115 protein-coding genes, 1 tRNA gene and 5 pseudogenes (2 of these 121 only partly in view) are annotated in these 110776 nt (G+C 69.6%); 49 read left to right on the top strand and 72 right to left on the bottom strand.

The genetic code is table 11. The annotated features are described in order from the left end of the window. Both ISU10_RS00310 and ISU10_RS00315 read right to left on the bottom strand, forming a co-directional pair. Nucleotides 1-66, bottom strand: partial view of a sugar ABC transporter ATP-binding protein gene (locus ISU10_RS00310; RefSeq protein ID WP_194694365.1) — the 5' end (the start) only. It extends 1443 nt beyond the left edge of the window; 66 of the gene's 1509 nt are visible here — the first part of the coding sequence; it begins with the start codon at nt 64-66; its stop codon lies off the left edge, out of view. Beyond that, entirely contained in the window at nt 63-1196 is a 1134-nt protein-coding gene (locus tag ISU10_RS00315; RefSeq protein ID WP_194694366.1) for a sugar ABC transporter substrate-binding protein, read from the bottom strand. The genes ISU10_RS00310 and ISU10_RS00315 overlap by 4 nt, the downstream gene beginning before the upstream one ends. A gap of 363 nt (nt 1197-1559) precedes the next feature. On the opposite strand from ISU10_RS00315, the gene ISU10_RS00320 reads away from it, so the two are divergent. Genes ISU10_RS00320 through ISU10_RS00335 form a run of 4 tightly spaced genes read left to right on the top strand, consistent with a single transcriptional unit; the run spans nt 1560 to nt 5757 of the window. Further along, entirely contained in the window at nt 1560-2396 is an 837-nt protein-coding gene (locus ISU10_RS00320) for a mycofactocin-coupled SDR family oxidoreductase (RefSeq protein WP_194694367.1), read from the top strand. Next, nucleotides 2393-3163, top strand: a complete 771-nt coding sequence (locus ISU10_RS00325) for a FadR/GntR family transcriptional regulator (RefSeq protein ID WP_194694368.1) — start codon at nt 2393-2395, stop codon at nt 3161-3163. The genes ISU10_RS00320 and ISU10_RS00325 overlap by 4 nt, the downstream gene beginning before the upstream one ends. Further along, nucleotides 3160-4542, top strand: coding sequence for a CaiB/BaiF CoA transferase family protein (locus ISU10_RS00330; RefSeq protein ID WP_194694369.1), 1383 nt, complete (start codon nt 3160-3162; stop codon nt 4540-4542). Before ISU10_RS00325 ends, ISU10_RS00330 begins: the two co-directional genes overlap by 4 nt. A gap of 54 nt (nt 4543-4596) precedes the next feature. After that, nucleotides 4597-5757 carry an acyl-CoA dehydrogenase family protein gene (locus ISU10_RS00335; protein ID WP_194694370.1) on the top strand — a complete coding sequence of 387 codons (1161 nt, stop codon included), beginning with the start codon at nt 4597-4599 and terminating at the stop codon, nt 5755-5757. Nucleotides 5758-5794: 37 nt separating this feature from the next. Here the strand turns inward: ISU10_RS00335 and ISU10_RS00340 are convergent, their stop codons facing one another. The 4 genes from ISU10_RS00340 to ISU10_RS00355 are packed head-to-tail and all read right to left on the bottom strand — an operon-like array spanning nt 5795 to nt 10476. Further along, nucleotides 5795-6805, bottom strand: coding sequence for an NAD(P)-dependent oxidoreductase (locus tag ISU10_RS00340; RefSeq protein ID WP_194694371.1), 1011 nt, complete (start codon nt 6803-6805; stop codon nt 5795-5797). A gap of 1 nt (nt 6806) precedes the next feature. Then, entirely contained in the window at nt 6807-8753 is a 1947-nt protein-coding gene (locus ISU10_RS23945; protein ID WP_194694372.1) for an oxidoreductase, read from the bottom strand. Then, entirely contained in the window at nt 8750-9580 is an 831-nt protein-coding gene (locus ISU10_RS00350; RefSeq protein WP_194694373.1) for a mycofactocin-coupled SDR family oxidoreductase, read from the bottom strand. Before ISU10_RS00350 ends, ISU10_RS23945 begins: the two co-directional genes overlap by 4 nt. 38 nt (nt 9581-9618) lie before the next feature. Then, nucleotides 9619-10476 carry a polysaccharide deacetylase family protein gene (locus ISU10_RS00355; protein ID WP_194694374.1) on the bottom strand — a complete coding sequence of 286 codons (858 nt, stop codon included), beginning with the start codon at nt 10474-10476 and terminating at the stop codon, nt 9619-9621. 443 nt (nt 10477-10919) lie between these two features. Here ISU10_RS00355 and ISU10_RS00360 point away from each other — a divergent pair, with 443 nt between their 5' ends. After that, nucleotides 10920-11738, top strand: coding sequence for a FadR/GntR family transcriptional regulator (locus ISU10_RS00360; protein WP_194694375.1), 819 nt, complete (start codon nt 10920-10922; stop codon nt 11736-11738). Here the strand turns inward: ISU10_RS00360 and ISU10_RS00365 are convergent. Together ISU10_RS00365 and ISU10_RS00370 are read right to left on the bottom strand one after the other, a co-directional pair. After that, nucleotides 11727-12572, bottom strand: a complete 846-nt coding sequence (locus tag ISU10_RS00365) for an HpcH/HpaI aldolase/citrate lyase family protein (protein WP_194694376.1) — start codon at nt 12570-12572, stop codon at nt 11727-11729. The genes ISU10_RS00360 and ISU10_RS00365 overlap by 12 nt on opposite strands. An 11-nt stretch (nt 12573-12583) precedes the next feature. After that, complete coding sequence (locus ISU10_RS00370) at nt 12584-13120, bottom strand: MaoC family dehydratase (protein ID WP_370864454.1); 537 nt, start codon at nt 13118-13120, stop codon at nt 12584-12586. A gap of 73 nt (nt 13121-13193) precedes the next feature. Here ISU10_RS00370 and ISU10_RS00375 point away from each other — a divergent pair, with 73 nt between their 5' ends. Together ISU10_RS00375 and ISU10_RS00380 are read left to right on the top strand one after the other, a co-directional pair. Beyond that, nucleotides 13194-14099: an AAA family ATPase gene (locus tag ISU10_RS00375; RefSeq protein WP_194694378.1), complete on the top strand. Its 906-nt coding sequence runs from the start codon at nt 13194-13196 to the stop codon at nt 14097-14099. Between the two features lie 84 nt (nt 14100-14183). Then, nucleotides 14184-15038 carry a vWA domain-containing protein gene (locus tag ISU10_RS00380; protein ID WP_370864457.1) on the top strand — a complete coding sequence of 285 codons (855 nt, stop codon included), beginning with the start codon at nt 14184-14186 and terminating at the stop codon, nt 15036-15038. A gap of 20 nt (nt 15039-15058) precedes the next feature. Here ISU10_RS00380 and mftF read toward each other — a convergent pair whose 3' ends face one another. Genes mftF through mftA form a run of 6 tightly spaced genes read right to left on the bottom strand, consistent with a single transcriptional unit; the run spans nt 15059 to nt 20031 of the window. Further along, a complete protein-coding gene (mftF, locus tag ISU10_RS00385) occupies nt 15059-16486 on the bottom strand; it encodes a mycofactocin biosynthesis glycosyltransferase MftF (RefSeq protein ID WP_370864458.1) in 1428 nt (475 codons plus the stop codon). Next, on the bottom strand, nt 16483-17172 hold the full coding sequence (gene mftE, locus ISU10_RS00390; protein ID WP_370864460.1) for a mycofactocin biosynthesis peptidyl-dipeptidase MftE: 690 nt from the start codon (nt 17170-17172) through the stop codon (nt 16483-16485). The genes mftF and mftE overlap by 4 nt, the downstream gene beginning before the upstream one ends. Further along, complete coding sequence (gene mftD / locus ISU10_RS00395; protein ID WP_370864462.1) at nt 17169-18389, bottom strand: pre-mycofactocin synthase MftD; 1221 nt, start codon at nt 18387-18389, stop codon at nt 17169-17171. Before mftD ends, mftE begins: the two co-directional genes overlap by 4 nt. Then, nucleotides 18382-19605, bottom strand: a complete 1224-nt coding sequence (mftC, locus tag ISU10_RS00400) for a mycofactocin radical SAM maturase (protein ID WP_194694379.1) — start codon at nt 19603-19605, stop codon at nt 18382-18384. Before mftC ends, mftD begins: the two co-directional genes overlap by 8 nt. Next, nucleotides 19602-19883 carry a mycofactocin biosynthesis chaperone MftB gene (gene mftB, locus ISU10_RS00405; RefSeq protein ID WP_370864465.1) on the bottom strand — a complete coding sequence of 94 codons (282 nt, stop codon included), beginning with the start codon at nt 19881-19883 and terminating at the stop codon, nt 19602-19604. Before mftB ends, mftC begins: the two co-directional genes overlap by 4 nt. Nucleotide 19884: 1 nt before the next feature. After that, a complete protein-coding gene (gene mftA / locus ISU10_RS00410) occupies nt 19885-20031 on the bottom strand; it encodes a mycofactocin precursor MftA (RefSeq protein WP_194694381.1) in 147 nt (48 codons plus the stop codon). A 93-nt stretch (nt 20032-20124) separates the two neighbouring features. On the opposite strand from mftA, the gene mftR reads away from it, so the two are divergent. Together mftR and ISU10_RS23950 are read left to right on the top strand one after the other, a co-directional pair. Beyond that, nucleotides 20125-20754, top strand: coding sequence for a mycofactocin system transcriptional regulator MftR (mftR, locus tag ISU10_RS00415; RefSeq protein ID WP_194694382.1), 630 nt, complete (start codon nt 20125-20127; stop codon nt 20752-20754). Nucleotides 20755-21015: 261 nt separating this feature from the next. Then, nucleotides 21016-21195 (top strand): annotated as a pseudogene (locus tag ISU10_RS23950) (hypothetical protein); the annotation flags it as partial. Between the two features lie 70 nt (nt 21196-21265). Here the strand turns inward: ISU10_RS23950 and ISU10_RS00420 are convergent. Both ISU10_RS00420 and ISU10_RS00425 read right to left on the bottom strand, forming a co-directional pair. Further along, entirely contained in the window at nt 21266-21973 is a 708-nt protein-coding gene (locus tag ISU10_RS00420; protein ID WP_194694383.1) for a TetR/AcrR family transcriptional regulator, read from the bottom strand. Nucleotides 21974-22076: 103 nt separating this feature from the next. After that, a complete protein-coding gene (locus ISU10_RS00425; RefSeq protein WP_194694384.1) occupies nt 22077-22523 on the bottom strand; it encodes a DUF6326 family protein in 447 nt (148 codons plus the stop codon). A 163-nt stretch (nt 22524-22686) separates the two neighbouring features. Here ISU10_RS00425 and ISU10_RS00430 point away from each other — a divergent pair, with 163 nt between their 5' ends. Both ISU10_RS00430 and ISU10_RS00435 read left to right on the top strand, forming a co-directional pair. After that, nucleotides 22687-23826, top strand: a complete 1140-nt coding sequence (locus ISU10_RS00430; protein WP_194694385.1) for a sensor histidine kinase — start codon at nt 22687-22689, stop codon at nt 23824-23826. After that, complete coding sequence (locus tag ISU10_RS00435) at nt 23823-24479, top strand: response regulator (protein WP_194694386.1); 657 nt, start codon at nt 23823-23825, stop codon at nt 24477-24479. The genes ISU10_RS00430 and ISU10_RS00435 overlap by 4 nt, the downstream gene beginning before the upstream one ends. A gap of 73 nt (nt 24480-24552) precedes the next feature. Here the strand turns inward: ISU10_RS00435 and ISU10_RS00440 are convergent, their stop codons facing one another. The 3 genes from ISU10_RS00440 to ISU10_RS00450 are packed head-to-tail and all read right to left on the bottom strand — an operon-like array spanning nt 24553 to nt 26409. After that, nucleotides 24553-25020 (bottom strand): arsenate-mycothiol transferase ArsC, encoded by a 468-nt coding sequence (locus tag ISU10_RS00440; RefSeq protein WP_194694387.1) that lies wholly within the window; start codon nt 25018-25020, stop codon nt 24553-24555. A 2-nt stretch (nt 25021-25022) separates the two neighbouring features. Next, nucleotides 25023-26135: an ACR3 family arsenite efflux transporter gene (arsB, locus tag ISU10_RS00445; RefSeq protein ID WP_194694388.1), complete on the bottom strand. Its 1113-nt coding sequence runs from the start codon at nt 26133-26135 to the stop codon at nt 25023-25025. A 13-nt stretch (nt 26136-26148) separates the two neighbouring features. Then, entirely contained in the window at nt 26149-26409 is a 261-nt protein-coding gene (locus ISU10_RS00450; protein WP_370864469.1) for an ArsR/SmtB family transcription factor, read from the bottom strand. Nucleotides 26410-26631: 222 nt separating this feature from the next. On the opposite strand from ISU10_RS00450, the gene ISU10_RS00455 reads away from it, so the two are divergent. Next, nucleotides 26632-27720 (top strand): ArsO family NAD(P)H-dependent flavin-containing monooxygenase, encoded by a 1089-nt coding sequence (locus tag ISU10_RS00455; protein ID WP_370864471.1) that lies wholly within the window; start codon nt 26632-26634, stop codon nt 27718-27720. Here ISU10_RS00455 and ISU10_RS00460 read toward each other — a convergent pair. Together ISU10_RS00460 and ISU10_RS00465 are read right to left on the bottom strand one after the other, a co-directional pair. Further along, nucleotides 27711-28955 carry an MFS transporter gene (locus ISU10_RS00460; RefSeq protein ID WP_370864473.1) on the bottom strand — a complete coding sequence of 415 codons (1245 nt, stop codon included), beginning with the start codon at nt 28953-28955 and terminating at the stop codon, nt 27711-27713. The genes ISU10_RS00455 and ISU10_RS00460 overlap by 10 nt on opposite strands. Nucleotides 28956-28986: 31 nt before the next feature. Beyond that, the gene (locus tag ISU10_RS00465; RefSeq protein WP_194694391.1) at nt 28987-30303 is read right to left on the bottom strand and encodes an NAD(P)-binding domain-containing protein; all 1317 of its coding nucleotides are present in this window, start codon (nt 30301-30303) and stop codon (nt 28987-28989) included. Between the two features lie 86 nt (nt 30304-30389). Between ISU10_RS00465 and ISU10_RS00470 the strand changes: the two genes are divergently transcribed. Continuing rightward, a complete protein-coding gene (locus ISU10_RS00470; RefSeq protein WP_194694392.1) occupies nt 30390-30749 on the top strand; it encodes an ArsR/SmtB family transcription factor in 360 nt (119 codons plus the stop codon). A 131-nt stretch (nt 30750-30880) separates the two neighbouring features. On the opposite strand, the gene ISU10_RS00475 is transcribed toward ISU10_RS00470, so the two are convergent. From ISU10_RS00475 to ISU10_RS00530, 12 genes are all read right to left on the bottom strand, one after another. Further along, complete coding sequence (locus ISU10_RS00475; protein ID WP_194694393.1) at nt 30881-31585, bottom strand: GPR1/FUN34/YaaH family transporter; 705 nt, start codon at nt 31583-31585, stop codon at nt 30881-30883. Between the two features lie 84 nt (nt 31586-31669). After that, on the bottom strand, nt 31670-32293 hold the full coding sequence (locus tag ISU10_RS00480) for a TetR/AcrR family transcriptional regulator (RefSeq protein WP_194694394.1): 624 nt from the start codon (nt 32291-32293) through the stop codon (nt 31670-31672). After that, nucleotides 32290-33720 carry a class I adenylate-forming enzyme family protein gene (locus ISU10_RS00485; protein WP_194694395.1) on the bottom strand — a complete coding sequence of 477 codons (1431 nt, stop codon included), beginning with the start codon at nt 33718-33720 and terminating at the stop codon, nt 32290-32292. Before ISU10_RS00485 ends, ISU10_RS00480 begins: the two co-directional genes overlap by 4 nt. Next, a complete protein-coding gene (locus tag ISU10_RS00490) occupies nt 33708-35282 on the bottom strand; it encodes a class I adenylate-forming enzyme family protein (protein ID WP_194694396.1) in 1575 nt (524 codons plus the stop codon). Before ISU10_RS00490 ends, ISU10_RS00485 begins: the two co-directional genes overlap by 13 nt. A gap of 416 nt (nt 35283-35698) precedes the next feature. Further along, nucleotides 35699-37171: a hydrogenase large subunit gene (locus tag ISU10_RS00495; protein WP_194694397.1), complete on the bottom strand. Its 1473-nt coding sequence runs from the start codon at nt 37169-37171 to the stop codon at nt 35699-35701. Then, complete coding sequence (locus ISU10_RS00500; protein ID WP_194694398.1) at nt 37168-38565, bottom strand: proton-conducting transporter transmembrane domain-containing protein; 1398 nt, start codon at nt 38563-38565, stop codon at nt 37168-37170. Before ISU10_RS00500 ends, ISU10_RS00495 begins: the two co-directional genes overlap by 4 nt. Next, nucleotides 38565-39227, bottom strand: a complete 663-nt coding sequence (locus ISU10_RS00505) for a hypothetical protein (protein ID WP_194694399.1) — start codon at nt 39225-39227, stop codon at nt 38565-38567. The genes ISU10_RS00500 and ISU10_RS00505 overlap by 1 nt, the downstream gene beginning before the upstream one ends. Nucleotides 39228-39230: 3 nt before the next feature. Further along, complete coding sequence (locus tag ISU10_RS00510; protein ID WP_370864477.1) at nt 39231-40202, bottom strand: respiratory chain complex I subunit 1 family protein; 972 nt, start codon at nt 40200-40202, stop codon at nt 39231-39233. Further along, nucleotides 40199-42190: a proton-conducting transporter transmembrane domain-containing protein gene (locus tag ISU10_RS00515; protein ID WP_194694400.1), complete on the bottom strand. Its 1992-nt coding sequence runs from the start codon at nt 42188-42190 to the stop codon at nt 40199-40201. The genes ISU10_RS00510 and ISU10_RS00515 overlap by 4 nt, the downstream gene beginning before the upstream one ends. Continuing rightward, on the bottom strand, nt 42187-42675 hold the full coding sequence (locus tag ISU10_RS00520; protein WP_194694401.1) for an NADH-quinone oxidoreductase subunit B family protein: 489 nt from the start codon (nt 42673-42675) through the stop codon (nt 42187-42189). Before ISU10_RS00520 ends, ISU10_RS00515 begins: the two co-directional genes overlap by 4 nt. Next, entirely contained in the window at nt 42672-43244 is a 573-nt protein-coding gene (locus ISU10_RS00525; RefSeq protein ID WP_194694402.1) for an adenylate kinase, read from the bottom strand. Before ISU10_RS00525 ends, ISU10_RS00520 begins: the two co-directional genes overlap by 4 nt. 35 nt (nt 43245-43279) lie before the next feature. After that, entirely contained in the window at nt 43280-43624 is a 345-nt protein-coding gene (locus ISU10_RS00530) for an ArsR/SmtB family transcription factor (protein WP_194694403.1), read from the bottom strand. 92 nt (nt 43625-43716) lie between these two features. Between ISU10_RS00530 and ISU10_RS22735 the strand changes: the two are divergent. Continuing rightward, nucleotides 43717-43911 (top strand): annotated as a pseudogene (locus ISU10_RS22735) (IS3-like element IS987 family transposase); the annotation flags it as partial. 50 nt (nt 43912-43961) lie between these two features. Here the strand turns inward: ISU10_RS22735 and ISU10_RS00540 are convergent. Beyond that, complete coding sequence (locus ISU10_RS00540; protein WP_194694404.1) at nt 43962-44714, bottom strand: ZIP family metal transporter; 753 nt, start codon at nt 44712-44714, stop codon at nt 43962-43964. A 33-nt stretch (nt 44715-44747) separates the two neighbouring features. After that, entirely contained in the window at nt 44748-45257 is a 510-nt protein-coding gene (locus ISU10_RS00545) for a MarR family winged helix-turn-helix transcriptional regulator (RefSeq protein ID WP_194694405.1), read from the bottom strand. Nucleotides 45258-45345: 88 nt separating this feature from the next. Between ISU10_RS00545 and ISU10_RS00550 the strand changes: the two genes are divergently transcribed. From ISU10_RS00550 to ISU10_RS00575, 6 genes are read left to right on the top strand one after another with little or no spacing between them, the layout of a single operon-like run. After that, the gene (locus ISU10_RS00550) at nt 45346-47880 is read left to right on the top strand and encodes a molybdopterin oxidoreductase family protein (RefSeq protein WP_194694406.1); all 2535 of its coding nucleotides are present in this window, start codon (nt 45346-45348) and stop codon (nt 47878-47880) included. Then, nucleotides 47880-48344, top strand: coding sequence for a hypothetical protein (locus ISU10_RS00555; protein WP_194694407.1), 465 nt, complete (start codon nt 47880-47882; stop codon nt 48342-48344). Before ISU10_RS00550 ends, ISU10_RS00555 begins: the two co-directional genes overlap by 1 nt. Then, nucleotides 48341-50143, top strand: coding sequence for a glycoside hydrolase family 15 protein (locus tag ISU10_RS00560; protein ID WP_194694408.1), 1803 nt, complete (start codon nt 48341-48343; stop codon nt 50141-50143). The genes ISU10_RS00555 and ISU10_RS00560 overlap by 4 nt, the downstream gene beginning before the upstream one ends. A 52-nt stretch (nt 50144-50195) precedes the next feature. Next, a complete protein-coding gene (locus tag ISU10_RS00565; RefSeq protein ID WP_194694409.1) occupies nt 50196-51206 on the top strand; it encodes an SDR family oxidoreductase in 1011 nt (336 codons plus the stop codon). Further along, complete coding sequence (locus tag ISU10_RS00570) at nt 51206-51652, top strand: hypothetical protein (protein ID WP_194694410.1); 447 nt, start codon at nt 51206-51208, stop codon at nt 51650-51652. Before ISU10_RS00565 ends, ISU10_RS00570 begins: the two co-directional genes overlap by 1 nt. A 9-nt stretch (nt 51653-51661) precedes the next feature. Further along, nucleotides 51662-51892 (top strand): hypothetical protein, encoded by a 231-nt coding sequence (locus ISU10_RS00575; protein ID WP_194694411.1) that lies wholly within the window; start codon nt 51662-51664, stop codon nt 51890-51892. Between the two features lie 13 nt (nt 51893-51905). On the opposite strand, the gene ISU10_RS23955 is transcribed toward ISU10_RS00575, so the two are convergent. After that, nucleotides 51906-52334 (bottom strand): universal stress protein, encoded by a 429-nt coding sequence (locus tag ISU10_RS23955; RefSeq protein ID WP_370864563.1) that lies wholly within the window; start codon nt 52332-52334, stop codon nt 51906-51908. 90 nt (nt 52335-52424) lie between these two features. Continuing rightward, a pseudogene (locus tag ISU10_RS23960) lies at nt 52425-52814 on the bottom strand (universal stress protein); the annotation flags it as partial. A gap of 163 nt (nt 52815-52977) precedes the next feature. On the opposite strand from ISU10_RS23960, the gene ISU10_RS00585 reads away from it, so the two are divergent. Then, nucleotides 52978-55755 (top strand): cation-translocating P-type ATPase, encoded by a 2778-nt coding sequence (locus ISU10_RS00585; protein WP_194694413.1) that lies wholly within the window; start codon nt 52978-52980, stop codon nt 55753-55755. A 242-nt stretch (nt 55756-55997) separates the two neighbouring features. After that, a complete protein-coding gene (locus tag ISU10_RS23725; protein WP_306442062.1) occupies nt 55998-56186 on the top strand; it encodes a DUF6767 domain-containing protein in 189 nt (62 codons plus the stop codon). 135 nt (nt 56187-56321) lie between these two features. On the opposite strand, the gene ISU10_RS23965 is transcribed toward ISU10_RS23725, so the two are convergent. Both ISU10_RS23965 and ISU10_RS00595 read right to left on the bottom strand, forming a co-directional pair. Continuing rightward, entirely contained in the window at nt 56322-56618 is a 297-nt protein-coding gene (locus ISU10_RS23965; RefSeq protein WP_194694414.1) for a GNAT family N-acetyltransferase, read from the bottom strand. Further along, nucleotides 56615-56803, bottom strand: coding sequence for a hypothetical protein (locus ISU10_RS00595; RefSeq protein ID WP_194694415.1), 189 nt, complete (start codon nt 56801-56803; stop codon nt 56615-56617). The genes ISU10_RS23965 and ISU10_RS00595 overlap by 4 nt, the downstream gene beginning before the upstream one ends. A gap of 318 nt (nt 56804-57121) precedes the next feature. Here ISU10_RS00595 and ISU10_RS23970 point away from each other — a divergent pair. Together ISU10_RS23970 and ISU10_RS00600 are read left to right on the top strand one after the other, a co-directional pair. Beyond that, nucleotides 57122-57220: pseudogene (locus tag ISU10_RS23970) on the top strand (SDR family NAD(P)-dependent oxidoreductase); the annotation flags it as partial. A gap of 7 nt (nt 57221-57227) precedes the next feature. After that, nucleotides 57228-57875, top strand: a complete 648-nt coding sequence (locus ISU10_RS00600) for an SDR family NAD(P)-dependent oxidoreductase (RefSeq protein ID WP_267239093.1) — start codon at nt 57228-57230, stop codon at nt 57873-57875. Between the two features lie 115 nt (nt 57876-57990). Here the strand turns inward: ISU10_RS00600 and ISU10_RS00605 are convergent, their stop codons facing one another. Then, entirely contained in the window at nt 57991-58524 is a 534-nt protein-coding gene (locus ISU10_RS00605; protein ID WP_194694416.1) for a MarR family winged helix-turn-helix transcriptional regulator, read from the bottom strand. A gap of 93 nt (nt 58525-58617) precedes the next feature. Here ISU10_RS00605 and ISU10_RS00610 point away from each other — a divergent pair, with 93 nt between their 5' ends. The 3 genes from ISU10_RS00610 to ISU10_RS00620 are packed head-to-tail and all read left to right on the top strand — an operon-like array spanning nt 58618 to nt 60415. Beyond that, a complete protein-coding gene (locus ISU10_RS00610) occupies nt 58618-59193 on the top strand; it encodes an NADPH-dependent F420 reductase (protein ID WP_194694417.1) in 576 nt (191 codons plus the stop codon). Nucleotides 59194-59231: 38 nt separating this feature from the next. Further along, a complete protein-coding gene (locus ISU10_RS00615) occupies nt 59232-59741 on the top strand; it encodes a VOC family protein (protein WP_194694418.1) in 510 nt (169 codons plus the stop codon). Then, on the top strand, nt 59738-60415 hold the full coding sequence (locus tag ISU10_RS00620) for an alpha/beta hydrolase (protein ID WP_194694419.1): 678 nt from the start codon (nt 59738-59740) through the stop codon (nt 60413-60415). The genes ISU10_RS00615 and ISU10_RS00620 overlap by 4 nt, the downstream gene beginning before the upstream one ends. Nucleotides 60416-60469: 54 nt before the next feature. Here ISU10_RS00620 and ISU10_RS00625 read toward each other — a convergent pair whose 3' ends face one another. The 7 genes and pseudogenes from ISU10_RS00625 to ISU10_RS00655 all read right to left on the bottom strand — a co-directional run bounded on the left by ISU10_RS00625 (nt 60470) and on the right by ISU10_RS00655 (nt 69893). Then, on the bottom strand, nt 60470-60883 hold the full coding sequence (locus ISU10_RS00625; RefSeq protein WP_228499005.1) for a hypothetical protein: 414 nt from the start codon (nt 60881-60883) through the stop codon (nt 60470-60472). 27 nt (nt 60884-60910) lie between these two features. Beyond that, nucleotides 60911-63600, bottom strand: a pseudogene (aceE, locus tag ISU10_RS00630) (pyruvate dehydrogenase (acetyl-transferring), homodimeric type). A gap of 872 nt (nt 63601-64472) precedes the next feature. Continuing rightward, complete coding sequence (locus tag ISU10_RS00635) at nt 64473-64904, bottom strand: VOC family protein (protein WP_194694421.1); 432 nt, start codon at nt 64902-64904, stop codon at nt 64473-64475. Further along, nucleotides 64894-66585 (bottom strand): aa3-type cytochrome oxidase subunit I, encoded by a 1692-nt coding sequence (gene ctaD, locus ISU10_RS00640; protein WP_194694422.1) that lies wholly within the window; start codon nt 66583-66585, stop codon nt 64894-64896. Before ctaD ends, ISU10_RS00635 begins: the two co-directional genes overlap by 11 nt. A gap of 677 nt (nt 66586-67262) precedes the next feature. Beyond that, the gene (locus ISU10_RS00645; protein WP_228499007.1) at nt 67263-68465 is read right to left on the bottom strand and encodes a PucR family transcriptional regulator; all 1203 of its coding nucleotides are present in this window, start codon (nt 68463-68465) and stop codon (nt 67263-67265) included. Between the two features lie 188 nt (nt 68466-68653). Next, nucleotides 68654-69481 carry a slipin family protein gene (locus ISU10_RS00650; protein WP_370864481.1) on the bottom strand — a complete coding sequence of 276 codons (828 nt, stop codon included), beginning with the start codon at nt 69479-69481 and terminating at the stop codon, nt 68654-68656. A 40-nt stretch (nt 69482-69521) separates the two neighbouring features. Beyond that, nucleotides 69522-69893 carry a DUF488 domain-containing protein gene (locus ISU10_RS00655; RefSeq protein ID WP_194694425.1) on the bottom strand — a complete coding sequence of 124 codons (372 nt, stop codon included), beginning with the start codon at nt 69891-69893 and terminating at the stop codon, nt 69522-69524. A gap of 415 nt (nt 69894-70308) precedes the next feature. On the opposite strand from ISU10_RS00655, the gene ISU10_RS00660 reads away from it, so the two are divergent. The 7 genes from ISU10_RS00660 (at nt 70309) to ISU10_RS00690 (ending at nt 76959) form a co-directional block, all read left to right on the top strand. Beyond that, the gene (locus ISU10_RS00660) at nt 70309-71007 is read left to right on the top strand and encodes a hypothetical protein (RefSeq protein WP_194694426.1); all 699 of its coding nucleotides are present in this window, start codon (nt 70309-70311) and stop codon (nt 71005-71007) included. Nucleotides 71008-71109: 102 nt separating this feature from the next. Continuing rightward, nucleotides 71110-71583, top strand: coding sequence for a hypothetical protein (locus ISU10_RS00665; protein ID WP_194694427.1), 474 nt, complete (start codon nt 71110-71112; stop codon nt 71581-71583). Then, nucleotides 71580-72239 (top strand): GTP cyclohydrolase I FolE, encoded by a 660-nt coding sequence (gene folE, locus ISU10_RS00670; RefSeq protein ID WP_442417783.1) that lies wholly within the window; start codon nt 71580-71582, stop codon nt 72237-72239. Before ISU10_RS00665 ends, folE begins: the two co-directional genes overlap by 4 nt. Next, complete coding sequence (locus ISU10_RS00675; protein WP_194694428.1) at nt 72236-73465, top strand: NAD(P)/FAD-dependent oxidoreductase; 1230 nt, start codon at nt 72236-72238, stop codon at nt 73463-73465. Before folE ends, ISU10_RS00675 begins: the two co-directional genes overlap by 4 nt. 32 nt (nt 73466-73497) lie before the next feature. Beyond that, the gene (tal, locus tag ISU10_RS00680; RefSeq protein WP_194694429.1) at nt 73498-74625 is read left to right on the top strand and encodes a transaldolase; all 1128 of its coding nucleotides are present in this window, start codon (nt 73498-73500) and stop codon (nt 74623-74625) included. Between the two features lie 11 nt (nt 74626-74636). Next, nucleotides 74637-75113, top strand: a complete 477-nt coding sequence (locus tag ISU10_RS00685) for a hypothetical protein (RefSeq protein ID WP_194694430.1) — start codon at nt 74637-74639, stop codon at nt 75111-75113. A 13-nt stretch (nt 75114-75126) separates the two neighbouring features. Beyond that, entirely contained in the window at nt 75127-76959 is a 1833-nt protein-coding gene (locus ISU10_RS00690; protein ID WP_194694431.1) for a glycoside hydrolase family 15 protein, read from the top strand. Nucleotides 76960-76961: 2 nt separating this feature from the next. Here the strand turns inward: ISU10_RS00690 and ISU10_RS00695 are convergent, their stop codons facing one another. From ISU10_RS00695 to ISU10_RS00705, 3 genes are all read right to left on the bottom strand, one after another. After that, the gene (locus ISU10_RS00695; protein WP_194694432.1) at nt 76962-77894 is read right to left on the bottom strand and encodes a patatin-like phospholipase family protein; all 933 of its coding nucleotides are present in this window, start codon (nt 77892-77894) and stop codon (nt 76962-76964) included. 81 nt (nt 77895-77975) lie between these two features. Then, nucleotides 77976-78722: a hypothetical protein gene (locus tag ISU10_RS00700; RefSeq protein WP_194694433.1), complete on the bottom strand. Its 747-nt coding sequence runs from the start codon at nt 78720-78722 to the stop codon at nt 77976-77978. Then, nucleotides 78719-79408, bottom strand: a complete 690-nt coding sequence (locus ISU10_RS00705) for a hypothetical protein (RefSeq protein ID WP_194694434.1) — start codon at nt 79406-79408, stop codon at nt 78719-78721. The genes ISU10_RS00700 and ISU10_RS00705 overlap by 4 nt, the downstream gene beginning before the upstream one ends. Nucleotides 79409-79467: 59 nt before the next feature. On the opposite strand from ISU10_RS00705, the gene ISU10_RS00710 reads away from it, so the two are divergent. Together ISU10_RS00710 and ISU10_RS00715 are read left to right on the top strand one after the other, a co-directional pair. Beyond that, nucleotides 79468-80127, top strand: coding sequence for an RNA polymerase sigma factor (locus ISU10_RS00710; protein WP_194694435.1), 660 nt, complete (start codon nt 79468-79470; stop codon nt 80125-80127). After that, nucleotides 80124-80357, top strand: a complete 234-nt coding sequence (locus tag ISU10_RS00715; RefSeq protein WP_194694436.1) for a hypothetical protein — start codon at nt 80124-80126, stop codon at nt 80355-80357. Before ISU10_RS00710 ends, ISU10_RS00715 begins: the two co-directional genes overlap by 4 nt. Here ISU10_RS00715 and ISU10_RS00720 read toward each other — a convergent pair. Then, nucleotides 80354-80599 (bottom strand): hypothetical protein, encoded by a 246-nt coding sequence (locus ISU10_RS00720; RefSeq protein WP_228499009.1) that lies wholly within the window; start codon nt 80597-80599, stop codon nt 80354-80356. The two genes, ISU10_RS00715 and ISU10_RS00720, sit on opposite strands and share 4 nt — an antisense overlap. Nucleotides 80600-80683: 84 nt before the next feature. Here ISU10_RS00720 and ISU10_RS00725 point away from each other — a divergent pair, with 84 nt between their 5' ends. After that, nucleotides 80684-81382 (top strand): helix-turn-helix transcriptional regulator, encoded by a 699-nt coding sequence (locus tag ISU10_RS00725; RefSeq protein WP_194694437.1) that lies wholly within the window; start codon nt 80684-80686, stop codon nt 81380-81382. A gap of 305 nt (nt 81383-81687) precedes the next feature. Next, nucleotides 81688-81933 carry a hypothetical protein gene (locus ISU10_RS00730; protein WP_194694438.1) on the top strand — a complete coding sequence of 82 codons (246 nt, stop codon included), beginning with the start codon at nt 81688-81690 and terminating at the stop codon, nt 81931-81933. A gap of 96 nt (nt 81934-82029) precedes the next feature. On the opposite strand, the gene ISU10_RS00735 is transcribed toward ISU10_RS00730, so the two are convergent. Beyond that, nucleotides 82030-83676 carry a hypothetical protein gene (locus ISU10_RS00735; RefSeq protein WP_194694439.1) on the bottom strand — a complete coding sequence of 549 codons (1647 nt, stop codon included), beginning with the start codon at nt 83674-83676 and terminating at the stop codon, nt 82030-82032. Nucleotides 83677-83871: 195 nt separating this feature from the next. Between ISU10_RS00735 and ISU10_RS00740 the strand changes: the two genes are divergently transcribed. Then, nucleotides 83872-85257 (top strand): MFS transporter, encoded by a 1386-nt coding sequence (locus tag ISU10_RS00740; RefSeq protein WP_194694440.1) that lies wholly within the window; start codon nt 83872-83874, stop codon nt 85255-85257. Here the strand turns inward: ISU10_RS00740 and ISU10_RS00745 are convergent. Beyond that, nucleotides 85232-86920, bottom strand: coding sequence for a PucR family transcriptional regulator (locus ISU10_RS00745; RefSeq protein WP_194694441.1), 1689 nt, complete (start codon nt 86918-86920; stop codon nt 85232-85234). The genes ISU10_RS00740 and ISU10_RS00745 overlap by 26 nt on opposite strands. An 85-nt stretch (nt 86921-87005) precedes the next feature. On the opposite strand from ISU10_RS00745, the gene ISU10_RS00750 reads away from it, so the two are divergent. Continuing rightward, entirely contained in the window at nt 87006-87458 is a 453-nt protein-coding gene (locus tag ISU10_RS00750) for a GlcG/HbpS family heme-binding protein (protein WP_194694442.1), read from the top strand. Between the two features lie 40 nt (nt 87459-87498). On the opposite strand, the gene ISU10_RS00755 is transcribed toward ISU10_RS00750, so the two are convergent. The 7 genes from ISU10_RS00755 to ISU10_RS00785 are packed head-to-tail and all read right to left on the bottom strand — an operon-like array spanning nt 87499 to nt 93808. Next, complete coding sequence (locus ISU10_RS00755) at nt 87499-87981, bottom strand: RidA family protein (protein ID WP_228499011.1); 483 nt, start codon at nt 87979-87981, stop codon at nt 87499-87501. Further along, nucleotides 87971-89578 (bottom strand): gamma-glutamyltransferase family protein, encoded by a 1608-nt coding sequence (locus ISU10_RS00760; protein ID WP_370864484.1) that lies wholly within the window; start codon nt 89576-89578, stop codon nt 87971-87973. The genes ISU10_RS00755 and ISU10_RS00760 overlap by 11 nt, the downstream gene beginning before the upstream one ends. A gap of 16 nt (nt 89579-89594) precedes the next feature. Further along, entirely contained in the window at nt 89595-89975 is a 381-nt protein-coding gene (locus ISU10_RS00765; RefSeq protein WP_228499013.1) for a Rieske (2Fe-2S) protein, read from the bottom strand. Continuing rightward, entirely contained in the window at nt 89972-91432 is a 1461-nt protein-coding gene (locus tag ISU10_RS00770) for an aldehyde dehydrogenase family protein (RefSeq protein ID WP_194694443.1), read from the bottom strand. The genes ISU10_RS00765 and ISU10_RS00770 overlap by 4 nt, the downstream gene beginning before the upstream one ends. Continuing rightward, nucleotides 91429-92667, bottom strand: coding sequence for an NAD(P)/FAD-dependent oxidoreductase (locus ISU10_RS00775; RefSeq protein WP_194694444.1), 1239 nt, complete (start codon nt 92665-92667; stop codon nt 91429-91431). The genes ISU10_RS00770 and ISU10_RS00775 overlap by 4 nt, the downstream gene beginning before the upstream one ends. Then, nucleotides 92664-92993: a Rieske (2Fe-2S) protein gene (locus ISU10_RS00780; RefSeq protein ID WP_194694445.1), complete on the bottom strand. Its 330-nt coding sequence runs from the start codon at nt 92991-92993 to the stop codon at nt 92664-92666. The genes ISU10_RS00775 and ISU10_RS00780 overlap by 4 nt, the downstream gene beginning before the upstream one ends. 53 nt (nt 92994-93046) lie before the next feature. Next, complete coding sequence (locus tag ISU10_RS00785; RefSeq protein WP_194694446.1) at nt 93047-93808, bottom strand: iron-containing redox enzyme family protein; 762 nt, start codon at nt 93806-93808, stop codon at nt 93047-93049. A 152-nt stretch (nt 93809-93960) separates the two neighbouring features. Between ISU10_RS00785 and ISU10_RS00790 the strand changes: the two genes are divergently transcribed. Further along, nucleotides 93961-94662, top strand: a complete 702-nt coding sequence (locus ISU10_RS00790; RefSeq protein WP_194694447.1) for a DUF1275 family protein — start codon at nt 93961-93963, stop codon at nt 94660-94662. Further along, nucleotides 94662-95651 (top strand): TerC/Alx family metal homeostasis membrane protein, encoded by a 990-nt coding sequence (locus ISU10_RS00795; RefSeq protein ID WP_194694448.1) that lies wholly within the window; start codon nt 94662-94664, stop codon nt 95649-95651. The genes ISU10_RS00790 and ISU10_RS00795 overlap by 1 nt, the downstream gene beginning before the upstream one ends. Nucleotides 95652-95815: 164 nt before the next feature. Here the strand turns inward: ISU10_RS00795 and ISU10_RS00800 are convergent, their stop codons facing one another. The 4 genes from ISU10_RS00800 to ISU10_RS00815 form a co-directional block, all read right to left on the bottom strand. After that, nucleotides 95816-96331 carry a DUF981 family protein gene (locus tag ISU10_RS00800; protein ID WP_228499118.1) on the bottom strand — a complete coding sequence of 172 codons (516 nt, stop codon included), beginning with the start codon at nt 96329-96331 and terminating at the stop codon, nt 95816-95818. Between the two features lie 670 nt (nt 96332-97001). Next, nucleotides 97002-97406 (bottom strand): SRPBCC family protein, encoded by a 405-nt coding sequence (locus tag ISU10_RS00805; RefSeq protein WP_194694449.1) that lies wholly within the window; start codon nt 97404-97406, stop codon nt 97002-97004. Further along, nucleotides 97403-97756: an ArsR/SmtB family transcription factor gene (locus ISU10_RS00810; protein ID WP_194694450.1), complete on the bottom strand. Its 354-nt coding sequence runs from the start codon at nt 97754-97756 to the stop codon at nt 97403-97405. The genes ISU10_RS00805 and ISU10_RS00810 overlap by 4 nt, the downstream gene beginning before the upstream one ends. Before the next feature lie 12 nt (nt 97757-97768). Beyond that, the gene (locus ISU10_RS00815) at nt 97769-98224 is read right to left on the bottom strand and encodes an SRPBCC family protein (RefSeq protein WP_194694451.1); all 456 of its coding nucleotides are present in this window, start codon (nt 98222-98224) and stop codon (nt 97769-97771) included. Between the two features lie 164 nt (nt 98225-98388). Between ISU10_RS00815 and ISU10_RS00820 the strand changes: the two genes are divergently transcribed. From ISU10_RS00820 to ISU10_RS00840, 5 genes are all read left to right on the top strand, one after another. Then, entirely contained in the window at nt 98389-98826 is a 438-nt protein-coding gene (locus tag ISU10_RS00820) for a MarR family winged helix-turn-helix transcriptional regulator (RefSeq protein ID WP_194694452.1), read from the top strand. Then, nucleotides 98823-99257, top strand: a complete 435-nt coding sequence (locus tag ISU10_RS00825; protein ID WP_154686940.1) for a hypothetical protein — start codon at nt 98823-98825, stop codon at nt 99255-99257. Before ISU10_RS00820 ends, ISU10_RS00825 begins: the two co-directional genes overlap by 4 nt. Continuing rightward, complete coding sequence (locus ISU10_RS00830; RefSeq protein WP_154686941.1) at nt 99254-100078, top strand: SRPBCC domain-containing protein; 825 nt, start codon at nt 99254-99256, stop codon at nt 100076-100078. Before ISU10_RS00825 ends, ISU10_RS00830 begins: the two co-directional genes overlap by 4 nt. 64 nt (nt 100079-100142) lie before the next feature. After that, nucleotides 100143-100475 (top strand): EthD family reductase, encoded by a 333-nt coding sequence (locus tag ISU10_RS00835; RefSeq protein ID WP_154686942.1) that lies wholly within the window; start codon nt 100143-100145, stop codon nt 100473-100475. A 203-nt stretch (nt 100476-100678) separates the two neighbouring features. Next, complete coding sequence (locus ISU10_RS00840; RefSeq protein ID WP_228499017.1) at nt 100679-101287, top strand: GNAT family N-acetyltransferase; 609 nt, start codon at nt 100679-100681, stop codon at nt 101285-101287. 132 nt (nt 101288-101419) lie between these two features. On the opposite strand, the gene ISU10_RS00845 is transcribed toward ISU10_RS00840, so the two are convergent. The 7 genes from ISU10_RS00845 to ISU10_RS00875 all read right to left on the bottom strand — a co-directional run bounded on the left by ISU10_RS00845 (nt 101420) and on the right by ISU10_RS00875 (nt 108149). Further along, nucleotides 101420-102436: a tyrosine-type recombinase/integrase gene (locus tag ISU10_RS00845; protein ID WP_154686943.1), complete on the bottom strand. Its 1017-nt coding sequence runs from the start codon at nt 102434-102436 to the stop codon at nt 101420-101422. A gap of 187 nt (nt 102437-102623) precedes the next feature. Further along, nucleotides 102624-102697 (bottom strand) — tRNA-Met (locus ISU10_RS00850). Nucleotides 102698-102748: 51 nt separating this feature from the next. Next, a complete protein-coding gene (locus ISU10_RS00855; RefSeq protein WP_194694453.1) occupies nt 102749-105709 on the bottom strand; it encodes a UPF0182 family membrane protein in 2961 nt (986 codons plus the stop codon). Next, nucleotides 105706-106296 carry a PPA1309 family protein gene (locus ISU10_RS00860; protein ID WP_228499019.1) on the bottom strand — a complete coding sequence of 197 codons (591 nt, stop codon included), beginning with the start codon at nt 106294-106296 and terminating at the stop codon, nt 105706-105708. The genes ISU10_RS00855 and ISU10_RS00860 overlap by 4 nt, the downstream gene beginning before the upstream one ends. After that, on the bottom strand, nt 106293-107369 hold the full coding sequence (locus ISU10_RS00865) for a YlbL family protein (RefSeq protein ID WP_194694454.1): 1077 nt from the start codon (nt 107367-107369) through the stop codon (nt 106293-106295). Before ISU10_RS00865 ends, ISU10_RS00860 begins: the two co-directional genes overlap by 4 nt. 48 nt (nt 107370-107417) lie before the next feature. Then, the gene (locus ISU10_RS00870; RefSeq protein WP_370864486.1) at nt 107418-107654 is read right to left on the bottom strand and encodes a hypothetical protein; all 237 of its coding nucleotides are present in this window, start codon (nt 107652-107654) and stop codon (nt 107418-107420) included. Nucleotides 107655-107726: 72 nt separating this feature from the next. Next, on the bottom strand, nt 107727-108149 hold the full coding sequence (locus ISU10_RS00875; protein ID WP_194694455.1) for a molybdenum cofactor biosynthesis protein MoaE: 423 nt from the start codon (nt 108147-108149) through the stop codon (nt 107727-107729). Between the two features lie 59 nt (nt 108150-108208). On the opposite strand from ISU10_RS00875, the gene ISU10_RS00880 reads away from it, so the two are divergent. Further along, nucleotides 108209-109642, top strand: coding sequence for a zinc-dependent metalloprotease (locus ISU10_RS00880; RefSeq protein WP_194694456.1), 1434 nt, complete (start codon nt 108209-108211; stop codon nt 109640-109642). Next, nucleotides 109639-110196 carry an NUDIX hydrolase gene (locus ISU10_RS00885; RefSeq protein WP_194694457.1) on the top strand — a complete coding sequence of 186 codons (558 nt, stop codon included), beginning with the start codon at nt 109639-109641 and terminating at the stop codon, nt 110194-110196. The genes ISU10_RS00880 and ISU10_RS00885 overlap by 4 nt, the downstream gene beginning before the upstream one ends. A gap of 275 nt (nt 110197-110471) precedes the next feature. Here the strand turns inward: ISU10_RS00885 and ISU10_RS00890 are convergent, their stop codons facing one another. After that, nucleotides 110472-110776 carry the 3' portion of a M48 metallopeptidase family protein gene (locus ISU10_RS00890; RefSeq protein WP_194694458.1) on the bottom strand. It continues 226 nt past the right edge of the window, so the window shows 305 of its 531 coding nt (coding positions 227-531); its start codon lies off the right edge, out of view; the stop codon is at nt 110472-110474.

The raw sequence follows: 110776 nt of genomic DNA on the forward strand, positions 1-110776 counted from the left end.
CCCGCCGTAGGACACCTCGAGGTCCTCGACGCGCATCACCGCCGGCGCTGTCACGGTGGCGGTCATACCAGGTTCAGTCCGTTCTGCTGGAGCGCCAGCATCGACTGTGCCTGCGTGACGTTGCTGACCAACTGCGAGGGCATCCACGAGTCCTTCGGCACGTCGGTGTTGGTGCCGTTGATGTACTGGGCGCCGATGACGGCCGCCCACATGCCCAGCAGGTTCGAGGAGTGCCGGATCGTGGCCGAGATCTTCCCGTCGATGACTGCCTGGCAGGCGAAGTCCTCAGCGTTGTTGGTGCCCACGAAGGTGTCCTTCTCCCGGCCTGCCGCGGTCAGCGCGGCGACCGCGCCGTTGAGCGCGGCCGTGCCGGCGGTCAGCTCGACCGCGCAGGAGATGTCCGGGTACTTCTGCACGTAGGAGTCCCAGAGCCGCTTGCTCTCGGCGTCGGAGTAGTCGGTGAAGGCCTCCTCGAGCAGCTCCATGTCGGGGAACTGCTCGAGCGCCCGGTGCACGCCCTTGCTCCGGCCCGTGACGTTGGAGGCGCCAGCCACACCCTGGGTGACGATGCAGGTGCCCGACCCTCCGGCCTTGGTGAACAGGTCGGACGCGAGGGAGTAGCCCACCTCCTCGTAGTCTTGCTGGATGAAGGTGAGGTAGCCGATGTCCTCGCCCGGCTTCCCGATGTCGACCGCGAGCTGGAGCACCTGGGCTCCCGCATCGATCTGCTGCCGGGCGGTGGTGGCCAGGCTGTTGGGCTGGATGGGCGTCACGGCGATCAGGTCCCAGTCCTGACGGTTGGCCGCTTCCTCGAACGCCTTGATCTGCACGTCGGGCGAGGCACCGCCGTCGACGTGCGTGAGCTCCACACCGAACATCTCACCCCAAAAGCGCATGGAGTCGGTGATCTGGACGCACCACGGGATGACGTCGCCGAAGCTGACCTCGAGCATCTTGATCTTCTTGCCGTCGACAGCGCTGCCGCCCAGCTTCGTGGCGACGTCAGACTCGCTGTCCCCCGTGCATGCCGACAGCGCTGCGAGCACCGGTGGGGTCAGCACCGCGGTGATGCCCATCCGGCGCAGGATGCCTCGCCGGCTCATGCCCTTGCTCACCAAGTAGTCGACCTGGTCTCGCCGCTCGAGCTCGAAATCGCTCGGGCCCGCAGATCCCGTACCGCCGACGCTTCCGTCCATCGCAGATCCTTCCTTGTGTTCGGCGTGGTGCCGCGAAGTCGGCACCCCACGTCCATCCGCTTGGTGCTGCGAGGCGAGGTCCGACGGGCCGCGCTCGTTCCAGCTTGTGCGTCCGAGAAGGACGATTCATACCTCAGACATTTGAGACCATCGTTACAGCCGTGTCAACCGCCTAATGCCCGACATCACGAAGATTTGCGCTGACATCTCGCATGCTTCACTCCGAGGACGCTCTCTCTGGCCAAAGCGCCAGCAGTCCGCGGCACACCCGGATGCCTTAGTAGTCTTGACGGCCAAACGTCTGACAATTACGGTCATCCTGAACGTGCCAACGGCGCCCATCGGGACTGAGAGGACGGGTCGATGGCTGGACGGCTCGAAGGACGCGTGGCCTTCATCTCGGGGGCTGCGCGGGGGATGGGTCGCTCCCACGCCGTGGCTCTGGCGGCCGAAGGCGCCGACATCATCGCCTACGACATCTGTGCGCCCGTCCACGCGCAGGGCGCACCCGCCTCGGACGAAGCAGACCTGGCCGAGACCGTCCGGGCCGTCGAGGCGCTGGAGCGGCGCATCGTGTCGGCCGTGTGCGACGCCCGCGACCACGACGCCGTGCGCACGCTGCTCGACCGCGGCGTGGATGAGCTGGGACGCCTGGACATCGTGGTCGCCAACGCGGGGATCAACGGTCCGGGCGTGACCTTGGCGAACCACACCTACGAGGACTGGGCCGCCGTCATCGACACCAACCTCACCGGCGTGTTCAACACCGTGCATGCAGCGCTCCCCCACCTGGTCGCTGCCGGCCACGGGGGTTCGATCATCTTGATCTCCTCGTCGTTGGCGCTGCGGCCGGCCGCTCACTTCGGCGCCTACACCACGGCCAAGCACGGCGTGGTCGGACTGATGAAGAGCCTCGCCGTCGAGCTCGGCCAGCACTCCATCCGCGTCAACACGGTCCACCCGACGGGCGTGAACACCGACCTGCTGGTCAACGACTCGACGTTCAAGCTGTTCCGGCCGGACCTCGAGGCTCCGACCAAGGACGACGTCATGGACTCCTACTACGGGCTCAACATCCTCCCCGTGCCATGGGTGGAGCCCTCCGACGTCTCCCAGGTGGTCGCGTTCTTGGCCAGCGACGACGCCCGCTACATCACCGGGTCGATGATTCCCGTGGACGCCGGGATGAGCCTGAAGTGACGTCTTCCCCGGAGCACGCCGCCACCGGGCTGCCCGTCACTGCGGTCAGACCCGTCTACGAGCAGGTCGCCGACCAGCTGCGCGGGCTCCTGGTGTCGGGCGACCTCGTGCACGGTCAGCGGTTGCCCTCGGAAGGTGAGCTCGCCAAGATGTTCGGGGTCGGACGCACCACGGTGCGCGAGGGGCTCCGCATCCTGGCCTCGCAGCAGCTCCTGGTGACGACGCGCGGGGCCAAGGGCGGGACGTTCGTCGTGACACCGGACGCCGACACAGTGAGTCGCTACCTCGAGACGAGCATCGGACTGCTCGCCGGAGCTGACCGGATGTCCATCGGGGAGCTGCTCGAGGCGCGCAAGTCCCTCGAGGTCCCCGCGACCCGGATGGCTACCGAGCGCGCCGATGCCGCTGGCCTGGTCGCCATCGGCGCTGCGGCCCGGCCGGTCGCCAGGTCGGGCGCGACGATGGAGCACTCCAACTTCCACGTCGAGGTCCTCGCGGCGTCCGGCAACAGGATGCTGGAGGTGATGGCCCGACCCATCTTTGACGTCATGCGGATGCGGCTCAACCGCGGCGCCGCCCCGGCCGACTTCTGGGGCCGGGTCGAGGCCGAGCACCAGGAGGTGTTCGCCTCCATCGAGGCCCGAGACCCCGACGGCGCCATGGCCGCGATGGAAGCCCACCTCGACCACCTCTTCGAGGTCTACGTCGCGATCGACTGGTCGGGCCAGCGCATCGCGAGCGTCGAGGGCGGGCGGGACCTGCCATGACCTCGAGCAACGGCACGGGCAACGGCACGGGCAACGGCACGGGCAACGGCACGGGCAACGGCACGGGCAACGGCACGGGCAACGGCACGGGCAACGGCACGGGCAATGAGACGGGCACCCCTGAGCTTGCGCCCCTGGGCGACGTGCGCATCATCGCCATTGAGCAGTACGGCGCCGGACCGTTCGGGTCGATGCACCTGGCAGACCTCGGCGCCGAGGTGATCAAGATCGAGGACCCGCAGGCCAAGGGCGACGTGGGGCGCTACATCCCGCCGTTCCAGAGGGGCGAGGACAACCTGTTCTTCGAGTCCCTCAACCGCAACAAGCGCTCCCTGAGCCTCGACCTCGGCAACAGCGCCGGACGTCAGGTCTTCGAGGACCTGGTGCGCCACTCCGACGTCGTCTATTCCAACATGCGAGGGGACGTCCCGGCCAAGCTCGGGATCCGCTACGAGGACCTCAGCGACCTCAACCCCGCCATCGTGTGCTGCTCGCTCAGCGGCTTCGGCAGCACCGGTCCGCGTGCGGCGCAGCCTGGCTACGACTACATCATCCAGGGCCTGGCCGGATGGATGGACATCACGGGCGAGCCCGGTGGACCTCCGTCGAAGTCGGGCCTGTCGCTCGTCGATTGGTCCGGGGGCTACGTCGCCGCGATGGCGATCCTGGCCGGTCTGCACGTCGCGCGACGCGACGGTCGCGGCACCGACTGCGACGTGAGCCTGTTCGACAACGCGATCTCCCTCCTGACCTACCTGGCGACGTGGAACCTGACGGCCGGCTACGTCCCGGCTCGCACCCGCCACTCGGCGCACCCGTCGATCGTGCCCTTCCAGAACTTCCAGACCGCTGACGGCTGGATCGTCGTCGGCTGCGCCAAGGAGCACTTCTGGACCAAGCTGGTGGAGGCCATCGGGCTCCCCGAGCTCGCCGGCGACGAGCGGTTCGACTCCCTCGGCAAGCGCTACACGCATCGCGACGAGGTGCTGGCCCTCCTGGAGAAGCGCTTCCTGGAGCGCACCAAGACGGAGTGGCTCTCGCTGCTCGCGCTGGCCGGTGTACCCAGCGCACCCGTGAACTCCATCGCGGAGGCGCTGCGGGACCCGCAGGTCGCGGCCCGGCACCTGGTCGCCGAGACCGACCACCCCGAGTTCGGAGTGGTGCAGCAGATCGTCAGCGCCGTGCGGGTCGGAGCGCCCGAGCCGACGGCCGGACGCTTCCGCCGAGCTCCTCGTCGCAACGAGGACGCAGGACACGTGCTCGGCACGGTGCTCGGCTACGACGCGGCGCGCCTGGAGGACCTGACTCTTGCGGGAGCCTTCGGCACGCTCGCGGCCACGGCCGACCAACCGGAGCCCCCGCTCGGCTTCCTGCCCTGAGCCGTCAGCCTCGCTTGACGCCTGGACCACTCCACCGACCGACAAGGACACTTCATGGACTTCAACCTCTCCCCCGACCAGGAATCCTTCCGCCAGACCCTCCGGGACTTCGTGGACCGCGAGATCCGGCCGCACGCCGCCGAGATGGAGCACAGCGGCGCCTACCCGACCGACATCGTCGAGAGCATGAAGGCGATGGACCTCTTCGGGATCAACGTGCCCGAGGAGTACGGCGGCCTGGGCCTGGACCAGGTCTCGCTCGCGATCGTGTTCGAGGAGATCGCCCGGGGGTGGATGGGCGTGGCCGGCATCTTGGGCAGCCACTCGGTGTCTTGTCGGCTGATCGCCCAGAGCGGCACCGAGGAGCAGAAGAGCCAGCTGCTCCCGCTGCTGGCCACCGGGGAGAGACGCACCGGCTTCGCGGTCACCGAGCCGGGTGCGGGCTCGGACCTCCAGGGCATCTCGACGGTGGCCGTGCGCGACGGCGACCACTACGTCGTCACCGGCACCAAGACCTGGATCACCAACGCCCGCCACGCCGACCCACTGCCCGTGCTGGTCAAGACCGACCCGACGGCCGAGCCGCGCCACCGCGGGATGAGCTTCCTGCTCGTCGACCCGCAGCTACCCGGCTTCGAGGTGCAGCGCGATCTCGGCAAGCTGGGCTACAAGGGACCCGAGTCCTGCGAGGTCACCCTCGACCACGTGCGCGTCCCGGTCGAGAGCCTGCTCGGTGGCGTCGAGGGTCTGGGCCTCAAGCAGGCGCTCTCTGCGCTGGAGTCGGGTCGCATCAACGTCGCCGCGCGAGCGGTCGGGGTCTCCGAGGCCTCGCTCGCAGCCGCGTTGAGGTACTCGACCGAGCGCGAGGCGTTCGGTCATCCGATCGCCGACTTCCAGGCCATCCAGCTCGCCTTGGCCGACCTCGCGACCGAGACCCACGCGGCCCGGCTGCTGACCTGGTGGGCCGCCGACCAGCTGGACAAGAACACCCGGGCCGACACGCAGACCGGGATGGCCAAGCTGTTCGCCTCCGAGGTGGCGCTGCGGTCCTCACTGGCCGCCATGCGCGTGCACGGCGGCTACGGCTACTCGACGGAGTTCGAGGTGGAGAGGTACTACCGCGACGCGCCATTGATGGCCATCGGCGAGGGCACCAGCGACATCCTTCGCACCGTGATCGCCAAGGGCATCTTGGCGCGAGGCACCGACTGGTGAAGCCGGTCCTCGGCGTCGCACGGCGGCAACGTCGAGATCAGCCCAGGACCTGCGGGTTGACGGCGTTGTCCGGAACGTCGCCACGCAGCGCGGCGGCAAGGTTCTCGGCGCCGCAGTCGGAGATGCGCTGGAAGGTCTCGCGCACCCACGCCGAGGCGTGCGGCGTGGCGAGCACGTTGGGCAGCAGGAACAGCGGGTGGTCGATCTCCGGGGGCTCGTGCTCGTAGGCGTCCAGGGCCACTCCCGCCAACCTGCCCCCGAGCATCGCCCGGTGCACCGCGTCGAGGTCCATCAGGGAGCCCCGTGCGGAGTTGACGATCACCGCTGACGGCTTCACGAGGCTCAGGGCGGCCTCGTCGATGAGGTGACGGTTGGCGGTGCTCGCGACGGCGTGCAAGGTGATGACGTCGGACTCGGCCAGGAGCTCTTCGAGCGAGGTCTGCCGGACTCCGGGCTCCTGCACCTCGATGTAGGGGTCGTAGACCAGCGTGGTCGTGTCCCAGCCCTGGAGGCGTCGTGCCACGGCGCGAGCGATCCGCCCGAACCCGACGTACCCGACCGTCTTGCGCCACACGAAGTCGCCCCACGCATCGGGCGTGCGCCAACCGCCTTCACGCATCCGCTCGGTCGTGTAGAAGAGCAGCTGCTTGCGCAGGGCGAGCATCGCGGCGACCGTGTACTCGGCGACGGCCTCGATGTTCTCGGGCACCGGAGTGTTGGTGACGAGCACGCCGTGCTCCTCGGCTGCTGCCATGTCAATCGAGTCGACGCCGATACCGTACTTGGAGATGAAGGCGAGGTCCGGCAGCTCCTCGATGACCCGCCTGGTGATCGGGTTCGTGCTGGCACCCATCAGCGCGACGTGACCACGGCCGCGCTCGATGAGCGCGTCCTCGTCGAGGTGCGACGCAGCCCAGGTCTCCTCGCCGCGCACGACGCGGACACCCTGCTCCTCCAACCAGGTGAGCGACCGCCCGCTGGGGTCGAGGATCTCGTGGACGAACACCGACCTGGGCAGGTCGCGGGCACGCTCGGTACGCGAGCTCATCTCACGCGTCCGCAGCCTCGCTGGCCCGGACGCGGGAGAAGACACGGTGCGCCGCGGCGTTGGCCTCGCGTACGACGGCGAGCAGCTCGCGGGGTCCGCTCGCGTCGCCGACGGTGACGTCACCTGCCAAGGTGCCGGCCGGCACCTCGTAGGGTCCCGCGCGCACGATCGTGCCGACGGGGCCCAGCGGATAGGTGCGCCCGGAGAACGAGTGGGCGACGACGAGCCGACCGTCCTCGACCGCGCGCGGCACCGCGAGCGTCTGCACCGTGACGCCTCGCTCGTCGAGCCGGCGAAGGACCCCGATCAGGCTGATGTAGGAGACGCGCCGACCGATCGCCGCCCGCCGGGTCAGCACCGTCACCTGGTGACCCCGGCGGGCCAGCTCCTCGGCGACGCCGTAGACGGGCTCGGACTCGATCTCGTCGATGATCACGATGGGCCCTCCCAGGGGGGTCTCGTCGTCGCGCTCGAGCAGCCCGTCGAGCGCCAGCACGGTCTCGGCACCAGGGACGGGGGCCACCTGGGGCACGGCGCCGGTGGCGACGACGACCAGGTCGCCGAGTCCGGACACCTCCTCGGCACCGATCTCGCTCCCGGTGGCGATGACGGCGCCGGCGGAGCGGACCTGGTCCTCGAGCCAGTCGGCGGCTTCGGCGTAGATCTCCCGGCCCGGCACGCGCGACTCGCGACGGATCCGGCCGCCCAGCTCGGAGTCCTTCTCGTGGACGGTGACCGCATGGCCGTAGTCGAGCCCCACGCGCGCCACCTCCAGGCCGGCGGGCCCGCCACCGACGATGTGCACGTCGACCGGCTCGGACACCGGCACCACGACGGGGACCTCGGCCTCGCGTCCGGTGTCGGGTCCGTAGACGCAGGCCACCACGCGTCCGGTGTGGATGTACTCCCAGCAGACGTTGCAGTAGATGCAGGGCCGTGGCGTCTGGCCCGCGGCCGCCTTGCGCACCAGGTGGGCGTCCGCGAGCAGAGCCCGGGTCATCCCCACGAGGTCGGCCGTGCCGTCCTCGATGAGGTCGTCGGCCGTGTCGAGATCGGAGACGCGGGTGACGGCCATGACCGGCACGCCTTGGGCGACCTCACGGATGCCCCGCGGCAGGTGCACGAACGGCCGCTCGCCGAAGTGCATGTCGGGGACGTGCTTCTCGAGGCTCGGGCTGAAGTTGCCCTGCCCCGTGCTGATGTAGTCGGGCGCTTCCGTGGCGACGATGTGGGAGACCAGCTCCTGGGAGTCTTCCAGGGTGAGCCCACCCTCGATGTACTCGTGGGCCTCCATCTTCAGGCCGACGACGAAGTCGGGTCCGCACGCACGGCGGCAGGCCCGGATGATCTCCAGGGCGAAACGGGCCCGGTTCTCGACCGACCCGCCCCAGCGGTCGGTGCGCTGGTTGCTCAACGGCGACATGAACTGCGTGATCAAGTAGCCGTGGGCGCCGTGCAGCTCGACGCCGTCGAAGCCGGCGCGACGCAGGTTGACCGCCGACGTCGCGAAGCCCTCCACCACCTCGAGGATCTCGGCGTCGGTCATCACGTGCGGTGTGGTGCCGCTGTAGGGGTCGCGAGTGCCGGAGGGGGCCCACGGGATCAGGCCGGGGTTCCAGAGTGCCTGGCGTCCGACGTGCCAGATCTGCCCGAGGATCGCCGCGCCGTGCTCGTGGACGGCCGAGGCCAGCTTGGTGAACCCGGGTACCAGGCTCTCGTCGTAGGCCAGCGGCGCGGTGGTGTTCGGCAGCGACGTCGGGTGGACCGACAAGCCCTCGGTCACGATCAGCCCGACGCCTCCGCGCGCACGCTCGGCGTAGAACGCCACCATCGCATCGGTGACGGCGTCGTTGCGGCCGAGGTTGGTCACCGTCGCCGACTGCGCCACCCGGTTGCGGACCTCGAGCGTCCCGAGCTTGATCGGCTCGAGCGACCTGCGTGTGGTCACTTGATCGCGAACCCGGCGTCGACGGACAGGGTGTGGCCGGTGATGAAGCGTGACTCGTCCGAGGCCAGGAACAGCACGGCATTGCTGATGTCGACGGGCTCGACCCACGGCACCGGGATCAGATTGACTGAGGCGAACGCCGGGATCGCGTCCTCCTGGGTCGGGTGCTCCAGGTCAGGCCGGAACAGCGCGTACGTCGGGTCGTTCTGGATCATCGGAGTGGCAACGGTCGTGGGGTGCACGGTGTTGACCCGGATGTTGTGCTGGGCCAGCTCGCTGGCGGCTGCTCGCATCAGTCCCACGACGCCGTGCTTGGCCGCGACGTAATGAGCGCTGTTGGGGATCTGCTTGAGCCCTGCCGTCGAGCTGGTCAGGATCATCGAGCCGCCGTTACCGGCGGCGATCATCGACGGAGCAACTGCCTTGAGGGTGTGCCAGACACCCTTGAGGCAGACGTCCTGCATGTCGTCCCACTGCGTCTCGGTCAGCTCCCAGAAGGGCGCGTAGGAGAAGATCCCCGCGTTTGCGGCCACGATGTCGATGTGCCCGAAGTCCTCGAGCGCAGACGCGACGAGCTTGTCGACGTCGGCCTGGCTGCGGACGTCTCCGGGCGCGGCGATGATGCGCCTGTCGAGCGCCTCGACCTGGCGGACCGTCTCCTCCAGATCTGACGGCGACGACATCTCGTAGACCGCGGTGTCGATCTGGCCGACGATGTCGATCGCCACGATGTCGGCGCCCTCCTCGGCCATTCGCACCGCGTGCGCCCTGCCTTGTCCGCGGGCCGCGCCCGTGATCAGGGCGACCTTGCCATTCAACCTGCCCACGGGCCGGCTCCTCCCAGGATTGACTTCGGGGATCGTTCTCAGGATGCAGTGATGACGTCGGGGTACTCGCCGAGGACGACGTCGGCGATGTCCTCACGCTTCATGAAGACCACTCCCTCGTGACCCAGCGCGTAGTCGAGGAACTCCTCGAAAACCTTCATCCGGCCCGGCCGGCCGAGCGTGCGATCGTGGCACGGCAGCGGCATCATCCGACGTCGGGTCGCGCCCTCGGCGTAGAGGTAGTCGAACTCGTCCTTGAGCTGCTCGAGCCACGCCTGGGTGGAGTAGCCGAGCGCCTCGAAGCACAGCAGGTCGTTGTTGTGCAGCGTGTAGGGCACCACGGCGAAGGGCTCACCGCTCTTGAGCACGCGCACGAACGGCTCGTCGCGACTCACCTCGTCGATGTGGTACTTGAAGCCGGCCTCCTGTAGGAGGTCAAGGGTGTCGGGTGTGCCGCGCAGCCCCCAGCAGTTCCAGCCGAGGGGCTGCTTGCCGGTGAGCTCCTTGATGATCCGGGCACTCTCGAAGACGAACTCGCGCTCCTCGTCGTAGCCCATCTTGTACTGGGGGACCCACGTCACGCCGTGGGCCGCGATCTCGTGACCACGGGCAACCATGTCCTTGATCAGGTCAGGTTGGCGCTGGGCCGCCTTGGCGACCGGGAACACCGTGACCTTCATGTCGTACTTGTCGAAGGTGTCGAGGAGACGCGGGATGGCCTCGGTCCACCCGTACTCGAAGTAGGTCTCGCCAGGGATGTCGCGGTAGCCGTCCTCGATCGGCCCGAGCGGGCCGAGGTAGATGGAGTCCGGACGCACCTCGGCGCCGGCCTCGAACATCAGCGAGAGGGTCAGCACCAGCCGGGCGTCGTTGGGCCAGAAGCTCGAACCATCCACCACAACCTGCTCCTTCGTGATCTGGGCGCCCTGACGACTCGGACGCGCATGCGTGCGACCGGGACTGGCGCCCTCCCGGGACCAGCGGATCCCTGGGCAACGACAGGACCGACCGCTCCGGCCGTGTCGTCCCTTTCCCGAGGCGGCCAGCACGCGCCGTACGACGCGAGACGTTATACCTCAGACAATTGACATGTCAACGCTCAAGAGTCGCATCCTTCACGGGTGCTCCACCGCTCACCATTGCCCCATTCCGACGCTTGCGCGGTGGCTACGCGCAAATGTCTGATGTATCTTGCCGACAGGATCCTCGCTCGAACGCGTGAAACGCGTCACACTTGAGGTCTCGCCAGCGCGGCCTGGGCACCCGATACTCCCGGGGGGAGTGCCGCAGGACAACAGTGGTGACATCGGGGTCAGGGATCCCACGACGTGAGGCGACGGTGACAGTGGGTCAGAACAATCCCGACGAGATCGAGCAGCCGATCGACGGCGCGCTCGGCGAGCAGGCGAGCGGGCTGCCCGTGGCCAGAGTGCGCCCGGCCTACGAGCAGGTCGCCGAGCAGCTGCGCAGCCTGATCATGTCCGCGGACCTCAAGCCCGGCTCGCGCCTGCCGTCGGAGGCCGAGCTGGCCACCATGTTCGGCGTGGGGCGCACCACCATCCGCGAGGGCCTGCGCACGCTGACCTCCCAGCAGCTACTCACCACGACGCGCGGCGTCACCGGGGGGACCTTCGTCGTCACACCGGACGCCGACAACATCAGCAAGTACCTCGAGACCAGCATCGGTCTGCTGACGGGGACCAGCCGCCTGACCATCGGCGAGCTGCTCGAGGCCCGCGTGTGCCTGGAGCTGCCGGCTACTCGGATGGCGACGCGGCGGCTCACGCCCGAGAACACCGACACCCTTCGCGCCACCGTCGAGATCGGCTCCGGCGCCAAGACCAACATGGAGCACTCACGGTTCCACACCGCGATCTTGGAGGTGGCCGGCAACCGGATGCTCGAGGTGATGGCCAAGCCGATCTTCGACGTGCTGCGCACCCGCCTCAACCGTTCCGCAGCTCCTGAGGACTTCTGGCGACAGACCAGCGTCGAGCACGCCGGGATCTACCAGGCGATGCTCGACGGCGACCAGGACGAGTCCGAGAGGCTGATGGCCGACCACCTCGAGCACCTGGCCTCGGTCTACACCGCCATCGACGTCGCGACCCGGCCGTCCCCGGATCCTGACGAGCCGGTCTCCGACTCAGCGCCTTAGTCCGAGGACCCGCCGGGCCCGGCGGACGGTGGCGGCGTCGACCATCTCCCCTCCATCGTTGAGCACGCCCCTGCCAGAGTCGAGGGCCGCGTCGAAGGCCTCGACGATCGCGCGGGCGTTGGCCAGGTCCGCATCGGTGGGGGTGAAGACCTCGTTCGCGACTACCACCTGTGCCGGGTGGATGCAGGCTCGGCTCCCGTACCCCAAGTCCTTGAGCGCGAGAGTGCCTGCCCGGAACGCCTCGGCGTCGCCGAAGCGCGGGTCGACCGGAGCGACCGGGGGCGGCAGCGATGCCGCCGCGGCTGCCAGTGCCACGCAGACCCGCACGTGCTGCACGCCGGCACCACCCGGCGCCCAGCCCAGCTCGGCGGCCAGGTCTGCCTCCCCGACCTGCAGAGCACCCACTCGTGCCGACGTCGCGATGTAGCCGATGTCGAGGACCGAGGTCGCGGTCTCCAGCAACGGCATCAGGCTGAACCGGTTCTGCTCGATCCCGAGGTCACCTTCGACCTGGGCGCAGCATTGAGCCGCGGCCACGACGTCGCTGGCCTCGGCCTTGGCCAGGCAGAAGCCGCGCAGGGCCGGCGCCGCCACGCACGCGATGTCCTCGAGGCCCTGCGCGCCCGGATTGATCCGCACCCACAGCTCGAGGAGACCGTCCGCGGCGCGGTTCGCCAGCGCGTGGCGCACCGCCTCTCTCGCCTCAGCCTGGCGTGCGGGAGGTACGGCGTCCTCGAGGTCAAGGATCAGCGCATCGGCCTGACCTCGCTCGACAGCCTTCTCCACCATGTCGGGCCGGTCACCGGGGACGTAGAGGTAGGAGCGCGCCGTCATCGGGCGGGCCATCATCTGCTGGAAGTCGGGAAGTAGTCCTGGCCGATCCCCGAGGCCTTCGTGGGAACGAGTACCGAGCGCTCCCACGTCACGACGTCCACGCCGTCTTGGTTCAGGCCGCGTGTGCGCATGGTGAGAATCCCGAACCCCGGCCGCGAAGCGCTCTCGCGCACCCCCAGGACCGTGGACTCGGCGTAGATCGTGTCCCCGACGTAGACGGGGTGGGTGAGTCGGATGTCGGTCCAGCCCAGGTTGGCCACGGCGTTCTGGCTCATGTCGATGACCGACAGGCCGAGCACCAGCGCCACCGTCAGACCGGAGTTGACGATCAGGCGCCCCTCGCTGACCGGGTTGGTCTGGGCGAGATGCTTGTTGAAGTGGTTCTGGTTGGTGTTGCAGGTGAGCAGGGTGAACCAGGTCGAGTCAGCCTCGCTGATGGTGCGCCCGAAGGGATGTTGGTAGACGTCCCCAGGTGTGAAGTCGTCCAGGAACCTCCCCAGCACCGCCGGATGCACGGTCGCTGCCTGCGGCGCGGTCCCCTCGTTCACGCTGCGGACTTTAAACGTCTGATGTTTTACGGTCAACCGCCGGACCTCAGATGTGACCTGGCATACTCGCCCCGTGGCACACCCGCATACCGTCGCGTTCCCGGACATCGTGGGCCGCGAGCGCGAGCTCGAGCTGACGCTCGCAACGCTCGCCGCCGGGCGGCATCTCCTGCTCGAAGGTCCACCGGGCACCAGCAAGACCGCCATCCTGACCGCCATCACCAGAGCCTGGGACGTGCCGCTCGTCTTCGTCGAGGGGAACGCCGAGCTGACTCCGAGCCGAATTGTCGGACATCACTCTCCAAGCCTCGTGCTGAAGGATGACTACTCGACCGAGAACTTCGTGGACGGCCCGCTGCCGGCAGCGATGCGTCAAGGAGCCTTCCTCTATATCGAGGAGCTCAACCGGGTCCCCGAGGAGACCATCAACGTCTTGATCACGGCCATGTCCGACCGGCAGATCACCATTGCGCGCGTAGGTCGGGTCGACGCGCTCGACACCTTCAGGGTCGTCGGCTCGTTGAACCCCGCCGACGACATCGGCACGGCCCGGCTCTCACGCAGCCTGCTCGACCGCTTCTGCAGGCTCGCGATCAGCTACCAGGACGCCGAGTCCGAGGAGCAGATCGTCGACCTGCGCGCCCGGGACTCGCACTTCGCCGACCCGCGGCTGCGGGCCCGCGTCATCTCGGACGCCGTGGCCCTCACCCGGGCCACACGAAGCCACCCCCTGATCATGCAGGGCAGCAGCGTGCGCGGAGCCATCGACCTGGCGATGGTCTCGGCCGAGCTCGGGCGAAGCGGCCGCCTGGCCCAGGACGAGGCGGGATACCGGCTGGCGATCCTGGACGCCTTGCTTCTCGCCCTGTCCGGCAGGATCCGTCCCGGAGACTTGAGCGAGCTGACGACAGAGGAGCTGCTCACCGCGCTCTGGCGCGAGCACTTCGGCGAGCCCGAGACTCCGTTCGAGAGCGGTTGAAGAGGGCTCGACGTCGACGACCATCCGGGCCGAGCGGCCCTGGCTCCCCTCAAGCGGAAGCCCAAGGTCCTCGCCTCCCGGCCGGTGGTGCTCGACCTCTCCTCGGGGATCGGTGACGAGGGTGTCTCGGACGATGCCCTGAGCGGCTCGACGGGCGTCGGACGGGGAACTGCCCACACGGGCCTGCATCAGCTCGGCCCGGGCAGACGCGAGGTGGATCCGGACGTACGGCGACGCGCGGCCGCGATCGCGGCCCAGCTCACGCTGCCGCGTCCCGCGCGACGCCGGGCGACTCGACCGGGCGGCGGCCCAGCACGGTCGCTGCCGTTCAGCGGAGGATCAGACGAGCTGGACCTCGACCGAACGATCGAGATCATGCAGGAGCGCCCCCGTCCGACCGACGAGGACGTCGTGGTGCGAGAGCCGCGCACCGACCGGCGCTCGGTGGTGCTGCTGGTGGACGTGTCGGGGTCGATGCGTGGGGAGCGCTTGCTTGCCACGGCCGCGGTCGTCGGCGCCATCTGCCAGGAGCTGGCGACCTCCCGGCTCGGCATCCTCGCCTTCTGGTCCGAAGCCGCGTGGATCACCCGGCTCGACCAGCGCACGCAACCCATGGCCGTGATCCGCGACCTGCTCGAGCTGCCCGGCGCCGGCCTGACCAACCTCGCCTTTCCCCTCGAGCTCGCCGCGAATGCGCACAGGGCGGCTGGCTCGCCGGCGCCGGAGACGGTGCTGCTCTCGGACTGCGTCCACAACGCAGGACCAGATCCGCGAGGCTTCGTCGGTCGGGCCGGCCGCCTGGGCGTGCTGCTCGACGCCACCGACGAGCACGACTCCGACCTGGCAGCCGACCTCTCTCGCCTCGGTGGTGGTCGGCTGCGTGTCGTCCGCTCACCCGACGACGTGCCCACCGCCGTACGCGGTCTGTTCCTCCGCTGAGTCCGCGGCCTCGCGCCCGCTCAACGCCGAGGCAGCACGAGACGCGACCGCAGACAGCGCGGAGATCCTGCCCGCAACGCCCCCCACCAGAGGCCGGCGCCGTAGGCGAGGTCGTCGAGACGGCGACCTGCCAGGGTGCGCAGCACGGGGAGCTCCGGATGCTCGAGGCGCGTCGCGACGACGTCGACCACGATCGCACCGGCCACCAGACGGCGTCCGGTCGGGCTGGCCGCTGCCCCGACGAGAGCTGCCGGCCACCAGTGGCGCAGCACCAGGGCGGACTCCTGGCGCAGGGTCCAGCCCAGGCCCTTCGTCGCCAGCCCCAGGGCGAGACGATCCGAGCCGGGATCGACGTCGATCCTTCGCCGGACCTCGCGTGCGCCCGACAGCACCGCAACGATCGCGAGGAGCGGAGCCCAGCGGCTGCGCACGAGAACGGCCGCGCCGGCCAGGGCCGGGAGCGGGCTGAGCACCGCGGTCACCACGTGGTCCGGGTGCCGGGAGGCGAGCGCGGCGCCCCCTGTGCCGTAGGTGAACTTGCGGCCCAGCCACCCTCGCAGGGTGGGACGGACGTCGTGGTGCGCGACGTACGCCGGGTCGTAGCGAACCCGCTGGTCTGCGTCCGCGAGTCGCCACACCAGGTCGACATCCTCGCCGACGCGCAGGCCAGGGTCGAAGCCCGCGCCCAGCCGCTCGGTCCGCGCGACCACGCAGGCACTCGGCACCCAGGCGACCGCGGTACCGGGCCGGACCGAACCTGCCCGCTCGCCGAGGCCGAGCGAGGGCGAGCCTTCCTCGTACCGCTGGTACCAGCGGCGGGACCCGCGCAGCCGCGCCCCGACGTACGGGGCGACCAGCGCCACCCGCGGATCGGCGAAGTGCGCCGACAACCCCAGCAAGGTGGCGGCGTCGACCGTGACGTCGGAGTCGACGAACGCGACATACGGCGTGCGGACGGTGGCGAGTCCCTTGTTGCGGGCGCCGGCCGGGCCGAGGTTGCGCGGGAGACGGATCAGGTCGGCCCCGTGCCGGCGCGCGACGGCTGCCACCGCCTCGGCGTCGTGCGAGGCGTCGTCGACCACGACCACCGACAGGCCCTCCAGCGCCGCGAGCGCACGCCCGAGCTCGGCCGGCCGGTCGCGCACCGGAACCACGACCGTGAGCTGGTCAGCACCCACGGCATGGGAGGCGTCGAGCACGGGTTCGGCGAGGTTGGTGGCGAGAAGTCGCTCCGCGACCAGCGCGCCGGCCCGGTCTCGCACCTCGATGCCGTCACCGGTGAACGTGGAGGCGGCGCGGTCGGTCAGCCGCATGACGGTGAGCGGGGAGCCGCCGACCAGGGCACCGCCGCCGACGGTTCGCCGGGTGCCCCCGGCGAGCCGCACCCTGAACCCGACCGGCAGGACGGCTGCGTCTTGCACACCCTGCACGGCAACGCGGTCGTTCACGAGTCTGCTCCGGCCAGTACGGCGGACGAGACGTCGTCGACCATGGCCGCCAGGACTCGTCGTCCCTCTTCGGCACTTGCGCCCGCGGGATCGCCGAGCACTCCGTTGGCGGAGACCGCGGCGACCCCCGAGCAGGTCAGTGCCGCAATCAGCGCGCCGATCGGCTCGATGTTGCCCGCCTCGGCATGCTCGAGCCGGACCGACTCGGGAGCCAGGTGCAGCATCAGCGAGGTCTCCGTGCGACCGGCGTGTGCGTCGACCCAGCCCGCGCTGCAGCCGTGCCACTCGACCAGCCGGCCCTCCTCCACGAGCAGCGCCGTGGCCGCGCGCAGGGCCGCCACGTTGCCGCCATGGCCGTTGACGACGAGGACGCGACCGGCCCACGTCGTCATCGAGCGCACCAGCTCGACCACGGCCCGAGCCAACACATCAGTGCCCACCGACGAGGTGCCGGGGAAGGCTTGGTGCTCGCCGCTGGCTCCATAGGGGACCGCCGGGGCCACGAGCACATCCTCCCCCAGCGCCGCGGCGACGCCGTCGGCGACCGCGCAGGCGATGACGGTGTCGGTGTCGAGCGGTAGGTGCGGGCCGTGCTGCTCGACCGACCCCACGGGCAGGAGCACGGTGACACCGCGCTCGACGGAGGGCCAGACCCGCGTTCGCAACGCGCGGTCCTGCAGGCTCACCGGTCCCCCAGGACCCGGTGGAAGCCGTCGGGCACGAGCAGGTGCTCGGAGCGCAGCTCCTCGACCGAGGAGAGTCCCAGCGCCATCAGTGCGGAGTCGATGCCGCCACGCAGGATGTCGAGGACGTTCTCCACGCCCGCCTGGCCGTTGGCCGCCAGGCCCCACAGGTAGGCCCGGCCGATCAGCACGGCACGAGCGCCGAGGGCGACTGCCTTCACGACGTCGGAGCCGCGGCGTATGCCGCCGTCCATCAGCACCTCGACCTGGTCGCCGACCGAATCCGCGACGGGCTTGACCATCCGGATGGCGGCCGGTGTCCCGTCCAGGTTGTTGCCGCCGTGGTTGGAGACCGAGAGCGCCGAGACGCCGGCGTCGACGGCGCGGCGCGCGTCGTCGACGCGGCACACCCCCTTGAGCACGAACGTCCCACCGCCCAGCTGCGCCCACTGCTCGACCATCCAGGCGACGTCGTCCCAGCTCGGCGGCGGCGTGGTCATCCACTCGTAGTAGGCACCGAAGAACGTCGGCGACGGACCACCGGGGGGCGCGAGGTTGGGAGCCGTGAGGTCGGGGAAGCCGCCGTTGCGCGCGAAGGCCGCCAGCCAGCGTGGTCGGCGCAGCACGTGAGGGGCCTGACGGAGCATGGTGCGCAGGTCGACCCGCTCGGGGATCTCCGGACTCCCCCAGTCGCGACCGATGGAGAACGACCAGTCCAGCGTGGCGATCAGCCCGCTGACGCCGGCCTGACGCGCGCGCTCCATGCGTTGCACCATGACGTCGCGCTCGCCGGTCCAGTACATCTGGAAAAGCGTGCGCGGAGCGGCCGCCGCGACCTCCTCGACCGAGCGGCTGGCGAAGTTGCTCAGCCCCATCAAGGTGCCGCGCGCCGCGGCCGCGCGGGCGACCGCGACCTCACCGTCGGGGTGCACCGCCTGTACGCCGGTCGGGGAGATCAGCACCGGCAGCGACACGTCCTCGCCCAGCACCCGCGTCTGCGTACTGCGTTCGGCCTGTTGCCCCGCGACGTGCGGGGCGAAGCCGAGCTCGCGGAACGCCGTCTCATTCTCCGACAGCGTCTGGCCACGTTCGGAGCCGCCGACCAGGGCGCCGTAGACCGGCTGCGGAAGCCGCTTGCGTGCGCGTTCCTGGGCGACCGCCACGGACTCGAACCACGGGTTCTGCGCCCACGGGTTCTTGATCCGGATGGAGTCAGCCACGAAAGCCCGCCAAGGGACTCTCGGCGCAGGCCGAGAGGGGCGGTGCCACCAGGTCAGTACGGCGGGTGAGCTGCAGCAGCACCGGCTGCTGGCGCACGGCGGTCGGCCGGGAGTGGTCGACGCTGGGTAGGGGCACCGTGCGCTCTGTGGACAGCGCGGACTCGCCGTATCCCTGCACGCACTCCGGATCTGGACCGTCGAGCGGCAGACCGGTGAAGAACTTGGCAGCCATGCAGCCACCTCGGCAGGAGTCGAAGTGCTGGCAGCTGGTGCAGGCGCCGGACGTCTGCGGCGAGCGCAGCTCGGCGAACAGCGCAGACTCCCGCCAGACCTTGGCGAACCCCCCGTCGTCGAGGACGTTGCCGGCCAGGAAGCTGTCGTGGATGGCGAACGGGCAGGCGTAGACGTCACCGACCGGGTCGATCAGGCAGACCACCCGTCCCGCACCGCAGAGGTTGAGGCCCGGGAGGGCTCCGCTCCCGTCTGCGGGGCCGAACGCCGAGAGGTGGAAGAACGAGTCGCCGGTCAGCACCCCTTCGCCGTGGGCCACCAGCCAGTCGTAGATCGTGCGCTGCTGCTCCGGCCGCGGGTGCAGGTCATCCCAGACGTCGACGCCTCGACCCGACGGCCGCAGGCGCGTGAGCCGCAAGGTGGCGCCGTACTCGTCCGCAAGAGCCTTCAGCTGGTCGAGCTGGTCGACGTTCTCGCGGGTGCAGACCACCGAGATCTTCGCGTCGCGGAATCCCGCGTCCCGCAGGTGCCCCAGCGCCCGAAGGGCGGTGGCGTAGGACCCAGGTCCGCGCACCCGGTCGTTGACCTCGGCGGTCGCGCCGTCGAGGGAGACCTGGACGTCGACGTAGTCGGTGGACGCCAGGAGCTCGGCCTTCTCCCGGTCGATGCGCACCCCGTTGGTCGAGAACTTCACCCCGACCTGGTGGTCGACGGCGTAGCGCAGGAGGTGCCAGAAGTCCGGCCGGATCGTGGGCTCGCCGCCGCCGATGTTGACGTAGAACACCTGCATCCGCTGGAGCTCGTCAATCACCTCCTCGCACTGCTCGGTGGTCAGCTCGCGCGGGTCGCGCCGGCCGCTGCTCGACAGGCAGTGGGCGCAGGTCAGGTTGCAGGCGTAGGTCAGCTCCCAAGTCAGACAGATCGGCGCGTCGAGCCCGTGCTCGAAGTGCTCGAGCAACGTCGGCCCGTGGGCGACGGTGGTCATCGGCCCTCACCTGCCGCCGCTGCGATCGGCCGGATCATGTCGGTCGCAGCCAGGTTGCGCAATGCGGCAACGTACGCCGGCCACTCGCGCTCGGCCACGCCACCCGCCGCCAACGCGGATCGGACGTCCGGTGCCTCGTCGAGGCCGCGCACCACCGCCACCAGCTGGCGGGTCTTCAAGAAGGTCAACCGCCTGTTGCCGAAGTGGTAGGCCAGCGCCCCGAACGGCTCGGGCCGCAGCTCCACCGACGGGGTCAGTCCCCAGGACTCGTCGAGCACCTCAGTACACGCCGCACATGCCATCGATCGAGATCTCCTCGATGAGGTCCTCCGCGACGAGGTCGGTCTCGCTCGTCTGATCGATGTGACCCTGCCCCTCGTACTCGGTGTCGACGGGCGCAGGGGCGGGGGCTTTGACGTGGGACATGGCGACTCCTGTGACAGCGGGATGGACGAAGCGAGGATAATGGCACTCGTGGTCAAAAAGATAGGATCGGCTGCTGCTACCGTCCGCAGCACCATGACCGCAGCCGACCAGCCGCCGGCCACAGCAGCTCGGCAGAGCGTCGGCCGGCCCGTGGTCACCTCCCACGCGGCCATCGAGCAGTCGGCGTTCCGGCTCTTCGCCGCGCACGGCTTCGAGGGCACGACGCTCGAGATGATCGCGGCCGAGGTCGGCGTCGGCCGTCGCACCATCTCGCGCTACTTCACCTCCAAGAACGACATCCCCTGGGGCCAGTTCGACCGCACGCTCACCGGATTCCGCCAGATCCTCGACGCCATGCCCCCCGACCTGCCCGTCGCGACGGCGGTGCGCCGAGGCGTGCTCGCCTTCAACCAGTTCCCACCTGACGCGGACCCTCCCCATCGCCAACGGATGCGGCTGATCCTCGAGACTCCTGCCCTGCTGGCCCACTCGATCCTGCGCTACGAGCAGTGGCGGGCGGTTATCGCCGAATACGTCGCTCGACGTCTGGGCCACTCCCCCGGCGACCTCCTGCCCCGAACCGTCGGACAGGTCAGCCTCGCCCTGGCCCTGACGGCCTACGAGTCCTGGTTGGCCGACGACTCGGCCGACCTCAACGAGCTGTTGGCGGCCACCTACGACGAGCTGACGTCGTTCCTCGAGCTCCGCGAGCACAGCACCTGAGCGTGGCCTACCTCTGCAGGCGGACCACCCGGACGCACAGACGGCACGCGACTGGCGAGTCGGGGTCGAACGCCGTGTCCCACCACCTTCACCCAGCTCAGAGTCTCCAGGCCGCAGGCCGTCTTGGTGGTTCCCATCTGCTTGGCGTGACGCGAGTAGGTGGGCGAATGGTGGGCGGGGGGTAGACGGGGGGTTCACATCAGGAGCAGGAGCCGAGCCGGGCGCGGTCACGAACCGTTCATCGAAGACCCTCGGGTGCACATGACCATCGAGGGCCGCTGCAGGCACCCGAGGACCGGCAACCTCCGCACCCAGATCGACGGCGACGACGCGGTCGTCGAGAGCTACTACGTGTTGCTGGTGCGCACGAGCGAGACCACCCCGGTCACCAGCGGCGACTTCACACGCATCCGGCTGCGTCGCGTCGCCGGCAGGTGGCGGATCAGCGAGCGGCTGCGCCACCAGATCGGGACTGATGTTGCCGTGCTGCAACAGGGCACCCGGCCGGACCTCAGCGAGCCGAGGTCGCCCCGGCCAGCCGGAGCGAGAGCATCACGTAGAGCTTGGCCAAGGAGTCGGGGTCGAGCGGGCCGTCGATGCGGTACCAGTTGGCAATGCCTCGGATCATCGTGATGGTCGCGCGTGCGACAGCCTGGGCGTCGCCCTTGGCGAACACCTTGCGGCGCATGCCCTCCTCGACCGCGTCGGTGAGCATCGCCTCGAGGTCGTCACGCATGGCGACGTAGGCCTTGCGGTTGGCGGGTTCGAGGCTGCGGATCTCGGCGTCGAGGAAGGCCAGCTCACGGCGGTGGGCCGCGAACAGCACCATGCAGTGCACCAGCAGCTCGAAGCGTCGCAGAGGGTCACCCGAGGCCTCGGCCTCGGCCGCCTTGGCGCGCTCGAGCAGATCCCCGATCGAGTAGGACAAGAGCGCCACCAGCAGCGCCTGCTTGTTCTCGTGGTGGTAGTAGATGGCGGGCACCGTCTGACCGAGACGTCGGGCGAGATCTCTGACCGAGGTCGCGTGGTAGCCACTCTCGACGAACGCCTCGAGAGAGTGCGCGAGGACGGCGTCGAGCTCTACCTCCTCGGAGTAGTCCGCCCAGGAGGAAAGGGCCTTGGCCGTTCGCGAGTTGGCCTTGGCCTTCCTCGCAGGAGGCTTGGCGCCCCTGCCCTGCGCAGCACGTGACCTGGAGGACGTAGCGGCCCTAGGACTCATGCGATGGCTCCTCCTGTTTCGCCCCGAGCGAACTCGGCCATCGACCCCACCACGCCAGGACGATAGCCTGACTTGGTGATCGATCGCTAGGTGGCGCGCCACCTTATCCAAGGAGACTTGACGCTCGACCGCGGGGCCAGGTCCAGGCGTACCACCCGATGAGGGCGAGAAGGATCAGCTCCAGCACGATGCCCAGGCCGTAGAAGTACAGGTAGTGACCGCCCGCCGCGTTGAACACCGTGACGGGGACGTAGACCGAGGCTACGGAGAGGTTCGTGATACGGCTCGCCCGGGCGGGCAGCATGATTGAGGCCACGATCATGAAGATCGGGATGGCCACAAGTGTCAGCGCCGCGGTCGAGAAGGTCTGGGAGAGGTCGAACTCGAAGACCTTGCCGTCGAGGATGTCTTCGACGGTGCCGGGCGTGTAGAAGTTGAGGATGTCCACGTAGGCGTACAAGAACATGAAGCTCGTCCACGTGGCGGCGAGCTTGGCCCTCACCGAGATTCGCTGGTCTTCGAGTGTGGTGGTGGGTTGAGGTGTGCTCATCGTGGGCTCCGTTGTCGTGGTGAGGATCGATAGGCCCACGCTTGCTGATCCGGGCCGAGGTGAGCATCGGCCCGGAGGCCGGAGTTCGCCCGGCCGATGGGATGGTCTGTTTCTCGTTCTTTCGGCGGGTACGCCGCGGCGCGCCGATCCCTAGGCTGGAGCCGTGGTCAGTGTCCGGAGCTCCATCTGGCATGAGCCGCGGCCTGCTGGCGCCCCACCCATCGGTCGTCTCGACTGGCTGTTGGTGGGCGTGTTCGCGGCCACCGCGTTGGTCGAGGGCATCGTGCGGCCGGGCTTGGCCTGGCGACCCCTGGTGACGGTGCTCGCCCTGGCGACGTTGCCTGCCCTGCTATGGCGGCGGGACCACCCCCTGATGGCCGCCCTGGCCGGGTGGGGCGCCGCCGGGCTGCTCTCGGTCCTCCAACTGACTGCGCATACCGGGGACCTCGGCCTCTACTCCATGATGACGGTCCTGATCCTGCTCTACTCCCTGGTCCGGTGGGGCTCGGGACGGGAGACGGTCTGGGGAATCGCGTTCGTGACGGTCGTCGTCGTGCTGGGGATGTACGCCGCCTCCGCCGGCTGGGCCGAGGTCTTCGGCGGGAGCGTCCTGTTGCTGTTGTTCGTCGCCCTCGCTGCGGTGTTCCGCTACCGCGCGGACCTCTGGGATCGCCAGCAGGTCGAGATCCGCAACCAGGAGCGGGTGGCGCTGGCGCGCGAGCTGCACGACACGGTGGCCCACCACGTCTCGGCCATCGCGGTGCAGGCGCAGGCCGGTGGCGTGGTCGCCAGCATTCAGCCCGAGAAGGCTGCCGAGGTCCTGGCCGCGATCGAGTCCGAAGCGTCGCGAACCCTGGCGGAGATGAGATCCATGGTGCGGGTGCTGCGTGAGGAGGAGGCCGTCGCCTACTCACCGCAGCTGGGTGTCGCGGACCTGCCCGGTCTTGCACGCGCCGACGCGATGCCGACGGTCGAGGTCTCGCTGGACGGCTCGTTGACGCGGTTGCCACCAGCCATCGACGCGGCGCTCTACCGGCTCGCGCAGGAGTCGCTGACCAACGCCCTTCGGCATGCCCGGAGCGCGACCCGCGTCGGGATCGTCGTACGCCGGGAGGGCGACGCCGTCAGGCTGCGCGTCAGCGACGATGGACAGGCCGGGCCGGGCCCAGCCCCGGAGCCTGGGTTCGGCCTGCGGGGCATGGCCGAACGCACCCAGCTCCTCGGCGGATCGCTCTCTGCGAGGCCGGGGCCCGAGGGTGGCTGGGTGGTCGAGGCCGTGCTGCCGGTGGAGGCGCTGGCATGAGCATCCGCGTCGTCGTCGCCGACGACCAGGACCTGGTCCGCACCGGACTGGTGATGATCCTCAGCGCACAACCCGACCTCGAGGTCGTCGGGGAGGCAGCAGACGGGCTCGCAGCGCTCGACCTGGCCACCCGGCTGCGTCCCGACGTCCTCCTCGTCGACATCCGGATGCCCGGGCTCGACGGGGTCGAGGTGACGCGGCGCCTGGCCGGACCGGATGTGACGGATCCGATGGCGGTCGTCGTGATCACCACCTTCGACCTCGATGAGTACGTCCTCGGAGCCCTGCGCGCCGGTGCCCGCGGCTTCCTGCTCAAGGACGCCGGGCCGGCCCTCCTCGTCCAGGCCATCCACGCGGCGGCCAACGGGGACGCGCTGATCGCCCCGAACATCACTCGCCGGCTGCTGGCGACCTTCGCCGACCAGGCGCCGGTGGCATCGGTCCAGCCCATCGGCCCGCTCACCGAGCGCGAGGAGGAGGTGCTGGTGCTGGTAGCAAGGGGCCGGACCAACGCCGAGATCGCAGCCGAGCTCTTCGTGGGTCTGAGCACCGTCAAGTCCCACGTCGCATCGTTGATGACCAAGCTCGGCGCCCGCAACCGCGTCGAGATCGCGATCTGGGCCTACGACACCAGACGAATGAGAGCCGACTAGCGCCTACCGATCGCAGCGCACCCCGGCCGCGGCTGCAGAGGTCACCACGCCGCGACGGAGTCGATCGCTCGGATCACACAGGTGAGTCGAGCACCGAGGGCGGCAGCTCGAGGTCGGGGACCAGGTCGGTGAGCAGGTCCCGGACTCGGCCGTCGATGTCGGCGATGATGCCGCGGACGGTCTCCTCGTCCTGGCCGCCAGGGTCGGCGACCGGCCAGTCGACGTACTTGACGCCCGGGACGTAGGGGCACTCCTCGCCGCAGCCCAGGGTGACGGCTATGTCGCTGGCAGCGATGGTCTCGCGAGTGAGCACCTTGGGGTGCTCATGGGAGGTGTCCAGGCCGAGCTTCTGCAGGGCTTGAGCCACCTCGGGGTGGATGTGCTCGCCGGGCTGGGTGCCGGCCGACTCGGCCCGGACGCGGCCCTGGGCGTAGTGCTCGGTGAGCACTCGACCGATCACTGACCGGCCGCCGTTGCGGACGCAGGCGAAGACGACCTGGGGAGTCCGGTCGGCGCTCGGTTCGGCATTGGTGGCGGTCATGGTCATGCTCCTGAGGTGGTGGCGGCGGATGGGGAGCCTTCGGTGAAGAAGCGGCGGGCCCACAGGCTCACGTAGACCAGCCCGACCAGGACGGGGACCTCGATGAGAGGTCCGACGACGCCGGCGAGTGCTTGTCCGGAGGCGACACCGAAGACGCCGATCGCGACGGCGATGGCGAGCTCGAAGTTGTTGCCGGCCGCGGTGAACGAGACCGCGGTGGCGCGTTGGTAGTCGAAGCCGAGCGCCTTGGTGAGCAGCATGGCGCCGCCCCACATCAGGGCGAAGTACGCCAGCAATGGGAGGGCGATCCGGGCGACGTCGAGGGGTTGGTTGGTGATGGTGTCGCCCTGGAGGGCGAAGAGCAGCACGATGGTGAACAGCAGCCCGTACAGCGCGGCGGGACCGATGCGGGGCAGGAACGTGGTCTCGTACCACTCCCGGCCCTTGGCCCGCTCCCCGAAGGTGCGGGTGAGGTAGCCCGCCAGCAGTGGAATGCCGAGGAAGATCAGCACCGACTTGGCGATGTCCCACATCGAAACGTGCAGGGCGGCCTGGTCCAGGCCCAGCCAGCCGGGCAGGACCTGCAGGTAGAAGTAGCCGAGCAGCGCGAAGGCGAGGATCTGGAAGATCGCGTTGAGGGCGACCAGGATGGCTGCGGCTTCGCGGTCCCCGCAGGCGAGGTCGTTCCAGATCAACACCATGGCGATGCAGCGTGCGAGGCCGACGATGATCAGTCCGGTGCGGTACTCCGGCAGGTCCGGGAGCAGCAGCCACGCGAGCGCGAACATCAACGCAGGGCCGACGACCCAGTTGAGGAGGATCGAGGTGCCCAGCATCCGGCGGTCGCCGGTGACGTGGCCGAGTTCGTCGTAACGAACCTTGGCCAGGACCGGATACATCATCACCAGCAGGCCGATGGCGATCGGCAAGGACACCGAGCCGACCTCGACGGCGGCCAGCGCGTCATCGAGCCCGGTGACCCACCGTCCGAGCAGCAGCCCGGCGACCATGGCCACCCCGATCCAGACCGGCAGGAACCGGTCGAGCGTGGAGAGGCGCTGGAGAACCGGGTTCTGCGGCCCCGCGGTCGGGGTGTCTCGGGCAGTGTCGCTCATTTCAACCCCTCCCTTACGAGCTGCTCGTGAAGAGGTCGCCAAGGGCGGTCATCGCGGCGGGACGCGCCTTGTAGAAGACCCAGGTGCCCCGCTTCTCGCGGTCCAGCAGGCCGCTCTCGTGCAGCACCTTCAGGTGGTGGCTGATGGTCGGCTGCGAGAGATCGAAGTACGGCAGCAGGTCGCACACGCACGCCTCGCCGCCCTCGTGCGAGAGCACCAATGACAGCAGCCGGAGCCTGGCGGGATCAGCGATCGCCTTCAACAGGGGAACCACCCCAACCGCCTGCTCGGCGCTGATCGGCTCCCGAGCCAAGGGCACGCAGCACGCCAGCGGATCTCCAGCGAGGGGGAGCTCGCGACTTGCGGTCGCAGAGTTCGACATACATCTATGTTGACAGGCGTCGATGTCCTGCTGCAAGACTGCTCACCGGGAGAACCGCCGTGACTACGCTCCCCGGATGGGCACCGTTCTCGTCGCGTTCTCATGAGTGCTGACGTGGGCGAGAGCGTTGACGTCGCGGTCATCGGCGGTGGCCAGGCCGGCCTGGCCACCGGCTACTACCTGCGTCGCGCGGGCCTCGTGCCCGTCCGGGACTTTGTCATCCTCGACGCCGAGGACCGCCCCGGTGGGGCGTGGCAGCACATGTGGGACGGTCTCCGCCTCTTCTCCCCCGCCAGCTACTCCTCGCTTCCGGGCTGGATGATGCCACCTTGGGATGACGCCGCCCTCGGGTTTCCTCCGCGCGACCACGTTGTCGACTACCTGGGCCGCTATGAGGAGCGCTACGAGCTGCACGTACGGCGGCCGCACGGGGTCACGGCGGTCTCCCGTGAGGATTCCGGCGACCGGTTGCTCGTGGCTGCCGACGGCGCGGACCTGTCGGCGAGGTTCGTGGTGTCTGCGACCGGCACCTGGACTCTGCCGTTCTGGCCGACCTATCCCGGCGCCCGCGAGTTCACCGGACGTCAGCTGCACGCGGCGCAGTACCGCCGCCCCGAGGAGTTCGCCGGCCAGCGAGTTGTGGTCGTGGGCGGTGGCAACTCGGGCGCCCAGGTCCTGGCCGAGGTCTCCACGGTGGCCGACACGACCTGGGTCACCAGCAGGACACCACGGTTCCTGCCCGACGACGTGGACGGACGAGCATTGTTCGCGGCCGCGACGGCGCGCATCGAGGCGCTGCGGCAGGGACGCGATCATGCCGGGGTCGGCGGGCTGGGTGATGTGGTGATGGTGGCCAGCGTGCGCGAAGCCCGTGACCGGGGCGTCCTGAAGGCCCAGCCGATGTTCTCCCGGCTCACCGCCACCGGCGCCGGCTGGCTCGACGGAACAACGACGGCTGTCGACGCCATCATCTGGTGCACCGGCTTCCGCCCCGCCCTGCGCCACCTACACCCCCTGCACCTTCGCGATCGGGATGGGCGCCTGTCGGTCGGCGGGACCAGCGGCACTCGTGCCGATGGCGAACCACGACTGTTCATGGTGGGGTACGGCGACTGGACCGGCCCCGCCTCGGCCACGTTGCTGGGCGTGGGCCGATCGGCCCGTGACACGGCGGCCGATATCGTCGCGCGCCTTCAGCGCTGACTCGGGGAGGCGGACGCTGCCGCGGCGATCGCCTCGGCCCCGGCGTTCCCGCGCACGCCGGTGGGGTCGCCGGCAACCGCGGCGAGCGCCGCACCGGCGAGGGCGAGGGCGGCGAGCACTCCGAACATCGCTGGGTAGCCGCCGGTGATCGCGGCGACGCCCGCGCCGAAGGCGGGCGCGAGCGCCGCTGCCACCCCCTTGGGCGCGTGGTAGACGCCGTTGATCGCGGCGTACCGGTGCGCCCCCCAGTGGTCGCTGACCAGGGTGGCGCCGACGAGCGTGAACAGGCCCCGGGCCGCGCCGCCCAGAACGGCGACCAGGACCAGGACGGGAGCAGGGCCCGGCACCAGCGCCAGCGCGGCGAGCGTGACGCCCATGACCCCCATGACGGCGGCCGACCGGGCGTTGGGTGAGAGCAAGCGGTCCAGCGCCGGATAGGCCAGGCGACCCGCGACCTGGCCCGCGCCGCTGAGCCCGAGGACCCATGCGGCCAGCTGCAGGTTCACGCCGTGGTGGAGCAGCAGAGGGACGAGATTGACCAGCGAGGCATACATCGCGAGCGAGGCCAGGGTGCCTGAGACCGCGATCAACAGGAACGTCCTGCTGGTCAGGACGTCCCGGTCGGCTCGCCTGTGGCTCGTGCCGGCGTCGTGGTGCCACGACAGCCGGAGGGTGAGCGCCTGCGCCGGCGCCGCCACGACGAGCAGGAGCGCCGCCAGGATCAGGTAGGCCTCGCGCCAGCCGAACCACTCCCCCAGCGCCGCGGTGAGCGGAGCGAAGATCGTGGACGCGAAACCGGCCACCAGCGTCAAGGTGGTGATGGCGCGCACCCGCCCGGCGCCGTACCAGTGGGTCAGCGCCGCGAACGCGGGTGGGTAGAAGGTCCCGGCGCTAGCCAGCCCGACCAGGAGCCACCCGACCACGAACACCGGGTAGGTCGGGGCCAGAGCCACCACGGCGACGGCGCCCGCGCCGAGCAGGCTGCCGGCGGTCATCACCAGTCGCGGGCCCCGTCGCTGCAGCACCCGCCCGGCAGCGATTCCGGCCACGGCACCGGCGAGGCTGCCCGCGGAGAAGGCTGCCGTGACCGCGGTCGCCGACCAGCCGGTGTCTGCGGAGATGGCCGGGGCAAGCACGGTGAAGGCGTAGTAGAGGACCCCGTAGCTGATCGTGACGCTCACACAGAGCGCCACGAGCATCCGGGTGGCTGCCACCGCCCGCGGGGAGTCGACCACGGTGCGTGGTCGACTCCCCGCCTCGGTCAGGTCAGAGGCTGACAGGGGTCCGTCCGATCTCGAACACCGACGGCGCGGGGGCGCAGCAGCCGCCGCCCGCAGTGTCCGGGTCGTCGAAGACCCCGGCACCGCCGCAGACACCGGTGTCGGGCAGCACCAGCTCGACGCGGGCGGCAGCCTCGTGGTCACCGGCCAGTGCCGCCACCACACTGCGGACCTGCTCGTAGCCGGTGAGCGCCAGGAAGGTCGGTGCCCGACCGTAGGACTTCATCCCGACCAGGTACAGGTCCGGCTCCGGCTGGGCCAGGTCCGCGGCGCCCGTGGCCTGAACCGAGCCACACGAGTGGATGTTCGGGTCGATCTCGGCCGCGATCCTGCGCGGCGCCTCCAGCGTCGGGTCCAGGTCGAGCCGCATCTCGGAGAGGAACGACAGGTCGGGGCGGAAGCCGGTCAGCACCACGACGGTGTCGGCAGCGGGAAGCTCCCGCCCGTCCTCGCCCACCAGGACCGCCTTGTCGGCGACGCGGCGGATCTCGGCGGTGCGGAAGCCGGTCACGAGCTCGACCGCGCCGGACTCGACGGCGCGCTTGGCCCGCTGACCGAGTGCCCCACGTTCGGGCAGCTGGTCGGCCTTGCCGCCACCGAAGGTGCTCTCGCTGACGACGCGGCGGATCGCCCAGGTGATCCGGGTGTCCGGGTGGTCGGCGGCGATCTGGACGAGCTCGTGGATGGCGTTGAACGCCGAGTCGCCCGAGCCCACCACGACGGTGTGCTTGCCGACGTACCGCTCGGGCGTCGCACGGTTGGGGACCTGGTAGGAGATCAGGTCCTCGGCTGCCCGCTCGCCCAGCGCGGGGAGTCCGTCCGCGCCGGCGGGGTTGGGGCGGCGCCAGGTGCCGGAGGCGTCGATCACGGCGCGCGCCTCGAGGCGGGACTCGACGCCGTCACTGTCGACGAGGTGGACGGTGAACGGCTGCTCGGCGCGGTGGGCGTCGACGAGACGGTCGCGGCCCTTGCGGGAGACGCCGGTGACCCGGGCGTCGTAGCGGACCCGGTCCCCCAGCGCCTTCGCCAGGGGCGCGAGGTAGCCGTCGATCCATTCCGCTCCAGTCGGATAGCCCTCCTGGGGCGCCGACCATCCGGTCGGCTCGAGCAGCCGCGCCGAGGCGTTGTCGACCAGCTCGGGCCAGGCCGAGAACAGCCGGACATGCCCCCACTCCGCGACCGCGGAGGCCGGCTCGAGCCCGGACTCCAGCACCAGCGGCTCCAGGCCACGCTCCAGCAGGTGCGCGGCCGCCGCCAGGCCCTGCGGGCCGGCGCCGATCACGACAACAGGCAGGTCACTCATCTTCGAACTCCTCACATTCACGATCATCGATGCGACCATCGTAGGCACACATCGACAAATGTCAATGGATGAGCCAGAATGGGGCCATGCCTTCGACGCTCTCCGTGATCGAGCCCTCCGCGCTGGCGGCGTGCTGCTCCCCCGTGACCGAGGGCATCGTCGGCGACGAGGCCGCCACGACGCTCGCCCGGATGTTCAAGGCGCTCGGCGACCCGACTCGGGTCAAGCTGCTCTCGATGATCGCTGCGGCGTCCGACAACGGGGCGTGCGCCTGCGACATGACCGAGCCCGTGGGACTCAGCCAGCCGACCGTCTCCCACCACCTCAAGCTCCTGGTCGACGCGGGCCTCGTCACCCGCGAACAACGCGGCAAGTGGGCCTACTACCGCGTCGCGCCCGACGTGCTCGGTTCGCTGGCGGCCGCCCTCAGGCCTGCGACGGGCTGACCGATGGTCACGACCTGGGTCAGAACCTGCCAAGTCCCGAGTCCTTGGCGTGGCCCGGTGTCGTGCCTCGAGGAGCGCGAGCTGTCCGACCTGGACGAGGCGTCGCGAAACTCGAGCCGCGTAACCCTCGACTAACTGCGCAGGACGGCTGGTGCCGGCAGGATCGCCCGTCCGTGCAGGTCAGCAAGAAGGATGGATGCGCCCAGGTAGAAGGCGATGACCGCATCGACGATGCCGCACCAGCCGCCGATGCGATTGAGCAGGTCGCCCGTGTTCCCCGGGGCAATCCCTACGACATTCGCGAGACCGCCGAAGAGCAGCGCGAGCGCCAAGAAGAGGAAGGCGAGAAATGCCGGCCAGTCCAACTTGGCAGCACAGATCGTGAGCAAAGCAGTCACGGCGCACCATAGAAGGAGGTAGGCGCCGAGTGCGTCCCCAAGGCCGTCGCCGCCGGCGGCCGTCGCTGCAGGGCCGGCGAAGAACTGGATGATGAGACCGGTGCTGAGGAGGAAGCCGGCATAGATGACTCCGAAGGTTCCGCTGAACATGCGGCCCGCACGGAACTCCCACAACCCGCCGGTGAGCAGAGCGAGCGCGCCGGTGCCGAGAGCCACAGGGACGAAGAATCCGCCCGTCGCCGGATCTACGACGTGCGCGTTCGCGAAGGACAAGGAGGCGGCGGAGATTCCGACTCCGAATGCGGAGAGCGCGACGCCCCCGGCCGTGCGCGGGTAGAGCAGCCCGGCGCCACCCTCAGGAGATTCCAGAACGGTTCGGTCCATCACGCTTCCAGTGAGCGCGTCTGCGGTGCTCAAGTTGTCGGTCAATGCGTTCATCGTCGGTCTCCTTCGAGGTCGGGGCAGGGTCGACAGGACGTCGAGGGTTGAGCTGGGAATGCGCAGTCACATGGGGGCCGCGGACTACTTCCGCGGATTCGCCATGGCTTGGAGCACGATCTGGGCGACGTCACCTGCTTCCTTCCCAGCGTCGGCCCGACCTTGGACCAGGGCAGTAACGATGGCGCCTTCCATGAGGAGCATCAGATGTGAGCCGATGAGCTCGGCCGACTCCGCGGGGATCCCCTCCTCCGTGGCGAGGGTGACGAGCCAGCGGCGGGTGCGGTCCTTGTGGTTGAGAACCGCCAAGAAGGCCGGGTGCTGATGATCGGGGAGCTGGATGGAGGCGTTGATGAACGCGCACCCCTGGAACGCGGAGCTGTTGATCCATTGGTCGAGCACGTCGAACACCGCGCTCAGAGCAGGCGCGCCACCAGTCGTGCGCTGCTCGACCTGGGAGACAAACCACGTGAAGTGCTCGAGGTCAACGACGTCGAGACACTCTGAGATCAACGCATCTTTGGAGCTGAAGTGCTTGTAGAGGGTGGCCTTCGTGACCTGGGCCGCGGCCGCCACGTCGTCCATGCTGACCTGTTGGATTCCACGCCTGTACAACAGGTCGGCGGCGACCTGGATCACCCGCTCGTGGGTGTCGGCGCGCCGCTTCTGTCGCGCGACGTACTGCGGTCGATCCCCGGTGCCGGTCATTGAATCGCGGCCCCGTGTGTCGATGCGTTGCAGCTGTGTGAGAAGCGGGTCGGCACCTTGTACGGTGCCAACCGTGTTCGCAGCGAGCTGCGCAATGCATCGTCGTCGGGGGGGCGGTAGTCCGGGGGCCAGGTGATCGTCGCCAACACGGCCTCGCCCCACTTCGGGTCAGGGACAGCAGAGACCGCCACGTCCATCACGTTGAGGAGCTCTCGGATCGCCTCCTCGACCTCTTGCGGGTAGACGTGATAGGAGCCGGTGTTGATCATGCCGTCCAGGCGACCCTGCAGCCGCACGTATCCGTCACCGTCAACGGTGGCCATGTCGCCGAGGGAACACCAGCCGTCAGGGTCGGTGAACGCGGGCGACGACATCGCCCCTCGGACCCGGAGTTCACCACCGCCGTCGTCCCCTGCGTTCTCGACCGGCCGGATGTCGAGCTCTACTTCTGCGACGGCGCGACCACAACTGTCGAGCAGATCATCCTCCCCAGCGGCAATGCGTTCGTGCTCGGCTCTGCCGAGGACAGTGAGCGGCCAGCCGCCCTCGAGTCGACCGTAGATCTGGGTGAGAACTGGACCGAGGTGTGCAAGCGCATGGCGGAGCTCTTCGGGTGTGATGGGCGCCCCGCCGTAGACGATCCGACGCAACGGCAGGCTCCCATGCTCCTCGACCCACCCCGCGAGCCGGGTGACCATGCCAGGCACCATGAACGCGGTAGTAGCCCGATGTCTGGTCGCAGCTTCGGCTACAGCGTCCGCATCGAACTTGTCCACGATCACCTGCGGAATTCCCATGGTCAAGAAGGGGAACGTGGCGACCAGCCCCGTGCCGTGCATGAGCTGCTGAACGGTCAGGAGCAGGTCATCGGGCCCGACGGGCGGGCCATACCCGCCCTCACCGAAGAGGCGAGCGTTGGTCGCCATGTGGGCCGCCCAGCCTCGGTAGGAGATCGGAATGGCGAGCAGCCCGCCGGACGACACCGTCCGCGGAAAGAGCAGATGGGTGGTGTCGTCCTCCACCTTCACAGCGCGAGCCGGGCCGGCCGCTCCCGGCGTACGGGCGTCGTCGTAGGTGACTGCCCCAGCCAGGCCGGCGACGTGCGCCGAATCGCCCAAGACGAGTTCGACACCGGCTGCGGCCCAGATCGCTCGCGCCTCGTCCGCTGGGGCCCCGGGATCAACCGGCACCCGGGTGAGACCGGCACGCTCCACCGCGAGATGGGCGATCAAGGCCCACACCGAGTTCTGGTACCAGAGGCCAACCTGCGCGCCGGGGCCGGCCTCTTGCAGGAAGCCCGCCAGCCGGTCGACCTCGGCGTCGATGGCCGCGCCGCTCCACGCCTGATCTCGCCAGTGCACCAGTGTCCGGTCGGCCGCATCGTTCAGTGCACGCCGGACGGCATCCCCAGCGATCACTCCGCCCACGCCGCTTCGATCCGAGAGCGAAGTTCTCCGCGCTGGACCTTCGCGCCGCCCAGGACCGTCGGCAGCTCCTCCAACACCACGACCCGGCTGGGCCGCTCGTGCTCTCCCAGAGAGCCGGCCGCGGCGAGGATCGCCGACCTGACTTCCTCGGAGTCGATCACCCCGGCCACCAGCTGGACGCCTGCGACTACGCGCGCCTCGCCGTCCACCTCGATCCCGACGACGCCGCAGTTGGCGACGGCTTCGTGTCCGAGGATCGCCGACTCCACGAGGTGGGGATAGACCGCCATCCCGTTGACGTGAATGGTGTCGCCAGCCCGATCGGAGTAGTAGAGGAACCCGTCCGCGTCCATGTAGCCCACGTCTTCGGGGCGGAACCAGTCGTTCGGGAAGTACGTCGCGGCCGTCTTGTCCGGCAGCTGCCAGTACTCGCCCTGAGACATGGGGCTGCGCACCACGATCTCCCCCACCTCGTTCGCGCCGAGACGAGTGCCGTTGTTGTCCACGACAGCGACCTCGACGAACGGTGACGCCACCCGTCCCACGCTGTTGAGCCGGCGCGGGTCCTGAGCCACGTCGCCGGGAAGCAGTCGGGTGATCACAGCCCCCTGCTCGGTCGAGCCGAAGCCATGGCACCACACCGGGCCCATCACCTCGGTGGTGCGCTGGAGCTGCTCCGGGGTCGCGAAGAAGATCACCATCCGCCGCATCGCCAGGTCAGCACCACCACGGGCCTCGATGTCGTCGAGGACCGGCGACAGCAACGGCGCCGGCATCAGCGTGCCGGTCACCTGCTCCTTGACCAGGAGGTCGACGAACGCCGTGGCATCGAACCCCGAATCATCCATGAGCACTGACCTGGCGCCACGCATCAGGTACGGATACAGAGTCTGGAAGCCGCTCGCCCACTGGAGCGGGTGGAAGTGCAGATTGACGTCGTCCGTCGACACCGCTGGCGCCGTACCGAAGCTGTCGAGATGCTGCACGTTCTGGTTGATGACCGCCTGCCACGACCGATACGTCTTCACCCAGGCCTTCGGCATCCCCGTCGTGCCAGAGGTCAGCTGGAGGAAGCACGGCGCGTCCTCGTCGACGGAGAGGAACGCGTCATCCGCCGAGCCGGAGCCAACAAGCTGCTCATAGGGCACCGCCCAGTCAGGGCAGCCGTCGCCGATCGCCACGAACAGGCGGACCGTGGACAGCTGGCTGCGAGCCGCCTCCACCTGGTCGAGGAACGCCGTGTCGAAGAAGAGCCCTTCGGCGCCGACGTGGTTGAGAGAGGCCACGTGCGCCTCCATGTCGAAGTGGCTGTGCAGCACCACGCGAACGATCTGGTGCTTCTCGAAGCCCAGCCAGGTCTCGACGACCTCGCTTCGATTGAGGCTCAGCAGTCCCACGCGGGCGCCTGACCCGATCCCGGCGGTCCGGACGCCGGAGCCGACCTGGTTCGCCCGAGCGTTCAGCTCGGCGAACGTCTGTGTCCCGCTGGCATCTGTCAGCGCGTCGCGATCGCCGAACTGCTCGGCTGCCAAACGACTCAGATACCCGGCCTCGATGCGCATCGCTGACTCCTTAAAGATAAGTAGACTGCTGCGTATATCTACCTGGCTCTGAGGACACCTGTCAAGGGTTGAGGTACCGATCGGGTCGCCCGGCATGTCGCCTTCTCGTGTCCCTGCTCGATGGCGGATGACCGCGCGGGTAGCAACGTGCCTCACGCCCTTGCAGGGGTCTCCCGGACATCGCTTTGCGACCCCGCCGAGGTCGTGGCGGTTGGGGAGACCACGGCAGGGCCCGGCCGAGGACCGTGTCATGAGGGACACGCTCGAGACCTCCGCGCACGCCGGCATCACCGTCCCGGTCGCACGGGACGAGGCGTGTTCGCGCTGTTCACCGCGGGGATCGACTCGTGGTGGCCCCGCGAGCGCTACTCGATCGGCACGGCTCCCGACCCGCTACGGCGACCGGCACGGCGACGTCAGAGGTCGTTGCCGGCGTAGGACTGGTTGAAGCTCTTGTTGGCCAGGGGGAAGTCCGGGACGATCGTGTCCGCCAGCGCCACCGGTAGGGCCGGCCAGTTGAAGAAGGACGGATCGACGACCTTGACGCGGCTGATGCGGCCGTCGGTGCCGATCTCGACGCGATGCGCGATGGTGCCGCGCCAGCCGCCGGCGAGGCCGATCCCCGCTCGCCCGCCGGTCGCGCGGCGGACCGAGCCCGACCCGGTCTCGCCAGCCAGCCTGAGCAGCAGATCGGTGAGCAGGTGCGCCGAGGCCTGGACCTCTCGTGCGCGCACCAGGTAGCGGGCAAGTACGTCGCCACCGTGCTCGACGACGACCTCGAGACCGGGGAGGTCGGCGATCGGGTGGTCGCGCCGGGCGTCGACGTCGATGCCGGATGCGCGCGCCACGTAGCCGAGGACGCCGAGGCCGCGGGCCTGCTCGCCGGGAAGTACGGCGGTGCCGGTGAACCGGTCGAGCACGGTGGAGTTCGACAGACAGATGTCGACGACCTCGGCGACCCGATGCGCCACGGAGGTGATCTCAGCCGCGGGCGGTAGGTCCAGGACATGGGCGCCGCCGACGCTGATGCCGCCCCGCAGCAGGCGATGGCCGGTGACCTGCTTGTTCAGGCGGAGTAGCGATTCGCGGATCGTCTGGGCGTGGGCGTTGGCGATGCCGTACCCGACGTCGTTGGCGAGAGCACCGAGGTCGGCGACGTGGTTGTGCAGACGCTCGAGCTCAAGCAGCACGGCCCGTATCAGCCGGTCCTGCTCCGCGATCTCGATCCCGAGTGCCCCCTCGACTGCGACGGCGTACGCAATGGCGTGCCCGACCGCGGTGTCCCCGCTGATCAGCTCGGCGAGCGCGATGCCATCCTGCACCGGCTGCCCCTCGAACAACTTCTCCACGCCGCGGTGCACGAACCAGAGCCGAGCCTTCATCCGCAGGATGGTCTCGCCGACCACTGAGAACCGGAAGTGGCCCGGTTCGATCAGGCCGGCGTGCACCGGCCCCACCGGGATCTCGTAGACGCCGTCCCCCTCGACCTCCACGAACGGGAACGAGCCGACGTCCGGCTCGAAGGCCGGGGCCGGTCCGGCGTCGCGCCGCATCGGGTACCACCCGCTCGGCCAGTGCGCATGTCGTACCAGCCTTGCCGGGAGGGGATGCCCCTCGGGAGTGATGCCGTACAGGTCGTGGAGCTCGCGCTCGAAGCGACCGATGCCGTAGTCGAGGTCGGCGAGGCTCGGGACGACCGGACGGTCCTTCGGCACCCGGATCGTCAGCTCGACGCGCGCGTCGTCGGCTGCGCGGACGAGCACGTAGACGACACGCAGGCAGTCGTCGTCCTCGTGACCGGCAACCAGCGCCACCCGGTGACCTTCCCCGAGCAGGGCCGCCACCGCGCCACGAAGCTGGGTCGCAGTGAGATCGTGCGTCGTACTCATCCGGCGCCTCCCAGGACCCGGGCCGCATCGGTGAGTACGGCGGCGAACGGGCCGGCGACGAACCCTGCCACTGCGGTGGTTCCGAGGGCGACGCCCAGCGGGAACCGCGGGCCGGGCGTCGACCAGTCGGGCGCCGAATCGGACATCTGTTCGGGCTCATCGGCCGACGAGCCGAACGCGATGACCGCAACCCGCCGCGCCAAGGCCGCGAACGCCCCGAGGACCAGCAGCACCGTGGCCGCCATCACCCACCCCATACCGCGCTGGACACCGGCCACCACGATCGCGACCTCGGAGAAGAACAGGCTGAACGGCGGAAGCCCGAGCAGGGCGGTCACGCCGACCAGGAAGGGGACCGCGACGCCGGGTCGGCGGCGGAGCAGCAGGCGCAGGTCTTCGATCCGGGTCGTGCCCTCGGTCTCGAGGATCCATCCGGATGCAACGAAGGCGCTGGACTTGGCCAGCCCGTGGCCGAGCACGTGCAGCAGGGCCGCCGAGATCGCCAGCGGACCGCCGATCGCCGCGGCCAGGGCGAGCACACCCATGTGCTCGACGCTGGAGTAGGCGAGCAGCCGTTTGAGGTCGCGCTGCGCGATCAGCAGCAATGTCGCCACGGCCAGCGACAGCAGGCCTGCGGTCGCGAGCATGCCGCGCATCAGCCCGGTGCCGATCACCGGGGCGGCGACCGCCTGCACGCGCAGGATCGCGTAGAACGCGACCGAGAGCAGCACCCCGGACATCAGCCCGGAGACCGGGGCCGGTGCCTGACTGTGCGCGTCGGGCAGCCAGCTGTGCATCGGTGCGAGCCCGGCCTTGGTGGCGAAGCCGAGGATGGTCAGGGCGGCGGCGAGCCGGACCAGTGACGGGTCGAGGGCCGGGTGGGTGGCGTCGAGCGTGGCCCACGAGAGCGTGGGTGATCCGGCCGACCGGGTCGCGGCGTAGAGCAGCACGATGCCGAGGAATGCGATCGCCACGCCGACCGAGCCGAGCACGACGTACTTCCAGGCCGCCTCGAGGGCGCGCCGGGTGCCGTGGTGCCCGACCAGGAATGCGGTGGCGATAGTGGTGGCCTCGACGGCGACCCAGAGCACGCCGAGGTTGTCGGCCAGGACACCCAGCGACATGGCACCCAAGAAGAGCACCACGAGTACGGCGTACGCGTTAGTCGGTGCCGGATTCGGTCGCACCCGTAGCCCGCTCCACGTCGCCGTGAGGCCGACGGCACCGACGACGGTGAGCATGAAGGCCGAGAGCGCGTCGGCGCGCAACTGGCCGCCGAGCGCCGTGACCGGGCCGCTCTGGCGGACGACGACGTCGAGCGCGACGCCCGCGCAGAGGATCGCGGCCGCGGCGACCACGCCGGCGTATCGGCGCACGGTGACAGGGATGGCCATCAGTCCCGCAGCTCCGTCATGTCGTCGAGGTCGGCGTCGCCGTACTCGGTGCGGATCCGGCTGGTGAGCACTCGCAGGATCAAGACGACCAGCAGGACGTCGAGTGACACCCCGAGCTCAACCACCAGCGGGACGCCGCCGGCGGTCAGGAACGCCACGGTGGCGATCCCGTTGTCGAGGAGCAGGAACCCGATCAGCTGGGAGACCGCGTGCCGCCGGGTGGACAGCACCAGGAAGCCGAACAGCGCCATGGCCATGCCGACGGGGACGGCGGCGACCGCGGCGGTCGACCCCAGCGCGAGCACGGGCCGGCTCACCAGGTAGGCCAGCATCGTGAGGAAGGAGACCGCCAGCAGCGCCGCAGTGGTGTTGATCAGCGGTGTCTCCTCACGCGCTCTGGTGCGGTCGGATGCGGTCGCGCGGGCGAGGACCGCCGGCAGCACCACACCCTTGAGCGTCGCGACCAGCACGGAGACCCAGAGGAGCTCGGCGCTGTGCTCGTGGAGCCCGAGCACGGCGACCAGCCCGGCGAGCGCCCAACCCTGGACGGCGAGCAGCCGGATGTGGGCGCCGAGCGAACGTCGCCACACGATGAGCACCGCGCACAGCAGCAGCAGCCCGGCTGACAGCTGGAGCAATTGGGTGTAGGTGGTCTCAGACATCGCTCACCCCTGCACCACCAGGTACGACGCGGTCACCGCAAGGAAGGCCAGGACGAACGACCCGGCCATCAGCTCGGGCACCCGGAACAGCCGGACCTTCGCGAGCGCGACCTCGACCGTGGCCAGCGCGGTCGCGGCCACAGCAAGCTTGGCGACGAGCGCGAGCACGGCCACGAGCATGCCGGCGGCCGTCAGATCGGTCGCCACCCCCCACGGCACCAGCAGCGTGCTGACCAGCCCGAGCAGGACGCCTAGCCGCAGCCACGAGCCGACTTCAAGCCAGGCCAAGTCCCTCCCGGAGCTCTCCAGCACCATCGCCTCGTGCACCATCGTCAGCTCGAGGTGGGTGGCCGGGTTGTCCACGGGCAGCCGACCGGTCTCGGCGACGACGGCGATGGTCAGGGCGAGCAGGGCGAGCAGGCTGACCGGGGACAGCACGCTGGCCGGGTCGTCCAGCCTCGCCTCGACGATGCGGGACAACACCGAGGAGCCGACTGGAATCGACAGGGCGTAGACGGACAGCAGCACCGTTGGCTCGACCAGCGCCGAGATCATCATGTGCCGGCTCGAGCCCATCCCGCCGAACGCGGTGCCGGCATCGAGGCCGACCAGGGCCAGCGCGACGCTGCCGAGGAGCAGGATCGACACGACGACGAAGAGGTCGTCAGGCAAGCTCGGGAAGGTCACCGTCCCGAGCAACGGAGTCAGCGCGCACAGCGCGAGGCTCGACGACACCAGGAGCACCGGCCCCGCCATCGCCCACCAGCTGCGTCCCTGCGCCTGGAGCGGCTCCTTGAGCAGCAACTTGCGCAGGTCGCGCCACGGCTGGAGCACCCCACCGCCGACGCGACCCTCCAGGCGTGCACGGACCGTGCGCATCAGCCCGATCAGGAGGGGTGAGAGCACGACCAGAACCAGCACCTGGCTGGTGGCGAAGGTCGCGGCCGAGACATTCACGCCGACAGAGCCGTTCACAGGGCCACCACCACGAGCACGACGACCAGTGCAAAGAACGAGTAGGCCAGGTAGCGGTGGATACTGCCGTTCTGCAGCCGGCGACCGGCGACACCGAGCCGCTCGACCAGGGTCAGCATCGGTCGGTACATCCGGTCCTCGACCAGGTCGACGACGTGCTGGTGGAACTGGACCCGCTCGACGAGGTAGCGGGACTCGCCGGCATGGGTCACCACGACGTCGCGCTCGGGTCGCAGCGCGTCGTCGAAGACCCGGGTCAACGGTTCGGCGTACGACGTCGCGGTGTACTGCATCCGCGCGCTGGCCCGCACTCCACCGCCGCCCCAGGCCAGCTCGACCTCGCGTCGGGGCACCTTCCGGGCAGCCGCCTTCGCGATCAGTGCGACGGCGGTCACCATCACGCCGACCAGGACCAGAACGGCGAGCGGCTCGAGCCGGGCGCCGAGGTGCGTGAACCCAACCTGGGTGACCGCGGAACCGGCGGGAAGCCCCACGGCCCGGGCCGCGGCCTGGGCGAGTGCACCTGGGACCAGGCCGAGTATCAGCACGACGCATGCCGCTATGAGCATCGCGGCCCGCATGCTCGGCGACGCCTCGTGTGCCTGGGCCGCACCGTCGGAGCGGGCGCGGGCGAGGAACGCGATGCCGTAGGCCTTGACGAAGGTGACCAGCGCGAGGCCCGCAGTGAGGGCGACCACGCTGACCGCGATCGGCATGGTCACGGCAACCATCCGGTCGTGCGGCCGGCCACCGTGGATCACCGCCTGCAGCAGGGTCCACTCGGCCACGAAGCCGGCGGTCACCGGCAGGGCGGCGGCACCCAGCGCACCGATGCCGAACGCCGTCGCCGTGACCGGGAGTCGCGAGACGAGTCCACCCATCCGGTCCAGGTCGCGCTCACCGGTGGCGTGCAGCACCGAGCCGGCCCCGAGGAACAGGGTCGCCTTGAACGCGGCGTGGCTGGCGACCAGCAGCAGGCAGGCGAGGAGGGCGGCGTCGCCGGCCGCGGACACCTGATGGGCACGCAGTATCAGGGCCGTGCCCAGGGCCAGGAAGATGAGGCCGATGTTCTCCGTGGTCGAGTAGCCCAGCAGCCGCTTGAGGTCGCTCGCGACGGATGCCTGCAAGATGCCGTACACCGCGGAGACGGCCCCGAGACCGACCACGACCGCGCCCCACCAGGCGGGTCCCCCGGGCATCAGCCGGATCGAGACCAGCAGCACACCGTAGACCCCCATCTTGACCATGGCCGCGCTCATCACCGCCGACACGTGACTGGGGGCCGCCGGATGGGCGCGCGGGAGCCACACGTGCACCGGCACGACGCCCGCCTTGGTGGCGAACCCGGCGACCAGCAGCAGGAACGCGACCGCCGCGGTTCTGGATGTGGGGTCGACCCGGCTCATCGACGCCCAGTCGATGCCGCCCCCCGCGTGGGCCAGCACGGTGAACCCCAGGAGGACGAGGACGAAGCTCAGGTGCGTCATGGCGGCATACCAGAGGGCCGCAGTGCGGACCTCGGCGCGCCCGGCATGCTCGGTGAGCACCAAGACCGTGGACGCCAACGCCATCAGCTCCCACATGAGCAGGAAGGACACGAGATCCCCGGCCGCGGGGACCAGCTGCATGGCACCCAGGAACACCGCGAGTGCGACCCAGGAGGTTCGCGACGCCGCCGGGCCGCTCGCGTATCCGATCGCGAACACGGCAGCCACCGCGCCGACCGCACCTGCGACGACCATGAAGAACCCGCCCAGCGGGGTCGGATCGAGGGTGACCGGACCGAGCGACAACGCGGTGGGCAGTTCGACCACGCCGTGCCGGCCGGCCAGCGCCCAGGCGCCGGTCAGCACACCTGCGAGACCGAGCAGGGCCGACAGGACGCCGGCCAGTAGCGAGCGCAGCCGCGGAGGGGCTGCGATCGCGGCCACGACGCCCGCCAGGACCAGGACCAGCTGGGTGTCGAGAGCGAGCTCGACGGGAGTCACTTCCCGGTCACCTGCCGCAGTGCCTCGACGATGGCGGACGGCTCCGGCGGGCAGCCGGGAACCTCGAGGTCGACGTCGACGGCGTCGCTCGCTGAGCCAGCAACGCCGTACGCGCCGGCGAACCGGCCGCAGTTGCGCGCACAGTCGCCGACCGCCAACACCACTCGCGGCCGCGGTGTCGCCTCCACGGTACGACGCAGCGGCTCGAGCATGTTGTGGGTGACCACGCCGGTGACCAGCACGACGTCGGCGTGCCGGGGCGAGGCCACCAGACGCGCGCCGTACCGCTCGGCGTCGTAGACCGGGCCGAACGCCGCGCCCAGCTCGATCTCGCAGCCGTTGCAGGAGCCGGCGTCGACGTGGCGAACCTGGGCGCTTCCCCGCAGGACCCGTGGCATTCCTGACAGGGGTTCGGGTGCCGGCGGTGCGAGTTCCGCGACCCTGCCGGTCCTGCCGATCAGCCGAGCGAGGCCGAGCAGGCTCATCGGGACAGCCGGTCGAGCGTGGCGGCGATCCGGCCGGCGACCTCCTCGACGGAACCGAGCCCGTCGACGCGCACCAGGATGCCCCGTGCGTCGTACTCATCGGTCAACCGGGCCGTCTCCTGCGCGTAGATCTCCTGGCGGCGGCGGATGACGTCCTCGGTATCGTCGCTGCGGCCTTCGGCCCGGGCACGCATCAGAAGTCGATCAACGAGTAGGGACACCTCGGCGGTCAGCAGGACGACGGCGTCGAGCGCCTCCCCTCGCTCCTCGAGGACCGCGTCAAGCACCTTGACCTGCTCGAGGGTGCGCGGGTAGCCGTCGAGAAGGAAGCCCTGCGCACAGTCGCGGCGCCGCACGCGGTCGCGAACCAGGTCGTTGGTGACTTCGTCCGGTACGTACTCACCGCCGTCCAGGTACCGCCGCACGACGAGACCCAACGGGGTCCCGGCTGCGACGTTGGCGCGGAACATGTCACCGGTCGAGACCACGGGTACGCCGTACCGCTCGGCGATCGCGCGGGCCTGCGTTCCCTTGCCGGCCCCCGGGGGCCCCATGATCAACATGCGCATGTGTGATTGCTTCCTTTCGACAGGTTCACGCAGACTCACGCCCTGGTCTGCCGACCAGGCGGGGTCAGCTCGGGCTCGAGGTCGACCTGTGCCGCGGCCAGACCCGACAGGATCCGACGGGCCGCGAGCAGCAGGTCGCGCATCTCCGGCGCACGCAGCGAGTACACGACCTCGCCATCGCGACGGCTCGAGACCACCAGGGAGGTGCGCCTGAGCACCGCGAGCTGCTGCGAGAGGTTGCTCGCCTCGATCGCGATCTCATCGAGCAGTTCGTGCACGGCGTGGTCACGCTCGCTGAGCAGCTCGAGGATGCGAATCCGGGCCGGGTGGCCCAAGGTGCGGAAGAACTCCGCCTTCGCCTGGTACAGCGGCACAGACATCAGACCTCCGATCGACGATCGAATACCCAGACACTTTGTCATATGAAGAAGTCTTCATCAAGTCAGGCACCTGGCAGCAGCCGCGAGGCGCCGTGGTCCGCACCTCAGTCGACGACATCGCCGACATCTACGGCTCGGAGTGGGCGGCGATGAGCAAGGTCGCAGAGCTGCTCGGGGTCGGCACGTCGGAGACGGTGCGCAAGTGGTGCCGGCAGGCCGAGGTCGACGCCGGCAGGCGGCCCGTCCTCACGACCGAGGAGCCGGCGGAGCTGAAGCGGTCAAAGCGCGCTTGAGCTCGGCGTCCAGCCGCCGAGGATCGCCGAGTGGCGCGTTCCAACTATCCAGCGCGTCCGATCGTGAACGCGGTCAGGAATCCCAGGGTGGCGATGAGGCCGGCGTAGAGATGCGTGCGCTCGAAAGCTTCGGGGATCATCGTGTCGGCGACCATAGTCAGGATCGCTCCGGCGGCGAGCGCGGTGATGGCGGCCACCAACTCGGCCGAGGCTCCTTGGAGCAGAAGGCAGCCGAGGAGTCCGGCGAGTCCGCTGGCGACGGCAACGCCGATCCAGACGCCGAAGACGTAGCGGGCTGGGCGTCCGTTGCGTTTCATTCCGGCCGCGCTGGAGAGCCCCTCGGGGAGGTTGGAGATGAAGATCGCCGCCAACACCGGGATGCCTATGCCGTTTCCGCCCAGGAGCGAGAGGCCGAGAACCACGGACTCGGGGATCCCGTCGAGGAGGGCCCCGATCGCGATCGCGGAGCCGCTCCCGCCCTGTTCTACCTCACTGGGCTGTTGATCCCCTGAGCGCTTGCGGTGGCGGGCTCCTCGTCTGGCCAGCACCACATTGGCGAGAAGGTAGGCGACCGCGCCGACCAGGAACCCGAGCACGGTGGCCGTGAGACCACCCTTGGTCTCGGCCTCGTCCACCAGGTCGAACGCCAGCGCGGAGATCAGCACTCCAGCTCCGAAGGCCATGACCGAGGCCACGATGCGCTGTGGAACCTCGATCAGCCAGGCCACCCCCGCGCCCACGACGAGGGCGCCCCCCGCGGCCAGGCCCCACAGGCCGGCTTGCAGCCAGATCGGCATCTCAACCAGCTTTCTGGGGCGCGATGATCGGTCTCACAGGATGTGCGCGGTCCACTGCGCCTCGCCGACTTCGTTCGCGGCTTCACCGAAGGCGGTGAGTGCGGTGATGGCAGCCTCGACGTCGTCGGGCGACATGTGGCTGAGGATGCGTCGGACCTCGTGCCGTCGGTGAGCTCGGACGGTCTCCAGGAGCTCGCGTCCCGAAGCCGTCAAGGACACCTCGACGGCTCGCCCGTCGGTGGTCGACCGGTCGCGGGAGACCAGCCCCAGCTTCTGGAGCCGGTCGCACAGCCGGCTGGCGTTGGACGCGTTCACCTCCAGCTGTCCGGCCAGGGTCCCGACGGTCTGGTCTCCCCCCGTCGCCAGCAGGACGAGCAGGCGGTGCTGGACCAGCGTCACCTCGACCGGCGCGGCGTTGACGGAGCGAACGGCGGTCCCCACGAGTGCCCGGCTGACGGTGATGAACGCGTCGGCCAGCGCGTCGGCCAGCGCGTCGTCCAGCGCGTCGTCCACCGCCGGGGACGCCGGCGTCCGCTTGGTCATGGGTGCCTTTCAGGGCGCGTGCTTTCCTTGCCGTGAAGCATACATGCGCAAGCGCATGTTTTTCGGAGGCTAGGGGTACTGGGACCGCATGAGCACGAACAGCACGACCTCGGACAGGGTGGCGAAGGTCTTCGGAGAGCCGACCCCGCACCGGCGCGGGACGGTGTGGCCGGCCAGGGTCGACCAGTACCTCGACGAAGGCATCGATGAGCGGGACGTCGACCGGTGGGTCCAGTCGGCGTGCCTGCTGTGCAGCAACGGATGTGGCGCCGACATCGCGGTCAAGGACGGACGCATGGTCGGCATCCGCGGGCGGGCGGGCGACACCGTGAGCCACGGACGCCTGGGCCCGAAGGGCTTGTACGGCAGTACGCCGTGGGCATCGTCCCCCGACCGTCTCACCCGTCCGCTGGTCCGGGAGGACGGCCGGCTGGTCGAGACCGACTGGGACACCGCGATGGGCCGCATCGTGGAGGTGAGCAAGAGGCTCCTCGCCGAGAAGGGCCCGTTGAGCCACGGCTTCTACACCTCCGGCCAGCTGTTCCTGGAGGAGTACTACACCCTCGCCGTGATCGGGAAGGCCGGGCTCGGAACGCCGCACATGGACGGCAACACCCGGCTGTGCACCGCAACCAGTGCGGCGGCGTTCAAGGAGTCGTTCGGCGCTGACGGTCAGCCCGGGTCCTACACCGACATCGAGCACTGCGACGCGATCTTCCTCTACGGCCACAACATGCCGGAGACACAGACCGTGCTCTGGACCCGCATCCTGGACCGCACGCGCGGGGAGGATCCGCCTCGGATCGTCTGCGTGGACCCCCGACGCACCGCCGTCGCCGAGGAAGCGCTGCGCACCGGGGGCGTCCACCTCGCGCCCCGTGTCGGCACCAACCTGGCGTTGATGAACGGCCTCGTCCGTGAGCTGTTCGTTCACGACTGGATCACTCACGAGTGGGTCGCCGAGCACACCGTCGGCGTCGACAAGCTCCGCGAGACCGTGGAGCCCTACACCCCTGAACACGTCGCCGACATCTGCGGGATCGACCCCGACGACCTGCGCTCCGCCGCCCGCATCTTCGGGGAGAGCGAGAACGTGCTCTCCACGGTCCTGCAGGGCTTCTACCAGTCCCATCAGGCCACCGCGTCCTCGGTGGCGGTGCACAACCTGCACCTGCTGCGCGGGATGATCGGGCGTCCCGGCGCCGGGGTGCTGCAGATGAACGGGCAGCCCACCGCGCAGAACAACCGGGAGTGCGGCGCCGACGGAGACCTACCGGGCTTTCGCAACTGGGACAACCTCGACCACGTCCGGCAGCTGGCCGACGCGTGGAACGTGGACGTGATGACGATCCCGCACTGGGCGCCGCCCACCCACGCCATGCAGATCATGTCCTACGCCGAGACAGGGTCGATCGGGTTCTTGTGGATCTCGGCCACCAACCCGGCCGTGTCGATGCCGGAGTCCGCGCGGATCCGCAAGATCCTCGCCGGCGACCAGTGCTTCACCGTGGTCCAGGACCTGTTCCTCACCGAGACCGCGGAGCTGGCCGACGTCGTCCTGCCGGCGGCGGGATGGGGTGAGAAGACGGGTTGCTTCACCAACGTCAACCGCGTCGTGCATCTCTCCGAGCAGGCGGTCGAGCCCCCGGGTGAGGCGCGCAGCGACCTCGACATCTTCTTGATGTACGCCGACGCGATGGGCTTCACCGACCGCGACGGTGCCCCCGTGGTCCCGTGGCGCACCCCGGAAGAGGCGTTCGACGCATGGGCCGCGGTCACCGCCGGCCGCCCCGTCGACTACACCGGCCTGTCCTACGCCAAGCTTCGCGGCCCCTCCGGGATCCCCTGGCCGGTCAACGCCGAGCACCCCGACGGGACCGACCGGCTGTACGCCGACGCGATCTTCCCCACCGACACCGACTACTGCGAGACCTACGGCCACGACCTCATCACCGGCGGCACGGTCAGCGAACAGGAACACCGCGCCATGGCTCCGGCCGGACGCGCCTACCTCAAGGGCGCGCCGTACACCCCCGCGCACGAGACACCCAGCGATGAGTACCCCCTCTTGTTCACCACGGGCCGGACCGTCTTTCAGTTCCACACCCGCACCAAGACCGGCCGGGCACGCTCCCTGGACCAGGCGGCGCCCGATGCCTGGGTCGAGCTCTCGCCCGCCGACGCCGGCCCGCTCGGCATCAGCGAGGGCGACTGGGTGCGGGTCGAGTCGCCGCGGGGTGCGATCGAGGTACGGGCTCGCATCGGCCGCGTCATGCAGGGGGCGGTGTTCGCGCCGTTCCACTACGGACATTGGAACCCCGACGACCTCGTCGACGCCGAGCACCGCACCGCGAACGAGCTCACCATGACCGTCTGGGACCCGGTGTCCAAGCAACCGTCGTTCAAGACCGCCGCCTGCCGCGTCACGCGCCTGCGAGCCGGTGACGGTCCCGCGCCGGCCCCCACCAACACCGCGTCGGCTCCCGCCTCCGGCGCGAACGACGTCGAGGCCAGGGTGCCGGCGACCGGCGGTGGGTCTGCGACCTCGAGCCGGGTTCTCGCCGAGACGCCGGGCTACGCGCTCGACCCCAGCCAGATCGAGTCCGGCAGGGAGGACCACTGATGCCGCACCTCTCGACGTACGTCGCCCTGGCCGACCACAGCGAGCAGACACTCGCCGACTCCCTGCGGGCGGTGGCCGAGGGCCATGCCCGGCAGGCCGACGTGTTCCACACCTGCAACACCCTGGCCGGCTGGAGCGACCAGCATCGCCAGGACCTCGCACCCGTGGTCGAGCGGTACGGCGAGCAGGAGGACGTCGACGAGCCCGAGCGCCTGCGCGCGGACGCCCTGACCAGCACCCGCGAGGGCGAGATCGGACTGCTGCGTGACCTTCAGGACCTGCACCTGCTGGCCACCTTGGTGCACAGCACCTGGACCGTGATCGCCCAGGGCGCCCAGGGCCTTCGTGACCAACAGCTGCTCGACGTGGCTACCTCCAGCAGGGAGGAGACCACTCGACAGCTGACCTGGCTGACGACCCGGATGAAGCAGGCTGCCCCGCAAGCACTGATCGTCGCCCCATGACCCGACGCTCCACCGGCGAGTTGTTGCGACCCGCCCCGCACGTGCTGCGTCAGTACGCGCTGATCGCCGACGGCGAGCGCGGCGCCTTGGTCGGGCCCCGCGGAGACATCGCCTTCCTGTGTGCGCCGAGCTGGCGCGACGACGCGGTGTTCTCCAGCCTGCTCGGCGGCCAGGGCGGGTACGGCATCAGCCCGGCGGACGACCGCTTCGTGTGGGGCGGCTACTACGAGCCGAGCAGCCTGATCTGGCGCAGTCGCTGGGTCTCTCACCACGCGGTCACCGAGTGCCGCGAGGCCCTGGCGTTTCCCGGCGACCCCGACCGGCTCGTCTTGCTGCGACGCATCGAGGCCACTCGTGGCGTGGCACACGTGGTGGTCGGTCTCGATGTCCGCGCCGAGTTCGGTGCCCGGACGATGACCGTCGCCCGCAGCGAGGACGGTCACTGGCACGGTCACTCCGGCGACCTGACCTACCGCTGGACCGGAGCCACCCGCCATGCGCGGCTGCACGACGGCCGGCTCGAGCTCGATCTCGTCGTCCCCGCCGGGGAGTCGCGTGACCTCGTCCTGGAGATCTCCCGGACCGCCCTCCCGCGGGAGCTGCCGGAGCCGGGTCGGCTGTGGGACCGCACCGAGCGAGCGTGGCGGCACGGCGTCCCCGAGATGAGCACCTCGGTGACCCCCAGCGAGTCGCAACACTCGTACGCCGTCCTCCGCGGGCTCACCTCCAGCGGGGGCGCCATGGTCGCGGCGGCCACCACCTCGCTTCCCGAGCGCGCCGACCAGGGACGCAACTACGACTACCGCTACGCCTGGATCCGCGACCAGTGCTACGCCGGACAGGCCGCAGCAGCCATCGGGGATCACACCTTGCTCGACGGGGCCGTCCGGTTCGTGTCCGAACGGGTCCTGGCCGACGGGCCGGACCTGCGACCGGCGTACACCATCTCCGGCGGTCGGGTGCCGGACCAGCACGACGTCACGCTGCCGGGTTACCCCGGCGCGGCCGTGCGGACCGGGAACTGGGTCAACAACCAGTTCCAGCTCGACGCCCTGGGCGAAGCCCTCCTGCTCCTGACTGCTGCCGACGACCTCGGGCGACTCGACGACGATGGTCGCCGCGCGGTCACGACTCTGGTCGAAGCGATCGCCAAGCGTCACGACGAACCTGACGCCGGCATCTGGGAGATCGACAACCGCCGCTGGGCACACTCCCGCCTCATGTGCGCTGCCGGTCTCCGCGCCGCTGCCGCAGCTCCCTCCGGCCGCTCGGAGAATGCGGAGCAGTGGCGCCGGCACGCCGAGGAGCTGGTCGCCTCGGTGGACCGCGACTGCCTCCATCCCACCGGTCGATGGCAGCGCTCCCCCGACGACTCCGCGGTCGACGCTGCCCTGCTCCTGCCCGGGATCCGTGGCGCGGTCGCTGCCGAGGACCCGCGCAACCGCGCCACGGTCTCCGCGGTCATGGAGGAGCTGACCGACGACGGATACGTCTACCGGTTCCGCCAGGATCCCGACCTGCCCCTCCACGAGAGCGAAGGAGCGTTCGTCCTCTGTGGGTTCCTGATGTCGCTGGCCCAGCTGAACCTCGGCCGGCGTGAGGACGCCGTGCGCTGGTTCGAACGCAACCGTGCCGCCATGGGACCACCCGGGCTCTTCACAGAGGAGTACGACGTCGTGCAACGCCAGCTGCGTGGCAACCTCCCCCAGGCCTTCGTCCACGCGTTGCTCCTCGAGAGCGCCCACCGACTCGGGCGAGCAGGCGTCGGCTCGACGGGATTCCAGGCCCGTGCCCGGTGACCGGTCGTGAGCGACCGCCACACACCAGATCGCAGCAGAGAGAGGACACCTGATGAGCGTCAAGAAGAGCCCCCGCGTCGTCGTCATCACCGGAGCGTCCGGTGGCATCGGAAGGGCCAGCGCCCGGTTGTTCGCACAGCAGGGTGACCACGTCGCGCTCCTCGCCCGTGGCAGCGCCGGCTTGGAGGCGGCCGCCCGGGAGGTCCGCGACCTCGGCGGGGCCGCCCTGGCGATCAGCGTCGACACGGCTGACCACGAGGCGCTCGACCGCGCTGCCGACCAGGTCGAGGCCGAGCTCGGCCCCATCGACGTGTGGGTCAACGACGCGTTCACCTCGGTGTTCGCCCGCTTCGTCGACATCGAACCCGAGGAGTTCCGCCGCGTGACCGACGTGACCTACCTCGGGTTCGTCAACGGCACCCGCAGCGCGCTCAGGCGGATGCTTCCACGTGACCGCGGCGTGATCGTCCAGGTCGGGTCCGCCCTGGCCCACCGTGGGATCCCGCTCCAGTCGGCCTACTGCGGCGCCAAGCACGCCATGTGGGGATTTCACGAGTCCCTGTTGACCGAGCTGCGCCACGACCACAGCGACGTGCAACTCACTTCCGTGGCGATGCCGGCCGTCAACACGCCGCAGTTCAGCTGGGTGCTCTCCAAGCTGCCCCACCAGGCGCAACCCGTTCCACCGATCTACCAGCCCGAGGTCGCCGCTCGTAGCGTCCTGTATGCCGCCGCTCACCCCGAGCGTCGGGCCTACTGGGTCGGCGCGGCCACCGTCGGCACGATCATCGGCAACCGGCTGGCCGGCGGCCTCCTGGATCGCTACCTGGGCCGGACCGGGTTCGCCTCCCAGCAGACCGACGACCCGAAGCCGTCCGACCAGCCCTCGAACCTCTTCGAACCAGCAGACGAGGACCACGACTACGGCGCCCACGGCCTGTTCGACACCCGGGCCTCTCGACACTCCCCCCAAGCCTGGGCCTCGCGGCACCGCCGCGTGCTGGCCACCGCGGCCGCGACCGCTGCCGTTGCGGGTGGCCTCCGAGCGGTCAGGCAGCGCTGATGCGCACGGTCGACGCGGCCCGCCTGGGCCTGGGTCTGGCCCTGCTGGTCCGGCCGGACCTACCTCAGGATGCCCTCGCGACGCGCACGTGGGGCCAAGGGAGCGGACTGATCACCGACTCCGTGACGCGTCGGGTCATCCAGGCCCTCGGCGCCCGGTACGTCGTGCAGGGTCTCGCCGGTGCCGTCCTGCGGTGGCACTGGGTGCCCGCCGCCGACGCGACCGTCGACCTGGTCCATGCGGCCTCCATGCTCGCCGTCGCCCACGTCGTCCCGGAGCACAGGCGCCTGGCGACCACCAGCGCCGCCGCAGCACTCCTGTTCGCCGTCGCCGACCTGCGGGCAACGACTCACGTCAGGCCCAGGGTCCACGTCGTCGGAACGCCTCCGCGTCCGCGGGACCTGGCCCGATGGGCGGCCGCGACGAACTACCAGCAACCGACCTGAGGAGAGACCATGACAGACAACGTGACCCGTCGACACCGAAGCCACCTGGTGCGGCCCCGCTCGGTCTGGGGCGGTCTCGTCGTCGCCCTGATCGGCGTCGGCCTGCTCGGATGGGCCATCGCGGTCCTGTCGTGGGCGCAGTCCGTCGCCAGCGCTGCCCTCCTGCTGCTGATGACCGAGTCACGTTCAAATGCTTTCAGGCTCGGTTCGCGGCCAGGGCGATCGGTGCGAAGCCGGTGACGGGGACGCTGACTCAGGACGGAGATGCCTGAGGAACCATGGCGACTGCCGTGTGGGCACGCTCGAGCACCGCGTCGGCGATCGAGCCGATGAGCACCCTGCTGACGGTGTCGACAGGATGGCGACCGACGACCACGAGGTCCCACGAACGGTCGCGGACGAGTACCTCGTCGACTAGTCCGTGAGCCAGGCGTAGTGAGACGTCCACGTCGGGGAATCGCTCGCGGAAGCCCGCAACCGACTGAGACAACACGATGCGCAAGTCCTCGACATCTGGGCCCTCCAGCAGGTTCTCGGGAACGCGCCGGAGTCCTGCCACTGCTGCCACCGCGTCCCAATAGGCATGCAGGACCGTGAGCGGCAGCCCGCGCAGGGACGCCTGCCGGAACGCGAACTCGATCACCGGAAGGGAATCAGCGGTACCGTCGGCTCCGACCACCACGCCTGCACCATGGGGTCTGCCGGTGCGCGAACGGCACACGACGACTGGGCACTCAGCGTGCTTGACGACGGCCGAGCTCACCGATCCGAGAAGCATGGTCCGCAGGGGTCCCCGCCCGCGCGAACCCATCACCACCAGGTGCGCGTCGGACGAGAGATCGACGAGGACCTGTCGTGGGTCACCGGGCGCGACCATCGCTTCGACTTCTACGTGGGGCTCGACCTCCCGGACGAGCGCGGCGGCTTCGTCGGCGATGGAGTGAGCCGCTGCCAATGGCGACTCCTCGGCAGTGCTCGGCGCACCACTCCCCGCACCGGACGGGAGGGAATCCCACGCCTTACCGGACGGGGACACACTCAGCACCACGAGTCGCCGATGCTCGAGGGCCGCTTGCTGGGCAGCCCAGGCGACAGCCCGCTTGGCATGCTGGGACCCGTCGACAGCGACGACGATGCTTCCTGGTGATACAAGCGTGCTCATCTCCCCAGTGTGCTGGATGTGGGCCGGGGGCGGCGTACCGAGCAGCGCCCGCCTGTGTCCTCACCCCCAGCCGTGGGCTGTGATGCGGTACCTGCGAGCGTGTCAGCATGGTGAAGCCAGCCGGGGGCCCAGCTCGGCGAGCAAGGGACGGTCGGACGACGGCATGACGACTTCACCGCGGCAGAGCCGCAACGGCGAACGGTCATCGTGGCACCTGATGTCCGCCGAGGACGTTGCCGACCACCTGGGCGTGAACCCCGGAAAGGGGCTGTCCACCGAGGAGGCTCGTCGGCGGTGCGCCGAGAACGGCCCGAATGTCCTGCCCGAGGAGGCACGACGCCCTCGGTGGCGACGCCTGGTCACGCTGCTCCTCGAACCGATGACCGTCGTGCTGCTGGTGGCGGCGCTGGTGTCCGCCGTCGCCTCGGGCGAACTGGCGACCCCGATCGCGATCGTGGCGGTGGTCGTGTTCAACGCCACGCTCAACCTGGTGCAGGAGCGGCGGGCGGAGAGCTCGGTCGACGCCCTGCGGCGGATGACGGTCGCTCGCGCGCGGGTCCGCCGAGACGGTCGCCTGCAGCAGGTGGATGCGGCAGAGCTGGTACCCGGGGACTTGGTGTTGCTCGAGGCCGGAGACATGGTCCCCGCGGACGGGCGGGTGCTCAGGGAGACCGGCCTCGAGGTGGAAGAGGCCTCCCTCACGGGAGAGGCGGCTGCGGTGGCGAAGGATGCCGCTGTCTTGCGTCCAGCAGCAGGCGCCGCTCTCGGCGATCGGGTGGACATGGTGTTCATGGGCACCGAGGTGACCCGCGGGAGCGGGGCGTTCATCGTGACAGGCACGGGGATGCACACCGAGATCGGCCGCGTGGCCGGGATGCTGCAGACGGCGGGCGACGAGGAGACTCCGCTGCAGCGCCGCATCGGTCAGCTCGCGCGGATGCTGAGTGCCGTGGCCGGCGTGGTGGTCGTGATCGTCGTCACGCTCGGCCTGATCCGCGGCCTACCGTTCTCCGAGCTCCTGCTCACTGGCGTGTCGCTCGCGGTCGCCACGATCCCCGAGGGACTGACGGCGGTTGTCGCGTTCACCCTCGCGATGGGTGCCGGCCGGCTGGCCAGCCATGGAGCCATCCTCAAGGACCTGTCATCGGTCGAGACGCTGGGGTCCACTTCTCACATCGCCACGGACAAGACCGGCACGCTGACGCTCAACCAGATGACCGCACGAAGGCTCTTCGCGGTCGGTCACCAGTTCACCGCGACCGGCGAGGGCTACCGGACCGACGGCACCCTGGAGATCGATGACGACACCGCACCGGTGCCCACCGCGGCTCTGCTCGCCATGGCCCTGGCCAGTGACGCCGAGGCGCGAGATGGCGACCTGGTGGGCGACCCCACCGAGGGCGCCCTGGTCGTGCTCGCCGAGAAAGGCGGTCTCGACGTCATCGACGCTCGACGCAGGTGGCCACGAGTTGCCGAGATTCCGTTCGACTCGTCGCGCAAGTACATGGCTACCCTTCACCGGCTCGCGGACAGCGAGCCCAGCCCGCAGGAGGAGCTCGCGGCTCCGCCGTACCGGAGCGACGATGCCACCGTGCTCTTCGTCAAGGGCGCTCCCGACGTCCTGGCTGCCCGCAGCGACAGTGTCCTGACCGCGGACGGTCCGGTGGAGCTCGACCTCCCGGTTCTGGAGCGGTTGCGTGAGATCAACGCTGATCTCGCATCGGAGGGCATGCGCGTCATGGCCGTGGGGGCCCGGGGATTCACCGACGCCGAGCTCGATGTGAAGGCTGTCGCCCACTTGGAGCCCGAGGAGATGGACGCGCAGGTCACCGGACTGACCTTGCTCGCATTCGTCGGGATCGTGGACCCGCCACGACCTGAGGCGATGGGCGCCGTCGCCGAAGCCCAGGCGGCCGGAATCACCGTGCACATGATCACAGGCGACCACGTCGCCACCGCCTCCGCCATTGCCCGGCAGCTCGGGATCGGCGGTGACGCGATCCTCGGTACGGAGGTCGATGAGATCGACGACGCGGAGCTGGCCAGCCGGGCCCGGCACCTCGGCGTACTCGCCCGGGTGAGCCCCGAGCACAAGATCCGGATGGTCGACGCCCTGCGCGCAGACGGCTCCGTCGTCGCGATGACCGGGGACGGCGTCAACGACGCGCCCGCGCTCAAGCAGGCCGACATCGGCATCGCCATGGGGATCGCCGGCACCGACGTCTCCAAGGGCGCGGCCAGGATGATCCTCACCGACGACAACTTCGCCACCATCGTCGCAGCGGTCCGAGAGGGCCGAGGCATCTACGACAACATCATCAAGTTCATCCGGTTCCAGGTAGCCACGGCCTGGGGTTTCGTGCTCGTCTTCCTGGTCGCCAGCCTGTTCGATATCGCTGGGGGGACGCCGTTCACCGCACTGCAGATCCTGTGGGTGAACATCATCATGGACGGCCCGCCCGCCATGGCTCTCGGCCTCGACGACCCAGCCCCGGACGTCATGCGCAGGAGGCCGCGTCCGGTTCACGAACCGATCCTGACCGCCGAGCGCTTGCTGCGCATCCTGCTCGCTGCGGCCGTGATGGCGGGTGGGACGCTGGGCATCCTGGTCCTCGCTCCAGGCGCGAACGCGATGGACGTCGCAACACTCGGATTCACGACCTACGTCCTGTTCCAGGTCTTCAACCTGCTCAATGTGCGGAGCGCCGAGACCTCGGTGTTCTCGCTCCGCACGTTGACCAACCGTTGGTTGTGGGCGGCCATCGGCGCCGTGGTGCTGCTGCAAGGGGCTGTCGTGCACCTACCGACGCTGCAGCAGCTGTTCGACACCAGCGCCCTGAGCGTCGAGCAATGGCTTCTGGCGGCGACAGTCGCCAGCTCGGTCATCTGGATCGAGGAGCTGCGCAAGGCGATCATGCGCAGGCGGCATGCGGTGACCTGAGGCCGGGGACTCTCGAGCCGCGACGCAGGGGTGGGTCTGCTCGACTGACCAAGGCAGTCGCCGTCCGGATGCCGCGGTGGGTAGGTGCCGGTTCTTCCTCGCCGTTCGTTGGCGGAGCAACAAGTCACGCAATCACTCTTCGGGGACCTTCGGCCCCGCGGGTCGGGACGTTTGCCTGGAAGACGCTGCCCTCGGCGAGGTTGTACCGAGTGGGAGTTCTCCGTAGGAGGGAGTGAACGGTGATGGTCACACCGCAGTGTCCGATCCGCACGGGTGAGGCGTGCTCCCTGTGCGTTCCGGGCGCGAGTGGACCCGCGGACTGCGGCCTGGTGTACCTCGTGATGAGCGACCCCGACCTGCGCGAGGAACTTCATCGACGACGTCAGGCGTGGATGTCCGGGCGAGCTCGAGCCGGCGTCAGCCCTTCATGAGGAAACGTCGACCTGTCACCTGCGAAGCGACGATCCGGACGAGCATCGAAAGTGAGCCGGGCGCTCATGGTTGAGGCACGTGGCGCAGGATCGCCGCAAGCGCCCCAGGCTCCTCTTCCACCACGGCATCGACCGTCAGGATGGTGGCGCCGAGGACTCCGTAGGTTCCCGCGGCCGGGCTGATCCAAGCTCGACGGTGACGTCGAGCTGGCCGGCGCCGTCAGGGATCACCACGGCCGAACCCATCCGTCGCAGGAGGGCCAGGGACGCTTGGTTGTCGGCTGAGACGGTGGTGACGATTCGGCAGACTCCTCGTGGACGCTGCCTCAGGAGCTCGTCGATGAGGACAGTTGCGACTCCTCTTCCCTGCCATCGGTCGGCGACAGTCACTGCGACGTCCGCCGCAGTCGGGTCCTCGAGGTAGCGGATCATCTTGCGATTGCGGTCGGGACACCCACGCGGTCGTCGCCCACCCCCACCAGCGCGAGGGCGACGTGGTCGACACCATCGACGTCGTCTACCAGATGATCAAGCATCGTCTCGGTCAGGTGCAGCACGCTGGCCAGGAACCGACGCGTGCGGGTCTTCTCCGAGAGTCCTTCGTAGGCGGCTCCCACCGCCGCGCGGTCCTGAAGAAGCAGCGGCCAGATCAGGACCCGGGTGCCGTCGGGGAGCTGCTACTCGACGATCGAGCGGGACCCCCTATGACCCGGGAGCGAACGCATCCCCGGCCTTTCAAGTATGGCCACATCGGGTGGACGGCCGCTGGTCGGGGAGATGCGGTCTCCAGCTCTCGGGTTCGGCGACACAGGGGCACCAGGTCATCGTGAGCCGGCACTGCTGGAGCCGCCACGTCACCGCCACCCGTAGCAATTCCTGCTGGCAGCAGTCACGCTGAGAGGCGACTCGGTACCGCAGGGACGAAGGGGAAGAGGATGAAGAGGCTCGAAGGTCGCGTCGCGCTGATCACCGGAGCGGCAAGTGGGATCGGCAAGGCGACGGCTCAGCAGCTCGCCGACGAGGGCGCGGCCGTGCTCGTCAATGACATCCAGGCCGAAGCCGGAGAGGCCACGGTCAAGGAGATCAACGGGAGGCGGAGGCAGGGCCGCGTTCTTCAAGCACGATGTCACCAGCGAGGCCGACTGGGAGGCCGCCTGCACCAGGGCGGTCGAGGAGTTCGGAGCCCTCGACATCCTGGTCAACAACGCGGGCATGGGTGACATCAAACCGATCGAGGAAACCACTCTGGCTGAGTGGGACCGCACCGTGGCCATCGACCAGACCGGGGTCTTCCTGGGGATGAAGGCGGCAGCAGGCCACTTGAAGAAGTCGCAGCACGCCACCGTGATCAACATCAGCTCGATCTTCGGCACGAGCGGAGGGTTCGGTGTCTCCCCCGCGTACCACGCAGCCAAGGGAGCGGTTCGGACCCTCACGAAGAACGTTGCCCTGCATTGGGCCTCCGATGGCGTGCGGGTCAACTCCGTCCACCCCGGTTTCATCGCCACCCCGATCCTCGAGCAGTCCCGCGACACCCCGATCTGGGACGGCATGACAGCTCTCACTCCGATGGGCCGGCTCGGCCGGCCAGAGGACATCGCGGCCGGAGTCGCCTACCTCGCCAGCGACGATGCGGCCTTCATCACCGGGCTCGAGCTGTACATCGACGGCGGCTACATGGCTCGCTGACACTTGCCCGATCGAGCGGCAAGGCCACCCGCACACCGCGCCAGGCAAGCGCTCCTGCGAAGGTCCGCGTGCATCCAGTGCACCCAGTACTCCCCCGAGATCTTCCCCCGTCTCGCTAACGAGCGGGTCTTCGAGAGGCAACCGCATCCTCGGCTTGCGGGTCGTAGAGGCTGGTCAGTCGCCGGTCGGGGTCGAGTCGGGTCAGCAGCGCATCGCCGATGCGCCGCAGTTGCTCGACCTGGGTACGTGTGAGCGGGTCGAGGACGTGGTGCCGCACCGTGGCGACGTGTCCGGGTGCGGCCGCGACGACGGCGTCCCAGCCGGCCGGCGTCAGGCGGGCGTTGGTGGCGCGTCGGTCCTCGGGACACGGGAAACGCTCGACCATCTGACGAGTCTCGAGCCGGCTCACGACGTGCGAGAGGCGGGGCAGGGTCGCGTTGGTGCGCTGCGCCAGGGCCGTCATCCGCAAGGTCCGCTCGGGCGCCTCGGAGAGCATCGCGAGGACGAAGTACTCGAAGTGGGTCAGTCCTGCGTCGGCCCGCAGCTCGGCGTCCAGGACGCCAGGTAGCAGCTCGACGATCGCGACCAGCCGCAGCCATGCGGCTCGTTCGTCCTCCGTCAGCCACGCGACGTCCTGCCTGTCGGTCATGCCACCAGCGTAGCCCATTAGTTGACGGAACAACTAAAAGGTGTAGGGTGTTACTTGAAGCAACAACCAATCCGGAATCTCAAGGAGCTCCTCATGGCACACCTCACCATCCTCGGCACCGGCAACATGGGCCAGGCGATCGCGTCCGTCGCCGGCAAGGGCGGGCACACCGTCCAGCTGCTCGGCGAGAGCGACCTCGCCACCGCGGTCACCGGCGACATCGTCGTCCTGGCCGTCCCCTACCCCGCCATCGCCGACGTCATCGCCCACCGCGGTGCGAGCCTCGCCGGCAAGATCGTCGTGGACATCACCAACCCGCTGGACTTCGAGACCTTCGACTCCCTCGTCGTGCCCGCGGACAGCTCAGCGGCTGCCCAGATCGCGGCCGCGCTCCCGGAGTCGCACGTGCTCAAGGCGTTCAACACCACCTTCGCCGCGACCCTGACCGCCGGCACCGTCGGTCCCCTGACCACCACCGTGCTGATCGCCGGCGACGACGCCGACGCCAAGTCGACCGTGGCCGGCGTGTTCACCTCCGGTGGCCTCGACGTCATCGACGCCGGCTCGCTCAAGCGGGCCCGCGAGCTCGAGGCGGTCGGCTTCCTCCAGCTCACCCTCGCAGTCAACGAGAAGGTCTCCTGGACCGGCGGCTTCGGCATCGCCGCCTGACCCCCTGGTCCGACCCCGCACACCTGAGAGGATCTCCCATGACCGTCAATGCCGTCCGCCTCAACCACGCGGTGCTCTTCGTCTCCGACCTCGAGCGCAGCCTGGCCTTCTACCAGCACGCCTTCGACATGACGGTCGTGGCGCGTGAGCCCCGCGCCAACGCCGCGTTCCTGCGACTCCCCCGCTCGGGCAACCACCACGACCTCGGGCTCTTCGGGGTAAGCGCTCAGCAGCCACGCCCACGCGGCTCGCTCGGCCTCTACCACCTGGCGTGGCAGGTCGACACCATCGAGGAGCTCGAGGAGGCCAAGCTCACCCTGGCCGACCTCGGCGCCCTCACCGGTGAGTCCAGCCACGGCGCGACCAAGAGCGTCTACGCCCACGACCCGGACGGCAACGAGTTCGAGGTCATGTGGATGCTCCCCAAGGCGCAGTGGGGCGCGTACGAGAACGCCGCACCCGTCGAACGCCTCGACCTGGCCGGCGAGGTCACTCGGTGGGCAGGGGTCCGCACCGCCGCCGAGCTCGTCCCGGTCTTCCACCCGTGACCACGTTCGCACCACCGTTCGTGGCGACGTACGGCGAGACCGACCCCGACGCACCACTCGTCGTGCTGCTGCACGGCCGTGGGTCGAACGAGCACGACATCCTCTCGCTCGCGCCACACCTCCCCGAAGGCGCCGCGTACGCCGCCGTCCGGGCGCCGATCACCGAGGGCGGCGGCTTCGCCTGGTTCGCCAACCGCGGCATCGGCCGCCCGGTCGCCGAGTCCCTCGCCGAGACCATGGCCTGGTTCCGCACCTGGCTCGACGACGTCACACCCACCGGGCGCACCGTGATACTCGTCGGGTTCAGCGGAGGGGCCGCCTTCGCCGGCGGCCTCGTCCTCGACGACCCCGGCCGGTACGCCGGCGCAGCCATCCTCTACGGCACCCTGCCGTTCGATGCCGGCGTACCGGTCGAGGCCGGACGTCTCGTGCATCTGCCCGTCTTTGTCGCCCAGGGCGACGCCGACCAGGTCATCCCCGCCGAGCTGCTCGCCCGCACCTGGGACTACCTGCTCGGCGAGTCCGCCGCCCATGCCTCCCCATGGCGCGACCGTGGCGGGCACGGATTGTCGGATGCGGCGGCCGCCGCGCTGCACGACTGGCTCACCCAACGGCTGCGCTCCTTGCTCCACCGAGCCGCATCCGCAGACGGCCCCTGCAACGACGTCGGGTAACCGACGCTGCCGGTCGGTCAACGCCCATCGGCCAGGCAGTGGTGAGGGTGTGGGTCAGATCGTCAGCAGGAAGACCCCCGTGATGAGAAGGGCGACCACCTTGACGACTTCAAGGCCGACGTACCAGTAGTGCGCGTCGGAGCGCGGCGCATCGTTGCCGGCGAGGACCCGGTCGGATCGCCTCGCCAGGCGCGGACGGACGAGCACGATCTGGACCACCAGGATCACCACGGGCACCGTGGCGGTGATGATGCTGCGCGCGGCCGGCATCGCCGAAAGCACTGCGGACGCCAAGACGACAGCCAGGGTCAGCTCGGCAATGTTGAGTGCGCGGAACACCAGTCGTCCGATGCCAAGCCCGATCGGTAGCGTCACACCTGGTGCCCGGAACTTCAGCGGAGCTTCCACGAACGAGATCGCGGTGACCATGCCAAGCCAGACGAACGTCACCGCGGTCGCGAGCGCCAACGAAGGACTCATGCCTGCACCTGTCCGTCACGAAGGGATTCCGAACTCACGGCTGTAGTTCCTCGCAACTGCCCGGGCCATCACTGGGTCAATGAGCCGCTGGCGCGCCAGGCGCTCGACTACTCGCAGCGCGATGGAGGGTGCGTCGACGCCGAAGTGGCGGCGCAGCGCGGCACGGGTATCGGAGAGACCGAAGCCATCGGTGCCCAGCGAGGACCAGTCACCTGGGACGAACGGCGCGATCTGGTCGGGGACTGCCCGCATCCAGTCCGAGACCGCGACCACCGGCCCGCGCTGTCCCGCAAGTCGGGCGGTGACGTAGGGGGTCCGTTGCGGTTCATCGGGATGCTGGTGGTTCCACTCGTCGGTGGCGAGAGCCTCGCGACGCAGCCGTGTCCAGGAGGTGACCGACCAGACGTCGACGTTTACCCCCCAGTAGCGCAGCAACTTCTGTGCCTCGAGCGCCCACGGCACCGAGATCCCGGAGGCGAGGACCTGGGCGCCAGGTCCCCGGTCCGTTGCCGCCGGCGAGTACAGGTGCATTCCGGCGAGGTTCCTTCGACGTCGGCGTTGTCCGGCTCGGCGGGCTGGGCGACCGGTTCGTTGTAGAGGGTGAGGTAGTAGAAGACATTGGGATCCTCTGCAGGACCCGGTTCGCCGTACATCCGGCGCAGGGCGTCTCGCACGATGTGGCCGAGCTCGAAGCCGAACGCCGGGTCGTATGCGACGCAGGCGGGGTTTGTCGAGGCCAGGAGCAGTGAGTGGCCGTCCTGGTGCTGGAGCCCCTCGCCGTTGAGCGTGGTCCGGCCCGCGGTGGCGCCGAGCAGAAACCCTCGGGTCAACTGGTCCGCGGCCGCCCATAGCTGGTCCCCGGTGCGTTGGAACCCGAACATGGAGTAGAAGATGTAGATCGGGATCATCGGCTCCCCGTGGGTCGCGTACGAGGTTCCAGCCGCGGTCCAGGAGGCAGCGCAGCCAGCCTCGGTGATCCCTTCGTGGAGCAGCACCCCGCGGGTGTCCTCCTGGTAGCTGAGCATCAGATCTCGGTCCACCGAGAGGTAGTGCTGGCCGTGCGGTGAGTAGATCTTCTTGGTCGGGAAGAAGGCATCCATGCCGAAGGTGCGGGCCTCGTCGGGGATTATCGGGACGAACCGGTGCCCGATCTCGGGGTCCTTCATCAGGCTCTTGAGGAGACGGACGAACGCCATCGTGGTGGCGACGGGCTGCCGCCCGGCACCGCGCGCCATGACGTCGTACGCCGCTTCGTCGGGCAGCTTCAGCAGCCTCGCGCGCGCGGGTGGCACGCTCCTGCGGGGCAGGTTTCCGCCGAGGAGGCGGCGGCGCTCGTGCAGGTACTCCAGTTCGCGGGATCCGGAGGGCAAGGGGACGTACGGAGGAAGGTCCGCGTCGAGGTGGCTGTCACGGAGCGGCATCTTCAGGCGGTCGCGGAAGGCACGCAGGTCTTCGAGGGTGAGCTTCTTCATCTGGTGGGTGGAGTTGCGACTCTCGAAGTGCGAGCCGAGCGTCCACCCCTTGATGGTCTGGGCCAGCACGACGGTCGGCTGACCCCGGTGCCGCAGAGCCGCGTCGTAGGCCGCGTACACCTTCCGGCTGTCGTGCCCGCCGCGCTTGAGACCCCAGACCTCGGCGTCGGTCATGCCCTCGACCATCGCGAGGGTGCGAGGGTCGCGGGCGAAGAAGTGCTCGCGCACGAACGCTCCCGACTCCGACTTGTAGGTCTGGAAGTCACCGTCTGGGGTCGAGTTGAGCAGATCGACGAGAGCACGGTCGCGGTCGGCGCCGAGTAGCGGGTCCCACTCGCGTCCCCAGACGACCTTGATGACGTTCCAGCCAGCGCCACGGAAGTAGGCCTCGAGCTCCGGGATGATCCTGCCGTTGCCGCGCACCGGTCCGTCGAGGCGCTGCAGGTTGCAGTTGACGACGAACGTGAGGTTGTCAAGCCCTTCCCGGGCTGCGACGCCGAGTGCCCCCAGTGCCTCGGGTTCGTCCATCTCGCCGTCGCCGATGAAGGCCCAGACGTGTTGACGGCTGGTGTCCTTGATTCCGCGGTTGTGCAGGTATCGGTTGAACCGAGCCTGGTAGATGGCGCTGATCGGGCCGAGGCCCATCGAGACGGTGGTGAACTCCCAGAAGTCGGGCATCAGCCGGGGGTGGGGGTACGACGGGAGGCCGCCGCCCTGGCCGGCGTGCGAGATCTCTTGACGGAAGCCGTCCAGATGGTGTGCGGTCAGGCGTCCCTCGAGGAAGGCCCGCGCGTAGATGCCCGGTGCGGCGTGGCCCTGGAAGTAGATCTGGTCTGCTCCGCCGTCGGCGTCGTGGCCACGGAAGAAGTGGTTGAACCCCACCTCGTACAGCGTGGCGGTGGAGGCGTAGGTCGAGATATGTCCGCCGACGCCGAGGCCGGGCCTTTGCGCGCGGTGGACCATCATCGCCGCGTTCCAGCGGACGTAGGACCGGATCCTGCGTTCGATGTCCTCATCGCCGGGGAACGCCGGCTCGGCGGTGGCGGGGATCGTGTTGACGTAGTCGGTGTCGCCGTATCCAGGGGGCACTATGTGGCGTTGCTGGGCCCGGTGCAGGACGCTCGTCATGAGCTCGCGGGCGCGGGCGCGGCCAGCGTGATCGACGACCGCGTCCACGGAGTCAAGCCATTCCTGTGTCTCGGTCGGATCGGTGTCGGGTGGCTGGAAATCCATGAAGCCTCCGTCTCCAGGCTCACGCTTCAGTTCGGTGCTCACGGTGTTGTTCTCCTCTCAAGGACCCGCTCGTGTCGTGTCCGGCACGGGGTTGGAATGGCCAGCTCTCGCCGGAGCCGTGAGGAGGTTCGGGGCGTGGCACGGTCTCGCCCTGGTGGAGACCCCGTCGAGGTTGGCCGGGTTCGGCGCCGGTGCGCTCAGCTGTGGCGTGCTGGCATCGCCCACACAGGAGTGTCATCGAGGCGGCCGCGGGGCAGGGTGCGCGGAACTCGCGTCGCCGCACCGGGGGCAGCGTGCGTAGCTGCCGTGCTGGATTCTGCGGAGAGCTGCTTCGATGTCGCTAAGCGCCGAACTTGCCGCCGCCCGCCGTGCACGGTGAGTCTCCGCCCGCCGGGGATCGGTCACGGGGTCCGGCGAGAGTGCGTCCAGCTGGTGCAACTGATGAATACGGAAGGTTCGCAGCGCCGTCAGTGTCGAGCGGGCGACTGCAAGGAACTCGGCGACATCGACGTCCGCAAGCCGACTCGCTGCGCGCGGGTTCCTCCGGCCAGGCGTGCCGGCGGGGACCTTGAGGGTAACCGGCGACTGGTCGGAGGAACCCGCGCCCGACCCTCCGCGACTGCGTGAGCGCGGAAGGGGCTCGTGAGACCGCGCGGTAGCGGTCGATGATGCTGTCATGGGATCACTTCATCGGCTGTGGGACAGGGCGACGGTGGTGTCGGTGGCGTCGGTGGCGTCGTCGGCTTGCGCTCTCCACTCTGTCCGTGGAGGGAGGGTCCTTCCAGGCGGGTGGTCGGTCACCTCCGTCGTCGGTGTTTGCCGGTGCCAGGCAAGAACCGGTGGATCAGGCTGGGGCGTCCGCTGGGGCACTCTCATACGTACAGATGCGCGCCCACGACTGAGCGGGGCAGCCGTTCCGGGCTTGGGTGCGCCACGAGGATCCGGATGCCATCGGGGTCGTGCGCTGCCAGGAAGGACACGCCGCCGCTGGTGTAGCCGTCAGTCCGTCCGACACGGTCCTGAAGTGCTTGCGCAATGTCTCGCAGCCCGGCGTCACTGTCCACGGCCCAGATGAGGTACTGCAGCCCGATCCCGCCTGAGGGGTGCTCGGCGATGAGCCCCCGTGCGATCAGGTAGATCTGGAAGCCGCCGGGGGCCAATAGCAGGGCAGCGCCAGGCTCGCGAATGGAGACAGTGCAGCAGAAGACATCGCGGTAGAACTCGGTGGAACGGTCCAGCCGCGAGACGAAGAGGACCGAGGAGGTCACCCGCGCCGCTGCGCGTTCCACGCCGTCACCCTTCATCGGTTGTCCCTTCCTCGTCGACGATGGCGCCGCGTTCGCGGCGGAGCTCCTCGCGGCCCTGCATCTCGGGGGCGTCCGTGAGACGGCCTTCACGAGCGGCCTCGTTGTGTGCGAGCTCGACTGCCGACACCGTCGGGTGCCGCATGTCGAACGCGGGTGAGTCGGACCTGACCCGCGGGATCATCACGAAGTTGTGCCGCGGCGGCGGGCTGCTGGTCGCCCACTCCAGCGAGCGGCCCCAGCCCCAGGGGTCGTCACGCTCGACCAACGGACCGCGCCGGCTGACCCAGACGTTGTAGAGGAACGGCAGCGTCGAGGCACCCAGGATGAACGCGCCAACGGTCGAGACCTGGTTGAGGACGGTGAAGCCGTCGTCGGGCAGGTAGTCGGCAATGCGACGCGGCATGCCCTCGACACCCAGCCAGTGCTGCACCAAGAAGGTGGTGTGGAAGCCGACGAACAGCAGCCAGAAGTGGAACTTGCCGAGCCGTTCGTCGAGCATCCGGCCGGTCATCTTCGGCCACCAGAAGTAGAAGCCCGCGAACATCGCGAACACCACCGTCCCGAACACCACGTAGTGGAAGTGCGCGACCACGAAGTAGGAGTCCGTGACGTGGAAGTCCAACGGTGGCGACGCGAGGATGACTCCGGTCAGGCCGCCGAACAGGAATGTGGTCAGGAAGCCCATCGACCAGAGCATGGGCGTGTCGAAGGTGATCGACCCGCCCCACATCGTGCCGATCCAGTTGAAGAACTTGATCCCGGTCGGCACCGCGATCAGGAAGCTCATGCCCGAGAAGAACGCGAGGTCGACCGCACCGGTGACAAACATGTGGTGGGCCCACACCGACACCGACAAGACCGCGATCGCGACCGTGGCACCGACCAGGCCGATGTAGCCGAAGACCGGTTTGCGGCTGAACACAGGCAGGATCTCCGAGATGATGCCGAAGAACGGCAGGGCGATGATGTAGACCTCCGGGTGGCCGAAGAACCAGAACAGGTGCTGCCACAAGATCGCGCCGCCGTTGGCAGCGTCGAACACGTGCGCCCCGAGCTGTCGGTCTGCCTCCAGCATGAGGAGCGCGCCGGCGAGCACCGGGAACGCGATGAGCACCAGCAGTGAGGTGACGAAGGTGTTCCACACGAAGATGGGCATCCGGAACATGGTCATGCCGGGCGCGCGCATGCAGATGATCGTGGTGATGAAGTTGACGGCAGCCAGGATGGTGCCCAGGCCGGCCAGCCACAGGCCCATGATCCAGAGGTCTCCGCCGACGCCCGGCGACCGGATAGCGTCGTTCAGCGGGGCGTAGGCGAACCAGCCGAAGTCGGCAGCGCCCTGCGGAGTCAGGAACCCGGAGGCCGCGATGAGGCCGCCGAACAGGAACAGCCAGTAGGACAGCATGTTCAGCCGCGGGAACGCCACGTCCGGAGCGCCGATCTGGAGCGGCATGATCGCGTTGCCGAAACCGAAGAACAGCGGCGTCGCGAACAGCAGCAGCATGATCGTGCCGTGCATCGTGAACAACTGGTTGTAGAGCTCCTCGTTCACGACCTGCTGGCCGGGGTAGGCCAGCTCGGAGCGCATGACCATCGCCATCACGCCGCCGATCAGGAACCAGCAGAACGACGTCACCAGGTAGAGCTTGCCGATCACCTTGTGGTCGGTCGTGGTCATGACGCGGACCATGGAGCGGCCCAGTGAGGGGTTGGGCGGCCTGGCGGCCTGGGCCCGGCCCTGGGTGATAGCAGTCGTCACGCCACGCCTCCGCCTCGGCCGGCGCCTGCCGGTAGTCCGCGGCACGCCGCGAGAGCGGCAGCCATCATGGGAGGGTCACCAGTTCGAAGGGGGATCGCTGGCCGGGAACGACTGAAGACCCCATTCATCGACCATGTCCCAGGCCTGACTACTCACGGCGTCATCCGTCTTCACCGACGGCCACCTGCTCATTGGCAACGAGCTCATTCGCGACCAACTACGTGAGAGCGCGCCAAGGACTTCCGGGAAGCTGGGAATGTCCGACTCCGTCCCGGGGCCGACGCGGTCAGGGATCTCCGGTGATGCCGGTCCGGCTGGTAGTGCGCGCGTGAGTGTCATCGGGGGTTCCCTTCGGGTGGGCAGTCGCGCACGACGTCGACGAAGTCGCGGGATGGTGTCACCACCACTGCGTGTGGACTGTCCCGAGCTGGGTTTCAGCCTGCCCCGCGACGACGTCGTCCCGTCATGGCCGGGACCGGCGAAGTCCGGCTACCGGCCGTTGCCAGTGATCGGCAACCTGGTCCGCTACCGGCCCGCAGCGGTACCGCGCTCGGCCCCGCGGCACTGACGACGGCGAGCGTGCCGGCTTGCCATCGTCACGAGCTGGCAGCGGAGTCGGGGATGTATCGCTCTGGCCAGTCAAGCAGCTTCGCACCGAGGACGGCGGTTTGCAGGGTGTAGCGATGCGCGGGGTCCAGCGGGTCGAAGCCGGTCAGCGACCTGACCCGGTCGAGCCGGTAGGTCACGGCCCGCACCGAGAGATGGAGCCGGGCCGCGGCTGCCGTCGCCACGCAACCACAGTCGAAGTAGGCAGCCAGGGTCTCCACCAGCGGACCCGCGCCGCCGCGGGCCTGGCGGAGAGGGTGAAGCACGGAGTAGACCAGGTCGTTCAGCGCGGGTTGGTCCCGGGCGAGCACCCGGTAGGTCAGCAGGTCCCGTGTCTCGACGATCGGGCTGTCCAGGTGCATCCGGGCCGCCATGGTCAGTCCTTCGCGAGCCTCCTCGTAGGAACGGGCGATCCCGTAGGCACCCGGGTGCGCACGACCGATCGCGACCCGCCAGGGGGACCCACGCCGCAGGCGGCTGAGCTCGCTGTGCACGGTTTTGCCGAGGCTGCCGGTCGTCGCTAGACCCATCGAGGTGTCTGGCGCTCCGGTCACCTCAGCGAGGGCAATCACCACGACAAGCCCTTCCTTGGTGGCCACCAGCACGTCCCGGTCGCCGAAGCGATCCAGGACGACTCGTTCGAGGGCGCTGGTGGCGGCCGCGATCGAGGGAAGTCGCTGCCCCGGTAGGGCGAGGGCGACCTGATGGGCACGGGTCAGGTCGAGGCCGAATGGCTCCGCTCGCTCCACCAGCTCGCTCAGGTGGGCGTCGCCGCGCAGCAGGTCGTCGACGAGATCTCGTCGAACAGTCTCTTCCTTGCGGATGAGCTCGCGGCCCGCCTCGGCATGGCCGTCCGCGAAGGCCGCCACCGCCTCGTCCAAGACCTCCAGCACCGCCTCAGCAGCTGCCCGTACGGCGTTCCGGTCGCGCTGACGGACGATCGCCGGAAGCTCAGCCCAGACGCGACGCGCCGCCGAGAGGTAGAGGTCGACGCCCCGCCCCACGGGCACGCCTGATTCCGCGGCTCTACGGCCCTGCAGTCGGACCGCTTCGATCTCTGCTCGCTTCGGAGCCCGGCCGATCGTTGCGGCGTCGACCAGCATCGGCAAGTAACCGGCGAGGAACTCGGGCGACACCCCTCCGGAGTCCTTGCTGGCGCCTTCGGGGACACCGGCCAGCCAGGCCTCTTCCATGGCTGAGGGCTGCGTGGTTGCCGCCTTGGGGTTCCTGCTGGATCCACCATGCTTCACGTGCTCGTCCATTCATCGCCGCTGTTCGCCCATTAGTACACCCGGGCAATCGCAGTCAGGCGGTCGAGGTACAACAAATGCGCGGACGGCTCAGCCGTACTGCCCCGGCATGAAACCGAGCGGAGACCGCTCTAGCGGGGCAGAGTCTGCTCGGGTAGACGTAGTGCGCTCACCATGGGCTTGGGAACCACGATGGGGCCATCCACGGGATCGGTCGGTGGGTCAATGCTCTGCGGGGTCTCGGTCTGCGCTGGCTGGGAGGGGGTGACTCTCTCCAGGAAGCGAAGCAGCTCGACCGGGAACGGGAGCACGAGCGTCGAATTCCTCTCGGCGGCAACCTCGACGACCGTCTGCAGCAGCCGCAGCTGCAGCGCCGCTGGGTGCTCGGCCATGACCTCGGCGGCCTGCGCGAGCTTCTCGGAGGCCTGGAGCTCGCCGTCTGCGGTGATGATGCGAGCGCGTCGTTCGCGTTCGGCCTCGGCTTGGCGCGACATCGACCGCTTCATGGTGTCGGGCAGGGAGACGTCCTTGATCTCGACGCGGTCGATGTGCACGCCCCACCCGGCAGCCGGGCTGTCGATCATCAGCTCCATGCCCTGGTTGAGCTTCTCGCGGTCGCCCAGAAGATCATCGAGGTCGCTCTTACCGATGATGGACCGTAGCGACGTCTGCGCGACCTGCCCGATCGCCGCGAAGTAGTCCTGCACATCGACCGCCGCCCGTAGCGGGTCCATCACCTTGAAGTAGACGACCGCGTCCACCCGTACCGTGATGTTGTCGTGGGTAATGCCGTCTTGGGCCGGGACCGGCAGGGTGATGATCTGCATGTTGACCTTCTGGAGCCGGTCCACGATGGGGATCAAGACGGCGAGGCCCGCGCGGAGAGGCTTCGGACGCACCCTCCCGAATCGGTAGACGACACCTCGTTCGTACTCCTTGACCACGCGGAGGCTGGTCACGGTATGCCGCCTCTTCTTGCCGAGCCTCGGCAAGCAGGACTCACTGGCCGGAGACGCGCAGCAGCTCGGCAAGTACTGCTGCCTGGCTCAGGTCGAGGTGTTTCGTGGCGGTGAGCAAGGTCAACCGCTCGTGGGAAGCCATCAGCCGGAGACGTCGTAGCGCGGAGGCTTGCTCGGGCTCGCGGAGCTCCGTGCGGTAACGAGAGCCGAACTCTTCGAATTTCTCGGGGTCGTGTCCGTACCACTTGCGCAGCGCGTCGGACGGGGCAACCTGGGTGCACCATTCGTCGAGCTCGGCACGCGCCTTGCTCACTCCCCTTGGCCATCGTCTATCCACGAGGACGCGGATGCCATCGTCATCCGCCGGGTCGTCATAGATCCTTCGCAAGCGCACATCTGGTTTCTGTGTCACCGCTCGCCTCCTTGATAGGCCTGTCGGGTCTCTCCGCGGGGCACGCCAAGAGCGCCGCCCCGGGGCAGGATGTCGCGCTATCGCGTGCGATTCACCGGTCGTCGTCGGTCGAAAGCTGACCCGCCCGCTGCCGAGCGTCAGCAACCCGCATCGTGCTGCTCCAACCTCACGTGGATCTGGACCTGGCGGGGCTGGCCGCTGAAGGCTTTCTGGGCGGAGTCGCTCCGCCCAGCCCCTACCGGCGGTTGCCGGTTACCGGCAAGACACCTCGCGCATTGTCGGCCGAAGCCCGGCGATGACGGAGCCTTCTCGCCGCGCCATCGTGGACTGACTCACCTCGAACGCTCTCATCTCGATCGTTGAGCGGCCGGCTCGGGAGGTCATGGGTGTGTCATCACGGAAGGAGGCGGATGCGATGGAGATCTATCGGGTCCTGTGGCTGAGTGTCTGCGTCCCTTTGGGCGCGATCGGCGCCGCCGTGGGCCTCGTGGTGTCACCGGCGGCTGTGGTGTTCTTGTTCATCGTCGTCGGGGCCGTGGGCAGCGTCACGTTCTGCCTTTTCGATGCTTACTGGGAGCGCAGCACAGCAGGTCGGCTGCGGCTCTTGGCCGGCGGGGCACTGGTCGCGGGGACCGGCGTCGGTGCCTTCGTCGGGTACGCGTCGCTCCTGGGTCCGGGTGTCCTCCTGCTCGCAGCCGTGGTCCTGGCGGGATCGCCGTACGCGGTGAAGGCCGCCGGTCGCTGGTTCAGATCGTTCCGCACACCGTCGACGGCTCAGCTCGACGCCGTGGCGCGTGCCTTTGCCTACGCCAGCCCCGAGTACGCGCAGTTCCGAGCGCCGGTACGCGATCTCACCGATGAGCAGCTCTGCAAACGGTGGCGAGCCAGCTACCGGGCTTCCCAGCGGCAACAGTCGTCAGCCGTGAAGCTGATCGCGGGCGTCGCGGAGCGGCAGATGTACCTCGAGGAGCTCGAACGCCGCAACAGCAGTGGGTTCGCGGCCTGGCTGGCCGCAGGCGCCGAGGCGGCGGAGGACCCCCTGCCGTACCTCAACGGGGACCGAGTCGACGCCCCGGCCGTCGACTGGGACGAGCTGACTCGCGGACAGGGCTAGGCCGTCACCGCCACCGCCAAATCTCTAACGGACTCAGGCATTGACGAAACAAAGCGTCAGGTCTAACGTCCGAATCATCCTCTTTTAGAAAGGCTGAGGTCCATGACCATCACCCGCTACTTCTCGGCACCCGCCGCACACGGCGAGGCAGGCCCGACCGGCGCCCGACAGGCCTACCTGATGCTGCGCACCGTCTTCACCATCGCGCCCATCGCCTTCGGGCTGGACAAGTTCTTCGACCTCCTCACCGACTGGGAGCAGTACCTGGCTCCCTGGATCAACGACATCGTCCCGGGGTCTGCGCACCAGGCCATGCTGGCCGTCGGCGTGGTCGAGATCCTGGCGGGCGTCCTGGTGGCACTACGTCCGGCCATCGGTGCCTATGTAGTCGCGGCGTGGTTGCTCGGCATCATCGTCAACCTGCTCAGCATCGGTGACTACTACGACATCGCACTGCGCGACTTCGGCCTCCTGGTCGGCGCCCTCGCGCTGGCGCGCCTCGCCGCTCCTGGCCCCTCCACACCCGGCCGTCCGGCGCGGGTCACCGACAGCGGGCAGAACAAGGACGAGCGGTGACCCAACAGCGCGCGCTGGACGCACCGGCCTCGGGCGCCACGGCCACCGTGCTGACGTGGCGCTCGCCGGTGACGCCAGCGGCCTCCCCCATCGACCTGGTAGCGGCCGAGAAAGCTGCCGCCGACCTGCTCCGAGCTCTCGGTCAACCCATCGGATCCGACGGCATGACCGAGACACCGCGCCGGATGGCCCACGCCTACGCCGAGATGCTCACCTCCGACAGCTTCGACTTCACCACCTTCGCCAACGCCGAGGGCTACGACGAACTGGTCGTCGTGGAGGACATCCCGGTCCGATCGGTCTGCGAGCACCACATGCTGCCCTTCACGGGCGTGGCCCACCTCGGCTACCTGCCCGCCGACCGGATCCTCGGCCTGTCGAAGCTCGCGCGCCTGGTCGAGTTCTACGCGCACCGGCCCCAGACCCAGGAGCGGCTGACCCAGCAGATCGCCGAGCACCTGGAACGCCACCTCACTCCCCGTGGAGTCGGCGTGGTGATCGAGGCCGAGCACACCTGCATGAGCCTGCGAGGGGTCCGCGCGGCGGGCACCCGGACGGTCACCTCGGCCCTGCTCGGCACGCTGCGCACCGACCCGTCCTCCCGAGCAGAGTTCCTCTCCCTGACCCGCGGCGCCGGCCGGGGGGGCCGACGATGACCGCCACGCAGACCTTCGTCATCGTCGGCGCCGGGCTGGCCGCCGGCAAGGCCGTGCAGGAGCTGCGGGAGAGCGGCTTCGACGGGCACCTGGTGCTCTACGGCGCCGAATCCCATCTGCCCTACGAGCGGCCGCCGCTGTCCAAGGGGTACCTGACGGGCGACGACAGCTTCGAGTCCGCCCTCGTCCAGCCTCCCGACTGGTACGACGCGCACGCCGTCGACCTGCGGCTGGGCACCCGGGTCGCCGCCGTCGACCCCGTCGCCCGCGCGGTGACCGCCGCCGGCGCCACCCAGCGCTACGACAAGCTGCTGCTCGCCACCGGTTCCCGACCGCGCCACCTGGCGATGGCCGACGACAGCGGCGCACCCGTCGCCTACCTCCGCACCGTCGAGGACTCCGACCTGATCCGATCGCGGCTGCGTGCCGAGCATCGACTGGTGATCATCGGCGGCGGATGGATCGGTCTGGAGGTAGCCGCTGCCGCCCGCCGCGCCGGCGCGCACGTCACCCTCCTGGAGGCCCTGGACCTGCCACTGGTCCGCGTCCTGGGACCCGAGGTCGCCCGCACCTTCGCGGCCCTCCACCAGGCACACGGCGTCGACCTGCGCATGAAAACCGTGGTCTCCAGCATCGAGGCCGACGGCGGAGTGGCGATCGTGACACTCGCAGACGGTTCATCGGTCGAGGCCGACCTGCTCGTGGTCGGGATCGGAGTGACCCCGGACATCACCCTCGCCGAGGCCGCCGGCCTACGCACCGACAACGGCATCCTCGTCGACCACCAGCTGCGCAGCTCCGAGCCCGACATCTTCGCGGCCGGCGACATCGCCAACGCCTACCACCCGCTGCTGGGCCGCCACGTGAGGGTCGAGCACTGGGACAACGCCATCGGCCAGGGAGTGGTCGCCGCGCAGAACATGCTGGGCAAGGACGTCTCCTACGACCGACTCCCCTACTTCTTCTCCGACCAGTACGACCTCGGCATGGAATACCTCGGCAACGTCGGACCGGACGGCTACGACCGCGTGGTCCTTCGCGGCACGCCCGACAAGGGCACCTTCACGGCGTTCTGGTTGCGCGAGGGTCGGGTCCTGGCCGGCATGCACGCCAACGACTGGGACGCCATGGACGCGATCCGACACATCGTCGGCGGACAGCGGCCGGTGGCCGGCCTCGAGGACGAATCCGTGTCACTGGCCCAGATCGCAGCGAACCTCGACTGAGGCCGCCGGCACAAGGAACAGGAGCAAGACCGATGGCGAGCCTGATCCGCCTCTACGACGAACAAGGTCAGAGCCCCTGGCTGGACAACCTCACCCGGGCCTCGCTTCAGGACGGCACGATGGCCGACCTCATCGCCCGCGGCGTGCGGGGAGTGACCGCCAACCCGACGATCGTTGCTAAGGCGATCGAATCCGACGCCTACGACCAGCAGCTCCACGACCTCCTCGCCGCCGGGCACACCCTGGAGGGCGCGTACTGGGAGCTCGCGATCACCGACGTCGTCGACGCGCTGGAGCTGCTGCGGCCCACCTACGACGCCAGCGAGGCCGCCGACGGGTTCGTCTCGATCGAGGTGGCGCCAGACCTGGCCAACGACACGGACGCCACCATCAAGGCCGCCCGGAGCCTGCACGAACGCATCGGCGAGCCCAACCTGCTGGTCAAGATCCCGGCCACCTCCGCCGGCGTGCCCGCCATCGAGGCCATGGTCGCGGAAGGCCGCAGCATCAACGTCACCCTCGTCTTCTCCCTGGCCCGCTACCGCCAGGTCCTCGAGGCCTACCTGTCGGGCCTGGAGACCCTGGCACGCCGCGGCCGAGACCTCTCCGTCGTCCGCGGCGTGGCGTCGTTCTTCGTGAGCCGGGTGGACACCGAGGTCGACCGACGTCTGGAGGCGATCGGCACCGACCAGGCCCTCGCACTGCGCGGCCGAGCCGCCGTCGCCCAGGCCAAGCTCGCCTACCGGCTCTTCTGCGAGGTCCACACCGGAGCTCGGTGGGAACGGCTGGCCGACCGCGGCGCACGGGTGCAGCGTCCGCTCTGGGCATCCACCTCGACCAAGAACTCCCGCTACCCCGACACCTTGTACGTCGACAGCCTGATCGGGCCCGACACCGTCAACACCCTGCCGGAGAGCACCATGGCGGCGTTCGAGGACCACGGCACCCTGGCCCGCACGATCGACGTCGACCTCGCGGCGTCCGAGCACCACATGGGCGCGCTGGCGACCGTCGGCGTCGACATGGACGACGTCGGCCGCACCCTGGAGCGCGAAGGCATCGCCGCCTTCCAGGCTTCGTTCACCCACGTCCTCGGCACGCTGGAAGCGAAGTCGCGCGCTGGATCGCAGGTCCGGTCGCAGTCACCGTCGCGCGGCTGAGGCGGACGGACGTGGACTGGGCTGGGTGGGCCGTGTTCGGGCTGCTGGCCACCGCCCTCCTCACCGGCCTGATGATCGCCGCCCAGCTGAGCGGGCTCAGCCGGCTGGACCTGCCCCTGATCCTCGGGACCGTCATCACTCCGGACCCCGACCGTGCCCGCGCGGCCGGTTCCCTCATCCATCTTCTCGTCGGCCAGGGCTTCGCCCTCGGCTACGCCGCCACCTTCGCACTCCTTGGCCAGGCGACCTGGTGGCTCGGCGGGCTGCTGGGCGTCCTCCATGGCGCCGTCGCCCTGACGGTCCTCGTCCCCATGCTGGTGGGCGTCCATCCTCGGATGGCGTCCGAGCGTGCAGGCCCCGCATCGACCTCGGTGCTGGAACCTCCGGGCCTGCTTGCCCTCAACTACGGCACGCAGACACCCCTGGTGACCTTCGCCGCCCACCTTGCCTACGGCATGTCCCTGGGTCTCCTCCTCGGCGCGCGATGAGGCTGTCGCCACGATGAGACCCCCGATCGAGGACTACGGACTGCTCGGCGACACCCGCACCGCCGCGCTGGTCGACTCCGACGGCTCGGTCGACTGGCTGTGCATCCCACGCTTCGACGGTCTGCCAGTGTTCGGCCGGCTGGTCGGCGGAGCGGCCGCCGGGAGCTTCCGACTTGGCCCACGACACCCCGCCGAGGTGGTGGCTCGCGGCTACCGCCCCGACACCGCCACCCTCGAGACGACCTGGCGGACCGACACCGGCCGGTTGACCCTCACCGAGGCCATGGTGGCCGAGGTCGCCGGACAGCTACTCCCCGCCACCATGCTGGTACGCCGGCTCAGCGCCCCCGACGGCCCGGTCGACGCCGTCATCACCTTCGACCCCCGACTCGGAGAGCGACGCCGAGCACCGCGGGCCGAGCACCGAGGCGAGGTCCTGGTCTGCATCTGGGGGACCCTGGCCGTGGCACTGCGCACCACGCCCACCGCAACCGTCCAGCCGGGGCAACCCACAGCGGTCACCGTCACCCCGCACCAGCCGTTCACCTGCGTGATGTCCGTGGCCCATCGCGAACCGCTCGTGTACCTCGACACGGACACGGCCTGGGATGCCCTCCAGGGCGACGAGGCACGGTGGCAGGCCTGGTGTCGCGACATCGACGACGCGATCCCCTACCGCGAGGCCGTCGTCCGCAGCCTGCTCACACTCCGCTTGCTGACCTACTCGCCATCCGGGGCGCCGGTCGCCGCACCGACGACCTCGCTGCCAGAGGTGCTCGGGGGCGTCCGCAACTGGGACTACCGGTTCGCCTGGCCTCGCGACGCGAGCATCGGCATCGACGCCTTCCTCGGGGTGGGCAAGCACGACGAGGCACGCGCATTCATGGCCTGGCTGCTCAGCGCCACCCGGCTCGACCGTCCCCGGATCCCCGTGCTGCTCACCTTGCACGGGAAGCACCCACGACCCGAGCGTGAGCTCGCCGGGTGGCCTGGCTATGCCGACAGCCCGCCGGTCCGGTCCGGCAACGCCGCGGCTGGCCAGCACCAGCTCGACGGCTACGGCTGGGTCCTCGACGCGGCCTGGCGGATGGGCCAAGCGGGCTACCCCCTGTACGCCGAGACGTGGCGCACCATGGCCGGCTTCGCCGACCGGGTGGCGGACCGTTGGCGCGAGCCCGATGCCGGCATCTGGGAGGTGCGCTCCGACACCGTGCACCACGTGCACTCCAAGCTGATGGCCTGGCTGGCCCTGGACCGCGCCCTGAGCATCGCCGCCCACCACCGGATGTCCGCTCGGCGCACCCGCCGGTGGCGAGCAGAACGGGCGGCGCTGCGCGAGGACATCGAGCAGCGCGGCTTCGACGAGAGGCGGGGCACGTACACGCGCAGCTACGGCTCGTCCGACACCGACGCTGCTCTGCTGGTCCTGCCGCAGCTGGAGTTCCACCCGGCCGACTCCGCCCGCGTGCGCGGGACCATCGACGCCGTCACCAGCGAGCTCGGGGCAGGATCACCGCTGCTCTACCGCTATCCGCCAGGACGCGACGGACTTCCCGGCATCGAGGGAGCCTTCCTGCCGTGCTCGTTCTGGCTGGTCCAGGCCCTGGCGCGCAGCGGACGCGTGACCGAGGCGGGCACGCTGTTCCGCGACCTCCTCGCGCTGGCCGGCTCCCTCGGGCTGTACGCCGAGGAGATGGACCCGGCAACGCGTCATCACCTGGGCAACTACCCACAGGCCCTGACCCACGCCGCCCTCGTCCAGGCGGCCATCGCTCTCCGTGCGGCAGGCACCGGACAGGCCGTCGACCCACGTGGCGCGGCCCCGATCGTGGAGGGCGCCCCGTGACATCAGGCTCGGTCCGGACTCGGTGCTCTCCGCAGGCGGCGGCCCGGGCGGTTCCGGGGCTCGTCGCCCATGCCCTCCGGGCGGTGGTGGTGCAGCGCGAGGAACCGCTCCGGGGCGGGGAGGTCGATGTCGCCGGAGCTGATCCACTCGAGACTGGTCCGCCGGCCGCGAGAGATGAGCTGGGCGGCGTGGCGGAAGTCCGCGGCCGAGACCGCCAGCGGGCACAGCGGCGGCAGGACCTTGATCTCGGCGGCTCCCTGCAAGCTGGTGACCTCGTGGATCAGACGCTGCGCGACCAGCATGGTCAACGAGTGCAGCGCCACACCCACCGCCGATGGCGGCGGTCGCAGCAGCGCGCACGGCGCTCCGGTGGGCAGGACGTAGACGAGCGTGGCGCCCAGGGCGATGGCCTGGGAGACGCCCGCGTGCAGCGCCACCGACCCGTCGACGAGGTGACGGCCGACGCTTGCGACCGGAGGCAGGATGCCAGGTATCGCCGCGCTGGCGAGGACGCCGTCGACCAGGTCGCCGGCCGAGATCAGCACCTCGTGCCCGCTGAGCAGGTCGGCGGCCACCAGGTGGGTCGGCACCCGTGCCTGTGTCAGGTCGTTGATGCCGGCGTACGCCCTGACGAGCCGTCGGAGGCCGGCATCCGAGGCCACGCCTGGGCTCCGGCCGGCCAGCCCCCGCAGGACTTGACGCGGATCGACCGGGAAGATGTCGCGACGACGCAGCCCGGTCCACGCGTCGGCGAGCTCGCCGAGCGAGTCGGGGGACATGCCGTGCCCGGCGACCCACGCGGCGTTCACGGCGCCGGCCGAGGTGCCGACCAGCAGGTCGGGTCGGACATGGTGCGCGGCGAGTGCCTGCAGCATGCCCACCTGTACGGCCCCGAGGCTGCCGCCTCCGGACAGCACGAACGCGGTGGTCGCCATGTCGTCTCCTCGATGACGAGGGTGGGTGAGGCCAGGCCACCAACGGGGTTTGGTGGCCTGGCCGGCCCAGAGGGTTGCTGGTCAGCGGGAGCTGAACCGCTTCGGGAAGGTGCGGATGATGCCGTTACTGAGCAGGTCGGCCATCTCCAGGATGTGGTGGTGGATCTCGTCGTAGTCGGCGACGCTGGCGGCGTACTGGCCGTTCAGCTCGTGCGCGGCCTCGGCGAGCGTCTGGTCGAGGTGTGCCGTCATGGCGGTCCGCATCGTGTCCTGGGGCCAGTACTTAGGGTTGGCGGCGGCGAGGAAGTCGGCGATCTCGTCGGAGTTGGCGTACCACCTGACGCGCGCCTCCTCGAACGCGGCACTGTCGCCGGTCTTGGCGGCCTGCAGCAGCTCGACGGCGATGCCGATGTGGCCGTTCAGCAGGGTGGTGAGCTGGTCGCCGGCGGCATCGCCGTAGAACGGCTTGATCGCGTCACCGATGTCCACCTGGTTGGCCAGCAGGCGTGCGGCGGTCGCGTCGAAACCGCTGGAGCCGTCGGCGAACGTGACGATCGCGAGCCGGGTCCAGGTGACGTGGTCCTCCCAGAGCTTGCGCATCTGGTCGTGGAAGGCGGACTGGGCGGTGCGATCGGCCGGGGTCGACGTCGAGACCGCGTGGGCGCTCGTGAGGTGCCCGCTGGTCGCACTGTGGGTGTGGCCGGGCTCGGTCGCCGACGCGTCGTGGTCGGGACCGACCGAGACGGTGGCAAGGGCGGCAGCCAGGGCAACCGTGCACAGCAGCGAGAGGAACCAGCCGCGCCGGGCGGCCAGGAGGTGGTGGGTCATGAACGACTCCGTCGGGTCGGGGGCCGCACCAGCGCCCAGGCGGCCATGAGCTCCATGCAGGAGACCACGGTGCCGAACGCGTCGAGAGGCTCCGGATGAACAGTCAGACCGGGGATACCGGTGGTGCGCGAGAGCGCGTAGGCGACGGCCACCCCGACCAGGAGCAGGGCGATCATCGTCGTGACGGTCGGGCCGGCGTCCAGCGCCAGCGCGACCGCGGCCGTCGCCAGCGCGACAGCCGAGACTGCGAACGCGACAGCCAGGCCGGCCGATTCGTGAGAGTGCGGCACCACGAGCGCCGCGTGGACCCCGGCCGAGGCCGCGCAGACGGACGAGCCGAAGACGACTGTGCGGGAGCTCGACCCGAGAGCGACAGTCCGGCCCGGCGTTCCGGAGCCGGAGGTCGTGGAAAGGGTCACGGCGATGTTGGTGTCGCGTCGCGACGAGTTCTTACCCGGTGCCCTCGAACAGGTAAGACCTCCTGTGCCGGACGACACCAACAAGACGTGACCGTCCACCATCCCCCAGACCTCGGCCGCCGCTGCGTCGACGACGGACCGCCGCTCGACGTACGAACCTGGCGCCGGTGCCGTCTGCTCGAAGCCGGCTTCCCCGCTGAGACCGTGGAAAGACTGGCCGCAGATCGTCGGTACGACCTGCACGCCCTTCTCGAACTCGTCGACCATGGCTGCCCACCGTCGCTCGCGGTCCGCATCGTCAAACCCCTCGAGACAGACCCCGCCCCATGACGCTCGACACCCAGGTGTTCGTCGTTGCCACCCCGACGTACGAGAACGAGGGCTGGGTGGCGGACCTTGCTGCCGGCGGGCCGCCCGGCGTGCTGGCGCAGCGGCGGCTCCACAGGCTGCTGGTGGGGGCGGCCCGCCGGCAGGTCTGGCGACTGCGCGACCTCCTGCCCGGAGCCGGGCCCGGAGACCTGGAAGACCTGGCCCAGCAGGCCGCCGACGAGGCCCTGGTCACCGTGCTGCGCAAGCTGGACGACTTCCAGGGACGAAGCCTCTTCTCCACGTGGGCCTACAAGTTCGGCGTCTTCCAGGCCGGGGTCGAGGTCCGCCGCCAGGCGTGGCGCAGCCGCGAGGTCACGCTTCCCGACCAGCTCACTGCCCTCGACCGAGGCCCTTCACCGGCCGACGTGGCCGAGGCCTCCGACCTGGCCCGCGCCCTCGAGGACGCCATCGCCACCAGCCTCAGCCCGCACCAACGCAGGGTCGTGCTGGCGCTGCTGGTCGACGATGTGCCGATCGACGTACTCGCCGAAAGGCTCGGCTCAACCCGCAACGCCCTGTACAAGACCCTGCACGACGCCCGCGCACGCTTGCGCCGGTCGCTGGTGACCCAGGGCTATCTCGACCCTCCCGACGACGAAAGGTCCAAGTCGTCATGACCAGCACCACGCGCCCGCTGACCGACGACACGGTCGTCCGCCTCCTGCTCGACACCGACCCCTACCTGTCCTGCGACGACTGCTTCGCCCAGCTGGACCAGTACGTCGAACGACGGGTACGCGAGCCGGGATACGAGGAACCGCGGATGCGAACCCATCTCGATGGATGCGGCGCCTGCGCCGAGGAAGCCGAGACCTTGCTCAGCCTGGTCCTCGATCCCCCGCGTTAGTCGGGCAGGTCGTCCTCACTGCCGCTGCGCTCGTTCACGACCGCCAACAGCTGCTCGTCCGCCGAGGTGAAGCGGTCCATCTCCTCGCCGGCGTCACAGGTGAACAACCCGACCGTCACCTGTTCCCCGTCACGGCCCAGCACCCGCCACACGCCTCCCTGCAGCTCCCAACGGAGCAGCATCGCGACCGACTCGGTGAGATGGGACGGGTCGGTCGTGCGTCGAGGCCTCACGTCTGCCATGAACACTCCCCCTTCCCTCTAACAGGGTACTCTGTCGACGTTAGAAACCCAGGCCGCGCGACGTCGACCCAGGATGGTGGAGCCATGGAGGACCTGCAGGCACAGGTGGCCAGCATCGGCGCGCTCGCCGAGCCGAGTCGGCTGGCCCTCTATCGCTATGTCGCCGGCGCCACCGAACCGGTGAGCCGCGAGCAGGCGGCGGCCGCAATGGACCTGCCGTTGCACTCGGTCAAGTTCCACCTGGACCGGCTCGTGGCCGAGGGCCTGCTCGAGGTCGAGTACCGCCGCCTCACCGGCCGCACCGGCCCGGGTGCGGGCCGCCCGTCGAAGCTCTACCGCCGCACGTCCCGCCACGTCTCGGTCTCGCTCCCCGAGCGTCGCTACGACCTCGCCGGCGAGGTCCTCGCTGCAGCCGTCGAGCGCTCGACGCGCGAAGGAACACCGATCGCCGAGGCTGTGCAGCAGGTGGCACACGCCACCGGTACTCGACTCGGCAGCGAGGCTCCGGTCCCTCGACGTCCACGCCGGGCAGAATCCACCGCGCGTCTGGTCGGCGTGCTCGGCGACCACGGTTACGAGCCCCGGCTGGTCGACGACGATGTCTGTCTGACGAACTGTCCGTTCGACCGACTCGCGACAGAACACACGGAGCTCGTCTGTGGCATGAACCTCGCCCTCGTCGATGGCGTGCTCGACGGCCTGCACATCGAGGGAATGTCCGCGCGCCTCGAACCACAGCCTGGATTCTGTTGCGTGAAGGTCGCGACGAAGTTCCCGGCCTGATTGCGTCTTCCCGGAGATCGAGGGTCCGTCGACGGGTCGCAGTGCAGTCACCGCAGTCCTGTCCAAGCTCAGCGACTGCTCGGTCGGGTGCACACGTCCCTTGAGATCGGTGCGGAGACCAGCCCCTCCGCCCGTCGTACGAGGCGGACGCACTCCTTCATTTGTGTGCGCCGGCGACCGAATCGTCAACCGTGGTCAGAAAGCACAAACGCCGCGGTGGGTGTTGGGCCACATGCCCATTCCGAACCGTGCGCTCCCGTCGCAGAGTGCGTTCACGGGAAGACCGATCTCTCCAGGAGGCACTCATGGCACAAGACCAGTCCGTAGCGCAGTACACCAGTGCGGCCGACGAGCTCGAGAGGGCGGTGGCTCACTACCGCGAAGCCGCTCGGCACTCCGCGCTGCGCGAGCACGTCAAGGCCGCGCACCACGCCCACATCGCGCGGGGCCACTTCCTCAACGCCCAGGCAACGGCGCACGACGCCGCCAAGTGGCACGCCGACAACTTCAGCGACACCGTGATGCAGGAGCACCCGGTGGTGAACGTCTGACCGGGGTCGGACGACACCACCAGCACGCCATCCACTGACACCGAACCCCGGTCCCTCGCGGGGGACCGGGGTTCGATGCGGGGTGGTGTCGTCGGGCTACATGACCAGCACGGCGACGATCGTGGCGAGGACCAGGCCGGTGACCACGGGGATGAAGCACCGTCTCGCGAGGTCGAGCACCGGCACGCGGGCGAATCCGGCGACCGCGATCAGCGACGACCAGGCGACGAGGGTGCCTCCACCGGACCAGATGTTGCCCATCTGCCCGATCGCGGCGAGCGTCTCGGGGTCCACACCGGTCACGTGGCCGAGCGTCCCCGCCAGCGAGCCGGTCAGCGGCAGGCCGGAGAAGCCCGACCCCTCGAGGCCGGCGATCATGCCGATGATGAGGATGCCGAAGGCTGTCACGAAGCTGTTCTGCGGGATGTGCTCCTGTCCGTGCAGGACGAGGTCGAACAGGAACGCCGGAGCGCTCGTGGTGCCGTCCTCGTTGGGGGCGATGCTCAGGATCCGGCCCGCGAAGTCACCGTTGCCGATGAAGAAGAAGCCGGCAATCGGAAGCACCACACCCATGGCCTTGAAGGCGAACACCAGGCCGTCGACCACGTGCTCGGCCGAGCGCTCCAGGAACGTGCTGCGGTTCTCGGCGAAGGCGGCGAGGAAGATGGTGATCGCCGCGATGCCACCCACGAGTGCCGCCGCGTCGCCGCCCTTGAGGCCGGAGTCGGTGCCGCTGCTCGAGATGCTGTAGATCAGGTAGATGATCAGCGCCAGGTAGGCCAGCGGCACCGCGACGGCGAAGACCGTCGACGCCCAGGCCGGTGCCTTGTTCACCGGACCCTCGTCGCCGGAGCCCGGCCGGCCCGAGAGACTGGGCCGCTCCCACTCGCTGGCGGAGTCCGGCTCGTGGGTAGCCGTGGCCGTGCCACCTGCCCCGATGCCGTCGGCACCCCCACGCCCGCTCTGGGCGGCCACCAGGGCGGCCGCCTCCTCGCGAAGGGCGGGGCCGTGCCCGATGGTCGGCGGGTCGTCGACCTCGGTCATCGCCAGCACCTTGGCCTCGACGTCGCCGGACTCCCACTCCTCGAGCCATTGGTGCGAGGGCTGGCGCATCCTGCGGATCTCGAGCACGTAGCCGATCACCAGAGCCGTGATCCCGACGATCAGGGACAGCACCATGGCGCGGTTGGCGACCTTGTCGGGGTCCACACCGGCGGCGGTGGCGGACAGGCCCGGGGCGACGCGGATGACGAAGTCGCTCGACAGCGCCATTCCCTGACCGGCCACGGCCACGGTGAACGCGACCGCCATGGGGCGAAGTCCCGCGGCGATGGCGACCGGGATGAGGACCGCGCCGATCAACGGCACGGCCGGTGTCGGCCAGAAGAACAGGGAGATGAGATAGGTGACCGCGGCCAAGGTCCAGAAGGCCAGGTGCCCGTTGCGCATCACCGGTCTGAACGGCGCGACCATCTTGGTGTCCGCTCCCAGCGCCTGGAGGGAGCCGAGCATGCCGGTCACGAGAGCGATGATCAGGAAGATGCTGAAGAGCTCCTGCGCGGCGACCAGGCTGGCGTTGAACACGCCGGCCAGTGCACCAGTGAGGCTCTCCTTGAAGGTCAAGGCTGTGAGGAACGTGAAGAACACCGCGGGAACCACGATGTTCTTGCGGGCGAGCATCGTCCCGAGAATCACAAGCACGCCGATGAGGTAGACCCAGTGGGCGGTGGTCAAGTCGTGCATGAAGCCTCCTGCGGCTAAGGATGCCTGTAGGTTGCTCGGCCCGGAGAGAGCCCTGCTACGTCGACAGTGCCCAACCCGCCACGCTCTTTCTGTGCAAGTTGTCCCTGACCGCCGGCTTGGGACCGAGGCGATCATGGTGATGCGATGACGGTGGCAGGCGCCGTCGTCGTTGCGAGTACTTCGAGGAGGCCAGGCTTGGCGTCCGGCGCAAAGGCACCCACGCGTGCGGCCGCCCGGGTCACCCTTCTCCTGGTGACCGTGCTGGGCACCATGTCCAACAACGTGGTCAACGTGCCGCTGCGGTCGATCGCCCGTGACCTGGACGCTCCCCTGTCAGCCGCCGTCTTGTGCGTGAGCGCCTTCGTCCTGGCCCTGGCGATCGCCATGCCGGTCGCCGGCTGGCTCGGCGATCGCATCGGGATGAAGCAGACGCTGGTGTGGTCGCTCGCACTGATGCTGACGTCGCAGTGCCTGGCCGCCCTGGCGCCGTCCCTTCCGGCGCTGGTCGCGCTGCGCGCCGTACAAGGCTTGGCGTGCTCCGCCGTGCCCCCCATGGTGATGGGCCTGCTGGGCATCTTCTACCCGGAGCGGCGGCTGGAGGTGATGGGCGCCTGGGCCGCCGCCAACGGGATCGGGCAGGCCATCGGCCCGCCTGTCGGCGGGTTGGTCAGCGACCTCCTCGGGTGGCGGGCGATCTTCGTCGCGATCGCGGCCTTCTGCGCCGTCGTGCTCGTCCTGACCTGGACGCTGGTCCCTCGTGTGCCGCACAGCCGCAGCCGCTTCGACCTCCGCGGGGCGGTGCTCCTCACCGGTGGGGTCGGCCTGGTCCTGGTGGCCGCGACGACAGTGAGCCAACGAGCGTCGGCCGTGCTGGCCGTCACTGAGGTCGCCTCGGGCCTGCTGATGCTGCTCGGGTACGTCCGGGTGTCGCGCGGACGCGCGACGGCGATGATCCCGCTCCCGGTGTTGTTCGAGAGCCGGTTCCTGCGCAGCGCCGCAGCTGCGTTCGGTCAGATGTTCTGTCTCGGCACCGTGCTGGTGGCACTTCCCCTGTTCTTCACCGGGCCGCTCGGCATGTCGGGTGCGGTGGCCGGCGTACTGTTCTTCGTGCTGCCCGCGATGATGGCGGTCTCGGCACCGGTCGTGAGCCGACTGAGTCGCGCCTTCGGGCCCCGGACCATGCTCCGGCTCGGGCTGCTCGTCCTCGTCGGCGGGGGCGGGGCCACCGGAGTGATCGCCGACGGCGGAGAAGGGACGGCCACCACCGTCGGGCTCACCGTCATGCTGGTCCTGCTCGGGTTCGGGATGGCGCTGGTGCAGACGCCGGCGGCGGCGGGCGCCACCAGCTCCCCGGCGGGTCGGTACGGCGCCGCGGTCGGCCTCTACAGCATGGTGCGGTTCTCCGGGTCGGCGGTCGCCGCCGCCTGGGTCGCGCTGGCGTACCCCACCGGCTCCATGGTCGCCCTGTTCCTAGCGTGCTCGTTGCTCGCGGCCCTGGCGCTGGCAGCGAGCTACCTCGGCCGTGACCCTGTCCCGACGATGACCTCGACGGGGGTCAGCCGCTCGACAGGTCGCGATTGACCCGCCGCGTGGTCTCGTCGAGGTCCGACAGCCTGATCGCCAACCAGACCCCAAACTGCATGTCGGGCTCCCGGAAGTCGCTCTGGAGCAGCCTGGTGATCCGGTCCAGCTTGTAGAGCATGGTGTTGCGATGCACGCTGAGCCGGCGCGCCGCCTCGTTGAGGTTGCCGCCGGCCTGCACGTAGGCGCGGGCCACCTCCACCAGGCTGCCGTCGCGCTCGTTGCGCAGCGGCTCGAGGATCTCGGCGGAGAACTCACGGCCCGCCTCCTGCTGGGCGAGCTCGAGCAGGACCGAGTCGACCCGGAGGTCGGCGAAGCCGCACACGTCGGTGACGTTGAGCCGCTGGCGGAGGTCGAGGGCGACCCGCGCCTCGCGGTAGCTCTCCACGATCGCGGCGGCCCCGGCCATCGGTCGGCCGTAGGCGACGAGCACGAACCGATGGCTGCGCTCGGAGAGCCGGCGGGCCAGCGAGGTGGCGTAGTCGCGAAGCTCCTCGGCGGCCGGGTCGCGCTGGCCGCGATGGGCCTCCGAGACCCTCCGGATCACTGCGATCACATCGCCCACCACGGCCGTCAGCGTCTCCTGACCCTCGCTCTCGAGGATCCGGGCAGCCTCGCGAGCCATGTCGGCCAGCTTGGTCGGTGAGTCGCCACGCGCAATCAGCCCGCCGCTGTGGGCGACCACCACCCCGTAGCGGGCATCGGCGTCGAACGCGTGGTGCGACGCGCGCGCGACCAGGTCGGCGTGGTTGGTGAACCGGCCATGGAGGAGGGCGTGCACGAAGTTGCCTCGGGCGCGTTCCTCGGCGCGCTCCAGGCCACGGATGCGCAGGAGCTCGGTGCCGACGATGGTCACGGCCTGCTCGACCGCAACGCGGTGCTCGGCCAGGTCGTGCTCGGTGAGCGCGGCCGTCGGGTCGATGAGCACGACCCAGCCCTCGCGCTGCTCCACGAGCTCGATCGCGCCGACGACGCAGGCGTACCTCTTCTCGCGCACGGCCAGCTCAAGCACTGCCACCCGGTGCGGTTCGGACCGGGTCGCGGCGAGAAGCTGCCGCTGCGAGGCCTTGACGGCGATGGTGACCGCGTGCGGGTCCAGACGTGCCGGACCGGGGTCGAAGGCGAGCAGGTGAAGGTTGTTGTCGAGCACGGCTACGCCACACCCGCTCATCCGCGCCAACCTGCTGCAGAGTGCGGTCAGGCCGGCACCGCGATGCAACAGATGGGCGAGCGAGGCGTGGACCCGCTGGCCGTACTGGAGCACATACGTCTGGTGGGCCAGCCCGAGGGTCGCCACGAGCTCGACGAGGGAACGCCTGCTCACCGATGCGGGGACCCACACGATCGGTGGCCCGTCCGGGCGGGCCATGGGTGTCTTGATGGCCTCGCTGCCCCGGACGAAGACGGCGGCGCACTCCGACTTCTGCAGTGCGGACCATCGACGGGAGTCCAGCTCGGCCTCGTCGGCGAGGGCCACGGTGGTGGACAGGTCCACACCCTGCTCCCCGAGGACGTCGCCGAGCGGATGGCACCACTGGACCGGCCGGTCGAGGAGCTGGTCTCCGGACAGGACGCGCGCGCCCTGAAGCAGCCGCTCTTGGAGCAGTCGTCCCAAGGTGAGCTCCGCAGGTCCGTCGCCCAGCGCAGCCACGGCGCTACTCACCTGTGCACCTTAGCCGAATCCCATGGCCCGGACCTGAGCAGACCGACCATAGGCGACCAGGGTTCCCGCTCCCCAGAATGGGCGTGTGCACCAGGTCTTCAGGATCACCCTCGACGACGCCCTTCCCGTGCTGGTCGCCGCGCGCGCCAAGGCCGACGAACTCGGCGTGAAACAGACGCTCTGCGTGGTCGACGACGGCGGCAACGTCGTGGCGCTGCACCGGCTGCCGGGTGCACGCCTCACCGGCGTCGACATCGCGATCGCCAAGGCGTTCACGGCCGCCGGGCACGAGCGGGCCACGCACCTGTTCAACGAGGCCCCGCACGGGCCGGCACTGCCCGGCAACGAGGCCTTCGGCATCAGCCACATGCTGCCCGGCAAGTTCGCGATCTTCGTGGGCGGCTTCCCGATCGAGTACGACGGCAGGATCGTCGGCGGCCTGGGTGTCTCGGGCGGAAACGGGGAGCAGGACAAGGCCGTGGGCGCCGCCGGCCTGGCAGGTTTCGCTGTGCACGTGGCGGAGCACCCGCCGACCTGACGGCTCCGGTCGCACCCACCTGACTCTTCTCACGACGAGCTCAGCCCTGCTCCACACTCGCGGTCAGGTCCAGCTCGACGCAGGCTCCGCCTGGTAGTGAGGTGACGCCGACCGCCGCCCGAGCCGCGACCCCGCGCTCGCCGAGCAGCTCGTGCAGCCGGGCTGAGGCACCGTCGGCGACGGCCGTGTGCTCCTCGAACCCGGGAGCGGCGTTCACGTAGACGGTCATGCGGAGCACCCGCCCGAGCCGCTGGCCCGGGCCGAGCACGGAGACCGCGGCCGCGAGGGCGTTGCCGACCGCGACGGCCGCCGCCTCCTGCGCCTCACGGAGGGTCACCCCGGTCCCGACCTGCCCGCAGTGCTGCAACATCCCGTCGAGTCGGGGCGTCATCCCCGCGGTCAGCAGCAGGCCGTGGTCGACCACGGCCGGGGCGTACGCACCTTGTGGCCGCGGCACAGGTGGCAGCCGACGGGCGAGCTCGGCCATCGAGGTGTCGGCGCGGGGTTCCTGCTCAGATCGCAAGGGCTGCTCCATCCATCCGGGGGTCGGCTGCGGCCTTCAGCACCCCGTGGACGGGGTCCCAGGCCACCACGCACGCGGAGCCGCCGGGCCCGCCGCGCTGCACCGGGAGCCGCTCGACCCGGTGCCCTCGACGCTCGAGTTCCTCCAAGGCGTCGGGGTCCAGGCCCTCCTCGCAGCGCACCACCGTGGGCGCGTCGAGGGTGTTCGCGTCCGAACCGGGGAACACCGTCACCCGCGGCAGGGACACCGCGCGCTGCGGGTCGTTGCCGTGGTCGAGGAGGTGACTGATCACCTGCATGTTCCACTGCACCTGCCCGTCCCCACCCGGACAGTTGCCGGCGGCGACGAGGTCGGAGCCTTCGTCGACGAGCCACGCGTTCAGCGTGTGCAGCGGCTTGCGGCGCGGTCGCACCTCGTTGGGGTGCCCGTCGAGGAGGTAGGCGCCTCGCCCGAGCCGGTTGTTGAGCAGCACGCCCGTGCCCGGCACGGTGACCCTCGAGCCGAAGGTGAAGGCCAGCGAGTGGATGAAGCTGACCGCGGTGCCGTCGGGGTCGACGCACACCATGGAGGTGGTGTCTCCCGCACCGCCGACGGGCGCGGACGTCGCCATGGTCCGACCGATCTCGTGCCGGGTGGCCGCCACCGCGTCGTCCTCCAGCGCCCGGCGCCACTCGTCGTTGTCGGCGCCGCAGTGCTCGAAGCGGTGCCGGAACGACGCGCGCGCGGCCTCGGCGAACCAGTGCACGGCCTCGGGACCGAGCTGGTCCAGCCGTCCCAGGGTGCCGTCCAGGATGCACGCCTGGTGCAGGACCATCCACCCCGCGGACGGCGGCGGGGTCTGGTGCAGCCGGCGGCCGGAGTACGTGGTCGTGATCGCGGGCTCGTGGGGTGCGTGCGCACCGAGCGCCCACTCCTCCCCCGAGAACGGGGCTCCGGAGTCGGCGAGGGACGCGACGGCCCGGTGAGCGAACCAGCCGGTGTAGAAGGCGTCGAGGTCGTCGGCGAGCCCGCGTAGCGTCGCACCGAGCTCGGGTTGTCGCACCAGCTGGCCGACCCGGGGAGGCGCGCCGCCAGGAGCGAAGACCGTGCGAGCGCCCGGGTTGCGGGCCAGTTCGTTGACCTGCTCGGCCACGTCGGCGCGCGTCTTGGGCGAGCAGGGCACGCCGTCCGTGGCGGCCTTGATGGCGGGCTCCCAGAGCTCCTTCAGGCTGCGGGTGGCGTGCGCGTGCAAGGTGGAGAGCACCGCTGGGGTGCCAGGCACAGCCACGGACAAAGGACCCGTGAGCGGCAGGCTGTCGAGGCCCAGGTCGCGGTAGAAGTCGGGCGTTCCCCCGTCCGGCCCGAACCCGCTGCCGTTGGACGTCCACGTCTCTCCCCCGGGCTCGCGGACGAGCACGAACGCGTCCCCGCCGATGCCGCACTGCCCGGGCAGCAGCAGCCACGACATCGCGGCCATCGCGATGGTGGCGTCGAAGGCGTTGCCCCCGGACGCCAGCACGGACGCGCCGACGTGCGAGACCAGTCGGTGGCTCGAGGAGACGGCCCCCCGGGTGCCCACAGCAGGCTGGGGGTCGGGACGGATCACCCGGGGGGCCACGCGTCGCGATCCTCTCTCAGTCGCGGCGCAGCTGACGGCGCCTGGGTCCACCCGAGGCCACGTCCGCGGCCGTGACCCCGACGTGGATCTCGCCGTCCTCCTCGCGGACCGGGTAGACCTGGATCGGCACCGAGGCGGGCGGGTAGATCGGGTCACCGGTCTCGAGGTCGAAGACGCTGCCGTGGCAGGAGCATTTGATGCCGTCGTCGATCAGCTTGCCGCTGCTCAGCAGGCAGTCGAGGTGGGTGCAGTAGTTGCTCGTGGCGTACACCGTGCCGTGCAACCGGGCGACCGCGCACTCGAGCTCTCCCACGTAGAAGCGGCGGACGTACCCCTCGGGCACCTGGCCCGACCGGGCGACACGGTGGAACACCAGCTCGTCATCGGCGGTCGTCATCGAGCCTCCTCAGGGCTGACGTAGACGGTCTTCTCCTGGGTGTAGAACTGCATCATCGTGGGGCCGGCCTGCTCCTTGAACGTCTGGGTGCTGGACCTCTTCAAGCCTCCGAACGGCGCGTTCATCGCCACGCCGGTGGTCGGCTGGTTCACCTTGACCACCCCGGCGTCGACATCGCGGGCGAACCTCAGCGCGGTGTCGAGCCGGTTGGTCACCACGCCCGCGGACAGCCCGTAGCCGGTGCCGTTGACGACCTCGACCGCCTCCTCGTACGACGCCACCGTCAGGTAGGCCAGGATCGGCGAGAAGACCTCCTCCTGGGCCAGTCGCTGCCCGGGGTGGACGCCGCTGAAGACGGCCGGCCGGACGAAGTACCCGCCCTCGGGAGCGCTGCCGTGGGTCGGCGTCTCGAGCCGGGCGCCCTCGTCGGCCGCGACCTCCAGGTAGGTCTGGTACTTCTCCTGCTGGGCCAGGCTCGCGAGCGGGCCCATGGTCACCTCCGCCGACAGGCCGTCTCCGACGACCGTCCCGCGGGCGCGCTCCATGATGCGGTCGAGCAGTCCGTTGGCGACGGACTCGTGGACGACCACGCGGGAGGTGCCGGTACACGCCTGGCCGGCCAGCCCGAAGGCACCCTTAGCGACGATCTCGGCGGCGAGGTCGAGGTCGGCGTCGTCGAGCACGACCAGGGCGTTCTTGCCGCCCATCTCCAGCTGGGTCCGCACCCACGGTGGCACGTTGGCGTGGATCGCCTCCCCGACCGCGGTGGAGCCGGTGAATGTCACCGCGCCCACGCGGGGGTCGGACACCAGCGCCTTGCCGACGTCGGCGTGCCCGTGCACAAGGGCGAGGGCGGCGCCGGGGACGCCAGCCTCGATCAGGGCCTCGACCAGCCGCTGGCCGACCAGGGGGGTCAGCTCGCTGGGCTTGAAGACCACGCCGTTCCCCGCGGCGAGGGCGGGGGCCAGCTTGCGGGAGGGGATGTTGAGCGGGAAGTTCCAGGGAGTGATGGCGGCGACGACCCCCACCGACTGGCGCAGGGTGAGGACGAGCCCGTCGCCCGAGGAGGGGATGGTCTCGCCGAACAGACGGAGCGCCTCCCCGGCGTACATCCGCAGGTTCTGCGGGGTCCGGCGGGTCTCCACCCGAGCCTCGGCGAGGGTCTTGCCCTCTTCACGGACCAGCTCAACGGCCAGGTCCTCGGCGCGAGCGGCCAGGAGGTCGGCTGCACGAAGGATGACGTCGGCACGCGCTTCCGGGGCCCGGTCCGCCCACTCGTGGTAGCCATCGGCCACGTGCTGGACGGCCTGGGCGACGTCGCCGGCGTCGCTGTCGGGGGCGGTGACGACGACCTCGTCGACACGAGCGGGATTCTCCCTCTGGTAGGTGCGCCCCGAGGCGGCGCCCACCCAGTCGCCTCCGACGAAGTTGAACGCGGCGATCGGACCGGTGCTCATCCCATCCCCTCCAGCGCCTCGAAGAGGTCGACGTCCCGATCGGCCAGCACCTCGTCGGGCACCGGCATCCGGGCCGAGATCAGCTCGCGCGCAACTGCGATGTCCTCGCCGGAGTCGAGCGAGAACGCCGCGGTGACGCGATCGCCGTCGAGGAAGAAGGCGGTCCAGCCGTCGTCCTCGAGGTCGCCCCGCACCACCATGCGGTCGCCGTCTCCGGCATGGCCCACGTGCTGGAAGTTGCGCCCGAACTGGTCTGACCAGAACCAGTGCGGCTCGTCGTACGCCGTGGTCTCACCCATCATGTTGCGCGCCGCTACTGCGGCCTGCCGGCTGGCGTGCTCGAAGTGCTCGACGCGGACCCTGTGCCCCAGGCCCGGGTGCAGGTGGTTGGCGACGTCGCCCGCCGCGAACACCCGCTCCTGACTGGTGCGGCAGTGCTGGTCCACGAGGACCCCGCCGTCGACGTCGAGCCCCGAGTCGACCGCGACCTCCACGTTCGGCACGGCACCGACACCGACCACGACCACGTCGGCCTCGACGTCATCGCCGGAGGTCGACACGAGGAGCCGCCCACCGTTCAGACGGCTCACCCCGCGAACCGCGGTCTCGACGCGTACGTCGACCCCCGCGGCCCGCTGGACGCGAGCGCACGCCGCGCCGAGCCGTGGGCCGACCGCCTGGGCGAGCGGCACCGGTCCGGCCTCAAGCATCGTGACCACAGCGCCGCGCTCCAGTGCGGTCGAGGCGACCTCGCCGCCGATGAAGCCGCCGCCGACCAGCACCACGCCGGCCCCGGGGACCAAGGCCTCGCGGAGGGCGTCGGCGTCGTCCCGCGTGCGGAGGTAGTGCACGACGTCACCGTCGACGCCCGGCAGGCGCCTGGCCCTCGAGCCGGTCGCGAGCAGCACCGCGTCCGCGTGCAGCGTGCTGCCGTCGTCGAGCACGACGCCGCCGTCCGCGGCGCTGACCTTCAGGACGCGGACCCCGGTGCGCACCTCGACGTCGTTCGGCGACGTCCACTCCTCCGGCAGCAGCGCCAGGGAGGAGTCGTCGGCCGCGCCGAGGTACTCCTTGGACAGGGGCGGCCGCTGGTAGGGACGGTGCACCTCGTCCCCGACCACCAGGATGCGGCCGTCGTACCCGCGCCGGCGCAGCGTGCGGGCCGCCACGGCGCTGGCCTGTCCGCCTCCCACGAGGACCAGTGAGCGAGGTGCCGGGCCGTCGACGGGACTCATCCCACCGCCTCCACCTGTTCGAGCGAGACCAGTACGGTGCCGTCCTCCGTCACCTGCACCGGGTACGTCGGCGCGCAGCGGCCGTCCTGTCCCTCGGCCTCACCGGTCTCCGGGTCGAACTTCCACTGGTGCCCGGGGCAGACGATCTTGCCGAACAAGATCGCGCCCTTGCTCAGCTGACGCTGCTCATGGATGCAGGTGTCGGCGAGGGCGTACACCTTGCCCTTGATCCAGAACAGCGCCAGGGTCGTGCCCTCCACCGTCACCGCGGCGCGCTTACGACCCTCGAGGTCCCGCACCCGAGTGACTGCGTGCCACTGCGTCATCCGGCTTCCTCTCCGAAGTGATTGGTCGGTCCGGCGTGAGTCGGCGCGTCGGCTCAGGCCGAGCCGAGCAGCTCCTCGACCATCACCACGCCGTCGCCGGAGTCCATCTGGCCGAGGTCCGGAGCGACGTAGGTGTCGTAGAGCGACCGTGTGTAGGCGAAGCGCATCTCGGCGCCCCAGCGCACGTACTGGAGGCATCGCTGTTGAAGGGCCGGCGTGTCCGCGCACTCCAGGACGATCTGGTAGCCGCGCTCGCCGTGCACCTCGTCGGAAGTGATGTGGAGGTCGAAAAACTCGATCTCGTCCTCGGTGAAGCCGTAGGCCTCCCTCAGCGGCACGATCTGCTTCTTGTAGATCGTCGGCACCTGCGACTCCAGGCCCACGACGAGCGCGGCCGTCGCGACGGCGAAGTGCTCACGCATCGAGGTCGCGTAGCACCAGCTCTGCAGGCCACGGGTCACGGCGTTCATGTTGTTGGGATCGACGATGCGTTCCTTCGTGGTGCCGCAGGCCTCCGCGAAGCGGATCAGCAGGTCGGTGTGGCGGATGTCGGCCAGCTCCTCCTCGTACATGTTCTGCAGGAGGAAGTCCTTGGCGTCGGTGAAGTGGTCGGGGGTGTTGCTGTAGATGTAGGCCAGGTAGTCCGCGAACGGGCCGACGTAGTGGTAGTGGTTCTCCGCCCACCGGGCGAAGTGGTGGCGCTGGAGCTTGCCGTCGGCCCAGGCCTGCGAGAACGACGCGTTGGCGGCCTCGCGGCCCTTGATGGCGTCCTGCAGTGCAGCGCGGAAGTCGTCGTACGAGAGCAGCTCGGGCATGAAGGTCCTCCGTCCAGAAGGTTGGCTGGTGTGACCAGGACGCTATGACCGCGTGCCTCGCGAACCCACGGACGATCCGCACACAACCAGCGGTTCATTTCGTGCAAGTTGTCCAGGGTGCTCATCGCCGGGCGCTGACACCATTCCCTGCCGTGACCACGGCTCTGCGCGACCGGCTCGTCGTGCTCCTCGCCGTCGTGAGCGGGGCCACCGACGCCACCGGCTTCCTCGCCCTCGGGGGCGCCTTCGCGTCGGTGATGACGGGCAACATGGTGCTCGTCGGCGTGGCCGTCGGCTCCGGGGACAGAAGCCTGGTCGAGCTGTTGCTCTTCGCGATCGGAGGGTACGTCGCGGGGGCGGCCTTGGGTGCTCGGGTGGTGGGCACGCCCCAGGAGAGCGACCCGCTGTGGCCTCGGGCGGTGTCGCGGGCGCTGCTCGTGGAGCTGGCGCTCTTCGCCGTCTTCGCGGTCGCCTGGTGGTCCCTAGGCTCTGATCCGGGCGAGACGTGGGCCGCGGGCCTCCTCGGCCTGACCGCGCTGGCGCTCGGGATCCAGAGCAGTGCGATCCAGCGGTTCGGGGTACCAGGACTGTCCACCACGTACCTCACGGGGACGCTCACCACGGTCGTGATCAGGCTGGTCGGCCGACAGCCGCTCAGGACCGTGCGGCACTCCGCCTCGCTCCTGCTCGGACTCGTCGTCGGCGCCGGCGTCGCGGCAGCGCTCGTCACGCTGGCCCGCCCGGCCGCACCGGTGCTGCAGGTGCTCCTGCTCACGGTCGTGGTCGTCGCTGCCCAGCGTTCCACCCGTGTGCCCGACGCGGTTGCCTCGGACACCCGCAAGTCGGTGCCGTGATGCACACCGCCGTCGCGCCGCAGGTGTGGGTCGCGACGGTCCTTCTGCTCGCAGGGCTGGTCACCCTCGACCTGGTCATGCTCGCTCGACGCCCAGGATCCCTCACTCTCGCCCACTCGGTCCGGTGGGTGATCGCCTACGTCCTCGCCGCCGTCCTGTTCGGGGTGGCGCTCGCGACGTGGGGGCCGCCCGACACCGGCACCGAGTTCTTCGCCGGCTACGTGACGGAGTACAGCCTCAGCGTCGACAACCTGTTCGTCTTCCTGCTCATCATGGCCAAGTTCGACGTACCCGCGAACGCGCAGGACAAGGTGCTGCTGATCGGAATCGTCTTCTCGATGCTGTTGCGAGGCACCTTCATCACCGGCGGCTCGGTCCTGGTCTCGGCGGCCTCCTGGTCCTTCCTGGTGTTCGGACTGCTGCTCATCTACACCGCGATCGGCCTGCTACGGGGGGACGACGGCCCCGACGAGTACGAGGAGTTCCGACTCCTGCGGGCGCTTCGGCGCGCCGTTCCGATCTCGGACACCTACGACGCCGACCGGCTCCGGGTGACGGTGGCTGGCGCAACGATGTGGAGCCCGATCGTCGTGGCGGTCGGGGCAATCGCTCTCGCTGACGTGGTCTTCGCCCTCGACTCCATCCCGGCCATCTTCGGACTCACCCGCGACCCCTATGTGATCCTGTCCGCCAACGCCTTCGCCCTGCTCGGGCTCCGGCAGTTGTTCTTCCTCGTCGAGGGTTTGCTCGACCGGCTGGTGTTCCTGTCCTACGGCCTGGCCCTGATCCTGGGCTTTATCGGCCTCAAGCTCGTGGCCGAGGGCCTGCACGGATCGCACGTGGAACACGTCGGGCCCGTTGAGGTGCCGGTCATCGGTATTGGCCCGTCGTTGATCTTCATCATCGTCGTGCTGACGATCGTCTCCGCGGCGAGCCTGCTGAAACGCGTTCCGGCCGAGGCGGACCTGACGGACCTGTCGGAGGACTGAGCATCACATCCCCTCGCTCACTGGTACCGCAATCAGACCGGGCATCGCCCACTTTGTGGCGGCTTCTGGGAATCGCCGTGAGGACTCAAGCGGCAGGCGGCCCTCGGAGCTTTCCGAGGGCCGCATCTATCCATCGTGGGTTGGCAGGCAGCATCAGGAACGTGTCACCACTGGTGCATCGTCCCGTGTGCGAGGTTGTAGTACATGCCGATGTGCGTGTAGAAGTTCATCGCGCCGAAGAGCACGAACACCACGCCGCCGACGACCCAGGCCCAGATGGCCCAGCGCAGGAGTCCGGGCCTCTCGGTCCACAGGGCGATCGCGAAGACCAGTGCACCGGCGGCGACGATTCCCCACAGGCCACCGAGGAACAGCGCCTCGAGAAGCGGCAGGTGCCCGAAACGTCCGCTGATCGGTTCCTCCGGAGGAGCGGCGCCCAGTTGGAAGCGGACAAAGCTGCTGGCAAGGACCGCCATGCCCAGTCCCAGGACGCCGACGAAGATGCCGGCCGGCTTGAGCGAGGCGAGCGCGGCGGCGTTGGCCTTCTCTACGTCGCCGTCGAAGACCGCTCGATGACGCCAGGGTGGCGCCGTCGGCGTAGATCGCGACGGTGCCCGGAGCCTTGTTCTCCGCGCGCAGCGCGGTCTGCCAGTCGGCGAGTCGGTCGGTGGCGTGGGCAGCGGTCATGGCGGTCAGGTGCGTCATGTCGGGACTGCACAGCCAGCCGGTGTCTGTAGTCGTCACGGGGGTGGGCGTGTAGGTCAGCCGAGGGTGTCCGGGAAACCCGTCACTAAGTGGACACTTGATCAAGTTCGTAAATGCTTTCAGGCTCGGAATCCGTAGATTCCGAGCCTGAAATTTGTAGCGGGGGCAGGATTTGAACCTGCGACCTCTGGATGAAGTCAGCCACATACCCGCGGTTGCTCGTCAGTGCGCGTTCCTGTGCATCCTTGCTTCCATCACTGGCGAAACAGCACTCTGACGCTGCTTACTCTAGCCCGTCGATCCCCGACACTGAGCGTTAGTACCTGGCCCGTTTTTGGCCCCGCTCGAATCCTCGTTTTCAGCCATTGACTGCGTGCGTCGGCGCGTGCTTACGGTTCTCCGTTGTGGCAAACGCTGAGCTCGCGGAGGCCATGGAACGCCTCGGACCTAGCAGCGCGCGCTCGGGCGCAGTCGTTCACGTTCGACTGGACGTCGGGCGCGAAGTCGCCAGTCACGCGTCGCCGGCACCTACCCGGTGATCGCATCGGCAGTCCGCTGTGCCGTGCCAGACCCGATCGGCCCGGCCGCGACGCTCAGCCTGGTGATGCACGAGCGTTGTGTCGGCGGTTATGACCTCGGGCCGGACTATGTCCGGCACAATCTCGCGAGTTGGTGCTCCCACCCGGCGCGGTGCTGCTCGATGCGATTCTCCGGCAGGCCACGGTGAGTCAGGACGACCATGGTGTCGTCCCCATCCGGAGTGAGCACTACCTCCACCGTCGAGGCACCGGGCGGGAGCGCGCGGTTGCCATCGATCCCCCAACTGAACGTGACCCGATGCGGAGGTTCCACAACGAGGTACGTGCCACGACAACGGACGTCGCCCATGACGAGGTCGAACCGCCCACCGGGCAGCGGGTCGAGCTCCGCCAGGTCGCCGATCCACGTGGTCAGGAGCGCGGGATCGGTGAAGTAGCGGAAGACGACCTCGGGTGCTGCCTGAATGTGCTCGGTCGCGATGACGATGCCGTCGTGGACCTCGGCGCTCACGCGTCTCTCCCGGAGTCCCTCGGATGCGCCTCCTCGACGGCCCGCTTCAGGCGGGACAGGGCCTCCGGCCAGAGCTCAGCCAGCAGCCCGCGCACGGACTCCAGCGGCTCCTGGCGGAGCGAGTAGAGCCGTCGGGTGCCGTCGCGGCGTTCCGTGAGCAGGCCGGCAGACTTGAGGACGCCGATGTGCTGGCTGACCGCCTGCTGAGTGAGCGTGAAGCTCGCCGCGATCTGTCCGGCAGGCAGCTCCCCGTGCTGGACCAGGCGCAGGATCTGTCGGCGATGGGGGTCTGCCAGAGCGCGGAGCACCGCGTCAGGTGTCTCGTTCTTCGACCGCGTTCGTCCGACCACGGGACCAGCGTCTCAGGAACCGTAGGGGTGTCCTGAACCCGTCCGCAGGAGCGAGCTGATGCTGGCCATGAAGTGATTCCACCCTGCGACGCAGTCGTCCCAGCACGCGAGCTTTGGCGTCAGGCCGCGGTGCCGGAAGTGGAGCTGAGCACCCTCTCCGGCGGCACGGACCTCGACCTCGATCGTGGTGCCGAGCCATTCGTGCGTGTGCCCGGTCGGAGTTGATCCGTCGGCGACGACGGGCTCCCACACTACCCGGCCCGGATCGGTCTGCAGCACGCGCACGGCGTTCTGTCCGTGCTCGCCGAAGCTGATCACGAGAACCCCGCCGATCTTGCCGTCTCCGGTCGTCGGTCCCCACCAGCGGCTGACGCCCTCCGGCGAGGTGAACAGGGCGATCAGGTCCTCAGGGGCGGCAGGCAGGTCCAGCACCGCGGTGAAGTCTCCGGCAATGGTCGTGTCAGTCATCACAGCTCCATATCACAGGCAGACACTTGTACAAGTTATAACTTGTATTAGACTGACCCGCGCCCCGTGTGTCAAGAGCGATCACTCCGACGCCCGGGTCAGGGGCGCCGAAGACCCCCAAAAGGCACTTGCTCGTCCTGGATTAACTAATCTAGATTAACCGTATGACGACCTCCGGCGCCGCCGACCTGGCGTCCGACCTCCGCCTTGCCCTAGGCCGCGTCGCGCGCAAGATCCGCCGAATCTATGTAGACGCGGCGGAGGGCGTGAGCTTCCTCGAACTGGCCGTGCTCCAGCGACTCGAACGCACCGGGCCTTCCGCACCCGGGACGATCGCTGGCGACGAGGGCGTCACCTCGGCTGCCGTCGCGGCAACGCTCACCAGCCTCGAACGGGCCGGGCTCGTGCACCGCGCCCGGGACCCGGGCGACCGTCGGCGCGTGATCGTCACGATCACCCCTTCCGGTCAGCAGACACTCGAGGCGCGGGAGTCGGCCAGCATCGGCCGGATCGAGGCCGCCCTCTCCCGCTTGACCCGAGGCGAGCGCGAGCGACTCGCCGCCGCCGTACCGCTGCTTGAAAGGATCGCGACCGAGCTGTGAATACCACCTGGTCCCACCCCGACCCCGATGTCCGCGCCTTCCTGGACGACTTCGACGAACGCGGAGCCGATCCCGAGGGAGGGTCCGAGCAGCTCTTCGCCCCGACCTTCCTGGCTGCGGACCCGAGCCGGGCCGTCCCTCTCACGACGGCACAGCTTGCGGGCACGCTGCCGGCTCGCCGGGCGATGTTCGAGGCCGCGGGCGTCGGCGCCGTACGCCGGCAGCGCGCGCAGCAGCTGCGGCTCGACGATCGCCACGTCCTCGTCTCGGGCACGTGGATCGCGGACCGGGCCGGAGGTGCGCTCGAGCTGTCCTCGACCCTGCTCCTGCGGTCCGAGCCGGACGGATACCGGGTGCTGGTGTACCTGAACCACCACGACGTCTCCGCGCTGCTCACGTCTGTCCTTCCCGGATCGGAGTCCACGCCATGACCGACGCATCCCGGACCACCGTGCACCGCAGCATCACCGTCCCTCTCGCCCAGGGCGCGGCATTCGCGCTGTTCACCGACGGCATGGATTCGTGGTGGCCACGCGACGGATACTCCATCGGGCAAGCCCCGTCGCAGCAGTCGTGTCTGGAGGCTTACGAGGGTGGTCGATGGTTCGAGCGCAGCACCGATGGCAGCGAACACGTCTGGGGTCGAGTCCTGCACTGGCAGCCACCGCACCGCGTCGTGATGAGCTGGCAGATCAGTCCCGATTGGACCGCTGACCTGACGGTGGCTACCGAGGTCGACATCCGTTTCACCGACATCGGCGCCGGCGGGACGCGCGTCGACCTCGAACACCGTCACCTCGATCGCTACGGCGACCGACAGGGCGACATGCTGGTCGCTCTCGGTTCACCTGACGGCTGGCAGGCCGTCCTCGCCGCGTACGCCGCGAAGGTCGCGCCAATCGGCTTCGACCGCCACACCCTGGTGACCCTAATCCTGCGGCCCGACGCACCCGAGCTCTCGCCGGCAGAGGCGGAGGCCCTCCAGAACGCGCACCTGGCGCACACGGCGGACCTCGTCGCAGCCGGCCACATCCTCGCAGCAGGACCACCCGTCGATCCCGACGACGAGCGCCTCAGGGGCATCTCGCTCTGGTCGGTCGACCCGAACACTGCACGCCGGATGTGTGACGAGGACCCTGCAGTCCGAGCCGGACGGCTCGCCGCTCAGGTCGCGACCTGGATGACCCCGTCGGGGCAGCTCAGATTCGAGCGGGTTCGCGTCCCCCGGTCCATGGCCGAAGTCGAGGGCTGAACGCGCCCGGCTTCAAGCCATCCGGGCCAGCGCGACCCGCCCGCACCAACCAGAGGATTGAGTCATGTTCTGCGCATCGATCGTGTATCCCACCGGGCTGGACCGCTTCGACGCGGACTACTTCAGTGCCCGGCATATCCCCATGTTCGTCTCATTCCTCGGTGAGAACTGCGCGCGCTACGAGGTGCACCGGCCCTTGATGCAGCCCGAGGCACCGGACCCACCCTTCGCCGCCGCGGCGTACGTGTGGGTGCATTCGGCCGAGGAATTCGGAGCGGTGCTGGCGAAGCACGGCGAGGAGATCTATGCCGACATCGAGCGGTTCAGCAGCGGGCAGCCCGTCCGTGCCTGGTCGCTGGTCGTGGACCCGGTGGCTGAAGACCCGACCACCCGATGACCCAATCGGACCGCGGGCGCTCGTCCGCGCCCAGGCCTCCGGCGCTGTCGGTGCGCGACCTGGCCAAGGTCTACGGGCGTGGGCCGGCTTCGGTCCGAGCCCTGGACGGTGTCAGCCTCGACCTCGATGCCGGGACGTTCACCGGCCGTGGCGGCGCGAATCGCGCTACGGACGCTTCCGGTCGAAGGGATCGGTGTGTGTGAATGAATGCGCCGGAGGCCCGTACGAACGTCGCCGCCGCGCCACAGGAGGCAGGCATGCTGACCGGTGAGATCGTCGGGCTGCGCGTCCGGCGCGAGGAAGACGTACCCGTCCTCCACAGCGCCTTGTACGACGACGTCGACACCCGTGCCCGGGCCGACTCCCGGCCGTGGCGACCGATCCCGCCCGACTCGGCGGAATCGCCGTATGCCGTCCGCGGTCGCACCGAGGGTGTCGCGACATTCTCCGTCGTGCACCTGGATTCCCTCGAACTCGCCGGAGAAGCGTCGTTGTGGGGGATCGACACCCACAACCGGAGCGCGCACGTCGGCATCGCTCTACTGCCCAGATCACGCGGGAGGGGCCTGGGCACCGACACGGTCCGCGTCCTGTGCCGCTACGGCTTCATCGGCCTCGGCCTCCACCGGCTCCAGGTGGAGACGCTTTCCGACAACGCGGCGATCATTCGCGCGGCGGCACGGGTCGGCTTCCGGACCGAAGGCATTCTCCGTCGTTCCTCCTGGGTCAGCGGCACCTTCGTCGACCAAGTCGTGCTCGGCCAGCTCGCTGAGGAGTGGTCGGCTTCTGGGTCAGCCCGGAGCGGCGACTGACCCCGACGGTTGTCGACAAGACGTCGCCCTTGGGGTCCCACCGAGATGAGCAAATGCGTTCAGGCCTCTGACCAGCGGGTTTGGCGGAGGCCGTCGCTGCGTGAGCCGCCCATCCTAGAGAGACGAGGCAGATCAAAGCCCGAGGTCGCGGCTGGAGGTGAGGTCGAGGGCTTGCGCGGGGCGGATGTAGCGTTCCAGCAGGGTGGAGAGTCGCTTGTGGCGGGTCTGGGCGGCGATCCGGTCCAGGCTCACGCCGGCAACGGCTGCGGTCGTGGCGTGCCCGGCGCGCAGAGAGTGCGGGGTGATTCGCTCGGCCGGCAACCCGGCGTCGCGGGCGCGGTTGCGGAGCATGCGGGCGATGGCGTTGCCGGAGACCCTCTCGTCGGTGACGGCCTTGTTCCGCATACTCGTGAACAGCGGACCGGCCTCGCGGCCCCGGCAATCCAGCCAAGCGTCGAGCGTTGCCAAGGGGTCGGTGTCGGCGTACTGGCCACACGCGACGGCGACGACCTGTCCCTCAGCGTGCTGGTCGGTCTTGGACTGGCGGACGTGTAGCAGGAGGCCGCCGGGTTTGCTCTCCATGTCGGCGAGGTCGAGGGCGGCGAGTTCGGAGCGGCGCAGCGCTGAAGCGTAGCCAAGCAGGATGATGGCGGCGTCACGTGCTCCCTTCGCCGTGGTGCGGTCGATGGGTCCGAGGATCTGGCGGATGTCGTTGGTGTCCAGCGGGCGCGACTGTCGACGCGGTGCGGCTCCGACGATGCGTCGCAGTCCCCGGCGTACCTGCCGGACGGCCTCGGACAGGGTTGGGTCGTCGAGGCCACGGCTGCGGTGGGCGTACGAGATGGCGCCGATCGCGAGGTCGAGGGTGGGAACCAGGGCGCCTTCGCTGGCCCGTTCGGTGAGGTAGGCGCAGATCATCGCTGGCCTCGCGGGGAGCGCCGAGGTCTGCCTGGCCGAGCACCAGCGTTCCCACTGCCGCCAGCCGTGTCCGTAGACGCGGCGGGTGGATTCGGCCAGCCTGGAGGCGACTGCTTCGGCGATCCGAAGGGCGTCGTCGACGGTGAGCCCGTCGGGGAGGTCGAGAGCGGAGCTGTCGGAGATGGTGGTGGGGAGGGAGGCGGCCAGCGCCTCGGCGGTGGTGTCGATCATCCACAGGTTGTGGGGGTCGTCCGCTCCTGCCGGTCCAGCGGCCGGGCCGCGGTGCCGTCCCGGCGCCAGGTGCCGGGGGCGGTCCAGCGTGGCGGTCGTGGCCGAGAAAGGAGCACTTTCTGCCCACACGATCAAATCACCAAACCAAACAGGGCCGTGGATCCACTGGATCCACGGCCCTGACGAGTAGCGGGGGCAGGATTTGAACCTGCGACCTCTGGGTTATGAGCCCAGCGAGCTACCGAGCTGCTCCACCCCGCGTCGGCCCGGGCAACGTTACTGCACGCCTGGGATCGACCCAAATCGGCCGCCCTAAGGAGCCGCGCTGCTCGAGTCGCTCCCCGTACCGTCGCCGGTGTCGGTGCCTGACCCGCTGCCCGAGTCGGCCTTCTCCTGCAGGATGCGGATGGCCTCGTCGACCTTCTCTCGACCCTCCTGCATCAGGTTGGCCCACTGGCCGACCTTGCCGGCGGCGAAGGCGCGGTCGGCGGCGGCGAAGTCGTCCTCGGCCTGCGCGAGCAGGTTGCGGACCCGCGCCGGGATCGTGCTGTTGTTGTCCGGCGGGTTGTCGGTGTTGCCGTCGTCCGGCGGGGGCGTGGTCGTGCCGAGGACGTCGGCGATCGCCTCCGCGAGGGTCGTGCCGATGCCGACCTCGTCGCCGTAGGACACCACGACGTAGCGCAGGATCGGGTAGGCGGCATCGGAGAGCTGCCGAGTGGCATAGATCGGCTGCACGTACATCAGCCCACCGGTGACCGGGATGGTCAGCAGGTTGCCTGGCGTCACGCGCGAGGACCCACCTGTGCTCAACGGCAACAGGAGCTGGGTGACCTCGGTGTCGGACTGCATCTCGTTGGCGATGTTGCCCGGGCCGGGGGTGTTCTCGTTGGGCAGCTGCAGCACCTTGATGCGCCCGTAGGTCTCTGGATCGGTGGCGTCGGAGTCGACCGAGACGAAGGCGGCCAGGTTGTTCTTCTTGTACGGCACGTACACCGAGGTGAGCGCGAACTTGTCGGCGCCGGTGTCGGGGTCCTGCACGAACAAGCGGTACGGCGGCTGCTGCTTGCCCGGCTGCTCGGGATCCTTGGGCACCTGCCACCAGGCGTCCTTCTGGTAGAAGGTGCCCGGGTCGGTCACGTGGTAGCGCGCGAACTGGTAGCGCTGCACCTTGAAGAGGTCCTCTGGGTAGCGCAGGTGGCTGATCAGCTCCTCGGGCATGTCCTCGCGCGGCAGCACGGTGTCGGGGAAGGCGCTGCGCCAGGCCTGGAGCATCGGGTCGGACTCGTCCCAGGCGTAGAGCTTGACCGTGCCGTCGTAGGCGTCGACGGTCGCCTTGACCGCGTTGCGCATGTAGTTGATCTGGTCGGTCGGCACGATCGGCAGGTTGTTCTCCTGGGTCAAGGAGTCGTCGGTCATCGTGTCGATCGACTCCTTCTCCGCCAGGGGGTAGCGGTCGGTGGTCGTGTAGCCGTCGACGATCCAGAGGATGCGCCCGTCGACCACGGCCGGGTAGGCGTCGGAGTCGACGGTCAGCCACGGCGCGACCTTCTGCACGCGCTGGCGCGGGTTGCGGATGTAGAGCACCTTGCTGTTCTCGTTGACCCGCTCGGACAGCAAGAAGTTGGGGTCGCCGAACTTCACGGCGTACACCAGCTTGCGAAACAGGCTGCCGACCTGCACGCCACCCTTGCCGGCGTACGTCGTGGCCTGGCTGCTGTCGGAGCCCCCACCGAGGTCGAGCTCGACGTCGGAGGCTCCCGGGACCTTGCCGACGATGGAGTAGTCGGGGCTCTGCTCGCCGTAGTAGACGCGGCTCTCGAAGTCACCGGTTGCCTGCTGGAGCGCGTTCTGGTTGGCCTGCTGGCCCTGCGCCCACTGGATCTCGGTGCCTTCGCGCGCGTCGTCGGCCGGTCGCTGGTTGGCGAAGGCGGCGATCAGGCCGTTGCCGTGGGTGTAGACCGTGTGCAGGTTGGACCAGTTGCGGGCGTCGTCGGGCAGGCCGCGCTGGTCGAGCTCGCGCACGCCGAGCACCAGCGCCCGGTCGGTCCCGTCGATGTTGTAGCGGTCGACGTCGAGCACGTCGGAGACCGAGTAGTAGGACCGCACCTGCTGGATCTGCTCGAACGCGTCGTGCACCAGCTCGGGGTCCACCAGGGGTACGGATGCCGTATCGGCCTGGACCGCCTCGGCGTCGCCGGACGCGACGCCGCTGCCCTCGGTGTAGTCGACGACCTCGACGTCTTGCAGGTCGTAGGCCTCGCGCGTGGCGCTGATGTTGTTCTTGATGTAGGCGGCTTCCTTGTCGGGCTCGGTCGGCCGGACCTGGAAGGCCTGCACGATGCCCGGCCAGATCATGCCGAGCAGCACGGCCGAGAGCACAAGGAGCGCCAGGCCCACCGATGGCAGCGTCCACGTGCGGCGCCAGATGTTGAGGAAGAACAACACCGCGCAGATGACCGAGATGCCGAGCAGGATGTTCTTGGCCGGCAGCACGGCATGGTCGTCGGTGTAGGTGATGCCGTCGATCAGGTTGCCCGAGGCACTGACCAGGTCGAAGCGGTCGAGCCAGTAGTCGGCGGCCTTGGCCAGCACGAACAGTCCGAGCAGCACCGAGAACTGCACCTGCGCCGCGCCCGTCAGCCGGTCACCGGGCGTCTGCAGCCGGATACCGCCGTAGAGGTAGTGGACGGTTGCCGCGGCCAGCAGCGCGATCACCAGCGCCGCCATCGCGAAGTTGACCAGGTAGTGCAGCCACGGCAGCTCGAAGACGTAGAAGCCGATGTCCTTGTGGAAGTAGAGGTCGGCGCGGTTGAACGAGGTGCGGTTGGCCCACAGCATGTAGGTGCGCCACTCCCCCGCGGCAGCGGTGCCGGCGAACAGGCCGATCACTGCGGACACGCCGGCCAGCAGCCAGCCGCGGACCGGGAGTACGGCGTCGCGGTAGCGCTCCAGCCCGGCCTGCTCGGGCGAGTCGGGCCGGAAGAACGGACGGAACCGGTGCGCGAGGTACATGTTGGCGCCGACGGCCCCCGCCATCAGCAGCCCGAAGATGACGAACAGGCCCGTGCGCGTCCAGAACAGCCGCGAGAAGACGTTGCCGTAGCCCTCGGCGGAGTACCAGAGCCGGTCGGTGTAGATCGTGGAGAAGGTGGTCAGCGCGAAGAACGCCAACACGAGCACGACGCCCGTGATCAGCAGGGCGCGCGAGCGACCGTTGGGTCGTCTGACCTCCGCCCCGTCCTCGGGAAGGTCGTCGTCGAATCGGTCGCTCACCGGACGTCAGTCTCCTCGTCGTGGTACTCCAAGGTCTCCCGCAGCAGCGCCAGCAGCCCCGGCACCAGCTCGGCGCCGGTCAGCACCGACTGCTCCTCGTCGGCCGCTCGCAGGCGCAGTGCGCAGTACGTCGCCCCGGCCCGCGTGGCGCCGGCCACGATCCGGACGTCTTGACGGTCGGGGTGCTGGCGCGCGAAGTCCGTTGCGCCGTCAGGGTCCTCGAGCACGGCCGCCTCGGCGTCGGGCGGCAGCACGAGCCGCTCGACCACGGCCGCACAGCCGGCGACGCCGGCTGGCCAGGTGATCGACTCCAGCGAGCTCTCGAGGTCGGCGTCGGGCCCGAGCGGGTCCTGCTCGACCGGCGTCAAGGACCCGGCGGCAGCCGACTCGTCGAGCCCCATCGCGTGGGCGAGCACCGGCTCCTTGGCCACCAGCTCGGCCGTGGGCACGAGCGCGTAGAGGCGGGCCGGTTGGTCCCAGCCGCCGGAGGCGATGTGCTGCTCGATCTCGAGCACGGCGGAGGCGAGGGCAGGGTCGGTGATCTCGTCGACCAGCCCAGGTGGGTCCTCGGGCGTCTCGGCGGTCATCTGGTGGCCTCCTGCGCGGTGTCGTCGGTGCAGGCCGGCAGTGTCGCGTCGGGGTTCTTCACCCACTTCTCGATGGCCTGCACCGCTGCATGCATCGTGACGGCCTTGACCAAACGCATCGAGCCGTTGTTGGAGTGGAGGGCGTCCTCGCAGTTGTCGGGCGGGACCATGAACAGCTGCGCGCCGTCGTCGCGGGCACCCACGATCTTCTGCTGGATCCCGCCGATCGGCCCGACCTTGCCCTGCTCGTCGATGGTCCCGGTGCCGGCCACCGCGTTGCCGCCGGTCAGTGAGCCGGGGGTGAGCGTGTCGTAGATCGCGAGCGAGAACATCAGCCCCGCGCTCGGCCCGCCGATGTTGTCGGAGATGTTGACGCTGACGTTGAACGGCATCTGGAACCCCGTGCCGATCCGGATGCCCACGCGCTGCGCGCCGTCGATCGTCGTGGGCGTGATCGAGGTACGCACGACCTTGCCGCCCTTGCCGCCGCGCCGGACCACGAACTCGACGGCCTGGCCCTCGGCAGCGTCGGTGACGGCCTTGGAGACGTCCTCGGCGGTCTCGATCGGGATGCCGCCTACCTTGAGCAGGACATCGCGCACCTTGAGCTTGCCCGCTGCGGGAGTGCCGTCTTGAACTGCCGCGACCTCGATGACGGGGTTCACCTCGTAGCCGAGCTCTCGCAGCGCCGCGGCCGCCGCGGCGTCTTGGGAGGTGACCATCTCGACCTGCCCCTGCTCGGTGTTCTCCTCCTCGTCGACCTCCGGCGCGTAGACCGCGCTGCGGGGGTAGATCGCGTCGTTGGGGTTGAACCAGTCGGACATCAGGGTGAACAGGTCGAGCCTTGCGTTGGGCGTCGAGACCAGCACGGTGGTCATGCGCAGCTGACCGGCGTCGCGATAGACCTTGTGCCCGGAGACCTGGATGATCTCCTTGCCGTCGGTCTTGCCGAGCACGTCGATCGTGGTGCCGGGCTCGTAGGTGACGTAGGGCAGCGGCTTGAAGACGGTCCAGGCGACGAGGGCACCCAGCAGCAGCACGGCCACCAGGCCGGCGGTCGTCCGCTGCGTCATGCGGGCAAGCCTCTCACCTGGAGCTCAACCACTCATCAACCAGTGGCGTCAGGACGCGCGGCGGCCCCGCTGGCGGCGTACGGCGACACCGGTGCTGCGCTCCTGATCAACACTCGCACTCGGCCGCCGCACGACGGGGCTGGGCCGCTCCATCGCGCGCGCCAGGCGACGCTCGGCCTCGTCAGGGTCGACCTCCCCGCGGCCCTCGCGACCCAGCCACGAGACCCACCCCATGGCGAGCACGGTCACGACTGCGGGGGGTACGAGCCACAGCAGGATCTCCACCGCACGAGCCTAGGCACCGCGCGCCGCTGGTCGAGGAAGGCGCGCTCGCCGTCTAGCAACCAGCGACCGGGCTCATGGCGAGCCGACCCACTCCTCGGTGCCGTCGGCGAACGACTGGTGCTTCCAGATCGGGACCTGGTCCTTGAGCGTGTCGATCAGCGAGCGCGTGGCCTCGAACGACTCGCCGCGGTGACCCGTGGCCGTGGCACAGATGACCGCGATGTCGCCGATCTCGAGCGTGCCGGTGCGATGGACGGCGGCCAGCGCGGTGACGTCGTAGGTCGAGGCCACCTGCGCGCAGACATCGCGGAGCTTGCCGATGGCCGACGGATGCGCGGAGTACTCCAGGCCCGTGACGTCCTGGCCCCCGTCGTGGTCACGCACCCGACCGACGAACACGGTCACGCCGCCCGAAGCAGGGTCGCCCATCGCATCCATCACCTCGGCGACGTCGAGCGGCTCGTCGCGGATATCCACCAGGCGCAGCACGTCCACGCGGCCAGCCTAGAGTTCGCCGTCGGCGAACAGTCGTCTCGACGCCGTACCGTTGAGCCATGACTGGCAATCCGGGCAACCCGGGAGACGGCGAGCGCGACGACGGGCCCGACGAGGGGCCCGACGAGGGGCCGGGCGAGAACAACCCGTTCAAGGGCACGCCCTTCGAGCAGTTCTTCTCGGGAAACCTCGGCAACCTCGGCAACCTGGGGGCGCTGTTCGGCGGCGGGCAGGGCGGGGCGGGCATGCCCGACCTGAGCGCCCTCTTCGGCCAGTTCCAGGCGATGATGCAGCCCTACGACGGGCCGCTGAACTGGGACGCGGCCACCGACATGGCGCGACGTGCCGTCGCCCAGACCAAGGACCCCTCGCCGAGCCGGAAGCAGCACGACCAGGTCGCCGACGCGGTGCGTCTGGCCGACCACTGGCTCGACGAGACCACGCAGTTCCCCTCGGGCGTGCAGTCGACGGCGGCCTGGAGCCGTGCCGAGTGGATCGTGGGCACGGTCGACCGCTGGAAGCGGCTGGTCGAGCCGATCGCGCAGTCCTCGGTCTCGGGCATCGGCAATGTCTTCCCCGGCGGCGAAGGCCAGGCGCTCACCGGCCCCATCGTCGGCATGCTCGGCAGGGCCATCGGCGGGATGCTGGCCTCGCAGGTCGGCTCGGGCCTCGGCGCCCTCGCCGGTGAGGTGCTCAGCGCCTCCGACGTCGGGCTCCCGCTCGGGGCTCCCGGCAAGGCCGCACTCGTGATGGAGAACGTCAAGGACTTCGCCTCCGGCCTCGATGTCGGCGAGGACGACGTCGTGCTCTACCTGGCCCTGCGCGAGGCCGCCCACCAACGGCTGTTCGCCCACGTGCCCTGGCTGAGCGAGCACCTCCTGGGCGCCGTGACCGACTACGCCACGGGCATCGAGGTCAACACCGCCAACCTCCAGAGCTCGCTCGAGGAGAAGATGCGCGGCGTCGACATCAACAACCCCGAGGCGCTGCGCGAGTTGATGGAGGGCGGCATGTTCGAGATGGACAAGTCCCCGGCCCAGCAGGCCGCCCTCGAGCGCCTCGAGGTCACCTTGGCCCTCGTCGAGGGCTGGGTCGACGAGGTGGTCGGCCAGGCGACGGCCGAGCGGATGCCCAACGCGGGCAAGCTCCAAGAGGCCGTACGCCGCCGCCGTGCGGCCGGCGGCCCGGCCGAGGACACCTTCGCCGCACTGGTCGGGCTCGAGCTGAGGCCGCGTCGCCTGCGTGATGCCTCGACCTTGTGGGGCTCGCTGCGCACCCGCCAGGGCACCGAGGCACGCGATGGCGTCTGGATGAGCCCCGCCCTGCTGCCGACCGCGGCCGACCTCGACGACCCGCTCGGCTTCCGCGAGGGGGCCACCTCGCCAGCCGACATGTCCGAGGAGGACTTCGACGTCGCGCTCCAGCGCATGCTCGACGGTGAGTCCGGCGACAACCCGCCGGAGGACCAGGGTCACGTCGGCTCCGACGAGTGACCCTTCACACCGAGGCGCTCGACACGCTCAGAGGCTGGAGCGCGCCCTCTCCCGACCAGGACAGGCTGCGGGCGAGGTACGTCGCGCACCTCGAGGCAGCCGCTGACGGCGTCTGGCGCTCGTGCTTCCCCGACCATCTCACCGCCGGTGCGCTGGTGCTCTCGGCCGAAGGTGACCGGGTGCTGCTGAACCTGCATCGCAAGGCGCGTCGCTGGTTCGCGTTCGGCGGTCACCTCGAGCCCGAAGACCGCTCCCTGTCCGGGGCTGCGCTGCGCGAGGCGCGCGAGGAGTCCGGCATCGAGGACCTCGAGCTCGATCCCGTGCCGGTCCATCTCGACGAGCACGCCGTGGGCTTCTGCGACCCGCGAGGCGAGGTCCACCATCTCGACGTACGCTTCACCGCCCGCGCCCCCGCCGGGGTCAGCCCCCACAGCAGCGAGGAGTCCCTCGACGTCAGGTGGTGGCCCCTCGACGCCCTCCCCGACGGGCTGGAGGACGAGATGCACACCCTCATCCACTTGGCCCGCGAGCGCTGGTTGAGGAAGGCGCGCTAGCGCCTGTCTCGAAACCAGACGGTCGCCGGTTGAGGAAGGCGCGCTGGCGCCTGTCTCGAAACCAGACGGTCGCCGGTTGAGGAAGGCGCGCTGGCGCCTGTCTCGAAACCAGACGGTCGCTGGTTGAGGAAGGCGCGCTGGCGCCTGTCTCGAAACCAGACGGTCGCTGGTTGAGGAAGGCGCGCTGGCGCCTGTCTCGAAACCAGACGGTGTTCCTCGGTTCCGGGGGTTTCGACACGGTTGCTGCGCAACCTCCTCAACCCGCGGTGACTGCCCTAATCCACCTCTTGGCCAGGCGGGTCCTCGACGCGGGCGGCGGCGGACCACCCGAGCAGGTAGCCCTTGGCCTTCTCGGCTTGCGGGTAGCGGTCGACCCAGGCCCAGAAGGCTGCGTCGTGGCCGGGGGCCAGCAGATGGGCGAGCTCGTGGACCAGCACGTAGTCGACGACCCACGACGGCATGCCCTGCAGGCGTGAGCTCAGGCGGATGGTGCGGTCACCCGGAGTGCACGAACCCCACCGTGAGCGCTGGTTGTCGACCCACCGGACCGAGACCGGCTCGGCAAGACCGCCGAGGTACT

The organism is Nocardioides agariphilus (assembly GCF_015352445.1).
GTDB lineage: Bacteria > Actinomycetota > Actinomycetes > Propionibacteriales > Nocardioidaceae > Nocardioides > Nocardioides agariphilus.

Bases quoted from the DNA above. Each gene is read 5' to 3' on its own strand.
- ISU10_RS00555 (WP_194694407.1), top strand. From the start codon at position 47,880: ATGCCGCACCTCTCGACGTACGTCGCCCTGGCCGACCACAGCGAGCAG.
- ISU10_RS00635 (WP_194694421.1), bottom strand. From the start codon at position 64,904: ATGAAGGGTGACGGCGTGGAACGCGCAGCGGCGCGGGTGACCTCCTCG.
- ISU10_RS00725 (WP_194694437.1), top strand. From the start codon at position 80,684: ATGGAGGACCTGCAGGCACAGGTGGCCAGCATCGGCGCGCTCGCCGAG.
- ISU10_RS00475 (WP_194694393.1), bottom strand. From the start codon at position 31,585: ATGAACGCATTGACCGACAACTTGAGCACCGCAGACGCGCTCACTGGA.
- ISU10_RS00715 (WP_194694436.1), top strand. From the start codon at position 80,124: ATGACCAGCACCACGCGCCCGCTGACCGACGACACGGTCGTCCGCCTC.
- ISU10_RS00570 (WP_194694410.1), top strand. From the start codon at position 51,206: ATGCGCACGGTCGACGCGGCCCGCCTGGGCCTGGGTCTGGCCCTGCTG.
- ISU10_RS00540 (WP_194694404.1), bottom strand. From the start codon at position 44,714: ATGCCGATCTGGCTGCAAGCCGGCCTGTGGGGCCTGGCCGCGGGGGGC.
- ISU10_RS00610 (WP_194694417.1), top strand. From the start codon at position 58,618: ATGGCACACCTCACCATCCTCGGCACCGGCAACATGGGCCAGGCGATC.
- ISU10_RS00315 (WP_194694366.1), bottom strand. From the start codon at position 1,196: ATGGACGGAAGCGTCGGCGGTACGGGATCTGCGGGCCCGAGCGATTTC.
- ISU10_RS00690 (WP_194694431.1), top strand. From the start codon at position 75,127: ATGAGACCCCCGATCGAGGACTACGGACTGCTCGGCGACACCCGCACC.
- ISU10_RS23965 (WP_194694414.1), bottom strand. From the start codon at position 56,618: ATGATCCGCTACCTCGAGGACCCGACTGCGGCGGACGTCGCAGTGACT.
- mftA (WP_194694381.1), bottom strand. From the start codon at position 20,031: ATGTCCCACGTCAAAGCCCCCGCCCCTGCGCCCGTCGACACCGAGTAC.
- ISU10_RS00820 (WP_194694452.1), top strand. From the start codon at position 98,389: ATGACGACCTCCGGCGCCGCCGACCTGGCGTCCGACCTCCGCCTTGCC.
- ISU10_RS00665 (WP_194694427.1), top strand. From the start codon at position 71,110: ATGACCATCACCCGCTACTTCTCGGCACCCGCCGCACACGGCGAGGCA.
- ISU10_RS00705 (WP_194694434.1), bottom strand. From the start codon at position 79,408: ATGGTCGACGAGTTCGAGAAGGGCGTGCAGGTCGTACCGACGATCTGC.
- ISU10_RS00425 (WP_194694384.1), bottom strand. From the start codon at position 22,523: ATGAGCACACCTCAACCCACCACCACACTCGAAGACCAGCGAATCTCG.
- ISU10_RS00465 (WP_194694391.1), bottom strand. From the start codon at position 30,303: ATGAGTGACCTGCCTGTTGTCGTGATCGGCGCCGGCCCGCAGGGCCTG.
- ISU10_RS00565 (WP_194694409.1), top strand. From the start codon at position 50,196: ATGAGCGTCAAGAAGAGCCCCCGCGTCGTCGTCATCACCGGAGCGTCC.
- ISU10_RS00320 (WP_194694367.1), top strand. From the start codon at position 1,560: ATGGCTGGACGGCTCGAAGGACGCGTGGCCTTCATCTCGGGGGCTGCG.
- ctaD (WP_194694422.1), bottom strand. From the start codon at position 66,585: ATGACCACGACCGACCACAAGGTGATCGGCAAGCTCTACCTGGTGACG.
- ISU10_RS23725 (WP_306442062.1), top strand. From the start codon at position 55,998: ATGGTCACACCGCAGTGTCCGATCCGCACGGGTGAGGCGTGCTCCCTG.
- ISU10_RS00735 (WP_194694439.1), bottom strand. From the start codon at position 83,676: ATGCACGACTTGACCACCGCCCACTGGGTCTACCTCATCGGCGTGCTT.
- mftR (WP_194694382.1), top strand. From the start codon at position 20,125: ATGACCGCAGCCGACCAGCCGCCGGCCACAGCAGCTCGGCAGAGCGTC.
- ISU10_RS00340 (WP_194694371.1), bottom strand. From the start codon at position 6,805: ATGAGCTCGCGTACCGAGCGTGCCCGCGACCTGCCCAGGTCGGTGTTC.
- ISU10_RS00675 (WP_194694428.1), top strand. From the start codon at position 72,236: ATGACCGCCACGCAGACCTTCGTCATCGTCGGCGCCGGGCTGGCCGCC.
- ISU10_RS00765 (WP_228499013.1), bottom strand. From the start codon at position 89,975: ATGACGACCGCCGATGACGAGCTGGTGTTCCACCGTGTCGCCCGGTCG.
- ISU10_RS00530 (WP_194694403.1), bottom strand. From the start codon at position 43,624: ATGTCTGTGCCGCTGTACCAGGCGAAGGCGGAGTTCTTCCGCACCTTG.
- arsB (WP_194694388.1), bottom strand. From the start codon at position 26,135: ATGAGCGACACTGCCCGAGACACCCCGACCGCGGGGCCGCAGAACCCG.
- ISU10_RS00780 (WP_194694445.1), bottom strand. From the start codon at position 92,993: ATGACGCAGTGGCACGCAGTCACTCGGGTGCGGGACCTCGAGGGTCGT.
- ISU10_RS00550 (WP_194694406.1), top strand. From the start codon at position 45,346: ATGAGCACGAACAGCACGACCTCGGACAGGGTGGCGAAGGTCTTCGGA.
- ISU10_RS00480 (WP_194694394.1), bottom strand. From the start codon at position 32,293: ATGACCGGCACCGGGGATCGACCGCAGTACGTCGCGCGACAGAAGCGG.
- ISU10_RS00720 (WP_228499009.1), bottom strand. From the start codon at position 80,599: ATGGCAGACGTGAGGCCTCGACGCACGACCGACCCGTCCCATCTCACC.
- ISU10_RS00545 (WP_194694405.1), bottom strand. From the start codon at position 45,257: ATGACCAAGCGGACGCCGGCGTCCCCGGCGGTGGACGACGCGCTGGAC.
- ISU10_RS00330 (WP_194694369.1), top strand. From the start codon at position 3,160: ATGACCTCGAGCAACGGCACGGGCAACGGCACGGGCAACGGCACGGGC.
- ISU10_RS00575 (WP_194694411.1), top strand. From the start codon at position 51,662: ATGACAGACAACGTGACCCGTCGACACCGAAGCCACCTGGTGCGGCCC.
- ISU10_RS00700 (WP_194694433.1), bottom strand. From the start codon at position 78,722: ATGACCCACCACCTCCTGGCCGCCCGGCGCGGCTGGTTCCTCTCGCTG.
- ISU10_RS00615 (WP_194694418.1), top strand. From the start codon at position 59,232: ATGACCGTCAATGCCGTCCGCCTCAACCACGCGGTGCTCTTCGTCTCC.
- ISU10_RS00795 (WP_194694448.1), top strand. From the start codon at position 94,662: ATGCACACCGCCGTCGCGCCGCAGGTGTGGGTCGCGACGGTCCTTCTG.
- ISU10_RS00770 (WP_194694443.1), bottom strand. From the start codon at position 91,432: ATGAGCACCGGTCCGATCGCCGCGTTCAACTTCGTCGGAGGCGACTGG.
- ISU10_RS00605 (WP_194694416.1), bottom strand. From the start codon at position 58,524: ATGACCGACAGGCAGGACGTCGCGTGGCTGACGGAGGACGAACGAGCC.
- ISU10_RS00660 (WP_194694426.1), top strand. From the start codon at position 70,309: ATGGAGATCTATCGGGTCCTGTGGCTGAGTGTCTGCGTCCCTTTGGGC.
- ISU10_RS00560 (WP_194694408.1), top strand. From the start codon at position 48,341: ATGACCCGACGCTCCACCGGCGAGTTGTTGCGACCCGCCCCGCACGTG.
- ISU10_RS00335 (WP_194694370.1), top strand. From the start codon at position 4,597: ATGGACTTCAACCTCTCCCCCGACCAGGAATCCTTCCGCCAGACCCTC.
- mftC (WP_194694379.1), bottom strand. From the start codon at position 19,605: ATGACCACCGTCGCCCACGGGCCGACGTTGCTCGAGCACTTCGAGCAC.
- ISU10_RS00830 (WP_154686941.1), top strand. From the start codon at position 99,254: ATGACCGACGCATCCCGGACCACCGTGCACCGCAGCATCACCGTCCCT.
- ISU10_RS00865 (WP_194694454.1), bottom strand. From the start codon at position 107,369: ATGACGCAGCGGACGACCGCCGGCCTGGTGGCCGTGCTGCTGCTGGGT.
- ISU10_RS00815 (WP_194694451.1), bottom strand. From the start codon at position 98,224: ATGACTGACACGACCATTGCCGGAGACTTCACCGCGGTGCTGGACCTG.
- ISU10_RS00490 (WP_194694396.1), bottom strand. From the start codon at position 35,282: ATGCGCATCGAGGCCGGGTATCTGAGTCGTTTGGCAGCCGAGCAGTTC.
- tal (WP_194694429.1), top strand. From the start codon at position 73,498: ATGGCGAGCCTGATCCGCCTCTACGACGAACAAGGTCAGAGCCCCTGG.
- ISU10_RS00505 (WP_194694399.1), bottom strand. From the start codon at position 39,227: ATGTCTGAGACCACCTACACCCAATTGCTCCAGCTGTCAGCCGGGCTG.
- ISU10_RS00495 (WP_194694397.1), bottom strand. From the start codon at position 37,171: ATGAGTACGACGCACGATCTCACTGCGACCCAGCTTCGTGGCGCGGTG.
- ISU10_RS00835 (WP_154686942.1), top strand. From the start codon at position 100,143: ATGTTCTGCGCATCGATCGTGTATCCCACCGGGCTGGACCGCTTCGAC.
- ISU10_RS00420 (WP_194694383.1), bottom strand. From the start codon at position 21,973: ATGAGTCCTAGGGCCGCTACGTCCTCCAGGTCACGTGCTGCGCAGGGC.
- ISU10_RS00525 (WP_194694402.1), bottom strand. From the start codon at position 43,244: ATGCGCATGTTGATCATGGGGCCCCCGGGGGCCGGCAAGGGAACGCAG.
- ISU10_RS00600 (WP_267239093.1), top strand. From the start codon at position 57,228: ATGACATCCAGGCCGAAGCCGGAGAGGCCACGGTCAAGGAGATCAACG.
- ISU10_RS00775 (WP_194694444.1), bottom strand. From the start codon at position 92,667: ATGAGTCCCGTCGACGGCCCGGCACCTCGCTCACTGGTCCTCGTGGGA.
- ISU10_RS00440 (WP_194694387.1), bottom strand. From the start codon at position 25,020: ATGACCGCCACCAATGCCGAACCGAGCGCCGACCGGACTCCCCAGGTC.
- ISU10_RS00695 (WP_194694432.1), bottom strand. From the start codon at position 77,894: ATGGCGACCACCGCGTTCGTGCTGTCCGGAGGCGGCAGCCTCGGGGCC.
- ISU10_RS00520 (WP_194694401.1), bottom strand. From the start codon at position 42,675: ATGAGCCTGCTCGGCCTCGCTCGGCTGATCGGCAGGACCGGCAGGGTC.
- ISU10_RS00840 (WP_228499017.1), top strand. From the start codon at position 100,679: ATGAATGCGCCGGAGGCCCGTACGAACGTCGCCGCCGCGCCACAGGAG.
- ISU10_RS00645 (WP_228499007.1), bottom strand. From the start codon at position 68,465: ATGGAAGAGGCCTGGCTGGCCGGTGTCCCCGAAGGCGCCAGCAAGGAC.
- ISU10_RS00785 (WP_194694446.1), bottom strand. From the start codon at position 93,808: ATGCCCGAGCTGCTCTCGTACGACGACTTCCGCGCTGCACTGCAGGAC.
- ISU10_RS00730 (WP_194694438.1), top strand. From the start codon at position 81,688: ATGGCACAAGACCAGTCCGTAGCGCAGTACACCAGTGCGGCCGACGAG.
- ISU10_RS00880 (WP_194694456.1), top strand. From the start codon at position 108,209: ATGACTGGCAATCCGGGCAACCCGGGAGACGGCGAGCGCGACGACGGG.
- ISU10_RS00860 (WP_228499019.1), bottom strand. From the start codon at position 106,296: ATGACCGCCGAGACGCCCGAGGACCCACCTGGGCTGGTCGACGAGATC.
- ISU10_RS00470 (WP_194694392.1), top strand. From the start codon at position 30,390: ATGCCTTCGACGCTCTCCGTGATCGAGCCCTCCGCGCTGGCGGCGTGC.
- ISU10_RS00435 (WP_194694386.1), top strand. From the start codon at position 23,823: ATGAGCATCCGCGTCGTCGTCGCCGACGACCAGGACCTGGTCCGCACC.
- ISU10_RS00845 (WP_154686943.1), bottom strand. From the start codon at position 102,436: ATGATCGACACCACCGCCGAGGCGCTGGCCGCCTCCCTCCCCACCACC.
- ISU10_RS00365 (WP_194694376.1), bottom strand. From the start codon at position 12,572: ATGACGGCGCGCTCCTACCTCTACGTCCCCGGTGACCGGCCCGACATG.
- ISU10_RS00585 (WP_194694413.1), top strand. From the start codon at position 52,978: ATGACGACTTCACCGCGGCAGAGCCGCAACGGCGAACGGTCATCGTGG.
- ISU10_RS00710 (WP_194694435.1), top strand. From the start codon at position 79,468: ATGACGCTCGACACCCAGGTGTTCGTCGTTGCCACCCCGACGTACGAG.
- ISU10_RS00500 (WP_194694398.1), bottom strand. From the start codon at position 38,565: ATGGCCATCCCTGTCACCGTGCGCCGATACGCCGGCGTGGTCGCCGCG.